This is a genomic window from Psychrobacter sp. DWR1-2-3, assembly GCF_049896465.1.
Taxonomy (GTDB): Bacteria; Pseudomonadota; Gammaproteobacteria; order Pseudomonadales; family Moraxellaceae; genus Psychrobacter; species Psychrobacter maritimus.
Map to the genome: position 1 here is coordinate 556541 of NZ_JAFCUJ010000001.1, position 115343 is coordinate 671883.

Here is a 115343-nt window from a genome sequence, read left to right on the forward strand (position 1 = left end):
GATTAAACGCTTTAATTCGCCACCTGAGATTGCGACCCAAGGCATGCTTATCGTTGCTACCATTGGTATGTTGGTCAACATTTTGGTCGCTTGGCTGATGCACCGTGGCAGTCGGGGCACAGATGCGCATGGTCACAGTCATGCAGGCAGTAATGAGGACAGTCAAGGAAAAAATGCGGGTAAAGCACCGGTCAATCTGAATATGCAAAGTGCTTATTTGCATGTATTAAGTGACTTAATGGGTTCGGTTGCCGCTATCGTTGCCGCGCTTTTGATGATGAGCTTTGGCTGGATTTGGGCGGATGCGGCGGCCTCGGTGATTGTCGCCATATTGATTTTGTTTAGTGGTTACCGCGTCGTCCGTGATTCGGTCCATATCCTGATGGAAGGGACGCCAGAAGGTATATCGCTAGTTGAGGTCGAAGACAAATTACTTGCCCACCCGCAAGTACGACAAGTCCATGACCTGCATGTTTGGAGTATCACCAGCGGTCTCAACGCCCTATCGTGTCACGTGGTCGTCGATGGCGAAATGAGTATTTATGAATCCAGTATCCTGATTACCAGTTTAGAGCAGAGCCTACTTGAGCTTGATATTCACCATGCGACCATTCAGGTTGAAAGCTTAGCGCATCCGCAAACCAAGACGCATAGCGATGCTTTAGTTTGCGATATCTCACAGCAGGCGACTGATACCAATAATCATATTGGTCACAACCATTAGGCATGATTTTAGGTAAGATTTCTAAGACACTAAACTTTAAACATTAGCCATTAATAAGCCAGATACGACATATCAAAAATAATGACCTTCTTATAACAATCAATTAAAACTAACCATCCATTAAAACCAACTATCCATTAAAACGTCGTCTATTTATGTTTCATTTATAAGCGACGTTTTGTCAAATAGTACTTTATCAAGTAACGGCAATAACGCAGCACAAACCAAATGAACCAAACTGCTGTTATGAGCCAAATACTCAGCCCCAGCCCCAACAGCGTCATGCGAATCCAAAAATCTAGCGCGCCGTCCATAAACTGTGGCAGATAAACCGGTCCCATATTTGACGCCAATAGCAACCAAAATCCAAATACTAGCGCCAATCCTGCACCGGTAATTTTTAAAACCACTCTACTAATATTTTTTAATAAGCTCCGCCGATTATGATGATTTAGGAAGTATTTAGAGCCATTATCCATAAAAACAGCGCCTAAGAAAGAGAGTTAATTTTAAATAAGCTTATATCAGGCGGCTTTTTTCATTGTAATAGGATGTTAAAAATCATGGGAAATTTAACCGCGTCGCCATATTTTTTATCTAAATTCTGTATACTTAAAGCTGAAACGCCCAATTTGCCACTACTGGATTATTTTCTGCCATGTCGAGACGCTCAGCTCCTTTCGTTGCTCCAAGCTACATTGTTGACCCTATCTCAAGCGAGGGTAAAAAGCATGCCAAAGCATTGCTATCGACGCTGCAAGAAGATATTGCCAGCTTTCGAGATGAGCAGTTTCCGCCTGATATTTTGCGGCAAATTCGTGATATGCCGATTTATGAAGGCAATTTAGCCGAAGTCCAAGCTTATCAGCAGCGTTGGCACAGTCTGCTTGAGCGCGCGATGGCATTTTATCCGGCGGCCAATCTACCACCCGACTATTTGCCTTTGCCCGCCAGCCTTGAGATACCGCAGTTTATTTATCATGTGCAAAGGTTACATCTGACCAAGACCCGCGCCAAAGAATCCAAAAGTTTTGGCTCGGTCGGGGCGCTGACCGATAAATGTGGCGATTATAGTGCCGATGAAATCGCCCGTATGAGTGCCGTATTTGACAACGATGATGAAGCACGTTTGGTGGCGCATCGTGAATTTATTGATTTGCGCGCATATGTATTTTGCCGCAATACCAAGGGCGAGATGCTAGAGCCTGAGCGCGTACGCTTTTACCGCACGGGGCTTATCGTTCATGCCCTACCTGATTTTAAAATCGTCGACAGTCGTCAGACCCCGCGGAAACGCCGTAACGATGCTTATAGCAATCCGCTGGCAGATAATGGCGTATGGAAGATTTATCGTAAAAAATAAACGATGTTCAAAAATTTTGATTACTGATCTACACTGTTTTACTGCTTATTTTATCATTACCGCTAAGGATTCCAGATGCTCGCTGCCGCCGCCGGCTCACCAAACTTGATGTTACAAGCTACGATTTTCTTAGGGGCAGCGCTGCTGTTTGTACCACTCGGCAAGCGTTTCGGTATTGCGACGGTGTTAGGGTATCTGATTACTGGCTTGATATTGGGCCCCAGTGGTTTAGATGTTGCAGGCGACGCCGAGAGCTTATTGCACTTTTCTGAGTTCGGCGTGGTCATGCTGTTGTTTATCATTGGTCTTGAGTTGCAGCCTTCACGATTATGGGCGCTACGGCGTTCGATATTTGTCCTCGGGGGCTTACAAGTCGGTCTGACAGGCATGCTATTGATGTGGCTGTTACACCAGTTTTTTACCTTGCCGCTTGATACCGCTTTTATCGTTGGCTTTGGTTTAGCCTTGTCGTCGACTGCCTTTGTGCTACAAATCTTGACGGAAAAACAGCAGCTTTCTAGTACCCATGGCCGTGAAGCCTTTACCATTTTATTATTCCAAGATATCGCTGTTATCCCTTTGTTAGCCGTCATTCCATTTTTATCAGGGGTGCGCGAACAAAGCTACGATTTGATTTATTTTGGTAAAGTATTTGCCGTTTTTGCCGGACTTATCTTTGCTAGCCGCTATATCATTCGACCTTTCTTTAAATTTGTGGCGTCTAGTGGCGCATCAGAACTCTTAACCGCAGTCGCCTTATTTATCGTCATGGGCGTGTCTATTTTAATGGGACAAATTGGTCTATCGATGGCATTGGGCGCTTTTTTAACCGGCGTATTGTTAGCAGATTCTGAATATCGTCATGAGTTAGAAGCCAGTATTGAGCCTTTTAAAGGGCTGCTGTTAGGGCTGTTTTTTATGTCGGTCGGCATGCTCACCGATGTCAAACTCATCTTAGCAAAGCCTATCTTTATTATTGGCTGCGCTATGGCGTTGATGGTGATTAAATTTGCGGTGATTACCGCCATTGCAAAAGTATCGGGCAATCGCTGGCCGACCAGTATTCGTTTGGGAGTTACCCTCGCTCAAGGTGGTGAGTTTGCCTTTGTATTATTCAGTGTGGCAAGCGCGCAAAATGTCCTACGCCCCGAACTTGGCAACACCCTAAACCTTATCGTCACCATCTCCATGGCGCTCACGCCACTGGCATTTTTACTCTTAGAAAAAATCGGTGAACCGCTCTTTGCCAAAAGAAAGCCCAGCCGCGAGTACGATACCATTCCCGACGATGAGCATCAGGTAATTATTGCTGGTTTTGGTCGTGTCGGTCAGATTATCGGTCGCGTGCTGCGCATGCACAACATCGAATTTACCGCTATTGAGCGCTCGGCAAATCGCGTTGATTTTGTGCGTAAATTTGGTAACCAAGTCTATTATGGCGATCCAAAAAACCCCGAGATTCTACGCGCCGCCGGTATCAAAAAAGCACGCGTTTTTATCCTTGCCATCGACGATGTAGAGCGCTCTATTACCACCGCTCAATATTTGCGTAAAAACTATCCTGATATGATTGTCTTAGCACGCGCCCGTGACCGCCAGCATTATTACCGTTTGCGTGAAGTCGGCGTCTGTCATATTTGGCGTGAGACCTATTTATCGTCTTTAGATATGTCGCGTGAATCATTACAGCTACTTGGTATCTCAGCAGAAAAAGCGCGCGAGACTGTCCAAACTTTCCGTAATTATGACGATGACTTGATCGAGCGCCAGCAAGCGATTTATGGCGACGAAGCCAGTATGATTGAATCGGCACAATCAGCCATAGCGGAGCTTGAGAGCTTATTTGATGAAGATATCGATAAAGCCCGTAAAATGGATTTGACCGATTTTTATGACGCCCTAAAGAGCCAAGCGATACCAGTCGATGAGAAAGACGATCTCGCTACTGACTCTAAACCCTAAGTGTCAAAAATCTTAAGTGTCAAAACCTTTAGTTTTCATTACAACCTTTAGGCGCCTGTCTTTTATTGAGTGAGGTCATACAGTTCCAATTATCGCTATCGGGCACATGATAAAAGACCAGCGTTTGATTATTTAGGTAGCGAATCGGAAACTTAACGTTCTGGATGGTAGCTATGACCGCGCAATCCGTTGCTGGCACGCCAGCGGCTTTGCTATCGATAGCGATATGTACCTGCTCTGTGCCTATATCTAAAGGAAGATTGCTAGGACACTGCCCTGTTTGCCGATACCTCAGCGCCACACGATTTTGCGCTGTTTTAGCGGTATCGTAAGCATCAAACAACACTTCGTTTTCTTTGGGCTTGGCAACAATGGGTAAAAACTGCACCTTTATTACCATTAAAGCAAAGGCAAAAAACCCAAAGCCCAATCCCAAGCCAAACAAGCTGACCCCACCTTCTTTTTGCAAGTGCGCTTTTTGCGCCGCCTCATCACGCGGATAATCATTGATAGCATCAGCAATCTCGCGCCTTGCCATACGGTAATAATAAGCGTCCGTCCAGCGTGCAACCATAACCGACCAAAACAGCCATATCAGCGCCGCAATAGCAATACGTATGGCCATCTGATAAGCATCGGCAATATAAGGCATCGCGACAAATTCAAACGCCACCAACACCAGTGCGACGTTAAGCTGAATAAACGACCAACCGGCGACGCTATAAACAATCGCATCCATATAACGCTTACGATAAAGCAGCCAAGGAAAAGTGACAAAAAACGCCGCCCAATGCCATTTTGGCGACAGATATCCCTGCTTATCAAATTCCTCAAAGCGCTTAAGATAATATAACTGGCTACGCTGACTGATAAACCATTTATCCAGCTGCTGACGCTTTTCAGGCGTTAGCTGCTCTTGATAAAAAGGGGGCGGCGAATCCGTCTCGATAAATAACATGGCAGTCTGCTCTATAGATTCTCAAAAATACGGTATCAAGGATTGTTATATGATAACGCCAAAAGCCAGTGATAGAAAACCCATATATATGCAATCTGTATCGAGAAAATCCGTCTATAGCTTTGTATAATTTAGAGAAACTGTAGCGATACATAGAATATATGGCAAACTTACAAACTTACTAAAATTGGATTGTCCGTTCACAGTGGTCACGATTTCACTTATAATGAACCAACTTTACCCACCTAATTAAGCCTTGTTAATCCTATGAGTCAACATCCTGATATCAATGACAACATCAATGGTGCTAATACTACTGATGAGCAAAACCCTAATAGCACTAACCCTATGAACCCTGCAACTCAGGCTGCCACCGATACTGCCACTAGCATTGATGCCGATGCTAGCAGCCAGAATGAGCCTACAGAGGGTAAACATATTCGTATCGTTAATACCTTTATGAAACGCCGTACGCATATGAATAAAAATGCCGAACTGGCACTGACTGCGCCAGAGTTTGCGCATTACTTAGTCAATAACAGTTTCGGTGATGGTAATCTTGAAGGCATTAACGATTTACGAGTGCTATTTGCAGATAGCCCTAACGGTAGTGACGCGCCGCTTACGGTAGAGATTGGTTTTGGCTTGGGTGATTCATTTATCGAGATGGCCGCTGCTGAGCCAACGCGCAATTTCGTTGGCGTCGAAGTTCATGAGCCAGGTATCGGTAAATGCGCTTATATGGCAGGTACACAAGGTTTAACCAACGTTAAAATCATTAACGGTGATGCTATTCAATTGCTGAAACAGTTACCTGAAAACCATATTGATCGTATCCAGCTCTACTTCCCTGACCCATGGCAAAAAAAGCGCCATTATAAACGCCGCTTTGTCAGTCCTGAGCGCATGGCGATTGTCACGCGCAGCTTAAAGCAAGGCGGCTGGTTCCATACGGCGACTGACTGGGAGCATTATGCCTTTTGGATGGTTGAAGTGTTGGATGGTTTTGCAGGGCTGACCAATCAAGCAGGCGCAGGTAATTTCACCGACCGTCCTGACTTTCGTCCAATGACCAAGTTTGAGCGCCGCGGTTTAGAGCGCGGACATGGCGTTTGGGATTTAATCTATATCAAAGACTGATCTCGATGGCACTACCCTAGCGATATTGCCCTATAGCGGCTAAGATACTGAAAAAGTACTTAGCCGCTTTTTTGTGGCTGAATATCTCTCCTGCCCTACTTTATCTGTTGATATATAAGGCGTCGCGCGTTGTGCTAGCTACTTTTAAATCGTTAGAGCTTCTAAGTGCTTGCTCTATATCCACTAGATACCCGCAAGCCATATGTGAAACATAGGCATTAGACAGCAATTTTATGACTAAATTTAAAGTTGCAAAAACAGAAACACACTATATTTGGCTTGCATGCAATATTTCATATCTGCGCAAACATTGATAGCATAAGGGTTTCGTGAGTTCTCCCCATAAGCTGTGGATAACCCTGTGTATAAGTCGCCACTTGACAAGTATTTCCCTAGGTAGCTTAAAGGGTTAGGTAAAATCGTTCATTTTTTGTACAATTTTTAAAACGTTTAAAATCAATTACTTACATGGTATTTGAAAGCAAAGTAATATATTTTTAATATTTTTTAAATTAATTTAACCGTTATGGATGTTTCACAAGCGCTCAATAAAAATAATTTTTTTATTGTGGACAACTCATAAATCTATTGACAAATGACCCTGTCATCAAGTTCAAAACTGAAAGTTAAAACAAGCCTGTTTTAGGAATATTTTAATAGAAAATCATACGACACTCACTGTCGTTTAGCCTCTCAGCACCCTCAATATTGGCCTTGGATTTTGTTATAATTGCCTTATCTAATCAACAGTGATATAAAACAGGGTGGCTTAAAAATTACGTGAAAAGCACGTGCTAACTAAGCTTACTGACATTATTACGCTTATTTACTAGCAAAGATTATGAACTTTTTTTTGCTTTTCTCATTATTGAATTTTACTGTATAGTAGGGTGATATATTCGATATCACCGTCTGAAACCTAATATTTCCAACCACTTCAACTTTGCTTGCAAACATTCCTTACTGACGACGGAGCCTGTAAGCTATTCCATTGAGCAAGTGGTTGGTGACGAGTAGTTCTAAATAGTCAGTACGTTTATTAGCCATACTTATTATTTACACTTATTATTAATAACAAGGAGTCCTATATGGACGAAAATAAAGCCAAAGCCCTCAAAGCAGCCCTTGGTCAAATCGAAAAGCAGTTTGGTAAAAACACCATCATGCATTTAGGTGATGACTCTGCCATTATGGATGTGGATGTGGTCTCAACGGGCTCGTTGGGTCTGGATATTGCGCTTGGTATTGGCGGCCTACCAAAAGGTCGTATCGTTGAGATTTACGGCCCAGAAAGCTCGGGTAAAACGACCATGACGCTGCAAGCAATTGCAGAATGCCAAAAGCAAGGCGGTGTCTGCGCCTTTATCGATGCTGAGCATGCACTAGATCCAGTTTATGCGCGCAAGCTTGGCGTGAACACTGATGACCTACTGCTCTCTCAGCCTGACAATGGTGAGCAAGCACTTGAAATCACCGACATGCTAGTGCGTTCTGGGGCGGTTGATATGATTGTCATTGATTCCGTGGCTGCGTTGACGCCGCGCGCGGAGATTGAAGGCGAGATGGGCGACTCACACATGGGTCTGCAAGCACGTCTAATGAGCCAAGCGCTACGTAAAATCACTGGTAATGCCAAACGCTCAAATTGTATGGTGGTGTTTATTAACCAAATCCGTATGAAAATTGGTGTGATGTTCGGTAGCCCTGAGACCACGACTGGCGGTAATGCGCTTAAGTTCTACGCCTCAGTCCGTATGGATATTCGCCGTATTGGCGCGGTCAAAAACGGTGATGAAATCATCGGTAACCAAACCCGTGTTAAAGTCATCAAAAATAAAATGGCACCGCCTTTCCGCCAAGCCGAGTTTGAGATTACTTATGGTGAAGGTACCAACCATTTAGCCGAAGTGATTGACTTGGGTGTTGAGATTGGCGCAGTTGGCAAAGCTGGCTCTTGGTATAGCTATGGCGATGAAAAAATCGGTCAAGGTAAAGCCAATTCTGTGTTGTTCTTAAAAGAAAATCCCGCGATTGCACAAGAAATCGAAGCTAAAATTCGTGATGAAAAGCTTGGGACAAAAAAACAAGCTAAAGCCACAGATACTGACGAAGCCAATGAAGAGCTGGCTTCTGAACCTGTACAATAGCGGCTTACTTATTAACCGTTATCAATGATCATGACTTGTTATGAAAATTAAATTGTTATGAAAATTAAAACCTTGGCTGAAATACTTGCTGAATCGGATGCCGATTCAGCGAGTAGTCCTACTATCAAAGCAAAAAAACCTGTCAAATCTTCTGAATCTGTCAAGCATTCTCAGCACTCCTATCAAGACAAGCCAAAAAAAACGGCTAAGACGCGCAAGCACTCAACCTACTCTCGTGAAGATTATTCGTTATCCGACGACTCTGGCCTCGAGGTAGAATCAGCTGACGCTCACTCTTCTACTAGTAAAAACCCTACTAGATCCAAGAAACGTAAAAAGCGTTTTCACCCAGCGGCTAAATTTAGCCCTGAGCCTAGTGATGTGCCTGCTTATCAGCCACCAGAAGCGCAAAGTATCAAAGAGATGCTCGCTGAGGTTAAGCAAGATATTCACGGTAATAAAAACGATGAGGACCTTGAGACTAGCACGGGGCACAATCCAGAAAGCTCGAGTTATTCCTCTACGCTAACGGCAAGCCATAACCATGATGGTGATGATGAAGCCGATAGCACAGCCGACAACCTACCCGCGGCGCTTAAAGCGTATTTGCGTACCCCTGAACAACGCCAAGCGGATATTGATGCCATTAAAGCCGAAAGCCGCTTACGTTGGTTGGCATTTTATTATTTATCGCGCCGTGAATACGGCAAGGCTGAGCTCAAGCAAAAACTGCTTGATAAAGAGCAAGACCCAGAAAAAATCGATGCCCTGCTCGATGAGTTTGAAGAAAAAGGTTATCAAAGTGATTATCGTACTACCCTGATGCTTATTCGGGAAAATATCCGCAAAGGGCGCGGACGCGGGCGTATCAAGCAGGAGTTTTATCGTAAAAAAATTGCCATGCCCGGTAATATCGACGAGCTTATCGATATGGCGAATGCAGAATCGGAAGAATTTAGCGAGTTTATAGACGACAGCGCCGATAATTTAGTTGAAGGCATTGACTGGCTAAAACTGGCAGTCAGCGCACGTACCAAAAAATACGGCGATGACATACCGACTGAACAAAAAGACAAAGCACGTCAGCTACGGTTTTTACAATATCGCGGCTTTAATACCGATATCTGCTTTGAGGCGCTCAACTATACCTTGGAGACATTGGATGAGCGTTTTTAGCTCGTTTAAGCGCACATTATTAACCTTTAACCTTTAATAATAACCAAGCAGCTTCCACCAAATCAAACCAGCGCCGATCCATACGACCAGATTTACCACACTCATAATGGCGCCAATACTCCACCATTCTCCTAATGTCACATAGCCTGAGTTAAAAATAACGGGCGCAGTACCCGTTGCATAATGGGTAAGCGTCATCATGATATTACCGGCGGCTGCTAAAATGAGCGCATATAACATCGGCGGTGCACCTAAGCTTAATCCAACGGCATAAAAAGCGGCAAACAGCGCGGTAATATGCGCGGTGGTACTGGCAAAGAAATAGTGAATATAAAGATAAACCAAAGTTAAAATAACCACAGCGCCGACCCAACCGACTCCTATCATGCCAATCATTGATTCGATATTATCAGAGAACCAGCTGATAAGACCGAGTTTGTTAAGGTATGACGCCATCATAATCAGAGCACCAAACCAGATAATCGTATCCCATGCCGATTTTTCTTTCAGTACATCATCCCAAGTTAAGACGCCAGTCAATATCAAGGTCGTCAAGCCAATAAACGCGGTGGTGGTGGCGTCAACGCTTAACTGTTCACCAAAAATTAGCGCTGGGATATTCGCCCACAATATCAGCATCAGCGCAAAGACGCCCAGCATGATTTTTTCTTGCAAGCTTACCTGACCCATCTCGGTCAGATTGTCTTTGGCAAATTTCTTCGCATCAGGCGTTACCTTAACATCGGGCGGATAAATCAGATAAATCACCAGTGGCATTAATAATAAACATAACATCCCTGGTATGAACATCGCCACCGCCCACGTCGTCCATGACAGCTGAATCTCACTGCCCGTTGCCTTATTGACCAAATCTACCACCAATGGATTTGGCGCAGTGGCGGTAATAAACATACCGGACGTAATCGGATTTGCATGGTAATTGACCATCGCTAAGTAGCGGCCAATTTTATTTTGGGTGCCCTCTTCTGGCGTAGAATGAAAGCTTTGCGCAATTGATCTCATAATTGGGTGAATAATACCGCCACCACGAGCGGTATTAGATGGCGTGATAGGTGCTATCATCAACTCTGCGGCAGTTAAAGAATACGCAACCCCAATCGTCTTTTTGCCAAAAATAGAAATAAAATAATACGCGATACGTCGACCTAAACCCGTTTTTATCAAGCCACGCGATATCATCACGGCAATACCAATCAGCCAAATCAGAGGACTTGAGTAGCTTGATAAAGCATCAGCGATGGCTTCTTTTGGACTCTCATTGGTCACCCCAGTAAGCGCGACCAAGGTAACGGCAATAATGGCAATCGCGCCGATGGGTAACACCTTACCAATGATGGCGACAATAGTAGCGATAAACAAAGCCAGCATATGCCACGCTTCGGGTGTGACTCCGTTTGGTACCGGAATAACAAACCAAATGATTAAACCAACTACAATGGCAATCGCTGCTTGGATAGGTTTAAATGGCATGAGAAATATATCCTTATCAATGCTTATAAAATCACACAGTCATGTCATATGAAATGCTATCGAGATAGTAACTGCGATAGGAAAAATACATGGGTCATATGAACATCTTATAAGATTTATATCAGCATTTTTCTATTGTTGACCATTTTTAACATATTTATTTAGCATACAGCATAAATATACGGAGATAAGTTATTAATAATAGCGCTAAACCATTGACCATAAAAAAGGAGCACTTTATTAAAAGCGCTCCTTTTTTATGATATTTTGGCTAAATTTGACGTTTAATCATACTGAATTTCAAAGTGCTCAATTATTTTAACGTCCCTAAGCGGCTCGATAATTGATTCATAATTTGATCAATCTCTTCGTTGGCTTCAGGTTCATTATCCAAATTGCCATTGGGCGTCAATTGATTCATCACTTCAGGCAACAGCTCAGCGAGACCTTGACGTACTTCCATCTCATTTGCGCCAGTATGCGCGGCTACCTGCTGGATTTCACTTTCATCAAATAAACGGGTAATTTCATTAGGGTCCAGATTATCATTGGCCTCTTGATTACTCATCCAAGAACGCGCTTGATTGTCATACCCCATACCAGTAATTTTTGATAAAGCGCCGCTTAAACCACCATTACGTTTGATCCAGCTGAGCACCATAGGCATAAGCGCAGCAATCAGCATGCCTTTACCGCCAAAGCCACTTCTAGAAGTTCGACCGCCAGTCGCCTGACCACCCAATACGCTACCTAAAATATCGCCAAGTCCACCAGCACCTGAGCTCATACCACCGCGTTGGTTGGCGCCTGTGAGCCCACCAATGATATCGTCTAGACCAAGGCCATTATCAGCGCGGCGTTCATACTGCTGCGGATTGTAGCCACTTGGCTGATTACCACCGCCCAATACGCCGCCCAAAATATCCCCTAATCCACCGGTACGGCGTGGATTGATACGTTGATTGACCGGATTGCGCTGTGCATCTTCTGGATCCATGGCACTGCGGGCAACTTGGCTCACTAAATTCCCTAATAAACTCATAATCGCTTCCTTTTTATTATAAAACATTCATTATCAAAAGCTTTGCATTCAGTTAACTCATGCAAATAGCCATTTACCAGAAATATGGCAAGTGGTTATAAACAGGTCGGTTTAAACAAACACTTAAATAAGTTAGCTATTGACGCTTAATTGCAATATAGCAAATCTCTTTCGCTATCTAGATAGGCATTTTGTTATGGGATGTAGTAGATCGTTAGCGATTAACAAGAAAATAAATGCAAGCAATGCCAGTCATAAATATGAGACTGGCTTTATTTAGGCAGTTTAATGAGAAATGGTATTTGCCAAAATCGTTAATTCGCGCCAGTGTTCTGCGCTGACTTGATCGCGAAATACCGTTACTGATAAATGACGCTGATAAGGTTCTATGACAATAAAGCTTAAGCATATAACCCATGGATAGCTACTCACCGCCGTAAGCTCTGCCTGCCATAGGGCATCACCGCGACTGCTACGCATGAGTTGTTGCCAATGCTGATAAACGCTTTTATCCAATGGCGGCTGGCTTAGATGCATTAATATCGGGCGCGATAACGCTAAGTAGCTGACGACGGCGACGCTAACCACAAATATCAGTACATATTGCCACAACGCCAAGGACGCAAGTCCTGTCAATATCACCATCACACTTGCTAAGAGCATATAAAATAACAGGCGCAAACAGCTTGCAGGCTGAATAGGTACATCGATACGTAGCGAAGTTGTCGATATCATAATTGAATACCCAAGCAGGCTTAAAATAAATATTAAACGATTACGTCAAGTCTTTACTATGGCGCCATGTTTTGATTTTATTGACCAAATCCCATATGGCTTCATTTTCTGGACGGCTTTGATTGGTAAAATAATCCAATAAATCAGGGTCTTCATGAGTCAGCATTTCTGCAAAAGTTGCCTGTTCGCTTGGGTCAGCGGTTAAATACAACTCTTTAATATAAGGGTCGATATAAAAGTCTAATTCTTTTAATCCGCGGCGGGCTTGATAAATAATGCGGCGTTGCTCGAGGGTGGGTTCTGGTTGATTGTTTGGCTCTGGTTGATTGCTAGTCGTCATAAAAGTGTTCTCGTAGGTTTAAATGGTATTTAACTGAATAGACATTTAGATAAATAATAAGGTTAATAAATAATAGGATTAAGCTGTATTTATAAAGATGCCATTTATAAAAAGCTTTCTTATAAAAAGCTTTCTTATAAAAAATTATTTTATAAAAAGGTAGTAGCCTATTGGCCTTGATGATAACTTGATAACTGCTGCCATAATGCCACGGCTTGCTGCATCATAGCGACATTGTGGGTACGGATAATACTAGCGCCCTGCTGCAGCGCAAAGATTCCAGCAGCTGTTCCTACCGCATCACGTTCTAGCGCTTGGGTAGTAGCAACGGCTTCGACTCCACTTTTAGTCAGTACTTCTGCTAAAAAGCGCTTACGGGAAATACCAAACATCATTGGTAACCCAAGCGTTTGCAGGCTATCAAGCTGACTTAATAGTGCGCGATGATGCTCATAGTCTTTTGCAAAGCCAAAACCTGGATCGATAATGATTTTTTCACGCTTAACGCCGACATTCGTTACCTCATCAATACGCGCTGCTAGCTCGGCACTGACGTCTTTAATCACATCATCATACTGTGCCAAATTATTCATCGTCGTCGGCTCACCGCGCATATGCATCAGCATGACAGGAATATCCAGCTTGGCTGCCATTGCCGCCGCACCATCACGCTTAAGCGCTCGTACATCATTCCAGATATCTGCGCCGGCATCAAAAGCTGCCTGCATAACCGCCGGGTTACTGGTATCAATAGAGAGCCAAATATCTTTACCTATGCTTCCTAGCTGCTGACGAATCGCTTTGACCACTGGAACAACGCGCTTTATCTCATCGCTAGTCGCTACAGCTTGCGCATTTGGACGGGTAGATTCACCGCCGATATCGATAATGCTTGCACCCGCGGCAATCATCTCTTTAGCATGGGCAAGGGCGCTATCGATAGCATTAAACTGCCCACCGTCAGAAAAAGAATCTGGGGTTACATTTAAAATACCCATGATATGCGGCTGCGATAAATCTAATACTTTATCGCGACTTATCACCGTATAATTAGGTAAAGGTTGGAATAATGACATAAGGTATCCATTATAAATTCAGTTCGTAAAATCGTTTTAGCTGTCGTGATAATCTACCAAGCTATAATGCCTATGATAGCAGCAAATCTGATGCTCTCCTAAAGCCTTGATAAAATTGTAGCAACAAAAAAGCCCTTTATTAAAAAGGGCTTTTTCTATCAAAAATAGATGCAATCTTAAAAAACTAGACTAATAAACCAGAAACTACATCGCTGGTAATGGCGGCGGTGTTGAAGTCGTGGTTTTCACATCATTTTTTGATAAGTTTACTTCATTATGCTGATAAACTCTTGGCGGACGCGGTTCTTCGCCAGCTAGAATATCCTGCAATTGATCGCGGTCAATGGTTTCCCATTTCATCAAAGCATCTACCATCGCATGAATTTTTTCTTGATTGCCTTCAATCAATTCGCGTGCGATGTCATACTGCTCTTCTAGCATACGGCGTACTTCTTCATCAACCTTTTGTTGCGTCGCTTCTGAAATCGTCCGGCCACCGCCACCGAAGTAACCTTGTGAGTTATCATCATCTTCATAGACCATGATACCTAGCGCATCTGACATACCGTATTTGGTAACCATCGCTCGTGCCATCTTGGTAGCACGTTCAAAGTCGTTTGAAGCACCCGTCGACATCTGATTGATAAATACTTCTTCTGCGATACGACCACCAAATAAAATCGCAATATCACTGAGCATTTTTGATTTATACATACTGGTTTGGTCGTGCTCAGGCAGCTGCCACGTCACCCCAAGGGCAAAACCACGCGGCATAATAGTCACTTTATGCACAGGGTCGGTACCCGGTAGCAACTCAGCAACTAAGGCATGACCCGCCTCATGATAAGCAGTCGCACGGCGCTCTTCTTCACGGATGACCATTGATTTACGCTCAGGACCCATATATAGCTTGTCTTTTGCATCTTCAAAGTCATTCATATCGACGCTGCGCTTGTTACGACGCGCGGCAAATAAGGCCGCCTCATTCACAAGGTTGGCTAACTGCGCACCACTAAATCCAGGAGTACCACGCGCCAATGCATGCGCATCGACACCGATGGTATTTGGTAATTTACGTAAGTGCACTTTCAGGATTTGTTCGCGACCTTTGATATCTGGCAGACCTACTTGCACCTGACGGTCAAAACGACCCGGACGCAATAGTGCTTTATCCAGTACATCAGCACGGTTGGTCGCCGCAATGACGATAACGCCTTCATTGCCTTCAAAACCATCCATCTCAACCAATAATTGGTTCAATGTCTGCTCGCGCTCATCGTTACCGCCGCCCATACCTGAGCCACGATGACGACCGACCGCATCAATCTCATCGATAAAGATGATACAAGGCGCACTTTTCTTCGCTTGCTCGAACATATCACGCACACGCGATGCACCAACACCGACGAACATCTCAACAAAGTCAGAACCTGAAATTGAGAAGAACGGTACTTTAGCTTCACCAGCGATGGCTCGTGCTAAAAGCGTCTTACCCGTACCCGGAGGACCTACCATCAAGATACCACGTGGAATCGTTGCACCCAATTTGGTAAATTTATCAGGGTCACGCAGGAACTCAACGACTTCAACGACCTCTTCTTTGGCTTCTTCACAGCCAGCAACGTCATCAAAGTTAACCTTGATTTGGTCTTCGGTCAGCATTTTGGCTTTTGATTTACCAAAGCTCATCGGACCACCGCCTTTACCGCCAGCGCCGCCCTGCATATTACGCATAAAGAATAGGAACAGACCAATAATTAATAAAATTGGGAAACTGGCTATCAATAGTTGCATCAAGACACTTTGACGTTTAGGCGCGGTACCTTGCACCTCAACTTGGTTTTCACGCAATAGCGGCATTAGCTGTTCATCAGCCACGGCTGGTCGAATGGTCTCAAATGATGAGCCATTTTTCTTTTCGCCGGTGATTTGCTCGCCATCGATTTCAACACTGGCTACTTGGTTTTCTGACACAGCGGTCACAAACTCAGAGTAGTTAAGGCTATCCGGCTCAGAAGATTGATCAAAGCCGCTAAACACCAGCACTAAAACGCCGATTACCACCAGCCACAATAAGGTATTTTTTACCATGTCGCTCACTAGTTATTCCCATCCCTTACTTATTGGTGTGTTTGTTAAACACGTGACGTCTATATGCAAACGTATGCCTCATTATTCAATACCCATTTGTAAATTATCGTTCAAGCTCGGATTTAAATAACTTAAAACCCTAAGCAAGATAAATAGACAAACGAACATAAATAACTGAGCCAATAAAGCGCTTACTATTAAACGACTTTGCTTAAAACAACTCTGTTTAAAACACAGCCTTAATATATAGGTATATATTTAAAACGATATAGATTCAAAACAAAGTTAATATACCATGATATGTGGTGCTAACCTGAATAATTCAAGCAGCATTCCTATTTATTCAGTTAACGATTGTAGCGGTTTTATGTTAATCAGCAATACTCTTGATGATGAAATCCCATCATCTGGAAAATTTGTGCAACTGATTGACCTTAAAACCATTTTATAGAAAGGTTTGCATACCTGTTACTTGATGGCAATCCAAAACATCTCTTTTGAGCGTGGTCGTGAAGCACCCGGTTTGATACTACGAATTTTACTAAAATCCGCCTGCATCTGCTTGCGTAATTCCTGTGTACCCTCGCCTTGAAACACTTTCATAATAAGCGCGCCACCTTCTGGTAAGGTTGCGAGGGCGAAATCGACTGCCAGCTCGCATAAATACATCATACGCGGCTGATCGATGGCGCTATTGCCAGCGGTATTGGGTGCCATATCGGACAACACCACATCGACCTGTTTATCGCCCACTTCTGCCATGATACGGTCAAACACCTCTGCCTCGCGAAAGTCGCCCTGAATAAAGGTAACATCGGGCAAGGTATCCATTGGCAAAATATCAGAGGCTATCAACACGCCTTTTTCACCGACCAATTTGCCAGCGACTTGTGACCAACTACCCGGCGCACTGCCTAAATCGACGACGGTCATGCCTTTTTTGATCAGATTGGTCTTCTCATTAATCTCAAGCAACTTATAAGCAGCACGGGCACGGTAGCCATCTATTTGGGCTTTTTTCACATAAGGATCGTCAATGTGCTCCTGCATCCAAGCACTGCTGCTTTTTGACAACTTTTTATTTTCAATACGCGTGACCAAAATGACTGCTCCTATTACTTTGCAAAACATGGCTAGCGGCTTATAAGGTGGCTATCTATAACGATTCAATATCTGTCTATTGATAAAACAGTTGTCTATAACATGGCTATTGCTAGGCGCTTAAGCTACCTAGCTAAATTAGCTATTGAACCTCTTATGCACCTTGTAACCTTTTACGGTTAAATTCTCTTGGTGAAAACACTGCTTTATAAGACCGTAGCGTTTATAATGTACTCATACTTTCAGTTTAACATTTTCATCACGTAAAATCGTGCAAAATCCTGCTGATCTCATGCAAGATGACCACAGATTATCTATAATGGTCATTATCTGCTCTCAATAGCACCATCTTTTATTTTTACCAACATCTAGGAATTATATGCAACTCGATAACGCTACCATCAAACGCCTAAAAGGCATTGGTCATGACCTAAAACCTATCGTTATGATTGGCAACAAAGGTATTACCCCAAGTATCACTGAAGAGATTGATCGCGCTTTAACGGATCATGAACTTATCAAAGTAAAACTGCCAGCTGGCACCAAAGAAGAACGCGATGTCATCGGCGCTCAGCTTGCAGCGGCAGCTAATGCCTCTTTGGTTCATTCAATTGGTCGTATGGCGCTTTTGCTACGTAAAAACCCACATGCCAATCCTAAGCTATCAAACCTTGCTCGTCATGCGCAGTAAGTTGTTATTTTCAGCTTAGTTTATGTTCTATCCTATCTAATAAAAGCCGCTCAGCATTTTGCTCGCGGCTTTTATGTTATCTATACGCCATTTCCTGTTTTCTATTTATAGTCAGTCCTAAATAAAATCAGTACAAGTATTATAACGCGCTACTGGTATTCATTTTATAGCGAACCGCCTATAAGATATCCTTAATACTATTAAACTGCGGATATTATTAACTTATGAGCCAAACCTTTCATCTATGCCTCGCAACCGACACCCTTGCCGCTGATGCCCAAACTCTTGGCGTGACGATAGAGGACTTACAAAGCATTCAGGTAGAAGTCATCGCAACCTTAGCTCAAACAAATCAGATAGCCCAAACCGCACAGATAACTCGAAGCGCGCAGCAGCCAGAATGGTATTTACAGCTTGATTATCACATAACGCTGCCACTTAAATCGTTAGCGGCGCAATTAGACTGGCCAACATGGCAACCGACACAGGTAGGATTTGCAGATTATTTATGGGAGCAAACTTGCCTTGAGTGCTTTTTAGCAGGTGGCTTAATAACAGACAAATTAATAAATAATAGCGTTTCGATAAATGACGCTAATGAGATTGGCATTGATGGAGCGGATGCTAATAAAACTAGCGCTTATATTGAAGTTAATGCCAGCCCTGACGGTCGTTATGCGCTTTACGAATTCGAAAGCTATCGTAATCCTGCGACACTGCCGCCAACGCCGCTTTTACAACCTGATGGGCAAATACGGACGTTTATTAACTGGACAGCCAGCCATTGCCCTGCAAGTAATGACACTGCGAATAATGGCATTGCGAATAATGACACTGCCAACGCAGAGCAAAACTCTTTATCAGCGCAAATCGAACCTGCTATCGATTCATTGACACCTAATACCAGCACCGCTAACCCTTATCTTTATGAACGCAGCTTTGCTGTGCCCTTAAGCCAACTATCTAACGCAAAGGCTTTTATCGATGATACTGCCATTGAATACATTCATCCCTGTGTGATTTTAAGCTTTGCCACGACAGTTAGTACAAGGCTCGGTACAACGGCGTTATATTTTGCGCCCACACACGCCTCCCCGCCCGATTTTCACAATCTGCAATATTGGTCAATATTTGATAAGCAGGCAGCGCTGGCTAGATAGCTGCTTAAATTAAGCACCTTCTCCAACTACATAGCTTCTTTAATCAAATAACCTCTTTATGCCAAGCAAAAAAAACCAGTAATGTCATAAAGAGCATTACTGGGTTCGGAGAAAACTTTTGAATTACGTTACATCTAGCTGCTGCTTATTTGTCAGCCATTGCAAGGTAGATACCGCGATCTGATGCATCATCGACGTATTTTGAATCACGCCATGTCGTGTAGTTATGATGACCGCTGTATGGGCTAATGCTGTTTTGACGGAAGTCAGAAACCCAATCATTACCATCAAATATTTGAATATGGCCATGCGGGCGTCTTGAGGTGCGATCATAGACCACGACGTCGCCTACTTGTGGCTGCGTATTGTTACTGATTTTAGTAAAGCCAGCTTGGGCCAATGTGCCACGAGAGGCATACTGATACGCTGAAGGGTTAGGCGTAAATTCATAACCCGCTGATTGTAGGGCTTTACGCACATAACGAGCACAGTAACCACTACTGCTAGATAGCGCCACACGTGAAGCATTGGCGGCGGCAATCGCAGGTGCAGAATAACGATCTGGCACTGAGCTTGCTTGCTGCTGACGCTGCTCATAAGACAAGCGGCTGGTTAGCGAGGCAAGCTGATATTCTTTTTGCTTAGCATGGGCACTAAGATTGTCAATTGCTTGACTGATTTCATCATTGCTTGAGACATAAGCACCACTTTTAGTGCTATAGATATTGCGACTTGAACCGTAGTTCGCAGAAGTAGAGATATTGGTGATGGTATGACTCAAGGTATTATTTGGTTGAAAGGTTGTTTCGACAGCACCACTCGTCTGTGCTATACCCATTCCCAATACTGACAAAATTAATAAAGCTTGTTTCATAAATTTACTACCTATTGTGAATACAGGATTGCTCGTCATCCGTGACAAAGCATGAATTAATTTAGGGAAGATGACCATGAAATAAACATGATAAAATCCTTAGTACAAAAGCTCGCTGTTTATGATGAATATCGATTTTGTCACCTATTAGATGAGTGTTCACGATGTCAAAAAAACAACCTAACCGACTTGCTAAACTTATCGATCATCAAGCCTTTGCTGGTAGTGCGCTACCTCAAACATTGGCTGATAATATGCGTTTATATCTGCAAGCTACGACCGAAGTAAAAGAGCTTTTGGTAGATTGTCTACCTGAGGAAATCCTCGATAACTGCTGGGTCGTGGGCTTAACCTCTGAGCAACTTATACTCAGTGTGGGCTCGATGACTGCCGCCAATCATATTCGCTATTTACAGAGCGCTTATTTGCAGGTGTTAACAGAGCAGTCAATTACATTTAAACAACTCAAGCAAATCCGCGTCGTAGTAGCCAAAAATTCTGCCCATAACGATTATCCTAAATCATCACAAGCCTTGTCGGCACCCTTATCAAAGCCTCGTAAAGCCCATGAAAATCAGGCTCTTAGCCAAAACACAAAGCGGACTATATCACAGGCTGCAGAGCATGTCACCACTGATGAAAATCTCAAAAAGGCACTTTTGCGCCTGATTAATCCGTAAAAATACCCGCTTTACTCTGTAAACTTATGTAAATTAAACCCGTAATTGACGCCGATAAAGCTGCGTTTTTGTAATTACGTCAACAAAAAAAATCATCTGTCAGTGCCATTCACAATGTGAACCTCACTGACAGATGATTTTATTATTTCTCACATCTTTTATTTTACCTACTCTGAAGCAGGTTATTGGTAAAATGAGAAAGAAAATATCTATTTAAACGAATATTATTTAGCGCTACTTATAACCATCTTATGTAATATTGCGTAAATGTTTCGATACTTCGTGTATATTCCTGTATTCATACTTCAACTGTTAAACCATTTAATGGTAAATATTCGATAGGACAGGTTACATTGTCATCAAAAGTTACAATTTCAAAGTTATCAGGATCTGATAATATCTCACGTACCAACATATTATTTAGTGCATGACCAGACTTATACGCATTAAAACGACCTAAAATCGGATAACCAATCAGATATAAATCGCCTAGCGCATCTAAAATTTTATGACGTACAAATTCATCATTAAAGCGTAAGCCTTCTTCGTTAAGGATACTGGCATCATCAATGACAATGGCATTGTCCATACTGCCGCCTAACGCCAAGTTATTCTGACGCAAAGTTTCGATATCACGTAAGAAACCAAAAGTACGCGCTGAGCTCAACTGCTCAATGAAGTTTTGCGTTGAAAACTGCAATTGTGCATGCTGAAAATCTTTATCAATGGCTGGATGGTCAAAATCAATCTCAAAATTGAGCTCAAAGCCTTCATAAGGACGTAACTCTGCCCATTTATCGTCAACTTTAACGCGTACTGGGCGCACAATCTTAATAAAGCGCTTTGCCACTTCTTGTTCACAAAATCCTGCTTGTAGCAGCAGTCCCACAAATGGGGCGGCACTACCATCCATAATCGGTATCTCTGACGCCGATACGCGGATTAACAGGTTGTCAACGCCAAGTCCTGCGACCGCACTGAGCAAATGCTCAACGGTGCCCACACGGGTGCCACCAAATACGAGATTCGATGACATCATGGTATCTTGTACCAAAAAGGCACTGGCAGGAATAGGATTGCTACCGACAATATCAGAACGTTCAAATACGATTCCGGTATTGATCGGTTGTGGATGAAACTCTAAGTCAACAGGTTGACCACTATGAAGACCAGTACCTGTAACGGCTATCGCTGTTTTTATGGTTCGTTGGTTCATGGCTGTCTTCTCACATATTTTGTTACAATTGACATAGTGTAGCATTACCCGACCCTATTTCGCTAGCGCTAAAAAGCGTTAATTTGCTTATGTCTTTGATTGATAACACTTATCGTCATTATTTTAACGATGACTTTTAGCAGACAATACACTGTCAATCAGCGATAAATAACGGTTTATAGCTATTTATAAGCAGCAATTTGATAGAGCGTCACTTTATTTATAAAGGTTGTATAAATAGCCCGCTTATAAATAGACAAAGCTTAAAGACAGGCACAAAAAAGCCAGTATCGACATACTGGCTCTTTTTTATTCATACTATCTACAACAAGCATTCATTTTAATGACTACTTATTCTAAGCACTATTTGTTCTGTTGGCGCTTAAGATAATCTTGAATACTGTTGGTTTTGGTTTTAGGCTGCTCTTGAGTCACATTTGCGCGTATCGGGCTTTCTTGATACTGAGCTTGCGACTGTTTTTGACTGTTGAGCGCGCTGGTATGTAAGTTTGGATCAACAGGCTGGGTGCTGTTTACCGATGGCACAGGCTGCTCTACCACTTCAGGCTCTTGACCAGCATTTTCATCTAAAGTCAGACCGGTTGCGATGACTGTTACATGTAAATCATCACCCATTTTTTCATCAATCACTGAACCATAGAAAATATGCGCATCATCTATATCAGTAATTTCTTCAACGATGACACTGATTTTGCTCATCTCATCCAATGATAAAGATTCAGAAGAGATGACGTTAACAAGCAAGCCTTTGGCATTCTCTAAACGCAAATCATCAAGCAATGGCGATCTGATGGCTTTCTCGGTCGCTTGACGCGCACGATCATCGCCGCTGGCGCGACCGATACCCATCATCGCATGACCTTTAGCTGTCATCGCGGTGCGGATATCGTTAAAGTCAATATTAATCATACCTTCGCTGGCGATGGTTTCTGCAATACCCTGTACCGCATGCAAGAGGACGTCATCAGCTTTTTTGAAGGCATCTTGCATAGAGATGTTGCCATAGACACTCATAAGTTTGTCGTTTGGAATGGTAATGATAGAGTCAACGAAATTGGTCAACTGCTCGATACCAGCCTTAGCAGCCTTGATACGTTTGCCACCTTCAAACTTAAATGGTGTGGTCACAACTGCGACCGTCAACACTTCCATCTCTTTAGCAATACGCGCAACCACTGGAGCGGCGCCCGTACCTGTACCACCACCCATACCCGCGGTAATAAAGACCATGTCTGAGTGTTCAAGTAAGGCACGGATGGCTTCTTCTTCGCTTTCTGCGGCTTCACGGCCCACTTCTGGGTTTGCCCCTGCGCCAAGACCACGGTTGGTCTTAGCGCCAAGCTGCAATTTATGCGGCGCTGTCAGACGATCGAGCGCTTGTTTATCCGTATTGGCACAGACAAACGTTACACCTCTAATTCCTTGTTGTACCATATGCTCAACCGCATTACCGCCGCCGCCGCCCACACCGAATACAGTGAAGCTTGCCTGGCCGTTGTTTTGAAGCTGATTATCATCTGGCATGGTGTATTTTGACATAAAAAGGTTTCTCCAGTTGCAGATAGCGTGATGGTCGATACGTGGTAACACACTCATATGGCGCGCTATCGACTTACTATATATAAATGTATTTAAATAAAACAGGGCAAAGGCTTAAATAGTTGTGCTTAGCCTATATATGCCGTTATTGTACAGGGTGTTGCTTTAAATATGCTTACCTATAATACTGCGGCATGCTTTTAACTGCTTCATCTGAGTAAGTTTACAGCAGATTATAATATCTTTTTGAGTACACTGGCAAAACGTTGCCCTGCACTTTGAAAAACACCCGTGACACGATTCTTTTGAATCGCTTCAGGCTCACTTTTTTCACTACGGCGAAACTGCTCGCTTTGACTATATAGTAATGTACCAAACGCGGTTTGATAAGCGCGATCATTGACCTGCATATTCAGCTGCTTAAACGATTCATCATTATCAAAATGATTATAAGCACTAATAGCAGGATGGGTATTGGTCAATACTACAGGCATTTTCAGCAGCTTTTTGGCAAAAGGTATCATGCCTTTAATAGCGCTGCCACCGCCTGTGAGTACAATACCTTTATCAATATAGCCTAGCAAATCCGCATCATGTAATTGACGAACCACTTCAGTAAAAATCTGCACATATCGCGCTTCAATAATACGCGCTAAATTATACGTACCAATATTAATTTCATCGCCCGACCCTTGCGGCTTAAAGAGAAAGAATGAGCTAGGATCGACGCTATTGATATCAACGGTACCATACGTTTTTTTCAGCCTTTCCGCCTCTATCATCGAGATACCAACGTCGGCTGAAATATCCATCGTTACTTCATGGCTGCCGGTAGCGATACAGTGGGTGAAAATCAGCTTATTTTCTTTATAAACGCAAATACTGGTGGTACTCGCACCGATGTCGACCAAGCAAACCCCTTGCTGACGCTCATCACTCATCAAACTGTATTCGGCGCTGGTAACCGCATCAAAAACGATATGGTCAATACCGACGTCACAGCTTTGTAATAATTTTTGGATATTCTGACGGCTAGATACTGGCATCATCATCATGTGATACATCACAGTGATATTGTGCGCGACCATATCAATAGCATCATCAACCATAAATTCTTGATTGTCGATATAGATACCTTGCTGGCAGCAATGCATCAAATAATAATCAGGCGACAAGTCTTGCGATTTTGCATTTGACAGCGCTTGCACCATATCTTTGGCACGGACGACTTCGTCTTCGACTCTAACATCGCCTGCACTATTTTTACTTAATAGCTCAGGCGTCGCCATGGTCAACCAGACACTATGTACACGGCAATTGGCGGTATCTTCTGCTTCTTGAATGGCTTGTTTGATAGCGCCTTGCAAACGTTCACGATGCTTTATCTGACCTTGATAAAAGTCGCTATTTTTAACTTGCCCCACACCCATAATACGAATGTCTTTTGCAGAGACAACACTGCCAATGACGACATATACTGCCGTGGCACTTAGATGGACAACAACCAGATTTTCAGTATTTTTCATGGTACCAGACAAATTATCGCTAAACAGGAGACCAGATGACGTCTCCATTAAATCATTAAAAAGCGCTAGCAGCACGCGGTGATATTGTATGTTAACTCTTTATATTAAGAAAGCAGACAAATATAAGGTTTTGACTGCTTTCTTGATGTTTTATTCTTTTATGGTGGTGTTTCAGTAGTTTTTGGCGGCGCCAGATTCCATGCGATAGTAAATCCATTTTTGTAACGAAGATCGACAGACTGTATTTCATCGCGGCGATTGCTTAACTGATTGCCGAGCAGCTGACTTAAATTCAACAGTTTTTGCGCGGTATTTTCATTATCAACGATGACACGTTGACCATTATCAAAGCGAATCAGCCACGTCATTCTTGGTGACAAAATGATATCTTCAACTTGCATACCAAGCGGCGCATACCAATCATTGACTTGCTGCATTTGTTGCATAATAACGGGCGCTTGCGCCATATCACCTTGCAACGTCGCAAAACGCTCTTGCGTTAAATCTCGACTGTCAGCAGGAACAAAAACCGCCCCTTTTGCATCAACCAAACGCTCAGTGCCGAAATTTGCCACCGGCTGTTTTGGTAAGGCTTTAACGACAATACCACGCTGCCAATCACGGCTCACGCTCACTTGGTCAACCCAAGCCAAACTGGTGGTAATATCTCGTAGCGCTTGCAAGTCCGAGGTGAAAAAACTGCTCACACTCTGTTGGCTCATGACATGCTGTAACGCTTGATATTGCGCAAATGTCAAATCTCGATTATCGACATGAATAGCAGCGGGCGGTGCGTCGCGTAATGCCTTACCACCCATGATTAATATCAGCACAAGCAAACCCAACACCAGTACCGTAAAGAAATATCTGACCGAAGTCGGTACTTGAAAACTAGATGTCGGGCGACGGGTCTTATCACTCATCAAGTCAGCGACGTCATTGACAGTTTGAGTCATAATAAACTTCGTCCCTATTTTTGCTTAAAGCTATTTGCATAACGCCAATAGTGCTTCTATTAAAGGTAAATCTGCTAAACATTCGCAGGAATCTATAAAACTAACATATTATCAATTTATTTGTCTAAAACGGTTTATAACGTGCGCTTATCGTCATTAAAACGTAACATTTTTCTCATTTAATGAATGACTTAAGAGATAGTGGCGCAAATAACCATAAATATCACGAATATAGACCAATATTTACAATATTAACGTATTTTACGTTTAAACAATAGCCTAACCCCTACTACTAACAACGAATTTACACAAGTTTACATGAAGCTGTGCTATAGCAGCTCTAGCGATACATTTGACGATATTTAAACCGGCTAATTACCATCATTAAGTAGTTTGTAAAGCTGGTTTTAGCCGAGACATAATTGGCAGCTTCATACTAAATATTTGCATACCTATATATAAGACGTCCAATCAGTTATTTAATAGCCAATTGAACGTTTATTAAGCAAACCTCTTCTATTTATCAGTCGTACATTTATTAGTCGTGCATTCATCAGTCGTACAACTATTAGCGGCAAAATTGTTAATCGATACTTATACAGTTTGCGCCAAAATATGCCAGCACAAGCTCTCAAAATCCATGCCGCGAGCTTTGGCCGCCATTGGCACCAAACTATGACTGGTCATGCCCGGTACGGTATTAATCTCAAGCAGCCAAAAGTTGCCCGCTTCGTCTTGCATCGCATCGATACGTCCCCAACCTTTTGCATCAACGGCACGGAATGCAGCCAAGCTCAAATCTTGCAAATGCTTTTCGTCCGCTGCGCTTAGACCGCAGGGAATGTAGTAGCTGGTATCGTTACGGTTGTATTTGGCTTCAAAGTCATAGAAGTTGGTGATATCGGCAGGCTCAAGGCGAATAACCGGATAGGCTTCGTCATCGATAATGACAATGGTAAATTCGCGACCGGTAATCCAGCGCTCAGCCATCACCGCATCCCCACACTGTACAGCGGTTGCATACGCAGCAGGAAGCTCATCAAGATTATTAACCTTGGTCATACCAATGCTTGAGCCTTCATGGACTGGTTTGATAATCAGCGGCAGTCCTAGCATATTAACCACTTGCTGCCAGTCGGTATCAGCAGTTAGCAATGAAAACGGTGCGGTCGATAAACCACAACCTTGCCACAGCTGCTTGGTACGTACTTTGTCCATACCCAGTGCTGAGGCCAAAATACCAGAACCGGTCTGCGGAATATTAAACCATTGCAGCACGCCTTGTAGCAGACCGTCTTCGCCGCCGCGACCATGCAAAACGTTAAACACGCGGTCATATTGACGAAGCTCAGTAATATCTTGGTGTTTCGGGTCAAAATGCGTGGCATCAACGCCTTGGTTTTGTAGCGCTTGTAAAACGGCCGCGCCACTATCTAAAGAAACACTGCGCTCGTTGCTACTGCCGCCATATACCACAGCCACTTTCCCAAATTCACTCGCATTTTTTACTTTACTAGGAGCGACATTTAAGAATGTATCTTGGCTTGATTGTTTATTTTCCACACTGTTACTCTCTGCTTGGGCAGCAGCTGCTAGGGCTGCCTCTGGATTGGTAATAGCGGTGTTCGCCCCAACATTGATATTAGTATCGATATTATTATTATCGATACTTTTATCCATGTTATTTTCATTTTCTTGGTTATTGTTTTCTTGGTTATGAGTAGTCATGAGTCTCGTTCCTAAAATTCGTTTGCGGCTTATTTGATATATAAATTATTGGCGGCCAATTCGATCGCTATTTGTCCAACATTACCCGCACCTTGGGTAATCAACATGTCATGCGCTTGAAGCAAACGCTGCATGACTGGTGCCAAATTATCCTTATCGATAATCGTCGGTTCAACGGCACCGCGCAAACGGATACTACGTGCCAAGGCTTTGGTATCGGCACCAGCAATCGGGCTTTCACCAGCAGGATAAACGTCCAATAACAATAACTCATCGACGCTTGAAAGCACTTCGACAAAATCATCGAAACAATCACGGGTGCGGCTATAACGATGTGGCTGGAACATCATCACTAAGCGGCGCTCAGGGAAGCTTTGACGAGCCGCTTTGATGGTCGCGTCGACTTCTCTTGGGTGATGACCATAATCGTCAATAAGCAAAACATTGCCATCATCGATATCTACGGAGGCATGCTGCTCAAAGCGGCGACCAACGCCTTCGAATTTCTGCAGGGCGCGCTTAATCGCTTCGTCATCTACGCCTTCGTCGGTTGCCATGGTAATAGCAGCCAGCGCATTATAAACATTGTGTACACCCGGGATATTCAAGGTTAGACGCAATGGCTCATGGTCGCGGCGCAAGACGGTAAAGTGGGTTTTGGTGCCTTCGCTGACCAAGTCAACGGCTTGTACATCGTTAAAGGGTTCAAGACCAAAGGTTAATACTGGACGACCAATATCATCAATCATGGAGTACAATTCAGGGTCGTCACCGCAGACCACCGCCAAGCCATAAAACGGCATATTTTGTAAAAACTGGATATAAGCGGCTTTTAAGTTGTCAAAACTATTGCCATAGGTTTCCATATGGTCTTGATCGATATTGGTAACAATCGCCGCCATCGGATGTAAAGATAAGAATGACGCATCAGATTCATCGGCTTCGGCAACCAAATAACGGCTGCTACCGAGCGCGGCATTTTTACCTGAAGCATTGAGCTTACCGCCAATCACATAGGTGGGATCAAGCTGCCCTTCTGCCATCATGGTTGTCAGCAAACTGGTGGTGGTGGTTTTACCATGTGCGCCAGCAACGGCGATACCATGGCGATAGCGCATCAACTCACCGAGCATATCAGCACGGCGTACCACTGGCAGACGCGCTTCAAGCGCCGCTTTGACTTCAGGATTACTACGGTCGATAGCAGACGATACGACGATAACATCGGCATTGGCGATGTTTTTGGAATCATGACCAATCGCAATAGTAATACCAATCTGCTCTAAGCGCTTAGTCACCAAGCTCTCAGCGATATCAGAACCACTGACTTCATAGCCTTGATTGTTCATGACCTCAGCGATACCGCACATCCCCGAGCCACCAATACCGACAAAATGCAGATGCTGAATACGGCGCATTTCTGGTATTTCAATCAAACGCTTAGTTAAGGCTTTAGCAGAGGTTGGCATAGGGTTTTCTCTTTATTGTAGACAAACAAATTTGGTTAATAATACGTAATAAAAATAATAGGTAATAAAATAATGATTAAGACAATCAGCTTTTATAAGGCCTGCCAGATAATATCGGCTACCTGTTGGCAGGCATGGCGGTTGGCAAGCGCATGACCTTTTTCTGCCATCTCTAAACAAGCATGCCTATCTAGCATCGCAAGCTCACTACTCAAGCTTTTGGGCGTCAGCTCACTTTGTGGCAGCAAAATCCCTGCTTTGTGTGAGGTCAAGGTGCGTGCATTTGCCGTCTGATGGTCATCAACCGCGCTTGGTAGCGGTACAAATATCGCCGCTATACCGACGTTTTGAATTTCAGTTACCGTCAAAGCACCCGCCCGACAAACCACAATATCAGCCCAATTGTACGCGGCTGCCATATCATCAATAAATGGCTGTACCGTAAACTGATGGGCGCTTAACGCTTCACTGTCGTACGCCGCTTGCGTGGCGACCTCATTATTGCGTCCACATTGATGACGCACCTCAAACGGACGGTCAATCAACGCCAATGCTTTTGGTAGCGTCTCATTTAACACTTGCGCACCGAGCGAACCACCAACCACCAATAATTTAAGCGGCGAGCTGTCATTAACATCGTAACGAACACTGGGTTCAGCAACACCGCTAATGGCATTGCGCACGGGATTACCCACCGTTTCTATCTTGCTATCATGCTGGCTATTGGCAAAGGTATTTTCAAACGCTTGCAATACTTTGGTCGCCATCTTGGCCAAATAACGATTGCTCATACCTGCAATGGCATTTTGTTCATGGATAATAAGCGGCGTCTTAGTCAAACGCGCCGCGATACCGCCGGGCGCAGTGACGTAACCACCAAAGCCAACGACCACATCGATTTGATTGCCACGAATGACCTTAATCGCCGCCATCGTCGCTGACAATAACGTCACGGGTAGCTTAAGCAAGCGCCCCAATCCTTTGCCGCGCAATCCTTGCATATCAATCGCATGAAAAGGATAGCCAGTGGGTGCAACCAAGCCATTTTCCATGCCATTTGGCGTACCAAGCCAGTGAATAACAGCACCGCGCTTGGTCAATTCTTCGCTAACCGCAAGTGCTGGAAATACATGCCCGCCTGTACCAGCAGCCATCATTAATATATGCGGTGTTTTCATGAACGCCTGCCTATCTTTTCTTTATTTATATGAAAGACTTATTATCTTTTGACTGTATTATCTATCGAACCAAAATGAGCCTATAAAAGCCCGCATAGTATAGTGTAAATCGCTGCCTGATAGACAGCACTTTATGCAGCGCAAATAATAAAAATCCAAGCCATGAGTAATCGCGGCTTGGCTGTTATAAATACACTTATAAAATCATAAAAACAGCGCTTTTAATGACGTTTTGTCGCTTTTTAAAGGCGCTATTAAGCAATACGGTTTATCAATATATCTTAGCACACCGTTTTTTAAGTATTGTGCACATAGCTTAGTGATAAATTACTGTATCCTTACCGATTTGCATACATTGTTTTATTTAAGAGACATTATTTAAACGTCATTATTTAAATGGCGCTATTTAAACATCGTTATTTAAATAGCGTTACTTAAACTACCAACTTCTTCTCAATAGCGATAATAAAGTCAGTTGCAATATCGGTTCCACATTGATCATCAATCTCACGCACACAGGTTGGACTGGTGACATTAATCTCAGTGATACGGCCACCGATTAAGTCTAAACCGACGAACATCAGCCCTTTTTCTTTGACAATCGGTGCGACGACTTGGGCCACTTGGCGTTCGATATCGGTGAGCGGCATCGCAACACCGCTACCACCTGCCGCAAGATTACCGCGCGTCTCGCCTTTCACCGGAATACGCGCCAAGCTATAATCGACCACTTCGCCATCGACGATTAACACACGCTTATCGCCCTGTTTAATCTCTGGCAAATAACGCTGCGCCATAATCGGTAGCGTCTCAAGCTCGGTTAAAATCTCAAGCGTCACGCCAATATTTGGACTATCAGCGGTCAAACGGAAAATACCCGTACCGCCCATACCATCTAATGGCTTGACGATAACGTCTTGCTGCTCAGCGATAAACTTGCGAATATGCGCCTGTTTACTGGTCACAATCGTCGGGCTCATATAATCGCTAAACCAAGTGGCAAACAGCTTTTCATTACAATCGCGTATCGCTTGTGGATCGTTGACCACCAGCACGCCTGCGGCTTTGGCATGGTCAAGCATGTAAGTGGCATAAATAAAACGCATATCAAACGGCGGATCTTTACGCATCAAAATCACATCATAAGCGCTGACCGGCGCTGTCGCTTTCTCACCTAAGGTATAAAAATCACTCGGGTCACGCTTGACTGTCACCGGCTGGGTATCAACCATCAATTGCCCACGATCCAACCATAAATCATGAATCTGACAGTAACCAAGGCTGTGCCCACGGTCTTGCGCCGACCACATCATCGCAAGGCTGGTGTCTTTTTTATAATTGACCTGCTCGATTGGGTCCATGATGACGAGTATGTTTAATGATTTATTTTGCTTTTCTTGGCTCATGATAAGGCTCACTTACGTTATAGTATTAATCATTTAAAATAGTATTAATCGTTCGAACAGACATCAATAACATGACTCAAATTTCACCCAATATGGCTGAAACACAGCAATGACTGCGATAAATTATACGCCGTACTGGGCGCGGTAATGCTGCATTTTTGCAAGTTGAGTCGCATCTTTATTTGGGCTACTTTCTGCTAGGTAACTGATTAAATCATCGATATCAATCAGCGCGCGCACTGGTACTTCTAAGGTTGCAGCCAGCTCTTGAATAGCAGAGCGCTCCGCCAAACCCTTTTCTTTACGGTCGAGAGCGACGATAATACCGGCAACGCTTGCGCCCGCTTGCTCTAAAATCTCAACCACTTCACGCATCGCTGTGCCAGCAGTAATCACATCATCAAGCACCCAAACCGCCTTGCCTTTGACATCAGCGCCAACTAAATTACCGCCTTCGCCATGGGTTTTGGCTTCTTTACGGTTATAGCCCCATTTAGCATTGATACCATGATGCAGCCATAATGCTTGCGCGGTTGCTGCGACAAATGGAATGCCTTTATAAGCAGCGCCAAAAATAACCAGCTCTTGCTCATTTGCATCATTATTTGCCATTGAACCTTGTGCAGCCATTTGTTCTGCCACTTTTTCAGCTAAGGCATCGGCATAACCACGCGCTAATAAAGATAACATCTCACCCGACGCCAGCAAACCTGCGTTAAAAAAGTATGGGCTAATACGTCCAGACTTTAAGACAAACTCACCAAATTTTAAGACCTGATTGTCTAAAGCCAATTGGATGAATTGATGCGATGAAAATAAAACATTATTAGCAGCTTGATTATGAGGCGTTGCGGCATTAAGCATAGGGTCTTCCTATCGGCAAAAAGAAAATGGAAAGTTAAATAATGAAAAGTTGTGAAGCGCATTATAGTCGTCGTGCTTTAACTTGACCAACCATTGATATCATAATCTTGCATATTTGCGTAACGCGTCAATAACCCACAACGTGATGAGATATTAAAGTAGCACTGACCATCGCTACTGACTTGTATATCCCAGCCCAAATGATAGGCGGCAACGATAATATGCCCTGTAAATAAGCGCACTTGGCGATAGGCGTGGCGCTGTGCTGGCTCAAAAATAATCTGACTGAGCAAGTAGCTGCGCAAATGCTGACAAATTTGCGCCGCGCTATAGCTATGATTGATGGTTTTGCGCGTACTGCATTGCTTTAAAGCATGGACGGCGACGCTACAGGCCATAAGATCAGTCGCCAAACTGCCCTCGCCGCTGTCAAATTGTTGTGGCTGCAATACCACTTGCCAATCGTCAGCATAGATACTATTGAGTAGCTCATCATGATTATAACGTTTGGTCAATGCTCGCAAAGATTCTGACGCTAAAGGCTTCTTAATATTCTTAGCAGTATTTATATTGTCAGTATTTATATTGTCAGTAGCCAAAAACCCATAACGGCTCAGTTTTGGATACGCTTGCAGCGCGCGCTGGATATCCGCCATATCAAGCAAAGTCATGTCTGTTAATGAAGCTAATAACGGCTGCTCGCTATGATTGTGATAAAAACTCTCGGGCAGCTCAACCAGTCTTGCGGCACTGAGCAGTGATAAATGCTCAGCCAATGCTTCTGAAGCCATCAATGCCCATTTCGATAAGCTGTCTCTATTGGGCTGATAAAAACGCGTAGAGCTACCATATAAGCGGCGCAGCTGACTATTTAAGCGCCGTGCAGGCTCTGGAATATCAGTCAATGCCCGTGCAGGGTCCAATGGCAAACGCTTTGGGTCAAAATTAGGATGTACAATCGCTGGCTGCTGACTATTTGCTAACCCAGCGGATTGCTCAGCATGACCTTCTGCAAGCTGATCCTCTGCTGCTATAAAGCTAGCGTTGGATAAACGGTCATCAGAAGTAGAATGCTGGGTCATGAATTTTCCCTAAGCTTATAAATTTAAAAGACGTAAAAATAAAACCAATCAACTCAAACGGTCATTTTGCTCTTGATGTTGTTATTGATGTTGCTCTTCTTGATTGTGTTGATGTTGCTCTTGATGACGCAAAATATCACCATAGCCTACTTGCCAATCAGGGTAGTTCAACCAAGCTAGCGGAATATTACTATGCAAGCGTTTTCCCGTTACCGCCGTTTTACTATCATCAATGACAGGCGGCACTTCACCTATTTGCTTACTTAACCAAGTGCCGAGCTCAAAAGTGGTGACTGGTGCATAATCAGTGGCGATATAAAGCGGTTTTGGCATACTTATAATCATGACATTTGCAATAATAGTGACCAAATCGCGATCCATAATGCGATTGCTCCAGTGCGCTGCTGCCACTGGCTCTTTTTGTGGCTCGCGGGCTTTACGCAGACGCATGAGGCGCTTACGTCCGTAAATACCACTTGGGCGAATGATAATAGCCTTAGCACCAAAACTTTGTTGCAATGCTTGTTCTGCTTGCAATATCACTTGCGAGGCTTCACGCTCTGGCGTCACAGGCGCGGTATCTTCATCAATCCATGCGCCATTATCTTGCCCATAGACACCCGTTGATGAGATAAAAATAATGCGCGCAAGATTGGGTAGTTTATCCGCTAATGTTGCCAAATGCTGGCTGATGGCTAAGTAACTATCATGATAACCGCTGGTCGAATACTCATCAGGAGTAACAATAATTGCTATCGCGGTAAAGTCTTGCAGCTGCTCAGCGCTGAGCGTTAACGCATCGGCTTGCAAAAACTTAGCTTTAGGATGTAAGTCATAATGATGACGCTCACGACGTGCCAGCCCTGTGACGTTGAGACCGTCTTGAGCGAGCTTATTGGTGACGGGTAAACCGATATCACCTTGACCAATAATCAGTAAATTTTGCGTACTCATCATATACCCTTTATTTAAAAACTGCTTCTGATGACTGTCTATGCTAATGACTGGCTAAGAAGGTTTTTTATAATTTAATAACAAGCGCTAAAAATAGCGTCTATACGACAGCTGTATGTCTTCTTTAGCATCGATACGATCTTGCCATTCGTAGTTGGCATTGATACGTAACGCTTGTTTTTTATCGATATCATATTGTAGCCCTAATGTCGATATCGGCTGCCAGTAATGACCACGGGCATTAGACTCGTCGCTGCTGCCATGATACCAATATGGCAGCTGTAATTCAGCGTGCGCACGTAACTGATTGTTAATCTGATAACGGCAACCGGCATTGACGCCTGCGCCGACACGATAGCCTTTATTGATACCGCGTCCTGCTTGCGCCGTACCTGCCAAAAGCGTATAGCATAGCTGTGGCGGCATCTCGCCTGTGCCCGCGCTAGGTGTGCCAAACGCCCACGACCAACCGGTCTCATAGCCTAAACTACCAACTAGATGATCGCTGCTCTCTTGCTGCGAGCCGTCATTTACGCGGGTCGCTTCAATACTGGCGCCCCAAGTTTTGCCTTTTTTGGCAGAATTAACCGGATTAAACGAGCGCCCTCGCACCAAGGTCACATTTTGCAAGACCACACTACTTGGCTGATTGGCTTTGTCATTATCGGTGTCATACAGACGCAAGGTTGCAGCCGCGCCTTCTAAATCAAAGAACTGCGGAAATCCTGAAGGACGATCGAGGGTATCGTGATAACCTGCCCGTAGACCTAAATCGATATAGTTATTATCACCGCGCTGCCCTAGCCCAATAAACCCAAGTTGCAGCGGATGCCTGTCTATAGGATTGTTATCCGCTACTGCAATACGCCGTGGCAATAGCGTTTTTCCGTCGGCGGCTATGCTCGAGGTTGGATTCAACTGGGCAGACTTAATCTCATTTAACGTCTGCTTGGCGCTATTATGATAGCCCAATTGCTCACGCTGCTCTTTAACCTTGTTCAACTGCGCTTGGCGTAAGGTGCTATCAGCAGGCGTATAGTTGGTGCTGGCAAGTAAGCCTTCGCTATTAAGTAACTGCACGACATCTGAAGGAATCACGGCATAAGGCAGGCGACTTAATAAATGCTGCTGCGGGCGTACCACGTCAATTAAGCGTAAAATCTCAGACGCACAGTTATCAGTGGTGAAATAATACGGCAACTTCAAATCTTTGGTTTCCCAAACATGTAGCATAATCTGTTGCACTTCTGCTGGGGTCAAATCCAATTGATAGGTCCACGCATCACGCTCATCTTCTTGCAGATACTTCGCCAGCTTCTCTGGATAAGGGTCAATTTCAATCAGATTGTCATAATCGCCGGTCATCGATTTGATGGCATATACCAAAAAACTATCGGTTGCATCGCCGCCTACCGTATAATTTAGCGCAACTGCATGATGAATTTGGCTTGGATCGGCCACGCTGGCTTTAGAATCAATGCGTAATAACGTATGAGCAAAGGCTGAAATAGGATTGTCTAAGTACTCTTGCGCAAACATAATAGACAGCTGCTCAGGTGCTAGCTCTTGCATCCAGTCATTCAAATCCGGACAGTCAACTTGCAAACCGCTCTTGTCGATATTGAGTGTATCGGTCAGCCATTGTACGCGCGCTGGAAAACGGCATAATACTGAGTTTTGTCCCGAGTTTTTAGTCGCACGATTGGATGCACTATTACTAGCAGTGCTGTTATCTGGGGTCGTAGCCATTTCTTCAGCAAGGGCAACCAGTAAGGCATCAAGCTCGGCCGCTGAATCATGCTGTCCATTTTTACTTAAGAAAAATGCAGCATCATCAACGATACTGCTGTCTTTTTTCTTGCCGATTAAATTCTTTTGATCATCAAAGAAATATAATAAGCGTCGCCATGTTATATGTTGGGCAAGGTTTTTTGTTTTTGCTTGCGCACGCCATGATGCTAATAGCTGTTGGGTGTTCGCCCCATTATCGCTATTAGTATTGTTAGCACTTTGGTTGTTAGATGTCCGAGAAGTGACTGCGGTATTTGAGACAATACTTGGCTTGATGGTATTATTTGGCTCAGTATAAGCCATCAATGTTGGCTCAGTGCTTTGTGATTTAGAGGCTGAATTATTATCAGCCGTATCCAGCGCCAACTCCCCTGTTGTCACAAGCGATGCCGGCGTTGGCAAAAACGCCTGTGCTTGTGCGGTCAGCAGCAGTCCAGCTATGGTGAGCGGCAAACGTGCTCGCCTGCCAATGCTTGTTGGCGTACAATCTATCGCCAAAAGGTTTGAATATATAGACATGAGTAACATCTCGCACTGTAGGAGTCATACGCGTATCGCGTTATTAGGTCTATCGAATCATCAGAGTGATATTATAAATCACTATTTTTAACAACAGCTTTAAACCATGGTTTTGAACGAATGTTTTGAACGACTGTTTTTTTAGTTAAATGCGCCGATTATTGATAAAAAACTTATAATCATCAGCATTTACCGCGCATTTATTATCACATTATAAAAGAGAGTATTATGTCTACAGCATCGTCAATGACTATTAATGCCGGTCGATTATCAGCTGCGACTTGGCTTGCGTCACCCAATTATAATAAACGACCGGAAAATATCGCGATTGATGCCATTGTTATTCACAATATTAGCTTGCCGCCCAATGAGTTTGGAGCTTGCGATACTGACGGCATCCATTACGTCAAGGCCTTATTTACCAATCAATTAGACTGGGAGGCGCATCCTTATTTTCAAAGCATTAAAGGTGCAGAAGTTTCAGCGCATTTATTTATAGAGCGTAATGGCGCGATTACCCAGTTTGTCAATTTTAACGAACGCGCGTGGCATGCCGGACGCTCCAGCTACTTGGGTCGCCCTGAATGTAATGATTATAGCATTGGCATTGAGCTTGAAGGTTCAGATTTTGTGTCCTTTAGCGCCGCCCAATATGAAGCGCTTGCCAAAGTTATCGTTGCTATCTATGACGCTTATCCAAAAACTCGCAGGCATCTCACCGGTCATAGTGATATCGCGCCCGGTCGCAAAACCGACCCCGGTGATTATTTTGAATGGAAAAAGTTGCGTGAGATAGTTGCAGCTCTATTAAAATAAAAGGCTTACTCAACTTTAATAATAATTAATCATCGATTGGAAACATTATGATTTGGATTGAAGTGGTCGATTCAGCAGTGAAGATAGGTTTGGGCGCATTGATAGCAGGCGTTATTACTTTTCTATTATCTTCAACGCAACATCGTAACGAGCTTAAAAAAGCTAAAGTAGAACGCGAGTTTGAGATGTTAAAGGAAGTCGCAGAAAAAGTTGAAAACTTTAACCATATCGCTTTGAGGTATTGGGCACTCTCTTCTGATTGGCGAAGAAGATTAATTCTAGATAGTTCCATTGAAAAACCTAATGAGCTGTCAGTAACTCAAAATGAATTTTTTGATAGCTTTAAGGAACTAACCAAATCGGAATCCCTATTACTATTATTTGGCTATAAAGACGCCTCAGTTCAAGTAAGAGAATATGGCGATTTAATTAAAGATTTTTACAATCGAGTGAAAGACACGAGTAAACCTTTTGAAATAAATGATGCTACTAGCTATAGAAAGTCTATGATTGATAAACGCTCCGAGCTATTTAGTCTCTTGAATGAAATCTATAAAACTATTTAATTTTTAATTTATTTGTCACAATTAAAAAAATTATCGCCACTTATCAACGATTTTTTATCATTCTATATTCCCCATTCAATCCATTTATCAGGACAATGAAAGTGCTATAATCCGTCAGTTTTTTGACAACACTACATCAGTAAACAACCATCACTACACAACCTTCATTAAACAAATTAGCAGAATAGGTTCTCATGGCAAAAAGTCGGTTATTTCGTTCAACCATGGTGGTCAGTAGTATGACCATGCTGTCGCGTATTTTAGGTTTGGTGCGTGATATTGTGTTATTAGGCGTGTTTGGCGCAGGTGGTCTGATGGACGCCTTTTTGGTCGCCTTTAAGATACCCAACTTTTTGCGCCGTCTATTTGCAGAAGGGGCTTTTAGCCAAGCGTTTGTCCCTGTGCTGTCAGAATATAAAGAAAAATATAGCCTACAACAGGTTCAGATTTTAGTCAGTCGCACTTCAGGAGCGCTGCTGCTGGTGTTATCGATGCTAACGGTCGTAGTGATTTTAATCGCCCCTTGGGTGGTGACATTATTTGCCCCAGGCTTTGCTAACCAGCCAGATAAATTTGCCATCACCGCTGAGCTGCTACGCCTGACCTTTCCTTATTTATTATTTATTTCTATGACCGCTTTTGCCAGCGGTATTTTACAAAGCTACGGCCGTTTTGCCGCGCCAGCCTTTGCGCCAGTGTTACTCAACCTATCTATGATTGGCGGCGCGCTAGTATTTGCGCCTATGTTTGACGTCCCTATTATGGCGCTTGGTTATTCTGTCGCTATCGCAGGTTTGCTCCAGCTATTGATACAACTGCCACAGCTCTCGCAGCAAAAACTGCTGGTCGCACCAAAAATAGACTTTCAACACGAAGGCGTTCGCCGTATTTTAAAGCTGATGCTGCCGGCTATTTTTGGCGTCTCTGTCACACAGATTAATCTATTATTAAACACTATTTTTGCTTCATTAATGATTGGCGGTTCGGTTTCTTGGCTTTATGCTGCTGAGCGTATGAGCGAGTTACCACTAGGCTTAATTGGCGTGGCTATCGGCACGGTCATTTTGCCAAGTCTATCGAAAAGTGAAGCGCGAAAAGATGACGTTAGCTTTAAAAAGACCATCGATTGGGCAGCGCGCTTAATTATTTTGGTCGGTGTTCCAGCATCGGCAGCACTATTTATACTCTCTGACGTACTTATGCAGGCGCTTTTTTTACGTGGCGAATTTACCTTACGCGATGCACAAATGAGCTCCTTGGCGTTAAAAAGCATGGCGGGCGGCATATTAGGTTTTATGTTAATTAAAATCTTTGCGCCCGCCTTTTTCGCCCGTCAAGACACTAGAACGCCGGTCAGAATTGGTATTGTTTCTGTTTTTGCCAATATGGTATTTAGTGTCATTTTTATCGGTATATTTTACTTCTTCGATATGCCGTTGCATGGTGGCTTGGCATTGGCAACCACGGGCGCGGCATTTGTGAACGCGGGCTTGTTATATTACTTCTTGCATAAGCGTGATATTTTCCGCTTTGGTAGCCATTGGAAAAAATTGTTTGGCCAGTTTGGAATTTCTACCGCCTCTATGATTGCTGTGCTTTATGTCATGCTGCCCTATTTCCCAACCAATGATTTTCAATGGAAACGTATTGTCGCGCTACTGATTATGTGCGTCGTCGGTGCGGTGGTTTATGGCGTTGTGCTATTGGCAACAGGCTTCCGTCCGCGCCAGCTAAAACATGGTTAAGGATTAATTATTAAGCACTAGGCAAGGCTTTAACTTACCAAACCAAAACAAGCTTAGTATGAGAATTGACAGTGAACGCTGCTGATAGTTGCCATAATTACTGTTTAATGAATAAATGAATATTGGGGACTAATATGACGACTAAATCATCAGCTTCACAAACAGCGTTATCAGCAACCTTGTTACGCTTACCAAGTATACTGACTGTTGGCATTTTGAGTACCGGACTGCTTTTAAGTGGTTGTAGCAATAATGATAAGGGTGAAACTGAGACTGCTGCCAGTAATAATGAAGATGCTACAGCGGTCGCGCAAACATCTGAGAACGACGCGAGCCAAGTAGAAGTAACAGGCACTACTACTGATAGTAAACAGGCAGCAGATAGCACAAAAGATGAAACCACGATCGCTAGTAATAATATCAATCCAGTTACCGCTGCCGCTAAGCAAAAAAGCTTGGTAACCAATCCGACCCAAGACGGTACGCCGGAAGATAGCGTTAAACAAGCTCTAGACAGCTTGTATTATGGCGATGCGAAAAAATCCGCCTCTTATTATGAAGTAGATATGGCAAACTTCGAAGAAGAGCTAGCCAAGACCCAGTCGGCTTTTCAGCAAACGGTTGATGGCGTTACTTTCACTGATACTACATACAACGATGATAAAACCCGTGCCACCATCACTGGCGAGTTGATGCTAAGGGGACAAAGCGAGCCTGCACCCTTGACTTATGAGCTACAAAAGATAGATGGAAAATGGAAGATTTTAGGATAGAACACCTATCTGCTATTCTCTAAATTTTCTTCATTTGGCATTATTAGCTGTATTATTTGTCATTATTAGCTGCCATCACCGCTTTACCAAGCATCACCACATCGGCGATAAACCCCTGCATATCACAAACCTTTGGCATATAGCCCCATTGCTCAAAGCCAAGCTTACGGAACAATCCTAAGCTTGGTTGATTATGCGCAAAGATAAGCGCCACCACGTTATGAATACCTAAGCTCGGCGCTTGCGTCAGCATCCAGCGTGTCAATAAGCTACCCAAGCCTTGACCATGATAATCCTGATGCAAGTAAATACTAATCTCAGTGCTGATATGATAAGCCGGTCGTGCATACAAATCGCTAAAGCTGCCCCAAGCGACGATTGGCGATACTGTTTGCCCCTTACCTCCACCGCCTACAGTTTCTGCTTCTTCGACAGCGCGAACAATATAAATAGGTCGCGTGGCACTATTTACATGCTCCTCAAACCAATCCCGACGCTCTTCACAACTGACGGGCGTTAGATTAGCCGTTGCTTGCTTACCGGCGATACTTTGGTTATAAATGGCTAAAATTGCGGGTAAATCTTCTTTATTAGCACGCTGTACCGTAAAGCCCTCATTGAGCTTATTAATTGCCAAGACAGGTGCCATCGAATGGGAGGCATCATGACAAGCAGCGACAGAGGTAGCATCAGGCATAGCGTTTCCATGATTATTAATAGTAAAAATGAATGATAAGTGATAAATAACGGCTAATTAGTCATTAATGTCTAATACTTAAGGCTTAGCCGTTGCACCTTTTATCTAATCTAGCTGTATATAGCGGAAGTCAGCAGAAGCAATTAACGAAGTGAGCAAGGTAAGCCAGATAAAAACCATACCTTTTAAGCTGTTAGCGTGGTTGTTTGATTATCAGCAGACTATAGGATGTTAGTATGGCTATTTTACTTTATAATGACTGATTTTAGACACATCAATGTTTGGTAGAGGTGTGTTTTTTCTTTTTTATCCGGTCTTATCTATCATAGCTGAAAATTTATGAACACCTATTTTCTTGAGCAACTGATGGCATCGCCAAGCGCTTTGTCTGCCAATATTAGCCCAGTAGATTTAGCACCCTGCGTGCTGACTATCGGTAATTTTGATGGCGTGCATTTGGGTCATCAAGCGATGCTTGCGCACGTGCGTGATATTGCCAAGGCGCAAAATATTGGCTCGGCAGTCATGATATTTGAACCGCAGCCGCGTGAGTTTTTTGCGCCAGCTACCGCGCCTGCCCGCCTCACCAATCTTGCCGAAAAGCAGGCTTTGCTGGCAGAGTATGGCATTGAGACTTTGATTGTCGCAAGCTTTGATGCGGAGTTTCGCTCGCTATCAGCGCAGGCATTTGCCGATATCTTAGCGCAGCGTTTGAATGTACAAGCATTGGTATTGGGTGATGACTTTAAATTTGGTCATGATCGTACCGGTGACAGTCAGTTTTTGCGCGATTATGGCTTAGATGTGACCAATCTGCATACCGTGATCGACGATAAAGGCAAAGGCGCGCGCATTAGCTCTACGCGTATACGCAACCTATTGTTGGCCGGTGACATCGATGCGGCTAATGCCTTATTGGGTCGCGATTATACGATGACAGGCGTCGTTGTTGGTGGTGATAAAATCGGTCGTACCATGGACTTTCCCACTGCCAATGTCGACTTAAAACGCATAAAACCTGCCCTACATGGCATCTTTGCTGTCGATGTCGTCAGCCTTGATGATAGTGGTACTGTCATACCGAACGGCTTGACCGCACTGACAGATAGCGAAAACCCAGGGGTTGCAGGTTTACGCCCGCATAGTTTATTTGGTACTGCCAATATTGGTATTAGGCCGTCAGTAGATAAAGAGCATGATTGGCGCTTAGAGGTACATTTTCCTAAGCTGCAAGCAGATTTATACGGTTTAACCTTACAAGTACGCTTCTTGCATTATTTACATGGCGAGCGCCATTACGAGAGTTTAGAAGCCTTAAAAGCAGGTATTCATAGTGATGTTATAGATTTACTCGAATGGCGTGCTAAGCAGTAGAATTAAACTAGTAGTTATGAGCCTATAAAAGTGTAATGTATAAAAAACCCACAGCGTGAATAACGTTTGTGGGTTTTTATTTACGTTGATACTTTATTGTTATCTTTAAGCATCAGGATGCATACGCACGTTTAAATCATCGATAACTTCTACCCATGCGGCGTCTTTATTCCATTCTTCTTGCAAAAAGGCACGCTGGTTGTCATTCCATACCGCCGCTTCGATTAACTTCTCTTCTTTTGCCAGTTTATTATTTTCGACAAAACTGTCAATCGCTTCATCCGAGCTATCAAGCCCTAACTGCGCAAATAATTCATTCATATTGTATTCAGGTTCACCCAACATAGTCTTTTCCTTAATGACAAAAGTTTAATAATGATTTGATTGTACTTATTATTTAAATTAGCCACTTTATTGTAGCAAGCTTGCTGCTAATAGCTGTTAATCAACGTTTAGCTAACGTTAGCAATTGTATTGATGGTTACGCAAGGCACAAAAAAGCCCTCTATCGTAGAGGGCTTTTCAGATTAAATTCTATATAACAGCTTGAGTAGATTGCCTACTTATGGAAGCAGGTGTGCTACTGCATCACGCTCTTCGCTAAGCTCTTGCTCAGTTGCGGCCATTTTCTCTTTTGAGAAATCTGATGACACATCAACGCCTTCTACGATAGACCAGTCGCCGTTAGCGCAGGTTACTGGGAATGAGTAGATTAAGCCTTCAGCAATACCGTATTCGCCGTTTGAGTAAACGCCCATAGATACCCAATCATTCTCATCAGTACCTAGTGCCCATGTACGTACGTGTGCAATAGCAGCGTTGGCAGCAGAAGCGGCAGATGATGCACCGCGAGCTTTAATAATCGCTGCACCGCGTTGTTGTACCTCTGGGATATAAGTAGCTTCGTACCATTCGCGATCGACTAAATCTAGTGCTGGCTTACCGTTTACAGTTGCAGACGTTAGGTCTGGATACTGAGTTGATGAGTGGTTACCCCAGATAGTCATGTTTTTGATGTCATTAACAGTGCTGTCTGTTTTCTCAGCCAACTGTGCCATGGCACGGTTATGATCTAAGCGAGTCATAGCAGTAAAGTTACGTGGATCTAAATCTGGTGCATTACGCTGAGCGATAAGCGCGTTGGTGTTGGCAGGGTTACCGACGACCAATACTTTTACATCACGGCTTGCAACGTCGTTCAATGCTTTACCTTGGGCTGAGAAAATCGCAGCGTTGGCTTCTAGCAAGTCTTTACGTTCCATACCTGGGCCACGAGGACGTGAACCGACTAGCAAAGCATAGTCTACATCTTTGAATGCAACGGTCGCATCATCAGTTTGAACGATACCGGCCAATAATGGGAATGCACAGTCTTCTAACTCCATGACCACACCCTTTAGGGCGTCAAGTGCTGGGGCGATTTCAAGCAATTGCAGAATAACTGGCTGATCTTTACCTAGCATCTCACCAGATGCAATACGAAATAACATAGCATAGCTGATATTACCAGCGGCACCAGTGACGGCAACACGTAAAGGCTGTTTCATTGACATTGAATACTCCCTAATTATAGATTAGATAATTCATGATTCTGATTGATGGTTCTGATTGAGGATGATCGTTTTAGATAGCGATTTACTCGCTGAATATAGCAGTCATAAACCGAGAGCTAGTGTAGCACCTCAGCCTATTAACCGTCTAGAGAAAGCGCGAACGTGATTGATAACTATGCTGGTTATATTGTTACATTTTATACGAACAGATGTTTTATCTTGCGATAAAAAGCTATAAAAATAAAGTCTTAGAGGGATATTGGATGTGATCAAAGAAAAGATTCAATAGGAATTTTAGCAGCATTATTTAAGAGAATTTAATACGATTACATAAGTTGTATTACCGTTAAATACATAACACTGCCGTTTTTGCTTATGGTCATTTTTGCTTATGGATAATCGCGCCCTAATTAATAGTCACGCACTGAAAAGCTAAAAGGATATACTTTGTGGTTCATTACTGATTATGACTAATGCCTACTTGCTGCTTACTTGCCGCCTGAGATAATAAATTTACTGCCACAGTTATCGACGACGTTGCTACAAGTGCCAAAGGCACTGCCTTCATAACAAACATGGACGTCCGTCAATACCATTTGACGACGCGCACCTGCCTGACAAATCAAATCAACGCTATCCGCTGACATACCACTGTTTAAGCGGGTCATTTGTCCCACAAAACGCGATTTTAATACCGTATAACTGTTGCCCGTATTCAATTCACTCGGCAGTTTTAAGTCGCCGGCATAGTTAGTGATTTGACGAAAATAATTACTGGCACTAAGCGGACTACAGACGCCATAGCGCTGCCATGCTTGGGTACGCACCGTGGTATCAGGCATGATACGATTGACGACTTTTAATTGTAGTGGCGTCAAACGTGGCTCACTACCACGCCCGCAGCGCTCGCCATAGCCCATATCTAAACCCGAAACGGTTAGCGAATAGCCTTCTAAACACTGGCGCATACGCGCGCGCGTCGGTTGTAAGCTGCACAGCGCTGGCGTCATCTCAATCATCAGCACACGCTGTCCCGTTTTGGTAGCACTTGCCGCTTGCGCTGGCAATACCATGGCACCCTGCAACAAAAGTAAAGCCGTAATAGCTATCGTAGCATTAGCAGCATTGCCTTTACTTTCATACTTTTTGCTGATCAAGCATTGATTAAAATGCTCCGATAGCCTTGTCTTTGACATCGAGCCCACCTTTGTCTGAACACATAACTGACGCCTAGCTTGCGACAATATAGGCAGATTGAAATATTTTTTAATCATAAGAGGTTAAAGCATTTAGCAATGAAGAAGATAGCTTCTAGAATTGGTTATATTCGGCATTAAGCCAGTTTGCTTTTAAAATATCAGTAGCCTAAAAATCAACCAACGAAAAACGCAGACGGTAATTAGAGTCATGGTAGCAAATTGCCTTTTTTAATCTATAGCAAAAACGTAAACAGTTTTTAAAAAGCGAATAACTGACTTTAAAAGGGCGATTTAAAACCCGTCATATATCAGCGCTATAAAAGCATTTTATATGAAAGCAATGTATATAAGAAAAGTGCATATAAAAGCCGTATCTATAAAAACCGTACCTATAAAAGAAACACCTATAAAAAAACCACTAGCAGCAAGCTGATAGTGGTTTTTTAGGGTAAGACAAAAGCATTAGAATGCCGCAGGAACCGTTCCCATACGCTGGCTGATAGGCTGATCACGACCTAATAGACTGCTATAAATAGTAGCGTTTTCCATCACATGTTTGACGTAATTGCGGGTTTCAGGAAAGGCAATAGACTCGACATACTGGTCCGCGGCGAGTGAGCCATAAGTCGGCTGCCAGCGTTTGGCATTATTTGGACCGGCGTTATAGCCCGCTGTTGCCAAAACAGGCTGGCTGTTCAATTTTCCAAAGATATCACCCATATACCACGTACCATAACGAATATTGGTATCGCCACTATTGGCACGGCTGGCGCTATAAGTCTCGCCTAAGTTACGCGCAATATATTTTGCCGTATCAGGCATGACCTGCATCAGACCGCTGGCGCCAACGTTTGAGCGTGCTGATGCCACAAAACGGCTTTCTTGACGCATGATGCCATACGCCCACGCCGGATCGATACCCGCCGACTGACTGTGACGGACGACCGCCGATTGGTGCGGCATCGGATGCGATAAAGCCAAGCTGTCTACCCTATCGGTATTATCAACAGCATAAATCGCCCGATCGAGCCAGCCCATATCATACGCTTGGCGCGCCGCAGCAATAATCAAATTGTCATCACGATTATCACGCGCTTTTTTCACCGCCCAGTTCCACTCACGGTTGGCATAGGCGCGACTGGCATCGGCATTGTATAAAGCAAATGCCCGTGCAAAGTGTGGGTTTTGCATGACGCGCGCGCGGTCAGCGGTACTGACATTGGGTAAATTACTACCACCTAAGCGACTGGCATCAAAACGTTGACCGACCTTATCCTTTGCCATTAAGCCATAATACTCATTACTTTTTGCCAAGTTTTGATACATCTTTTTGGCGGTATTGCGTTTGTTGGCATCACTTGATTGCTCATAAGCACGAGCCAGCCAATATTGCCATTGATTGTTTTTTTGCGTTTCGGCATCCATTTTTGAGATGGCTTCGACCACATCATCCCAACGACTAAAGCGAATCGCTGCCATGGCATAATATTCGGCTTCTTCAAAGCTAAAGTCATCATCTAAGCTATTACGGAACCAGTCAACCGCTTCGACATTAAAGCCGTCATCGGTATTATGATTCATGCGCTGTACGCCAAGAATACGATAAGCATAACGACGGGTGTCATCATTTAACAACTTCGCTGAGCGCTGATTGTCTTGCTTAATATCAAAGTCTAATTGTAGCGCCGCCTCACGATAGGATTTTTCTGCCAAGCGGCCCATCGCATATAAATACAAGTATTGATTGGTTTGGGTGTTTGCTTCGCGGGCAAAGCGGCTAAAAAACGATGATGGATTTAGCTGAATTTCACTTAACGACGAGTAAGGAATAGGCGTACCGAGACGTGAAGACAGCGCCATAATATCGCCCGTTTTGCCTTTACGCAGCATGCGCTTGAGGCGTGATACTCTATCTTGGTTGCTAATCAGGGCGTTATTATTCATCTCTAGCGCCAACTGGTCACACAAAGCTGGCTGCTTTTTGGTGGCCAGCCAAACGTCAGGCTTGGCTGCCATAGCACGCATGCTATCGCCGCCATTATTAAACCCAAGCGCAACCGCACAGCGCTCACTGTCATCAGCATTGGTAATCAAATTTGCCACTTGGCGTACGGCGGCATAATCATTGGAGCCCGCTTTGGTTTCCGCAAAGTCAGCCGCCAGTTTTTCTGCCATTACCGTATCTGGATATTGACGCACGAACTGCGATACCGCCGCTGGGCTTTGCGAATTCAAATCGACATTCATGCGCCAATAAGTTGGATACATGGCAAACAAGCCGCCACTCATCGCTTGCTCGTAATTATAAAGGGCGTTGATATCACCGCGCTCGGCTGCAATCGCCGCCGCTGTAAATGAGCCTACGCCATTATCTGCTTGATAGCTGCTGTTTGACGGCGCACTCTGTGGTTGATAGTTATCCGGCTGATAGCTTTGTGGTTGATAGCTGTCTGGTTTATAGCTTTCTGGCTGATACTTGCCTTCTTGCGGATAACTACTATCACTACCCCAAGTGAGTTCGGCACAAGCGACTTGCGACAAGCCCATGACACCCATCGCCGTCGCCAAACCCAAAACACTGCTTTTTAGCGCCGTTTTTTTCAGGCGGTCAGGCGTAATATTTTGGCGCTTGGCATTTTTATCCTTAATACCTTGAGCAACTTGCGGCTTTGTCATACGAATTCTCTTTATAATAAGTCTAAATAATTTGGCTAAATAAATTGTTTCAATATAGGTTTAAACGATAGGTTTAAATGATGTTTTCATCCTACTTAAAACGCTCATTTAAACAATAGTGCAGCTATGGTTACTTTCATCATACTATACTCGTTGCACATTCAACCATAAGCTTTACTTTTCGTTAATAAATCGGATAGCCCTGCGTAACACAGAGGTGCTACGACGCTTAAAAAAGTGACAATCGTAATTAATAGCATTTATTACTGAATAATACTAGGTAAGCATTTGATACTATTATAAATAATCTAGCATAATTATCCCGATAAGCGTACGCTAACTTTTCACATTGGGTCAGGGTTGTGATAAAATACGCCACCAGTTAATCGCCTACCCCGCTATATTTTTAGTCAATCATGGACTTCGCTTATGAGTGTTACTGTATTTAATCCCCGCATCGATGACGCTGCTGTTGACACAACGGTTACTGCGCCTGCCGTTACGGCACTCAAAGCGCCAAACTCTATCCAAAAACCAATCGCCCAAGCACCAGTCAATGGCGCGCCAAAAAAAGTCTTTGTTACCACCCAAGGCTGTCAGATGAACGTCTATGACTCTGGCAAAATGCTCGACGTACTTGGTGATTCACATGGTATGGAAGTCACCCACGATATAGACGAAGCCGATGTGCTGTTGATGAATACCTGCTCAATTCGCGAAAAAGCGCAAGAAAAAGTCTTTTCAGAATTGGGTCGCTGGCGCAAATTGAAAGAAAAACGTCCTGACTTAGTCATCGGTGTTGGCGGCTGCGTCGCCTCACAAGAAGGCGATAATATCCAAAAACGCGCGCCTTATGTTGATATGGTGTTTGGTCCACAAACTTTGCACCGTTTGCCAGAGCTGTATGACCAATCGCACGAGCAGCGTGAAATCTCACCTAAGAATCGCATCGGTACAGTGGATGTGTCATTTCCAAGTATCGAAAAATTTGATTTTCTGCCAGAGCCAAGAGTAGAAGGTTATAAGGCTTTTGTGTCTATTATGGAAGGCTGCTCAAAATATTGCTCATTTTGCGTCGTGCCTTATACCCGCGGTGAAGAATTATCACGTCCGCTTGATGATGTATTGGCTGAAATTGACAGCTTAGCCGCCCAAGGCGTGCGCGAGATTAACCTACTTGGTCAAAACGTCAATGGCTACCGCGGCGAAAAAGACGATGGCAGTATCTGTCGTTTCGCAGAACTGCTGCATTATGTCTCGCACGTCGATGGTGTTGAGCGTATTCGTTATACCACCAGTCATCCGCTTGAGTTCACCGATGATATCATCGATGCTTATGCGCAATTGCCAGAGCTGGTATCACATTTGCATTTGCCAGTTCAAAGTGGCTCAAACGCTATCTTAGCGGCGATGAAACGTAACCATACCATTGATGTTTATATCAATCAGATTAATAAGCTTAAAGCCATTCGCCCTGATATTCACTTATCAAGCGACTTTATCATTGGCTTCCCCGGTGAGACTGAGCAAGACTTCCAAGATACTTTAAATCTAGCAAAAGAGTTAAACTTCGATCACTCTTATAGCTTTATTTATTCGAAGCGTCCAGGCACGCCAGCGGCAGAGTTGCCGGATGATGTGAGTTTTAAGACTAAAAAAGCGCGCTTGGCTGAATTCCAAAAAGTCATCATCGACTCAACGCTCGCTAAAACCCATGAGATGGTCGGTACGACGACTCGTGTCTTGGTAGAGCAAATCGCCAATCGTCATCCAGACTGCTTAATCGGTACAGCCGATAATACGCGTACGGTCATGTTCCCTTATGACGTTGATAAAATGGATGAGCTACTCGGTAAAATCGTCAGCGTACGCGTGACTGATTTTGTTAGTCCACATATGGTGAAAGGCGAGCTAATCGAAGCATTGGCTTAAGTCTTTAGAAAAAATAAATCAATAAAAAAGCCGTTTACTATTAAATAGTGAACGGCTTTTTTGTAATTGATATTAATCTTAAATATTATTCGTCTTTTAAACCATAAAACCATTTAATACTTCAGCCAATAACGCCGCGGCAATTAAAAGAAAGATTACCCCGCACGCACGATTTAACCACGCTAAACGATTGCCAACATCGAGCCAACTTGCCAGCTTTGTACCGCCCAATGTATAAACGATTTGCCAAATCGTCTCGCTTAAGAACAACCCTGCCGTTAATAAAATATATTGCGGCCATAGCGGCGCACTAAAATTGATGAATTTAGGGAAAAACGCGGCAAAAAACAAGATCGCTTTTGGATTAGACAGCGACACCCAAATACCGGTACGAAATAAGGTCATATTGCTCGGCGATACTTTGACTGCTGCACTAGATAGTGAGCGTGGCTGCGGCGTTGTTTTATCAGTCACAGCTGACATCGTATCAGGATAGTCAGCCGCGACCTCCTCGCCCATTTCGCGGGCATCGCTCATCAAACTACTATCACCGGCATCGCGCCACGAGCTGATGCCCAAATAGATTAAATAGGCGGCACCCACAGCTTTGATAACAGTTAGCACCCAAGGCGATTGGCGACTGATTACATCTAAGCCTAGCAGTGTCGATAGTAGCAGTAAAAACAAACCCAAACTCAGACCTGCCAGCGTCCATAAGGTGCGCTTTACGCCATAATTCATACCATACTGGAATGCCAGCAGCATATTCGGCCCAGGGGTCGCTGAAATAAAAAACGTACTTGCAAAAAATACCGCAAACAGATGCCAAGACATCAACCAACCCCTACTTTTTATTAATAGAATATTTAAATGCTTAATGGTTAATACTTAATGGTGAAAAAATAAACACCGCCATAAAGACGGTGTATTTTATGCTCATGTATATTGCAAAAGAACTACTTGCTGCCTATTGTATCAATTGCTGGCACAGCTGTTTAGCAGCTTTTGTAAAAACTCATCACAGCGTGCCATCTCACTCAGCGCTACATACTCATCGGCTTTATGAGCCTGCTCAATACTACCGGGGCCGCAGATAATCGTTGGGATGCCACTATTGGTAAACTGCCCGCCTTCCGTCGCATAAGCAACTTTATGACGGGTATCATCGCCCGTCAGAGCCGCTATTAACGCTTGTAGCTCGGTGCTGTCGCTATCGGTCATCGCTGGGACACTTTCTTCTTGTAGCAGCTCAATACCCGTCTCTGGTGCGCGTGCTTGCATTTGTGCGTTTAGCTCCGCCACTTTGGCTTGAATTGGTACAAGGATATCGTCTTGCGTCATATGCGGTAGATTACGATAGTCAAAGGTAAATTCACACAGATTGGGGACAATATTGGTCGCGGTGCCACCTCTTATCGTACCCACCGAAAGTGTCGAATAAGGCACATCAAACATGGCATCGTTATCACTGCGATAGCTCATCTCTTCTGCTAATTCATCGACATACCCAATCAGACGACTGGCATAACTAATGGCGTTAACACCCTGCTTCGTCAATGACGAATGCGCTGACTTACCATGGACACGGCAACGGTAAACCGCGATGCCTTTATGCGCCACCACCATCGCCATATTGGTTGGCTCACCAACGATACAGTAGTCAGGTGTAATACCGCGCGCCTTTAAATCGGCCAATATCAATGGCGCACCCAAGCAGCCAACTTCTTCATCAAATGACAATGCCAAATGTAATGGACGACGCAATTGACCTGCGTTAGATAGCTTTACCGCTTGTGGCAATAGCGTCAACGCACAAGCAATAAAGCCTTTCATATCGCAAGCACCGCGACCGTATAGCTTGTCGCCACGAATGGTCGCTGTGAACGGCTCTGATGTCCAGTCTTGACCATCGACAGGCACCACATCGGTATGACCCGATAGCACCAGACCATGATTCACATCGTCAGCGTTTGCCCCTGCTGGCACCGTAACAAATAAATTGGCTTTATTTTTAACGTCATTAAAGGTCAAATCTACTGTTAAGCCCAATTGCTCACAGTAAGCTTGTACATCTTCAATCAAAGCTAAATTAGAATGACGACTGACCGTATCAAAGGCAATCAGCCATGTTAGCCAGTCAATGCTGTCAGTGGGATAATTGGCAGTAGGATAACTAGCAGTAGCCGTTGCTCGCTCTTTACCTTTATTGTGATTTATTACCGTCATAAGACATCCTTATCGTACTACAAGATAAAAAGACCCAGCTTTTTAATGAGCCTTTTTTAATGAGCTTTTTTGAAATGAACGCTGTTGTAGTGCTTTAATTTCTCCATCTAAGCCAGCAATCGGACCATCTACTGGTACATTCGGCGCAACTTCTTGAATGGTTAATGAATTGATGGGCGATGTTGATACCACGCCCATCTCATCCATCCATTCGCCCAACTGTTTTGATGAGCTGATATAAACGATACGCCTAAGTCCTGCCCAAGCATGCGCGGCAGAGCACATGGCACAATGCTCACCTGAGGTATAGACCACTGCTTTTGCCCGTGCTTCAGGGGTCATATTTTGAGCGGCCCATTTTGCCACGGCAATTTCAGGATGGTAGGTTGCATCAACCGTATTGGCGCGATTACGATCTTCACATAATATAGTGCCATCACCATCGACCAATACGCTGCCAAACGGCGCATCGCCCGCCTCTAATGCTTCCGTAGCAAGCTCAATACAGCGGCGCAAATAAATCATATCATTATCAGTAATCATCATAGTTTCCCTTCTGTTATTAAGAGGCGATGCTTATTAAGAACCAATGCTTATTAAGAGCCAATGCTGGCTCTTAAAATCCATCATACCTTTTTAGCAAATCCTAGCATTGATGATAAGTTAATTTTTATGACAGTTAATTTTTATGACAGTTAATTTTTATGACAGTTGGTTTTTATGATAGTTGGTTTTTATGATAGTTACTTCTTACGATGGCGTCTTTATTATGACGGACGGTTTTGATTCATCACATCAAGCACTGGCGGCATCGGTTTTGGCAACTTACCTTCTGCTTGTAGCTCTTTGGTGGTTTTGGCATCGATAGCCAGTCCAGCAATCAAGGCAATATCTTTCACAGCTTTACGCTTACGAGTAGCAAAACTCACTGGCACCATGCGCGCAAACTCATAAATATGCAGATAAGACTCTTCGCCACCTTCAAAGTCTTCGTCATCTTCTAAACGAATCCCGCCGATTTTAGCCAAATCCGACAGCATCTCGTTTTCATCGCTACTCAGACCACAGTCAGTAATACCAAAACCAGTCATAAAGCCATTTGCCCACTGTTTCAGAGCAATCACGCGCTCGTACAAGTCATGTTCATCATCTGGTACCAGCGGCGTATACGAATAAGCGTCGTCTTTGTCTTTCAACTGAAAGACGGTGTCTTCCGCTTCTCCAGTCAACAAGGTTAATGCTTCATCAGGTAATGGCGCAAAACTCAGCTCCTCAAACACCTTTGCCCATACTGGCTCATCAGGCGCATCACAGGCGGTCATCAGCCCTGTCATCAAGCCATGTACCTCGCTGATAGACACGTCAGTCCAGTCATCAAACGCAGTCAGCCATGTATTCCAGCCAGAGATATTATCATTCATAATAGAGGTCCTAGTTATTGATTAATAGTATTAAATATAGATAAACGCCGCACGATGTTATGAATAAGGCGGCGATTGATAGCAGTCACGAAACAAAGCGGCATACAATTACTTTGTTGATATAGATATTATGCGGTCACCTATGGCATTATTAAACGCAGAGAACAAAATTCATTCACGCTTACTTGTTAAGGATAAAAACTGACTATGTATGACCAACTTAGAATATTAGAAAAAATGGTACTCGACATCAAAAAACAGTATCAGCTTGTCAGTGCTGAACTTAGCAGCCTCAAGCAACAACCAATGACTGACCCAAAGGAGCTTGCCGCGCTAAAAACCAAACTCGACAGCAGCTATACAGAGCGTGACGGTGCCAAAAAACAATTGAGCGATTTAGATAAGCGTTATCAAAACCTTGCTGAAGCGCATCATATGATAGGCGAAGAGCAAGATAATTTGCAAAAACAGATTAGCCAATTACAACAAAAAAATAATGATCTACAGCAGCAAAATAATGAATTTAAGCAGCAGTACAGCGATATTAAACAGCAAAATAACGATTTGAGAAAGAAAAACGAGCTGGCAGCTGAGCGCACGCAAGTGGTATTAAAGCGCTTAACCCGTATTGATCAAGCAGAAAGTTAGGCACCGATGGCAATGAATCACGCGTAACTTGCCTATTTTTGCTAATTAATTTTTATTCATTAAATCGCCAAGTTTATCATTACCATATTTATAGCTGTGATAGTTAATTACTCACTTTACTGACATATATTGTAGGATTTATCATGACCGATGACCGCGCAAACCCTGTAGACAGTCAAAAACCAATGCCAAATAATTCGAATACTGATAGTAGTAATACAAATAGTAATAATGCGAATAGCGCCAGTGCAAATAGTGCGAGTGCAAATAGTACTACTACAAATAGCAGTACGGTAAATAGCAGCGCTGCCAGACCTGCTGCTAAAGCTGCAAGCGCTCCTGAACCGCAAATTAAAAAGGTCGATGTGGCGATTGCTGGCGTGACCTATCCGATTTATTGCCCAGTGCATGAGCAAGAAGAGCTGCACTCAGCGGTTTCTTATATCAATAACTATGCGTTAGATCTCAAACGCGATGCGCCAAGCCTCAGTCAAGAAAGCCTCTTAGTACTGTGCTGCTTGAACTTATATGAAAAAATCCATGCCAATCAAAGAAGTGAAGAAGATCGTCTGCAGCAAAGCAAACAGTCTGAAGCCTTATTAAATAAAATTATGAAAGACGCCCATTCTATTTTATAAGCTTGTACCGATATTAAATTGCTATTCTAAAAAGATAAGCGCTTAACTCATTGAAGCTAAGCGCTTTTTTTAAATGTAAATAACATCTTATTTACTTATGATTTACGACTTATGGCTTACAAATTAGGCATCTGCTTGATAAGTCTTACCGGCGTGAAAATCCGCTTGATGCTCATAATTGCAAAAGAATAATTCTTTATTACTGTCCATATCATTACCGCTGTCACTATTTACCGCTAAGTCTGCTGCTGAATTCTCTTCCAAAGAAACAGGCTTAGTCTCTAATACACCGCGATATTCAGCTAAACTGTTGCCACAAAAATTACACTGACGCGGCGTGGTCACATCGCCTTTTTTTGGCATCATACTTTTGGGTGCGCGTGGGTACATAAACTTATAAAAGCCCCACATCACAGCCCAGATAATTAGAATTACAATAATAACGGCCAACACGGCAGTGCTCCTTCGAATATGGTCTAAGACATTATAAACTTAACGCTGCAGAATAAGCGCATAAAAAACTGGCCACATGGAGCCAGTTTTTTATGTCGTTAATAAATCAAAAGCATAAATGCTCAGCGTGTCATTGAGCTATGACTGTCAAATATAACTTTCAAACTATAATCAACCAACTATAGCTGCAGCTCACTGATATCAGCAACGGTTAAGAATAAGGCACGAACTTGCTTAAGTAGCGCTAAGCGATTGTTCTTTAGTGCGACATCTTCACTATTGACCATGACATCAGCGAAAAACTGGGTCAATGGCGCATCTAAACTGACCAGCGTTTGCAATACTTGCGTATAGTCAGCCGTTTCAAGCAGCGGTTTAACTGCCTTTTGTGCTTGCTGAACAGCCTGATATAACTCTTGCTCAGCAGGTTCAGATAATAGCGCTTCATCGACATTGTCAGCGACGCTGACTTCTGACTTGGCTAAAATATTGGCAACACGTTTGTTTGAATCTGCCAACATTGAAGCTTGTGACACTTTACTAAAGCTCTGTACCGCGCGAATACGCTGATCAAAATCAAGCGGCATATGCGGATTAATCGCTTGTACGGCTTGAATGGTATCGACGCTAACGCCTTGCTCGGTATACATGGCACGATAGCGTGAATTTAAGAACGCCATCACTTGGGTAAAGGTATCGCCCATTTTAGCAATCTTGCTGCCATCGCTCGTGCTATAGCCTTTAATCGCTTGCTCAACGAGAGCCACCAAGTTAATCGGTAACTGCTTCTCAATGAGAATACGCAAAATACCAATCGCTGAACGACGTAAGCTAAACGGATCTTTTGAACCCGTTGGGGCTTGGTCAATGGCAAAAATACCAACCAGCGTATCTAAGCGGTCGGCCAATGCTAAACAAATACCAATCGGTGTGTGCGGCAATACGTCACCGCTGAACTTGGGCAGATACTGCTCTTCCAAACTTGCTGCGACTGCTTCTGGCTCGCCATTTAGGCGCGCATAATATGTACCTGCGATACCTTGTAATTCAGGATATTCACCGACGAGCGAGCTTGCCAAATCTGCTTTGGACAAAATTGCGGCACGTACCGTTTCATCAACATTAATATCGCGACCTTGCTGTTGCATTAAAGTAGCGATAAAAGCGGCAAGTTTCGCAATACGCTCAGATTTTTCCCAAATCGTACCTAGCTTATCTTGGAAGACGCGCGTTTTAAGGCTTTCTGTGAGCGCAAATAATGGCTGCTTTTGGTCTTGTAAGAAGAAAAACTCGGCATCGGCCAAACGCGGGCGCACGACTTTCTCATTACCTTCAATAATTTGATTGGGGTCTTTTGACTCGATATTGGTAATAAAGATAAAGTACGGCTGCAGTTTGCCCGCTTTATCGGTCAAGCAAAAATACTTTTGATCGGCTTGCATGGTTGAGATAAGCGCTTCTTGCGGTACTTGTAAAAAGCGCGCCTCAAAGTTTGCTCGTAGCGCAATCGGGAAATCAACCAACGCGGTTACTTCATCTAATAAATCTTGCGGTACGATAGCATCCGCATTGACTTCATCGGCCAGCGCTTTCACTTGGTTTTTAATCAGCATTTGACGCTTATCAAAATCAGCCACCACTTTTAAACCATCGAGCAGTTGCTCATAATCATTGGCGTGTGCAATAGTATGATAATCAGGGCTATGGAAGCGATGACCACGGGTTTGCGTACCCGTCTGATGTCCTTGGATAGTGGCATCAATAACCGTACTATCTTGCATCAATACCGCCCACTGTACCGGACGTACAAACTCATTGCGGCTTGCGCCTGAACGCATGCGTTTAGCAATTGGCAAATTATCAAGCGCCGTTTGGAATATCGCAGGTAGCAGCTCAGTGGTCGCTTGACCATGAATGACTTGCTCATAGCCGACATAATCACCTTTATCGGTGTTAATGGTTATCAGCTCGCTGGCTTCAATACCTAAACCCTTGGCGAAACCCATTGCCGCACGGGTTGGATTGCCATCGCTATCAAACGCCGCTTTAATCGCCGGGCCGCGCTTTTGCTCGCTACGGTCAGGTTGCTTATCGCTGATACCTTGAATCTGAATCGCCAAACGACGCGGAGCAGCAAAGGCTTTGATGCTATCAAACGTGATATCAGCTTCAGTCAATTGCTCAGTGACACTGGCTTGTAGCGCGTCACGTAAAGGCTTTAGGCTTTTTGGAGGTAGCTCTTCACACCCCAGTTCAAATAGAATAGTACTCATGGGATGCTCCTATTTATTGTTATTAGTAGTTTGATTGTCATCTGTGTTTTCAGTTATTTCATCTTCTTTTGGCAAATACTTATCGAGCGCCGCTTGACGATGCGCCTCATCAGCCAATGGGAAGCCTAACTTAGCGCGTGCTTCGACATAACCAATGGCGACTTTACGTGCCAGTGTACGCACTCGCAAAATAAAACGCTGACGTTCGGTCACTGAAATCGCGCCACGAGCATCGAGTAAGTTAAAGGCATGCGAAGCTTTTAGCACCATCTCATAGGCTGGTAATGGCAAACCTTCAGCAACTAGCTTATCCGCTTGCTGCTCATAAAAGTCGAACATCTGACCCATCATTGGCACATCGGCATGCTCAAAGTTATAGGTCGATTGCTCAACTTCGTTTTGATGGAAAACATCGCCATAAGTGACGCGACCAAACTCACCATCTGCCCACACCAAATCGTAAACGCTATCGACGCCTTGCACATACATCGCCAAGCGCTCAAGACCGTAGGTAATCTCGCCGGTCACTGGGAAACACTCAATACCGCCTACTTGCTGGAAGTACGTAAACTGAGTGACTTCCATACCATTAAGCCAAATCTCCCAACCAAGTCCCCACGCACCCAGCGTTGGCGACTCCCAGTTATCTTCAACAAAACGCACATCGTGCACCAGTGGATCGATACCAATGGCTCTTAATGAATCCAAATATAGCTCTTGTATATTGGGTGGATTAGGCTTAAGCACCACTTGAAACTGATAGTAATGTTGCAAACGGTTCGGGTTATCACCGTAGCGTCCATCGGTTGGACGACGTGATGGCTGCACGTAAGCGGCATTCCAGCGCTCAGGACCTAATGAACGCAAAAATGTCGCAGTATGAAAAGTACCCGCGCCGACTTCCATATCGTAAGGCTGCAAGATAACGCAGCCCTTGTCAGCCCAATAATTTTGTAGGGTTAGGATGAGATCTTGAAACGTCATCGGTTGAGAGTCTTTTTCTTGTGTCATCGAGGTTGTCGCTTGTGATGTCATAGTTTGGATTGTCATAGTTTGGGGCATCGTAATAAAGCCACGGTGGAATTAGTATTATGAAATAAAATATTGATAGCGCTCGTATAGCCTATTCGGCAACGACTCTATTTGCCTGCTCACCTTACTAAAAATTGACTATTTTATCTATATTTACCGCAATTAAATTTATCTCACGGGCTTAAATCGTCAGTTATACGCCTTGTTTATCGTTAAACTGTCCGGATAGGCGTTATTAAGCCTATAGATATAAAAGTAAGATAAAAAAATACCCAAATGCAGAGCATCTGGGCAGGAGGAAAAGTATGTCTTTGCTATCCTGATGAGTCAGGCTTTTTGTTTTTTCGGGGGCTATTGTTTTTTTATTGGCCTTATTTTTTAAATCTTGTTTTCTATGATTACTTTACTTTCATTGTACGTTAGAAAATTTGTGCTTTAGTAAATTTTAACTTTAGAAGCATCTTACTGATACGACTGATTGCTTGCCTTTGGCATGATTATCCATAGGATAATATAAATCAAAATACCTGGTACTGCTGCGCTCATCGTTGAGATAACAACGAATAGCAATCTCACCCATGTTGGCGACCAGCCGACATATTCTGCAATACCGCCCATCACACCTGCTATCATGCGATTATTTTGTGAGCGATGTAATTTTGCTAACTTAGCCAAATCAAATACCTCTCTTAATATTGGTTATATTTATTTTATAGCTATTATTTATCGTTATTTTTGAATATTATTTTTCAAAACTATTCTTAAATTCATATGAGTCTTTTCAACTTACGAATCAGTATAGCAACTATTCCTATTCTATCTGTTGAGGATGTAGACGTGCTTTGTGAATTTATGCTACCTAAGCTTGCCCTAACCTCTCATAACTGCTCGTAAACCCCTGATTTTAAATAATTATTTCAAAATGTTTCATAATTGACTTTGTTGCTGCTACCTTACAATTCTTGTTACAAATTCAGTAATCGTCGATTGATAACAGCTCAGTGAATCTTATAGATTTACTAGCAAAAATTGCGAATTATCTTCAATAATGACAAGAAAATGAATAGCTTGATGCTATTGCTTATCAATAAAAAACTCATAAACCACTGCCAATTTACAATAACCTACCTGTAAATCTGTTTAAACCTTTATACCATGCTGATAAATAACTAAAACAACGACTGTCGATTAATTGTTTTTAAAATAATAAGGATACCTATGTACGACTCAGGCTTAATGATTGGACATTTTGAACCGCTACATCTAGGACAGATGCGCAGTATATTGGCAGCAGCAGGACAAGCAAAAACCTTAAATATCGTGATTATGGCGCATCCAGCACCGCATTCAGACTTTAATATTACCTTGCAAGATAAAGCGCGTTGGCTCCAGATGGCGTGTGCTGATTTGCCCTTTGTCCATATTCATACCACTGATGAGATTGAGCTGCCACTCCATGAAAGCTTTGCCGATGTAAGCATCGATATTGTGGCGAGCAATGCCAAGCTGCAACGTTTAAAAGATGCATTAGGCCTGCCAACAGAAACGGTATTATTCGTTGCAGAGAACCATCCATTGGCGCAGATAGGCGTTTGTGAGCAGCTAATCATGCCAGTGCTCACCACGCCCCTACAGCCTGAATTCGACTCCTATGCGATTGCGCGTAATCCGGTCGCGCATTGGTCGGCGCTGCATCCACAAGTGCGCGGCGACTATACCAAAACCGTTGCCATCGTTGGCGGTGAAAGCTCAGGCAAGACCACCTTGGTGCATAAGCTTGCCAATTATTATGGAGCTAGCTTTGCGCTAGAGATGGGGCGGCTATACGTCGGTACAGATTTGGGTGGTAGCGAGATTGGCTTGCAGTACAGCGACTATGGTCCCATTGCGCTCAATCATGCCCAAGCAATCCGCGATGCCGCCGCTAGAGCAACAGCGCCCGTAACTATTGTTGATACTGACTTTGTCACCACTCAGGCCTTTTGTGAAGAGTACGAGGGTCGTAGCCATCCTTTTGTGGCTGCTTGTATCGATGAGTTTCGCTTAGACCATACGATCATGCTTGATAACAATACGCCATGGGTTGACGATGGCATGCGCTCATTGGGCACGCCTGAAGCACGCGGACGCTTTGAGCAGCGCTTATTAGATATTTTCGCCCGTCATGATATTAAGCCGCATATGATTGATAAACCCGATTATGATGCCCGCTATAAGCAAGCTTTGTTAATTATTGATGAGGTTATTTATGGTAAATAACAGTATCAAAAAACGAAAACAAAAATTATTGCTAGAAGTAAATGACTGTGACAAGTATTAGTAATGGCAAAAACGACATACTAAACCATACTAAAAAAAAGAAAAAAACTATTATAGCTTTTATACTTTAAGGAAAAAGGCGTTATGCGTATACAGCTCCTAGACAATATCACCGGAAAATGGGCGATACAATGGATTGTCATCTGGTTTATTTGCGGCGTGATTGCCTTGTCGGCAGGCTTTTGGCTGACTACTGAACACACTACCCTTGACTGGTTTTACTTAGCCGTGTCATTTATTGGTTTGATTTGCGTGGTGTCATTATCGTTTCGCAAAAACATCATGGGTAATGGTTTTGGGATGGCAGCGACCGCAGGGGAATTTGTCGTCCAAGCAACCTCTGGCGCAGTCGGTTTGATGCTCGCGCCACTCTTTAACTTTTTCAGTCATCTTTATGGGATTTTTTATTGGTCAAAGCATACTGATGCCGATGGCGATATGGTACCCAAATCTGCCAGTCGCTGGATTTGGCTACTGACCATTGCCTTTATGGTTATTGGTTTGGCGCTATTTCCTACCGTGAATGATTTACTTGCCAGCTATGGCTATGCGGTCGTTGAAGATGATAATAGTAAATTTTTAGGGCTTATCTCTTTCTTTTGGATTAACGTTATTGCCTTTGTACTGTCTATCACCGCGCAGGCAGCGATGATTCTGCGCTATTCATTCAATTGGTGGTTATGGATTTTATCCAACTTCGTTTGGCTGACCGTCAACTTAATGTCGGGCAATTATATCTTTGCCATTCAAACCATGGTTTATCAGGTGAACTCGTTTGTCGGACTGTATGAGTGGTATCGTAGCGAGCAAGATTCTGTAGAATTGGCAAAACCCGTACGTTAAGGGAAGATTTTAGTAAGTGACGAAAAATTGAAAAACAGGCAAATGAAGTTAAAAAGATAACAAGCTTTGACTGTGCGGTTTACCAGATAAAATAGCAGATTGGGCCAATTAGTGCTACAACTGGTATGAATTAGTAGAGTTTTCCATTTATCTGCTGACTGTTATTGCTTAACCGTCATTTATTTACTAACAGGGAGGTTAGTATGTCTCGTACGTCGCAAAATCGCATGTCTAAACGCACACTTGAGCAATGGCTCAGTGAGTATTCTGTCAGTCATCAAAATCTAGTCAATAAAAAAATCCATTGGTTATGTGTTCCGGTCATTTTTGTCAGTATATTAGGCATGGGCATGTCGCTCTCCGTCTGGTTTACCTTGGTGATGAGCGCTTTGGTATTAATATTCTATATGCGCTTATCAACGCCGCTGTTTTTGGCAATGGGTATTTTTATTCTTATTTGCCTATCAGTAATGACGTTATTACCATGGGGTTTTAAGGTTTGGGCAGCTATCTTTGTTGTTGCTTGGATTGGACAGTTTATCGGTCATAAAATTGAAGGTAAAAAACCATCATTTTTTGAAGATTTACAGTTCTTATTAATTGGTCCAGCATGGGTAGCTAATAGCTTGATGAGTCGTAAAAAAAGCCAATCCTAACTATTCACTACTGCCATTGTCTTTAAGCTCAATATTTAAAAAATCATGCTCTAACCATTTTAACCAAAAAAAAGCGCCACCCAACGGATAGTCGGATGGCGCTTTTTTGGTTTTGCTGCTTTTTAGCCTTAGGTATCAAACACGACCGTTATTTAGCACATGTTTGATACGCTAATATAAAACATACTATTTGCCAAATACTTGCATACGATCTGCAACGGGCTTAAATTCTTTGTCGCCTGCTGGCTGCTCAATCGCACCGAATACCATTTGAGCATTTAGTTCCCAATGCTCATCGATGTTCCATTCGTTGGCCACTTTTTTATCGATGATTGGATTGTAATGCTGTAAATTGGCACCGACATTGATACTTGCCAAGGCAGTCCAAATCACATACTGGTGCATGGCACTGGTTTGATGCGACCAAATTGGGAACTTATCTGCATATAAAGGAGCGGCTGCCTGCATGTCTCTGATGACGCTATGATCTTCAAAGAACATAACCGTACCAGCGCCCGCTTTAAAGCCATTCATTTTTTGCTTAGTTGCAGCAAATTGCTCTTCATTATCAACGATATCACGTAAGGTATCTTCGGTCATTTGCCAAAGCTTGTTATGGTCATCGCCAAATAAAACCACGATACGCGTTGATTGTGAGTTAAAAGCTGATGGCGTATGCAAAACCGCATGCTCGACCAACTTGACGATTTCATCGTTTGATACTGGCAATTGATTGCTCAATGCATAGATAGAACGACGCTTTTCAGCCAATTGCTGTAATGTTTTTAGGTCTGACATATATATTTCTCCATATGATTAATAGTATTTCAATCCAATGAAAATAATCGTTAAACCAGTAGGTGCATTGAATAACCTCAAAGCTCCTACTCTTTAATCTCAATTATTATATGGACGTTTGAGATAAATCCGTACTTTACTTTTGTAAAAAAAAACTTAATGATATATATCTATTTGAAAGGCAGTTTAACGAATAAAGCTTACCGTTAAATTAACCTTTAAAGACATTAACCTTTAAAACCTTCAGGCAACTCTGGCGCTGGCAGGCGCTTCATATCTGAATCGACATTACCAAAACGCTCATGACCGTTATTCCAGTCGATGATAGATTGCTCAATCTCTTCTTTATTGTCCGCGACAAAGTTCCACCACAGTAATACTGGGTTATTTAATGGCTCACCGCCGATAAACATCACACGGGTGCCTTTTTTGGCGACCAGCTTAATACTTTTATTGTTGGCAACATCGCTATCATGGAAGCGGAACAGTTGATCTTGCTCACAAATCTTGCCTTCAGACTCGATTTGTCCTTCTGTCACCAAGATTCCGTATTCAAAGCCCGGCTCTAAGTTAAGCGTGACCTCACCGTCTTCAACGAAATAGACATCGATACCAACCATTTTTGAATACTGGATGGTCGGCGCTTCGTAACGCTCACCTGATATGTTGGTATAGCTGCCAGTGGTTAGAATCATCTCGACACTATCTTCACGCCAAGTTGGCAGCTCTGGGTAATGATGGAAACTACGCTCGATTTGCTGATCCGTTGGCAGTGCAATCCACAGCTGTACCATACTCAAACCGCGTGCCGCATCTGCTGAGCCACCAGTATCTGGAAAGACGCTTTGCTCAGTATGGCTGATACCTTGGGTTAGACCGGTGCCCGCTGTCATGACGTTGACTTGGTTTTTGGTAATCACTTGCTCATTACCCAAGCTGTCTTTGTGCAGCACTTCACCATTTAACATCCAGCTAAAGGTTTGCAAGTTGGTATGCGGATGGCGACCGACTTGCATACCTGACTCATCTTCGCCAAATTCAGCAGGGCCAGCATGGTCTAAAAAGCACCAAGCGCCGATAGGCTTTTTGCCTGTATTGGGCAATAGACGCGCGATAGGAATACCGCCTACATCGGCCAAACGTGGTTCTAGGGTTTCGATACTCATGATTCACCTCTTATTATGTGATACGGGATGTGATGTAGAGATAATGGGCAACACGCTATAAAAAAATCAAAGTAGCGCGGCAAAATGATGTTTTTATTTCTACCGCGCTACTTTTAACTCAACATGCTATTTTTAACTTAAGTGCACCTTAATGTCAGCACCTTTTAAATTTAGCACCTTTTACATTTAGCATCAGGGATGCTTAAAAGCTCATTGGAACTTCCATTAGCAATACTTTAGCATCTTCTTCTACGTCCATCGCAAAGCTCTTAGTATCCCAAACGCCAAGACCATCGCGGGTATCCAAAGTATTGCCGTTCACAACCACTTTACCGCTAATGACAAAGATATAAACACCGTTATTAGGGTTTTTTAGCTCATAAGTTTGGGTGATACCTTTATCAAAATCGCCCATGCTAAACCAAGCATCTTGATGAATCCATACCCCTGCGTCGTCCGCATTGGGTGACAGTACTTGATTGAACTCGTTTGGCTTTAGGATATCGTCCATACGGATTTGCTGATAACGAGGCTCAACGTTCATTTTATTTGGGATAACCCAAATCTGTAGGAACTTCACCGCTTCGGTATCGTCGCCGTTCATTTCACTGTGCGTGATACCAGTACCCGCTGACATCACTTGGATTTCACCGGTTTCAATGATGCCATTATTACCGATGTTATCGCCGTGACCGAGCTTACCGGATAGAGGAATACTGATAATTTCCATATCGCGGTGTGAGTGCTTACCAAAGCCTTGACCGCCAATGACGAAGTCATCATTGATGACACGTAGCGCGCCAAAGCCCATACGTTCTGGATTGTGATAATTGGCAAAGCTAAAGGTGTGCTTGCTTTTGAGCCAGCCATGGTTGGCATCGCCACGAGAGTCTGCTGCATGATAGATGGTTTTCATAATTTATCCTTAGATATTAATAGGTTAAATGTCTATAAATTTATTATTAATTAACTTACTTAAACAATGGGTCTATTATAATTGTTGTCAGCTAATAGATAAACAATGATAATCGCAATTAACTATTCTTATTTTTAGAACAATAACGTCATAAAGATAGCGTAATATATGGATAACAGAACCATTTATATTCATAACAGAACCATTTGTATTCATAACAGAACTAGTAGCATAAAATGATACTATCGCTCATGTAATGATAACGAATGTAAATTGGGTCTATAAGATGTTAATCATACTTACGATATAAGGAAATTTAACTATGTCAGATATGGCAAAGACAGATGTGGAAAGTAAACAACCATTACATTATAAAGTTATTAATAATACCGAAAAGAAGCGTTTTGAGATTCATATCGATGACAAAATTGCTTTAGAGGATTATGAATTTTTCACCACGAGCGCCGGCGAAAAAGGCATTGAATATAAACATACCGAGGTGCCAGCAGAGTTAGGCGGCCGTGGTATTGCAGGGTATCTGGTCAAATATATTTTAGATGATGCGGCGGCGAAAAACCTGCGGGTGAAACCAACTTGTTCTTATGTAAAGTCTTATATCGACAAGCATCCAGAGTACCAAGACAACTCGGTCTTTCATAACGCTACGCCTTAAAACGCTACGCTTTAAACAGTAACTAGCTAAACATAAGCATTTAATTAACACGCAAAAAAAACGCCATATCTGACAGATATGGCGTTTTTTATGGACGATGCTTTCTAGTATCTATAATGTAAGCGCTAGAATAATTCAGTTAAAAACGCTTAGGCAATATGCTCTAAAAACTCTGTATCGCGTGCCCTTACTGATAGATACAGCACCGGCAATACAAACAAACCTACGGCCCAAAAACTCAGCTGCATATATAGCAGTGCGCCGACTAACGCCCCGACTAAAAAACTAAATACCAATACTGAACTGTGTGCCAGTTTTTTGCCATTATCCGCTGTGCGATTGACCAAATAATCGGTCAGGTTGATACCAAGTTGCGTAGTATTACCGGTCATCAATACCGTCGGACTCATATGCTTAATCACTGTCTTGCTGGCAGTATTACGAATCGCCAGCGCAATTAAACCTAATCCACCCGTTATCGCCACGGTTATATCACCGGCATCGACAAAGGGCTGATAGTACAGACCGGCAATCATAAAAGCGGTTAAGAAAAACGCTTCCGCTAGAAACAAATGGCTCAGCGTTAATTGTTTATTTTTACTATGGTCAATAAATATCTTGGTCACCATGACCGTCAAAATAAATAACGGTAAGGCGGCAAGCTTAATCCATAGACCCGCCTCACCCTTGACCAAGCCACTGCCCGCCATCACCAAGTTACCTGTGACATGAGCGGTGAAGAAACCAAACAAGGTGATAAAACCAATAGTATCAATTGCCCCGCCAACCACGGTTAATAGCACGGGCGTTTGATAGCGCTGCCAAAAACTTGGCGGCTTTGAATGTAACGGCTGTGAGTCAGATGAAGCTGATTGACGGCTATCACCTTTATTAGCAGCTTCAGTATTAGTATTCGCAGCATTATTAGAGATTGAGTTAGCCACCCGACTTGCCTGCAAACTGCACAAAATCAGTCACAAAGCCTTGTAAAAACTTCTGCGTGTGGGCGCTAATACTGCCATCTTCATTTAAGCTATCGGTTGCACGGCTGAGATGGATTTCTGGATCGACCATCAGTTGCGCCGAGAGCATTTGCATGCTTTTGCGCACATCAAGCCCACTATTGATACCACCAAAACTCCCCGGCGATGCCGTAACTACGGCAACTTTTTTATGCGTCCAGACACTTTCTTTATAGGGACGCGAGCCGATATCCACGACGTTTTTTAACGCGGCAGGCATGGTGCGATTATGCTCTGGGGTGACAATCAATACCGCATCAGCGTCTTTTAGCTGCTGACGGACACGCTCATAACTTTCAATGGTTTTATCATCATAATCTTGATTATAAAGCGGCAAGTCTGCAATGTGGACTTCCTTTATAGTGACGCTGTCAGGCATCTGCGATACGATATATTCGGCAAATTTACGATTGATAGATTCTTTTCGCAAACTACCAATAACTAGGGCGATGTTGATTGATGCGCTCACAGCAACTCCTGAATGATGATAAAACCATATGGATTAAGCATTTTACTATACTAAATTCTGCGCGTGTTGCTGCGATCAATTGAATAGGCACCTGCACCATGGGCAAAAATCATCAAGAAACCACCCGCCATCGCGATGTTTTTCATAAAGGGGTTCATTTGTGATTCATCAATCCAGAATTGGTGGAATAGCAATGCTGAGACAACGCTAAAGCCTGCCATCAATATAGCCACCAAGCGCGCTTTAAAGCCCAATAGGATGGCGATACCACCAAGTAACTCAACAGCGATGACCAAAGGCAATAACATACCTGGCACGCCCATCGATTCCATATAACCTTGAGTGGCAGCGTAGCCGGTAATTTTAGTAAAACCTGAAAAGATAAAAATCATTGATAAAAATAGGCGACCAATTGGGGCGCTAAGCTCTTGTAATTTGTCCATGATTATTCTCCAATAGTATGAAATTTCTAAACATAACGTGTTTATTTAAAAGACTTTTGTTTGATTAGGCAACGACATTATTGTAGTCGTTGCTTATCAATAGATAAACCGTGATAATTACAAATATGAGTTCTTATTTGGAGAACAATCAAGAAATGGTTTTATTGATACAATGATAAAAACAGTTAGTATTTGATAGATGGTATCAGCCGCCACAGAAAGAAGTATTTTTCGATACTGCCTAACCTCCAATACCATATCTCCAATACCATGATTTTTTGCTACACTTATTGTGTTGGTATATAAGATATACTTAACGCTAGCTTTTAAATGAAGCGCTTTTAAACCGAAGAATTTTAAACCAATATCAGTCTTTGAGCTGATAATTAAAACAGGCAGTATATTTACTCGACGATATACTGGCTTTTACCTACTCACTTAACAAAAGGATTGATTTATGATCACTGTAAATTCTGTTAAAAAAACAAATCGTGCGCTTGCTTTTGCTGCTATCGGTACGCTTGGTCTGCTTAGCACACTAGGTCACGCTGCGACTTATGAGCTTGACCCACATCATACCGCCGTGCGCTTTTCTGTAGACCACTTCGGTACCACGACCAATGCTGGCGGCTTCTATAATTTATCGGGTATTCTTGAATACGCCCCTAAAGAGAAAAAAGGCTTTGTCGGTATTACGATTCCTATGGGCAGCTTGAGCACAGGCATTAAAGCTTTTGACGGCCATCTAAAATCTGCGGATTTCTTTAACGTAAAAGAATATCCAACCGCTTATTTTAAATCGACTAAATGGGAGTTTGATGGCGATAAAGTTAAAGCGGTCAAAGGTGATTTAACCCTGCTTGGTAAGACCCATCCAGTGACTTTAAAAGCCACTAAATTTAACTGCTATGACAGTCCTTTATTAAAAGCTGAAGCTTGTGGTGGTGATTTTGAAACCACTATCGATAGAACCAAATGGGGCATCAATACCTTTACCGATGGCGGTATGATGAAAGACATCAAACTGGTCGTTCAGGTAGAAGGTAGTAAAAAAGCAGACCTTAAATAAGGGTAATTTAGCCATTTAAGATAGTGCTTTTAGATTGACCACAGTCTCGACTATTTGGTTTTTTGATAAAAGGCTGTGTTTTTAACTCAGCCTTTTATCTTTTGTATCGTTAATATTAAATAAAATAGATATATTAAATATATACTTAGATAAAGAGAACACTTGGGAAATAACCGTTTTATATCATAGTCATCATACGATATAGCAAAATAATAATATAGTAGAATTACTTTAAAATCGATACAGTGCGACTGGGATGAATTTTTCGTAGCCTCTGTGATAACAGCAAGCAAGGAAAATTTATACCAGTCGCACATAGCTATAACGTATCGCTTTTATTTTGAACTGACAATAGCTAAATAACAATAATGAGGTAGCTAGGATGGGACAACTAGAAGACATGGCGATGTTTGTTCGCATTGTCGAAGCAGGCAGCATTACCAAAGCTGCTGAACAATTAAATATTGCTAAATCCGCCGTTAGCCGCCGTCTTAAGGATTTAGAGACACGATTGGGCAGTCAGCTTATTAGCCGAACCACGCGCCAATCAAACCTAACCCAAGCTGGTGAGCAATATTACCAAAAGGTGAACAATATACTCAGCGAAGTTGACGCCCTAAATGAAGAAACCAGTGGCGCGCCGACGCGTATCGAGGGCACCTTAAAAATGACTGCGCCATTGTCATTTAGCTTGATGCATCTCAATGATGTCATCGATGAATATGCCAATCAGCATCCCAATTTGAACTTTGAGCTCGATTTTTCTGATCGCCATGTTGACTTGATTGAGGAAGGCTATGAGCTTGCCATTCGTATCAGAGAGCTACAAGATTCCAGTTATCAGGCCAAACGTTTGGCACTTATTCGTTATGCACTTTGTGCCAGCTCGGAATATTTAGAAAAGATGGGAACGCCTGCGACCCTAGAAGACTTACAACAACATGAGTTTTTGCAGTATGGTCTTGGTAAAACAAGCACGCTTACCCTGACGGACGCGCAAGGGAAAAAACACAACCACACCATTGATGCCAAAATCAAAGCCACTAATGGCGAGTTCTTGGTGGACTTAGCGGTAAAAGGTCAGGGTATTGTCTTTATCCCAACCTTTATCGCTTATAAACGGTTGGCTAAAGGGGAGCTTGTGCCTATTCTTGAACAATACCAATTACCCACACTCAATGCCTATGCGGTATATCCAAAAAACCGCTTTTTATCGCAGCGCTGCCGCTATTTAATTGATTTTATCGCTGAGCGTTTTGGTGATGACCCTTATTGGGATAAATTTTAATAGACCTAACTTAGTAAACTGAGCAGTTTTTTAAAGTCGTTATAAATATTAAAACAATACTGTTAGTATTATTTTAAGATATCCATCAGTCATAAGGAAATGCATTATGGATTTGCAAGCACTCGGCATGAAAGCCATTCACGACTTTGATGACGTTCGCCAAAGCCCGTTACCACAAGAGCGTCTAAAAGCAGCGCGTAAGCAAGCAAGCGCCTTTAGAGAGCGCTTTATGGATGAATCGCCGGTACAGTTTTATCAAAGCGCCGACATGGTGCGTGTTCCCTACCCCACGTGGTACGCCTACAGTGGCGTCTATACCCAAAGCACCTATAAATTCCCCTACATTCATATCCTCAACCGCATTTTTATCATTCAATATCATGACTTTTTGGGTGAATTAAAAACATTGCTATTCTCTCCTTCTGATATCAAAGCAGACCGTGAGACGCCATTTTTTAAACGTCTAACAGACAAAATGCCTAAATGGTCACTACTTGAAAGCGTGGTTGCACCTATCATTCGTGACGTCACTGGCGCCTTAGCAGAAGTTGGCTTGTCTCCAGAAGATGTTGATTATATAAGCTACGACCATCTGCATACCCAAGATGTACGCCGCTGGCTCGGCACTAAAAGCATCGGCACTAAAAATGTAGGTGAAAAAGATAAGCCTGCCTACTTTCCTAACGCCAAGCTATTGATTCACGAGCAAGAATGGCTAAGTACTACCTCTTTATTACCCGTGCAAGCAGATTGGTATTGCCCAAACGGCATCGAAGGCATCGATGCTGATAAAGTAATTAAATTTACTGGTAGCATCCAATTGGGCGAAGGCGTCGCGCTCGTACATACCCCCGGACATACCGAAGGTAACCATTCGTTAGTCGCACGCGTCCCAGATGGCATCAGAGTGACTTCAGAAAATGGCGTCGGCGCCGATGCTTATGCACCGATGAACTCAAAAGTGAATGCCATCCGCCGCTACGCTAAAGACACAGGCGTGGAAGTTATCCTAAACGGCAATACGCTAGAAGGTAGTAATGAGCAATATATCTCGATGGTCATTGAAAAAACCATCGCTGGTCCCTCAAAAAACCATGACTTCCCCAATTGCGCCTCAAGTAGTGAAGCGACCCCTTATTGGTTGATTCCCGGACATAAAGTCAGCCATTTAATCGGTGAAGCAAAATTTGGCAGCTTGCAGAACAAATCGGCAAAAAGTCGCTCATTGCAGAAGGAAAGCGCTTGATGGGTTATTTTACTAATAAAACGGTTTATATCACTGGCGCGGCCTCTGGTATCGGGCTTGAGACAGCTAAGCAGCTCATTCAACAAGGCGCTAACTTGGTACTGTTTGACGTACAACCGTTTGATGAGGTGCTATCAACCTTGCAAGCTATTAATAAAAATAACGCTTCGATTATCAGCTATGAATTGGACGTCACCGATGCCGATACAACCACTCAAAAAATCACCGAGGCGGCAAGCAAGCAGTCACCTGATATTGTCATGCACTTCGTTGGAATTACAGGTCCTTGGACGTTTGATGAGATGAGCCAAGCACAGTTTGAGCGTGTTATAAATATCAATTTATTTGGTACGCGCAACGTCCTAGCGGCCGTGCGTCCGTTTTTATCACGTGGCGATCAAGTCATGGTCACTGCTTCGATGTCATCTTTTACCGGCAGTTATGGCTACAGCTCTTATAGCGCCTCAAAGTTTGCTATTTGGGGCATGATGCAATCGATAAGCTTTGAGTGGAAACCTCACGGTATTGATATCACTGTTTTTGCACCGCCACCGATAGATACGCCGCTCACCCAAGCGGAAGTCGGCGTCATGGCACAAGCGGGTGTCGGTATGAAAAAGCTGGCAGGCGAGCTAAAAATTGAAGATGCCGTTAAATCTATGCTAAAAGGGGTAGAAAAGCGGCAGTTCCTAGTCGTACCCGGCGTGATGGCAAACTTAATTAGATTACAGCTGCGTTTCTTTCCGGTCAGCTGGGTGAATTGGATAGGCAATAAAACGGTGGCTTTTTCGCTTAGAAAATAGCGTTTTTTAAAACTGGCTTGTATACATTGAACTTTCACAAGTATTGAATTTCAGTTAGTCACTTAAAAATTCACAAAAAAAAGCGTCACCCAATTAAATATCTGGTGACGCTTTTTTATATGACGAGCTTTCTACACTAGCTATTACCGTTAATCTTAATTTTAGTCTAAGGTTTGCACACCGCCACCATTAACAAATAACGTCTGCCCACTGACCCACTCAGAGATAGGCGCCGCAAAATATAGCATCGCACCAGCAATATCATCGGCTTCGCCTAAGCGTTTGATAGGCGTATGCGACAACATTCGCTCTTCAATCTCAGGCGTCAATACGCTCTCTAACGCCGCTGAGCGCGTGGCACCAGGACCCACAGCATTAATGCGCACCTCGGGACCGAAATCATGAGTAAGGTTCGCCACCATATGATTAACCGCCGCTTTTGATGCTGCATAGCCACTCATATCTGGGCTTTTATTGACACTCGACATCGAGGTGGTGATGACGATTGAGCCATAGCCTGATTTTTTCATATGTGGCACGCATAACTGGCATAGACGCCACGCGCTAAAGACGTTCAATTCAAAGTCGCGACGGAAATCATCAACAGAGATTTTAAACGGATTTTCTTGACCACCGCCACCGCCGCCTGCATTACTAATCAGGATATTGATACTACCGAATACCTCTACCGTTTTATCGACCATCGCTACCAAGTCTTCGTCTTTTAAAATATTGCACTCAACCGCCAAAGCTTTGACACCGTAGCTTTCGATGTCTTTGGCCGCTTTATTGGCACCTTCTATTTTTAAATCTGCAATGACGATATTTGCGCCCGCTTGTGCCAAACGCAGTGCCGTTGCCTTACCAATGCCATTAGCGCCGCCCGTCACAATCGCTGTTTTTCCTGTTAAGTCAAATAGCGCATTAAATGATTTGTGCTCAAAAGCTTGCATGGTTAATCCTTATAATAATTATTAATGGAGGCGATATATCGTTTGAAAATTTTTAATATTTAATACATCAAGTAAGTATGCCAATTCAAAATCAAATAAATGTGTCCAATCATCCATATTTTGTAACGCTGCTACTTATACTTATCACATACGCTTTGTCACATGCACTTTGTCATAGCGTTATACATTAGCTTGCCAAATTTCAGGCATAAAAAAAGCCTCACTTCTTATTATAAGAAGTGAGGCTTTAGTGCTTTTGCAAGCCATATTTGGAGCGGGAAAAGAGATTCGAACTCTCGACCCCAACCTTGGCAAGGTTATGCTCTACCACTGAGCTATTCCCGCTAATTATCAAATCGCAATGTTGTTAACAACGACTACGTCTCGATAGGCTGGCTATTTTAGCAAATATTCTGAGAGTGTCAATACCTTTTTTCAAATTTTTAATCAAAGGCATGGTTTTTAAACCTATCTTAAGAGAAAAACAAGTATAGAGTATTGATTCTAAGTGCTATTTTAATTTACCTCATTAAAATAATACTTTCAAATAAATAGAGAAAATAATAGCAGTCTCAGCATTCTGCCCGCCTAACCTTTGCTTACAACATGCTGACAACGTTAAAACGCTAGTAAATTATAGTTTTTTTATAGAAGTTATAGAAATAAAAACGCTTGCGCGCAAACGATAAAGCGGCTTTAACTACTGTATCCACTTCCATCATTTCTTGTGCGAACTACGTACCTTTTAATATCACTTACTAATACCACTTACTAACAGCACTTACAATCCTACCGCCTATTGTTACTTTTTCTGTCTAGGTTTTAGGTTGTTAACATTATTATACTTATGGCTAATGACAGTTGGAGTAAAATTTCACTGTTTTAGTAGACGGGCAAACGGTAGCAATACTTCAATAATAAGCTACCCTTTCCCCTACTATTTTGATCTTGGCATTGTTCCACTTTATTTTTTTCCATTTACAGCGAGGACGTTTATTATGAAAAAACTGCTTACCACAACAGTTATGGCGGCATCATTGTCGGCATTGGCCATGACCGGTTGTTCTAGCACGACTAGCACTGGTGCCGTCGGCGTTGACCGTCAGCAGCTATTATTAGTCTCAAATGAGCAAGTATTGCAGCTATCGGCGCAAAGTTATGCCAAAACGCTGCAAGAAGCAAAAGCGCGCGGCTTATTGGATACCAATAGCGCGCAGCTCAATCGCCTAAAAAATATCTCGAACCGTTTGGTCGGTCAAGTCGGCGTCTATCGTCCTGATGCGGCAAAATGGCAATGGGAAGTGCATACCATTAAATCTAATGACTTAAACGCCTTTGTGATGCCCGGCGGTAAAATTATGTTTTACTCGGGCATTATCGACCGCTTGAATTTAACGGACGATGAAATTGCCGCTATTATGGGACATGAGATATCGCATGCCCTACGTGAGCATTCACGTGAACGTTTGTCACGTCAATACGCTACCCAAACGGGTATTGGTATGGCAGCGAGCATCTTTGGTCTCTCACAAGGGCAAGCGCAACTGGCAAACGTCGCGGGCGATTTAGGATTGAGCCGTCCGCACAGCCGTACACAGGAATCTGAGGCGGATCAAATCGGTTTAGAGCTAATGGCACGTGCAGGCTACAACCCACAAGCAGCGATTACTTTATGGCAAAAGATGCAGCGCGCCAGCAAAGGCGAGCCACCACAATTTTTAAGCACTCACCCGACCAGTAACAACCGTATCGCTGAGCTACAATCGTTGATGCCTAAAGTGATGCCGCTTTATCAAAGATCACGCCGTTAATGGATGATGTTTAAGCATTAAGTATCAATCTAATGACAAGTACGGACTAATGGTAAGTAATGATAAATAAGAAAAGCAGAGCGTCATATATTGCGCTCTGCTTTTTTATGCGTGCTGCTAAAATATTTTATAGTAAACTGACTATCGCATGGCGATAAACGGTCAGTTAGTGCAGCATAGCGGCACAGTAAACTGTGTCTGCTATAATAGGCGCAATCAGCCATTTAAATGGCTAAACCCTATAAGATAAAGGATGATTATGACTATCAATACGCCTACTAACACTCCGACCGCCGATGCACTTAATAATGAGCTACAGGCTTTGCAAGCGCAGCATATTGAGCTGGTAAATGAATCGATGAATCATGCGGGTTACTTTGACGGTAAAGAAAGCCATTTTAAACTGACCATTGTCAGTGATGCCTTTGAGGGCAAACGTTTGGTTGCGCGTCATCAGCTGGTATATGCTCTGGCAAACTCGCTACTGACCTCACAAGGTGGTCAAATCCATGCCTTGGCTATCCATGCTTATACGCCAACAGAGTGGCAAGGTCAAAGCCCTGAGAGTCCGTTATGCGCTGGTCAAAACAAAGGTTAGATGGCGGTTTTATTGTTTACTATTTTTAAACAGCTACCATTAAACATTATAATCAAATACTAACTTCTAATAATATAAATAAGCTGGCAAACGGCACCTTTAAAGGAAATCCTATCCAATGAAACATTTACATATGCTCATGGCAGTATTGTTGATTGCGGCGTTTTTATATCAAAGCTATCTGGTGTTAAGCGCAAACAAGCAAATGCCATTGGCGCTCAAAATCTCTACCCATATTCTCTATGCCGTTATTATTCTTTCAGGGGCTGGTATGCTCATGCAATTAATGAGTGCCAATGCGCCCGTGCAATGGGTTTTTGCAAAAATTATCTTGCTCGTTGCCGCCCTTAGCGCCAGTATCAAAGCCTTTAATAACAATGCAACACTGAGCCAAAGAAAAACCGGTATTCTGATTGCAGGTGTGGCTTATATCGGCATCGTGGTGCTTGCCTTTAGCAAACCGGGCAATTTGTTTTAAGCGTTGCTAAACGATATATTTTTCAATATCTTAATCGCTACTTTTTTGCTATCTTAAATAAATACGCTTTCTAAAATGTACTGTTTAAAACGTAACATTGTTAATTAATACCAAAGTTAATTAATGCCAAAACAGATATTAATTAAAGACAGCAGGCATTAATAAGCACGGTAAACATCCTCATTTAGCTTATGGAGACATTATGAAAACTCTTACTGCAGCAACACTACTGGCAACAGCTGGCGTTTTTGGTCTCTCAGGCTGCGCCTCAACGGGTAATATCACCCCGCAATATGTGCCACCAAGCACCTATCAAGGTTATGATTGCCAAGCGCTTAATCAAGAGTATAATCGCGTCAATCGCTATGTCGACGCGGCGCGCAATGAGCAATCAACCCTGTCCGCCTCAGGTGTCGGCGTTGGGGTTTCCGCTGGACGCTGGGGTATCTCACCTAATATCAGCTTTGGCGTTGGTCAAAGCAACAATACTAAAGCGCGCGATGCCAAGCTATCAAGACTGTATGGCGAGCGTGATGCCATCATTCAGTCTGCCCGTATCCAGCGTTGTAGCTTTGCCAATGGTATTAAGATTTATGGTGAGTAATGCTCGATAGCTCATTTTTAAATGTCCCGTGTTTAAATAGCTCCTGTTTAATAAGTCACGTTTGATAGTTTATTATTCCGATGACATTAAACGCTGTTCAAAAGAGAAAAGCCAATACGCGATAAGCATATTGGCTTTTTTGTGTCTAATCATCAAGAGTAAAAACTCAAGCAACGCTTATGCGTTTAAGCGTTTAAGCTTTTTACCCACTGCACAATTTGATCGCTAGGTAAGGCACCAGACTGTCGCGCGACTTCTTTGCCATTTTTAAAAGCAACCATCGTCGGCAAGCTACGAATATTATAAGGTGCCGCCGCTTGCTCGTATTTATCGGTTTGTATTTTGGCAAAAACCACTTGTGGCAACTGACTGGCCGCCGCTTTAAACTGCGGTGCCATCATCAGACACGGCTGACACCAGCTTGCCCAAAAATCAACGATGGTCAATACCTCGTTTTTTTGAATGACTTTATTAACCGTTTGGGCGTTTAGCTCATGCGGACTGGCCGTTAATAATGGCTGACCACATTTGCCACAGTTCGGTGCCGCATTTAGCCGTGTGGCGGGTATACGATTGGTTGCCTGACAATGCGGGCAGACCAGATGAGAGTTTTGCTCAGTCATTATACAACTCCTTTATACATAGCTTGGGCGTATGTCTTAATAGAGCGCCCATACTCAATGCTTGTGAATGGATTATTCGTAAGAATCTTAATCACACTTTTTTTTGGCTTTATTCCATTATGCAAACTTACAATGCAAGCTTATAAGACAGATTAGCATTAGGATAGCCACCACTCGTATTGTGCCTGCGTAACTTTCTGCGCTACTTGTATATTGAGGACACGCCCTAGTTACTAAAGCGCATTAATCGGTACTTTTAGATAACGGGTGCCATTGTCTTCTGGTTTTGGAAAATGACCGGCATCAATATTAAGTTGTACAGATGGGATAATGAGCCGCGGCATCTCTAAATTGGCATCGCGGCGCTCACGCATCTCAACAAACTCGGCTTCATTAATGCCGTCTTTAACGTGAATATTACCGAGCTTTTGCGCTGCTACCGTCGTGGTTGGACAATGCTTGCGACCTTGACTTGGATAGTCATGGCACAGATACATCAGGGTCTCATCAGGAAGTGCCAGCAGTTTTTGGATAGACTGATACAGGGTTTTGGCGTCTCCTCCCGGAAAGTCACAGCGCGCCGTACCCACATCGGGAGCAAATAGCGTATCACCGACAAAGACCACGGTTTTTTCATCGTCAGCGGCAAGATACGCCATATCCGCGCGCGTATGGCCGGGCACATACATGGCAGTAATCGTAATGCCGCCAAGTGCCAAGGTTTCGCCATCATCGGTCAAGATATCAAACTGGCTGGCATCGGTACGAAAGCTGCTATCAAAGTTAAAAATTTGCTTAAATATTTTTTGCACTTCAGTGATATGTTGACCGATGACCAGTTTGCCGCCAAGTGTCTCTTTTACATGTATAGCGGCCGATATATGATCGGCATGGGCATGGGTTTCTATAATATAAACCAGCGCCCAACCCTGCTCACGCACGAACGCTATTACCTTATCGACACTAGCGGTATCCGTACGTCCTGACTTGGCATCGAAATCCAGAACAGGATCGATAATGGCACACACTTGCTGCTGCACATCAGCGAGTACATGGGTGTAGGTCTCTGTGTCGCTATGTAAGAAGGAATGAACTTGCATGGCTACCTCTTTGTTTTTATATGAATGTTTTATTATTTAATGAAGTCTTACGTATAATAAATACTTGTTTATAATATTTGAATGTACATAATACCTATCTTGCATACCACTATAGCAACCAGCTAACAATTTATCAATTTATATAATGTAAATAATGATAACTTGCTATAAATCGCGATATCATTGATAATTAACTATATATAACCATATCTTATCTATAAACTTTGCCTTTTTTATCTATAGCTTAAATAAGGAGTTCGCTCTGACTACTTCAACTTCAGCATTGAGCACGTCTACTAATCACACTGGTAAACCTGTATTTGCCAGCGTAACAGACTTTGCACCCAAAGACCTTGCTGAGCAAATGCAACATGCATCTATGCAAGCCAGTCAATTGTTAAAGTCGCTCTCGCATCCTGATCGCTTATTACTGCTATGTCAGCTGACTCAAGGTGAATACTGCGTCAGTGAGCTTGAAGACTTAGTCGGTGTCGGTCAGCCAAGCTTGTCGCAGCAGCTTGGTATCTTACGTAAAGACGAGCTGGTGACGACCCGCCGCGAGGGCAAGCAAATCTATTATAGTATCGCAAGCGACGATGCGTTATCGGTATTGCAGTTATTGTATGAGCGCTTTTGTGCCAAAACAGACGCATAATTGGTCATTTAGTCTTTAGCTGTTCTTAAATTTATTTATTGTGATGACCTATTGCTATGCCTTCTATCGCCGCTCGTCTGATTCCTGCTTGGTTACGTCAGTACCAGCTGTCTGCCCTGCCGACTGATGTCATCGCGGGATTGGTCGTTGGGGTGCTCGTCATTCCACAAAGCTTAGGCTATGCGGTGCTAGCAGGATTGCCGCCTGTCTATGGACTCTATGCGGCTATCGTACCCGTTCTGGTGTATGCGTGGATAGGCTCAAGTAATGTGCAAGCTGTGGGACCCGTCGCTATCACCGCGATTATGACGGCAAGTAGTCTGCATCCTTACGCCAATGAGGGCACGCAGCAATATATACTAATGGCCAGTTTATTGTCATTGATGGTTGGGACGATGTTATGGCTGGCAGGTCGGCTTAAGCTTGGCTGGATTATGCAGTTTATCAGTCGCGGCGTATCAGCAGGTTTCATCAGTGGCGCGGCGGTACTGATTTTTGTCAGTCAGCTTAAGTATCTGACGGGGATTCCTATTGCAGGTAATGGCCTTATCGGTTATTTATCGAGTATGCAGATGTATGCCCGCCAGCTGCATCCGCTAACCTTAGTTATTGGCGTCATTGCTTTTACGCTGTTATTTGCCAACCGTTATGCTAGCAAATGGGTTTGGCGCTCTTGGCTGTCAGCCTCTTATGCTAAGTGGGCTGAGCGTCTATTTCCGCTCATTTTGCTTGCTCTTGCCATTGTGTTAAGCATGAGCTTACATTGGACAACGCACGGCGTGGCAACGATTGGTACTATTCCGCAGGGGCTGCCTACTTTTACCCTACCATACGTGCCAGATTTTCATGAAACGCTCAACCTATTACCAAGCGCCGGTTTAATGGCATTGATTATTTTTGTTTCAAGCAGCTCAGTTGCTAGCAATTATGCACGCCTGCGCGGCGAAACCTTTGATGCCAATCGTGAGCTTACTGGTTTGGGACTGGCCAATATGGCGGGCGGATTCTTTCAAAGCTTTACGGTCGCTGGCGGCTTTTCACGTACCGCAATGAATGCCGACTCAGGTGCCAAAACGCCGTTCGCAAGTTTAGTAACGATACTGATCATGATTGCAGCGTTAATCGCTTTTGGCAATTTATTAGCACCTCTGCCCTATGCTTTATTGGGCGCAACCATCATGGCATCGATTGTCGGTCTCATTGATATGGCGACTTTAAAGTCAGCATGGCAACGCGACCGCCTAGATGCGGCAAGCTTTCTAGCAGCATTTATCGGTGTGCTGATATTTGGGCTAAATACTGGCTTGGTTATCGGTTTGATGGTGTCGTTTGCCAGCCTAATTTGGCAATCGAGCAAACCACATGTCGCCGTCGTTGGTCAGCTAGCGGGCACAGGGCATTTTCGCAATATCAATCGTCATGATGTGGTGACGTTTAGCAATTTATTAATGCTGCGTATCGATGAAAGCTTGTTTTTTGGCAATAGTGAATCCGTGCATCGCAGGGTCATACAAGCGACGCGGCAATATCCCGAAGCGCATGAGATTATTCTTATTATGTCGGCGGTCAATCATATTGACTTGACCGGACAAGAGATGCTTATCAGCCTCAATCAAGAACTGTTGAATCAAAGAAAGCACTTAAGCTTTAGCTTTATCAAGGGACCGGTCATGGACATTATTGAAAACACACCGGTCATAACCCACCTATCAGGGCAAGTTTATTTGAGCACCATGGACGCGGTCAATGCACTTAAAGATGTTTAACTCATAAGTAACCAATTTTCCTCTTAAATCAATCATGACAGAGATTGTTTGTGACAAAACATCAGTGACAAAAGATAGATATGATAAAAGCTGTGTTATGCTAAATTACTATCAGATTTAAAACTTACTGTCTCTAGAAACACCAGAAATTCTAACGCCATTTAATATATGCGACTTAAGCTACTTATGACCGATGATTTAACCATTTATAAGCAAATTTACCCAAGCCAATGCGTCAAGATTGCCGAGCTTGGCTACCGCTCTGTGCTCAATATTCGACCTGACGCTGAGACAGAAACGCAGCCGAATAGCTGTGATTTTAGCAGTGCGACTGCAAAAGCCAACCTCACTTATCAGCATTTACCATTTGATGATGAGCGTTTAAGCATGGCGACTGTCGAGCAGTTTGCAGCCTTTTATCGCACCATGCCCAAACCCATCCTGATGTTTTGCGGCACGGGTGCACGCGCCAAATTACTGTATCAAAGTGCGCTGATGCAAGGCTTGTTGTAAAGAGCCGTTGTATTTTACTTAAGTGCTTTAAGCTAATCACAAAATTTCATTTTTACGCTAAAAAATAACAAGGAGCTCTTATGAGCCATCAAGTTAGTATTACCGGACAAATCACCCCTGACCAAGTACCTATGATTGCTGAAAATGGTTTTAAAACCATTATCAACAACCGTCCAGATGGTGAAGAACCAAACCAACCAACCAGTGCTGAGATTGAAGCCGCCGCTAAAAAAGCAGGACTTGCTTATAAAGAAGTGTCTTTTGCCGGTAGTGAGCTTAATCAAAACCATGTCGAAGAATTTGCTGACTTTTTTAACCAAGCTGAGCAGCCAATGCTGATTTTTTGCCGTACCGGTAACCGCTCAACGGGTATTTATGAGGCGGCAAAGCGTATGGATTTATTAGACGATTAATACGGATTTAAATATAACCGTTACTGCTTGAAAAACGCCCGTCCAAACTTTGGATGGGCGTTTTTTGCATATTACTCAACTATAGACTGGTCAATTCTTAATAATGAAGACATAATAAAATCCTACTGATATCCCTTAATAGGACTTTATGATGCAAAAACCGTTACTCATCATCGGCAATAAAAATTATTCGTCGTGGTCATTGCGAGCTTGGCTACTATTCAAGGCATTTAACATTGATTTTGATGAGCAACTGATTGAGCTGTTTCATCCATCAGCGACAGCCACTCTCAATGAGCATGCGCCAACCGGCAAAGTACCGGTTTTGGTTTATGGTCAAGACAACGATAATAACAGCGATAAGGTCACGGTCTGGGATACCTTAGCGATTACCATTCACGCCAATGACTATCTGACAGACTTAGATGTTTGGACAGGACTGAGTAAATTTCATACTAACAGCAATAACAGCAATACCAGCAATACCAGCAACAGAATAAACAGCGCTTATTGCCAAAGCATTATTGCGGAGATGCACTCAGGTCTAATGGGCATTCGTAGTGAGATGCCAATGAACATTCGAGCTACCGCGAAAATACAACCAAGCGCTGCATGCTTAAAGGATATCGCCCGTATAGAAAATATCTTTGCAGATTGTTTAAAAAATCGTCCAAAAGACAGCTATCTTTTTGGACTCTTCACGGCTGCAGATGCTTTTTTTGCCCCTGTGGTTCTACGCTTGCAGACTTATGCGGAGGCCTCGGGCATACCATTGCAACCAATAACCAAACAGTATTGTGCAACGATGTTAAACAATCCTCATCTACAAGCTTGGCAAGAAGCGGCACTCAATGAAACGCGCATTATTAAAGAAGATGAAGCCGGTGTATTACTCTCGGTAGCTGGTGTATTAGCAGATTAAAACTACATCAAACGCAAAATCAAACGTTTGCTAAATTTTTAATAACGCTTAAGATGATAGAAACACAAGGACTGTGATTTCTTTAGCAAGTTACTTTTAATACGCTTTCAATATGTTTTCAATAGGTCTTTGATGCGCCTCTATAATTAACAAGGAATGTTTCATGAGTAATAATGCGTTGGCGCTATTGCCGCTAGCACTTGCCTATATTATGTTTACCTTAGGAACGGGGCTTAAGCCAAGTGATTTTAAGGTCATCGTTAATCACCCAAAAGCGTTTATTGTCGGCTTAATCAACCAAGTCATCTTTGTGCCGTTGGTTGCGTTAGCGGTCGTCTTAGTCATGTCGCCACCACCTGCTATTGCCTTTGGTATCATGCTGATTAGCTTTTGCCCAGGCGGTGTGACCAGCAACATGCTCACCTACTATGCCAAAGGTAATGTGGCGCTGTCAGTGGCACTCACGGGCGTAGTGAGCCTGTTATCAGTGGTGACACTGCCTATCTTAATTACGCTAGCTTTTAATCACTTTATGCAAGATCAAGCAGGCTCTATCAGCGCACTAAAAATCGGCGTGGTGATGTTTTTACTGACTACCTTACCTGTAACCCTAGGTATGCTCGCGCGTTATAAATTTACTGACTTTATGGTACGTAGAAGCGGCATTCTAAATGGCTTAGCCAGTCTGTTTTTTGTCTTAATCGTCTTTGCTGCTATTGCGACCAACTGGCAATTACTACAAGAGCAATTGGCGTCTATTGGGTTTGAGTTGGTCTTTATCATTGTCATCTTGTTTGGCTTAAGTATTCTGACCTCTAAAGCCATGAAGCTCAGCTGGTTTGATACCAAAACCATCTCGATAGAAACCAGTATTCAAAACAGCACAACTGCGATTACCTTGGCACCTATCATTATGGGTGTCAGCACATTACCGGTCATCGCCCTACCTGCTGCGGTATATGGTGTGTTGATGTATGTGGTTGCGCTGCCCGTGATTGCGTTGATTCGGAATAAAAACTGATTGTATAAGCACAAAAAAAAGCCATCTCATTTGAGATGGCTTTTAACACTAACGGTAGAGCTAAATAACTTACTGCATAACTAAGTATTCAAACGCTGATAATGCGGCTTTTGAACCTTCGCCCATTGCAATATTAATCTGCTTAAATGGTACGGTCGTGACATCACCACAAGCAAAGATACCTTTGCGGTCGGTGCGGCAGCGCTCGTCAATCTCAATCTCGCCAAAGCGGTTTAGATCAACAAAGCCTTTGACAAATTCAGTATTCGGCACCAAACCAATCTGCACAAACACTGCTGAAACATCAAGCTCTTTGGTTTCACTGCTGCTACGGTCTTGATAAACGATAGACGTCACTTTACCATCTTGCGCTTTGATTTCTTGAGTCGCTGCTCCAGTGATAAATTCAATATTGGCTTTTTCTTTGGCTTTATTAATCAATACCTGATCCGCTTTTAGCTCATCGGCGAATTCAAGGACGGTCACATGTTTAACGATACCTGCCAAGTCTAGCGCCGCCTCGATACCTGAGTTACCGCCACCGATGACAGAGATGTCTTTACCTTTAAAGAACGGACCATCACAGTGCGCGCAGTAAGCAACGCCTTTACCGACGTTTTCATCTTCACCCGGGACACCAAGCTTACGCCACTGAGCACCAGTCGCCAAGATAATACTGCGTGTCTCAAACGTCTCACCAGTATTTAGATGAATTCGGTAGTTTTCATCATCCGTCTCGCTAATTTCTTTGACGCTGACATGCTCTTTGAGCGTAATGTCATATTCGTGTAAATGCTTTTCAAAGTTCGCCGACAGCTCACTACCGGTCGTTAAAGGTACAGAGATTAAGTTCTCGATATCTTGCGTGTCTTTCACCTGCCCACCAATACGATCAGCGACCATAGTGACTTTTAAGCCTTTACGCGCGGTATAAATCGCCGCCGCAACGCCAGCAGGACCGGCACCGATAATCGTCACATCTTGCTGCTCTAGCTGTTCAGCATCGTCATCAGCTTCGCTCAGTAAATCAGGAAACTGCTCTTGCAACTTCTCAATCAATTTAGCCGTGTCAATCAGACCATTAGCAAACGGCTTACCATTTAAGAACACTGCTGGTACGCCTTGGATGTTATTGGCTTCTACTTGCTCTTGGAATAATGCGCCATCGATCATCTCATTACTGATGTCATCATTGAGCAAGGCAAATTGGTTCAGCGCTTGCACCACTTCTGGGCAACTGTGGCACGAGAGCGACACGTAAGTCTGAAACTGTAGCGGCTTATTAAAACGCTTAATCAGCTTTTGAATACCTTCATCAAGTTTTAAGGTATGACCGCCAGCTTGCAAAATCGCCAAAATCAGCGAGGTAAATTCATGACCTCCAGGGATACCGCTAAAGACAATACCGGTATCGGTCAATGCGCCATCGATATGGCTGACTACTTTAAAGCTAATCGGGCTTGGCAAGCTGTCATCGGTAGCTGTACTGTCAAAATTAATCTTATCCGTGGTGCCAGCGATTTTAGTCAAAAAATCAATCAGCTCAGCGCGCTTGCTATGTTCGCCGCTACCCAATACAAAGGTAATTGGGCGAGTCATGTTTTCACTGTAGCTTTTGACTGCATCTAATAAACTTTTATCTATCATGTTTGTTCCTCATTATTATTAAATATGTAACGCCAGCTACGATGCTGAGCATTTGAATAGTGTTTGGTGATAAGTTAAGTCGCTGATTTAGAACGCTAAAAATACCGGCCTTATCACCTTTGATACGTCTATTATCAGGGGTTTGCAGGTTTTGGGCAAGCTGATAAACTCAAACCTTACGTTTTATAAAATATATCATAAACCAATATTATTATTTAAATTTAAAACCACTGATAAATAGTAGCCAATGATAGTCGTAGTATCTGGCAAATTTTTTCGCTACAATCGAGTGAGGCGAATAAGAAAAACTCTTATTTGTCCCATGGCAGATTAGCGGTTATCGCAGTGTATTAACAGCCCTTTCTGCTGCTAGTAAGTCTATGCACTTTTGAGCTGAATAACGATTTGGCTCAATGACATTCAAGTCTCACAATCATAGCAATTCATCACAGCACTCTTAACTAAAATGCGCCGATGCTTTGATAAGCTTGCGCTTTATAACAAGGATGACAACATGAGAAAGACTGATACATGGCAAGACAACAGAGATATTATTGCTGAGCTTAAGCAAAAAGACAGTCACTTTGCGACTATTTTTGACGAACATACGCAGCTTGATCAGCAAATCAATCAGCTGGATAAAGATTTGGTCAAGCATGCCAGTCGTGATGAAGAAATTGAGCAAATGAAACGGCGAAAGCTGCATTTAAAAGATGAGATTTACAAAATAATCGATAAAAATAAATTACAATCTCACGCTTAACTAGTGGCCAGTTTATACCGTTAGATATTATAAAGTCTTATAAGATTGAGACAAAAAAAGACCCCGTTAACATCAGTTAACGGGGTCTTTTTCATAGCACTTTATTTAGCATTATCAATCAGCAAATACCGCTTTAAATAATACTAAAATCTTAATCTAATAACTTTAGTCTAATAAAGAAAGACTTAGATTTTACCAACTAGATCAAGGCTTGGTTTAAGAGTTTCTTGACCTTGTTCCCAAGCTGCTGGGCAAACTTCGCCGTCGTTTTCACGAACATACTGTGCTGCTTTCACTTTACGTAGCATGTCTTTTGCACTACGGCCAATGCCGCCTGCATGGATTTCAGCAACTTGAATCAAGCCGTCTGGATCCACTAAGAATGTACCGCGCTCAGCCAAACCTGCTTCTTCAATCATGACGTTAAAGCCACGAGTGATACGACCAGTAGGATCGCCGATCATTGGGTAAGTTACTTTGCCGATGGCTTCTGAAGAATCATGCCATGCTTTGTGGGTGAAATGCGTATCGGTTGATACTGAGTACACTTCTACGCCCAAACCTTTAAGCTCTTCGTAATGAGCTGCCATGTCTTCAAGTTCAGTTGGGCAAACAAAGGTAAAGTCAGCTGGGTAAAATAGGAAGATTGCCCAGCTGCCTTTTACGTCTTCTGAAGTGATGGTTTTGAACTCACCGTTTACAAACGCATCTGCTGAAAACTCTGGGATTTCTTGATTGATAATAGACGCCATGATTGGCTCCTTTTTTTGATTGATTGTTGTTGAGTTAATTGATGTTTATTGTTGGTTATTTCTACTAACCCTTTGCTTAACTGGGCTACCTGACAAACTATACGCGAATTCTATGGTTAATCCAGTTAAAAATTTTTAATGTGATGTTTTGTTTTATTAAACTTGTTAAACTATTCTATCTGCTTTTTTATCCGTATATCGGCATTAAATTGCTATAGTACACAAGATAAACGAGTAAAACAAATTGCGTTAAAAACCCATTAACAGAGAGGTTTTATGATCACCTTACGTCAACTTGAGTTTGCCTTAGCGGTTGCCAAACATCGTCATTTTAAGCGTGCGGCAGAAGACTGTAATATCTCACAATCAGCGCTGAGCTTGGGTATCGCCGAGTTAGAAAAACAGCTTGATACGCAGATTTTTGAGCGAAATAATAAGCAAGTCTTGATTACGCCTATCGGTGAAGATATCTTGACGCGGGCGCAGCGCGTGTTTTCGGAAGTCAATGATTTGACCACGCGCGCGCATAGCCATCAGTCGCCGCTTGCTTACCCTATGACCGTCGGAATTATTCCAACGATTGCCCCTTATTTGCTGCCAAAAGTGTTGCCTGCGCTACGTGAGCACTATCCAGAATTTCGTATGACCATTGTCGAGCAGCAAACCGAGCGCTTGCTCGAGCAAGTGCGCTACGGTCATATTGATACCGCCATTATTGCGCTGCCGTATGCGGTCGATGGCTTGCATACTTTTGAGTTTTGGAGCGAGGACTTTTTTGCCGTCTTCCCAAAAGATGACGTCCATGCCAAACTTAAAACCATCAATGCTGATGAGCTAGCAACGGCCAATCTGATGCTATTAGGTGAAGGACATTGCTTGACGGATCAAACACTGACGGTCTGTCATTTTGACCGCGCGCAAATGAAATCGAGTTTTTCTGATGCCAGCTTAAACACCCTTATTCAAATGGCACTTGCCAATATGGGGACGACATTAGTGCCAGAGATGGCATTAGACCAGCTACATCTGCAAAATCAAAATGCAGTTGCGGTGCCACTAGCCGAGGAAGGACCGCATCGTCATATCGCTTTTGTCACTCGTTTAAATTATGCCCGCGTCGATGATGTCAATTTATTAGGCAAGCTCTTTAAACAAGCATTTGAAGATGCTGCTAGTAAAAAGTAAGCATTTGCTAATAGATTGCAGTCATTAAATAAAGGCTAACTATGGACGGGTTGTCACAAATAGAGACTGAGCTCGGTAAGCTTTTCGAGTGGCATTTAACGGCTATTAATAACGCTATCGAGCCAGCAATATTAAAAGCACTTTGGCAAGATATCGATATGCGTTATAACGAAAGCCAGCGCGCTTATCATAGCTTGCAGCATATTCAGCAATTATTTACGCAGTTTGAACAGATTAAGCATCATTTAAATGAGCCGCATATTATCGCATTGGCACTGTTTTATCATGACGTGATATATGAACCGACGCGCTCAGATAATGAGCTTAAAAGTGCAGAATATGCCGTAGATTCGTTAAGTCCTTATCTGACTGCTGAGCAATGCCAATATATCTACGCGCTGATAATGATGACGGCTAGCCATCAAATTGCCGACATTGATGAAGGGTCAGACAAAGCTAGAAAAAGCGATGCCGCCTATTTACTAGATATGGACTTAAGTATTTTAGGGGCATCTTGGCCTGAGTATGAACAGTATGCGCAAGCTGTCCGCCAAGAATATGCGCATATCTCAAATATAGATTATCGCGTTGGACGCATAGCAGTATTAACAGGATTGTTAGCGCATCCAACGCTTTATCTGACTGATTATTACTATGCACGGTTAGAAGAACAAGCTCGAGAAAACATCAAGCGTGAGATTATTTTGCTTGCATCTTAATAAACAGCTCACTGCCCTGCCGTGCAGGATATGAGTTATAACTTGTCTCCATAATTTCAATATCAAAATAAGGCGCAAAACGCTGTTGGTATTCAGCTTTTGTACCGCCAAACGGTGGCTCGTCTCGTCCAAAGTCTTTATCAAACAGCAAACCAACCAGCTTACCATTCGGTTTCAATAATGCTGCCATCTGCGCTACATATTCATCACGGCGCGCAGGATTTATCGCACAAAAAAACGTCTGCTCAAGCACCCAATCAAACTGATACTTCTCAGGCGACAATTCAAAAAAGTCGGCACAGATTAAATGCTCAGCTGGAAAGTCAGGATAGCGCTCCGCAAACGCTTCAATCGGCGCAGGCGCAAAATCAACCAAAGTAACATTGGTAAAACCTTGCTCATGGAGATAACCAACCTCGTAAGCATTACCTGCCCCTGGCACTAAAACAGCCTGACTTTTAGCAGATTCAGGCAATTGATCAATATAAGCTTGGAGCGGTGGCGACACTTGTCCCATATCCCAACCGATACTGTCTTGCTCATAACGCTGCTGCCAAAACTGCGCTTGATTGACGTTTTCCATATGACATCCCTGTATGTACGATAGATAAGAATATTATTTAAACGACATAATTTGTATCGTTATGATTAATCATATCAGTCTTATGGCGCTTGTTGACAGTACTTGTTGACAGTACTTGTTGATAATACTTGTTGATAATACTTGTTGATAATACTTGTTGATAATACTTGTTGATAATACTTGTTGATAATACTTGTTGATAGTACTTAGGTGAAGGGTTTAATCTAACTGTCCCGCCTTCCCTGCCAGTATATTATGCCAATGCTGATAATCAGGCATCGCGGTAGCCACCGTTTGCCAAAAGGCGCGGCTATGATTGGCATGATGTAAATGACACAGCTCATGGACGATGACGTATTCGGTGCATTCGATAGGATAAGCGGGCAGATAGACGGATAGCCAAATCCGCCGTGCACGCGTATTACAGCTACCCCAGCGCGTATGCATTTTTTTCAGGCGTATCTCATTGGCTGTCGCACCGACAATTGGTTGCCATTTTTCAAACAGAGAAGGTATGACTTCAGAAAGCTGTTGTCGATAGTAAGTAATTTTTTCATCATGATTTAAGGTGAACGATTGCTCTACGCCCCATAACAGCAGCGTGCTATCGGCAGTTGATGACTCTTTTAAAAATTCTTTTGAAGGAAGTTGTCGCCGCCTATATTGCTCTAATACTTGGCCGTGATTAGCGATTGCCCATGGCACACGCTTCGCCACAGCCTGTGCAGCTTGGGCTGAACTAATAAACAATGGCACAGAAACCATTAATTTATGCGGTTTTAAGCGAAAGTTGATATTTTTGACCCGCTTTTTGCTGATATGTAGCTTAATATCCGCTTGCGCCAAACCTTGAATAGCTTTTTTTAATAAAGGTGACTGGTATGCAGACGGCATATTCATGCTCAAAGCGCTTGTAAGTGATTGTCAAACGACATCATATGACATTTGCTGTCTTTAAGAATACGGTCGTTTTTCTCTACAGTATCCAATTGTGCCGTTGCCAAGCTATCAACAGTTAACGCCGTTAACTGACCTTGGCCATCACTAACAATAAAGCCTGATTGCTCATCACGACTATCTGTCTTATTAGTGCGCTGACTAAACAGTACTGCTACCCCTGCACAATCTGGCAGGCTAACATCAGTTATTAAGGTGCGAGTATTTAAGTCATAAAGCGCCGCACAACCGCCAATCGGCGTGGTTACGCATAATAAGTTACGCTCACTGTCGACCGCTACACTGGCGATATATTGATGGAAGCGTTGCCACTGGTTATTGGGCATAATAAGCGCTTTAAAATCACTATCACCGCGTTTATGCGTCAATACTAACGGCACATTAATATGCTTTTCGCCTTGGAATTGAATACCTATCATCACCGTTCCATCGTCATGCATGGCTAGATGACGTACGCTCATTTGATTGTGTTCAGGCGTAATCTGCTCAAGCAAAGCGCCAGTATGACGATTAAGGTAAACCAATGATGGTCGCATACTGTCTAAATTAAGTTCTTCGCGCGACGCTTGCTCGGTTTTGATACCACCATTCGCAATCACTAACGTCTCACCATCGGGATGCATAATCAGCTCATGCGGACCAATACCATACGAGTCAAATTCTGCGATTTTTTTATATTTATCATCAGCATCATAGATACCGATTTTACCCTCTAAACTTAGGGTGTCATTTTCGGTCACATAGAGCAATTTACCGTCTAGGCTATAGCAAGCATGCCCATAAAAATGCCGATGAGTAGATGCTTTAATAGCAAAATTTACTTGTCCGCTCGCCGTGTCTAATACCCAAAACTTTTCACTCGGACGCCGACCCATGACCACGACATCGCGATTTTGGTTATGATTAGCATTTTGGTTGTGGTTAGAAAAGTTACTTTCGCGGTCCAAAACAGGCTGAACAACAATATCGTGGACACGTTCAGGCATGGTGGTTTGCCAAACGATTTGTCTATCGGCATCGATACCGACCACACCAAAGTCATTTTCATTATGACAGGCATCAGCGCCATCATCATTTGCTAATACGACACTTTTTGGCATAGAGGCGACACCGCTAACCCAACAAACGGGGCGCGGTAGTACGGTGGTGGTATGTGCGGCGCTAAAGTCAGCTAGGCTATTATTATTGGCATTTTGCCTAGCATCTATCGGTAAACGATAAGCCTGTTGCCATGCAACTGTAGCTTGCTGATAAGCGTGACGAAACTGCACGAGCTCGCGTTTTGATGTTGCGATTAACGACTGCAACTGCGAGCGCATACCTACTACATAGTCCTGCAAGCTGGCATCAGGGTGACGCTGCTTACGATAACGATGATGGACACCGACAAGCGCAGCTGTACCCATGACAGCAGACAGCATGGTCAATGCGGATGTTACTAGCAGCTCATTATTAGGCTGCTTATTTTGTGGCTGCTGCTGTGACTGCTCTTGCGATTCATTTGCTGTTTTAGTATCGATAGAGTGCATTTTTTTAATCGCCATCAGTGCTATTAAAGCCCACACGGATACCGAGGGTCGGAATCAATTGGCGTTTAATAATGCGCGTAATGGTCGTCAGCTTGTCATACAGCTCTTGCTGGGTAGCTTTATCAGCCGTCGCTAAGTCTTCTGGCATTTGCGCCAATAATGTGGTCGCATCAGCAAGCGCGGTCGATAGATTATCTGCCACTGCGTTTTCATTATTGCCCCCAAGAATAGCGGTTAAGACGGGATCGGTCATTGCTTTATTTAGCGTGGCCAATTTAGCATTGATAATCGCGCGGCTTTGCCCTGCGGTCGCAGCTGGCAGGTGACCTTTTTTCTTACCGGTTAAGCCTAATGGCTGATCAATGGCATTGGACTTCATGGTCTCAACCAATGACAATAAAGAATTAAACCATTGGTTTAAACCTTGATCACTCTCAGCGGTTTTATCAATCGCTAATAAAGTGATTGAGTTTTGCTGCCAGTTTTTCTCAATATCTTTAAGACGCGTGCTTAAGGCACTGCTTGCGCTCATTACATAAGCACATTGCCCAGCATTCAAGCTATCATTGGCATATAACGCTTCTTCTAATCCTGGTATACCTTGGACAATAGCGCTCTCGTTAGCCAGTTGCTCAGCGGTGAGCTTAGGATTGGCAGCAATGAGATCGGCAACACCACCATGTACCAGACCGCGCTCATCAGGATAATAATTGATATATAAATTACTCATGCTTACCGTCGCTGGACCGAAATTAATCATCTCAGCGCCAGCCCATGCTTGCGCGAGCACCAACCATTGGGCGCGCAGCGCTTGCAGCTCATTACCGCTGACTGGCGCGTGCTGACAATGCTTTTGTGCCAACTCATGCAATAAATCACTCTGCTTCGCGGCATCCGCATAAGCGGGAATAACAATATCATTTGCCACATGGGTCAAATAGGTCTTTTCAGTATCAGCGCTAATATCAACAGCGATAATCTTATCTGTACTATTGTCTTTTTCAGCTGTAGCCGTAGAAGTAGCGCTCTCTTGAGCAACTTGGCTGTCTACTTCTGGTGCTTTGCTCTCATCAGCAGGTTTGACGCAGCTGATAAGGATACCCGCACTTAGTGCTGATAGTGCCATTGCTAGAGCATGGTTTATTTTCATAGATTTCTCGGTATTTATATAGCTATTAATATAAGTAATTATTTAAATCTGTACATTTAAGGCGGGCAATTTTTAAATGCCTTTTAGATGGTTTTTAAATGGCTTTTAAAGTGTATAGCCTGACTTTTATAATGACTTTAAGAACGCATTTAATTCACTGCGCCCTTGTTTGTCTAACTTTAATACCTTTTGTTTCTGCTTTTCCGCTTCGCCGCCATGCCATAGCACCGCCTCCATCAGCGTACGAGCGCGACCATCATGTAAAAATGTCGCTTGCGAATCAACGGTTTGCGCAAGCCCAATACCCCATAATGCAGGCGTACGCCATTCATAAGAATTGGCTAAAAATTCAACTTGTAAGTCTTTCGATGGCAGCTTGCCAGCGATAGTACGATCAGCAAGATCATTTCCCATGTCATGTAATAATAAATCAGTATAAGGATAAATCACTTGCCCATGCTGCTCAAGATGGTCATCGTCGGTTTTTGGCAACTGATATCTTGGCGTATGACAGCTTTGACAGCCCATATCATAAAAGCGTTTTTTGCCCGCCAGTACTAGCTTATCGTCAGCATTACGGCGATGGGGCACCGCTAAATTGCGGGTATAAAATTCAACGAACTTTGCCACTTCATCATTGACTTCAACCGGTGGTTTGCCATTGCCTTGCTCATCAGCACCCGTTGCCGCGTTTATACAAGCGGTCTGCGTGGGCATGCAAGATTCATGCGGACGGATATTGGAGGTCAGTCCCATATCTTCATTAAAGGCACTTTGGTTTTGGGTAATCAATTTGGTTTGCCCAGCTTTCCAACCAAAACGACCTAATGCCACTTTGCCCGTTTGTGGATCCATAACCCAGTTGAATTTGCCGCTGATATCGCCATTGGCATTATTTGTTTTTATCGCTTGTTTTTTAATGGCTTCGTCTGGGATTTGCTCGAGTAGCCCAAGCCCAATCATAGGTAAAGCAACACGCGGCGACACCATCAGCTCGTCATCAAATGCACCATAACCGGGTTTGGTCAAGTTAAAGGTTGGCGACCGCAACGTCTCGACATGACCATCAGCAAAGGTGACGGGCTTGTCTGTCCACTGTACCGCAATGCGCGCCTCAGCAGGTACACCTTGAATACCGCGGTCCTGCAATTGACCGCCATACATAGGATGCACAACTTTTTCTATCAAGGAATTCTCTAATTTTTGGAGCTGCTCCTCGGTAGTAGCAGGCATAGCAAGGCGGATAAGCAAGCTATCAGCATCATCCTCACTGCTCATCGGCGCATGACCGCGACCGTCTTTGATATGACAGGATTGACAGGCAGCGACGTTAAATAATGCACCTAGACCATCGCGGCTATCGGTACTCGCCGGCGCAACCACCCACGGTTGCCTAAAAAATGCATTACCGATAAAAAAAGAACCTTTACGTGAAGCGGTTATATTTGAGGAAGGTTTAGAGTAGCTCTCGCTAGTGGTGATACTAATACCGGTATCGCCGCCTTGCTTAATCTCTTGCGCATCAAAGCTGGCAAGCTGCTGCATAGGCACGCCAGCTAACGTCTCAATAGTCTGGACACGTTCAAAAGTGATTGCTTCATAATGGCTGCTTTCCGAGGGTTTGCCGTCATCTGTAGCAGATGCAGCAACATTATCACTTGGATTATCACTTGGCTGACAGGCGCTTATGGATAGCGCACATACTATTCCTAGCGATAGCTTCAATGGCGAATACTTAAATATTAAAGAGGAATAAAACGCGATAGACTGTTTAGCTTTTAACACATTACTGCTGCTCATAGGGAACCTTAGTTCTAATATAGAACCATTAAAATCGCGTGCTATAATTTTTTCACTTCTATTCGATAAGTATTTCTATTCAATATAATATTCACTGCGCTATGACATATCTGGCTATCTTAATACGCTATAAAAAAACACGCTGCCAACGGTAGTCGACAACGTGTGTATTATACCTAAATTATTTTTCTATGAAAATAATTCTCATTCGCTTATAGTGACTTATTAGGCATATAAAACCAAGCCTATAAATACAGCGACAAACACACAGCCAATTGACGGTATTAAATACGCATTGTCTTAAAACTGTGAACCTGCATCAGCATCTAGATTATCAATACCAACGGCTTTTGCGGTGTTTTCAATACCAGCGGTTAGCTCTTGTAAGCTCGTAATGCTGCTTTCAATCCAACCACGGCGTTTATTTTGCTCCTCAGCAGAGATACCATGCTTGCTTGCTTGTCCTACTGTGGCAATCATTTGGTCGACCTTGATGCCGTCTTTTTCGCCTTTATCAACAATTACCTTAAAGGCCGCTTCTACTTTAGCAAAATCAGCCGCGAGCTTATCAGCCGCCTCTGTATTACCGGTATCAATAAGATAGTGTTTAACGCCGTATCCGCCGACAGTCTTACCGGCGACGGTTTTATAGCTACCATTAAAGACATTTTGAATACCGCGGGCATTATTGGCATAGCTTAAATGGGTTAAATCACTAAAACATTCATGCTCATCTTCGGTAGAGCCGGTGACAAAGGCCACTTGTATGCGCTCAGATGCCAGCTCACCAAGTGCTAAGCTGCCCATTTGGTACATGATTTGACGTAGACCGTTTTTGTCTTTACGTTCCATCATGTCGCTACGCAAGGTGTTTTCGCTATCAGGTTGCCACTCAGCTTCCATCGCAGTCAAATCATCAACCAATAACTGAGTAACCGCTTTTAAATACTGCCCACGGCGCTCGCAAATACTGGTATCAGTATTGACCGTGTCACCGCTGGTGCATTCACCGTCGGTTGTTATATAGTCGCTCACTGGACGGTTGCCTGCGCCCTCACCGACGCCATTGGTATCTTGACCCCACAGCAGAAACTCAATCGCATGATAGCCGGTGGTAACATTGGCTTCACTGCCACCAATCTCACTCATCTCAGCCAATAATTCAGGCGTAATGGTGGTCGTATCTTGTTTTAGGCTACCGACTGTAATGCTGTCACTGTTGATAATATTGTCCTGACTGTTATATTCGCCCTCATAACTGTCACTCACATAATCAATCAACGCCTCATCAAGCGGCCAAGCATTTACCTGCCCTTCCCAGCCATCGATACTGCCAAGCGCACGTTTGTCATTAGCCGTCACAAAGCCTTCGTCAAAGCGGAATATTTCAGTCTGCGAATAAGGCTGGCGCGCCGCTTTATAAGCCGCTTTTGCAGCATCAAGATTTTCTTGGGTCGGCGTTTCTACATAAGTATTAACCGCTGTTTGTAAAATTTTGGCGGTTTCTAAAGAGTCCTTGTAGGCGGTGTGCGCCATATCAGCATAGCTAATCAGCAAGCGATCGATATGCGCTTGGGCAGCCGCTGACGAGGTTTTATTGTCTGTTTTTTCAGTGCCTTGGACGTCAGCTTGGGCGTCCGTACTTGCAGTCTCATCAGACTGCTTGCTACAACCTGATATCATTAATATCACTGCCAGAGCAGCAGCTAAAGTAGTCGGTAAAATTTTACGGCTTGGCGCTGGGCTGATATTCATACACGTCCTCGATGAGATACACTAAATAAAATAGCAAAGTAGAAGTCCAGAGAGTTATAAGGAGAAAATTCAGCAAGATAAGTAGCAAATATTGATTAGAGTAAAACTGTCGATTTCACAATATCATTACATGCTAGCAGAATTTAATACTTGCGAATTATAATGTTATTGATAACTATTATCAAATATAATTTTGAAAGCTTAGATAAGTTTTAGGACAAATTTCAGGCAAAAAAAAGACCAGCTTTGCGCTGGTCTTTTTGTCTCATTCTTTATTTTTTCTTGATTTTTAGTCAATCAATTTTTTAGTCAATCAATATTGATTAACGAACGCTGTTTGGCGCATTAACGGTTAGCTCTACACGGCGGTTTTGTTGACGACCATATTCACTGCTGTTATCAGCAACTGGACGCGACTCGCCATAAGCGACTACGTTGATACGGTTAGAAGCTACGCCACGTGCACTTAAGTAGTTCGCTACTGCATAAGCGCGGTCACGTGATAACTTCATGTTATAAGCATCAGCACCTTTACTGTCGGTATGACCAGCAATAGTAATGGTGTTTTGGTTATATTCATTCATTGTAGAGGCAAGCTTATCAAGCGTTGGTCTAAATGATGGGTTTAAAGACGCATCATCAAACGAGAACGTGATATTACCCGGCATAACCAAGTCAATGTTACCATTAGCATTCGGTGTAACTGTCACACCAGTACCAGCCATTTGCTGTTGAAGTTGCTTGGCTTGACGATCCATATAGTAACCAACGCCAGCACCTAGTGCAGCGCCAATAGCAGCATCACGACCAGTTTTGTCGCCACCTGTTGCTTTTGAGATAGTCGCGCCACCAGCTGCACCAGCTAATGCGCCAAGTGCAGACTTGTTAAGAGTCTGTTGGCCAGTGTATGGATCTGTAGCACAACCGCTTAGAGCCAAACCTGACGCCACTGCTGCAATCATTAATGTATTACGCATAATATTTCCTCTTAAGTTAAAAAAATCGATAGATAAATTTGCTTTTTATAAATATTGCTTATGACCATTATTGGTCAGCAATATCGTTTAGATGTTTATCTACACTTGCTATTATTATGGCAATTGCCATCCATTTGTGTGTAATATTTTGTCACATCTATGTATGAAAAGTGCATAACTATTTATGACTTATTGCTTAGCAACAGAGCCAATTTGCTACCGCAAGTCACGTTTACAGTCGTACACTATAATATTTTTCTGCTAAAATCAGCCAACAAAATGATTATTGCATCAACAATACTAAAACCTGACACGCAATAATAACTGAACTTAGTTAAGGTGTTAAGCAGTTCAAAATGATAAAAATGCTATTAAAAAGTACGTTAGCTCAATTAAATATAAGCGCTTGTTAAGAGAGGCTTATTTATATCATTGGCTTTTATATGGCGAAATTATTACTAATAAATAAGAATCCATATTAAGAATACATTAGTTATATATTTTGAGGTTGATTAAAAAATTCTAAAAAAGTTGCGTGATTAACGAAATGAATAGGAAGGGATTGGATATGTGCTTAAATTCTGCCATACAAAAAATACACGAACGTACGCCAAAATTAGCAAAAGCCATGTCGCTTGCGACAGCAACTGGGGTCATCGCTGCCAATAGCTTTGGCGGTAGCATTCCATTATGGCTAATGGGGGTTGGTAAAATCATCACCGGCGCTCCTATCGCCGATAAGACAGTGATTAAAATCGCTGAACACTGGATTAGCAGCAACAATGCGCTCATCGACAATATGTTGCCGCGTAAAGACTGGCGCATTCATTTGCCAGATGATGTCCATATGGACGGTAAGTACCTGCTGGTCAGTAACCATCAATCTTGGGTGGACACCAGCATCGTGCAATATATCAGTGAAAAACGCTTGCCGCTGACCCGCTTTTTTACCAAATTTGAGCTGATTTATATTCCTATCGTTGGGCAGGCGTTTTACTTTTTAGACTTCCCAATGATGCGCCGCCACTCTAAAGAAGCGGTTGCTAAAAACCCTGCCCTTCAAGGTAAAGATATCGAAGAAGCAAAGCGTGCTTGTGCGTTATTAAAGGACAAGCCCTTTACCTTATTGAACTATTTAGAAGGCACGCGCTTTACCCAAGAAAAGCACGATAAACAAAACTCGCCCTATACCCATCTATTAAAACCGCGCGCCGGTGGTTTGTCGCTGGCTATTAACGCCTTGGGCGCTGACATGGATGGTATCTTAGATATGACCATCGTTTATCCTGACGGCGTACCAACCTATGGCGATTTGTGGAAAGGGAATATCAAACGCTTAGGTGTCGATGTCCGCCATATTAAGATACCTGACGAGCTGTTTGCGGGTATTCAAAACGGTGGTTATGAAAACGATGACGCAGTCAAAGCGCAGATGTTTGATTGGGTCGAGCACATTTGGCGTCAAAAGGATCAACGCATTACTGAGATGCTTGCTGAATTTGATGACACGGCGGTTGATAAAACGCCTTAGGATTAGAACAAAATGTAAAATCTCTATTATTAAGATCCGTTGCTACTGTCAGCGGATTTTTTCTATAAAAAGATAATGGCTAAAATACCAAATTATAATGGTTGATGGCTTGTTTTTTGGCATGATTCATTGATAATGTGAATAACCATTAAAACTCGTTACTTATTTGGTAGTGATTGGCCGAAAGCCACTCACTACTGATGCCATTTATCACTTAATAAGGTATGACTGTGTCCGCCTCTTCTACTAGCAGCGCCCCTATAGAATCAACGTCCGCGCGCAATCAGTCCTCAGACTTATCGAATAGTCCACCACCAAGACCGAATCGTCCCAAGCCCAATCGCTTGAAGCTGACCTATGATATCGTGATGATTATCGCCATCAGTATTGATTTATTATTAATCGGTATTGACGCTATCTTGATGAGTAGTTTTAGTCATGATGCGGCGCAGTGGTTGACCCTGAGTGAGGCATTAAACTGGTATCAAAGTAATATCCACGATTCGTTACGGACAGCCGGTGGCTTCTTTACCTTATTTTTGATTGTAGAGCTGCTATTACGCTGGGCGATTGCTATTAAAGAAAAAGTTTATTACCGCTGGTTCTTTTTCCCTTTTGTCCACTGGTATGAAGTGTTAGGCTGTTTCCCGCAGCTGCGCGCGCTGCGTTTATTTCGCGCGGTGATTATCGGACGCCGATTATATCAGTTGGGTTATCAAGTATTGCCGCAGCCGTGGATTAACCGCATTAACTTTTATATCGATTTACTTTTAGAAGAGCTGTCTGACCGCGTCATCTTAACGACCATTCAGACCTTTCGGCAGCAGCTCACCGACCCTAAAATGCATAAATCGTTTATTGAGTCGACCATCGCGCGCAATCGCAACGAGATTGAGGCGGCGGTGCTATCGCTGCTACGTAAAGAGCTGGCGCCAAAACTCCAAGCACTGACCGAATCATCAGGCGGCGGCACCATTATCGCCACTGAAATGGGCAATGCGATTAAAGAGGGGTTGGCCAATACGCCTGAGCTACGCCGCTATCTGCGCATGATACCTATTGCTGGTAGCTTAATTGAGTCTCAGCTTCAACATGTCGGGCATAATATTGGTGAAAATGTGGTATATGCGCTTAATGAGCGCCTGCTTGACGCCGAACGTCTCGATGCTTTGATGGTCGCTATTGCCAGCGGCGTCGCTCAAATCGATACCGATAACAGTGCCCTTGATACATTAATCTCAAGTATTATTGCCGACAGTTTGGATGAGTTTGAAGCACAAATAAAGGTGCAGCAGTGGAAGCATCAGGACATGCTTAGGTTGTAGCATTTTTAGTCAAAGTGGGCTTAGCAAAAACTGGCTTAGCAAAAATCGGACTAGGAAGAACTGACTTAATAAGAACTGGGTTTTGATCGCTATATTTTTATATAGCGATAGTTTTATATAGCCATACTTTGATAATAAAAACGGCACCGTGAACACCGCAATACGACCATTTTTGAGGATTTATATTATGACGATTTCAGACAATGACCAGCATGCCCTCGCCTCAGCCAACACGCCAGCGTTAGCTTTTTATGGCAAGATGCTGACCTTTTCACGGGTACAGTTTAGCACCGATGATTTTACAGCGATTGCCAGCCAACTTGAAACCACTCTGAGCAATAAGAACAGCAATATACCGGTATTGATTGACAGTGAGGTCGAGCAAGATTTATCGGCGTTGGTCGAACTGCTTTGGTCTTGGGGTTTGCAGCCTATCGGCGTGGTCACAGGCTTGCTAGACGCGCAAGCTCGCGAGCTACGCTTGGCGATATTCCCCGCTGACGGCAAACGTATCGAGCGTATTTTACCGAGTAAAAAAGCCACTACTCAGCTGAGCCAAGTAGCAGCCACTGTGCCCAACAACAGTGCTGACTCTACCACCACTGCTGATAATACGGGTTCAACAGTAGACAACCAAGCGGTTGCAGCAAGCGCAATACCTGAAGTAGCTGAAACTACCTTGACTGCTGAAACGCTTATCAGCGCTGAGCAAATTACCAGCCTCATCTATGATCAAATGCTACGCTCAGGACAAAGCCTCAACCATGTTGGCGGCGATTTGATTTTAACCAACAGTGTCAATAGCGGCGCCGAAGCCATTACCGACAACAACTTACACGTTTATGGCCGCGCCCAAGGTCGTTTGGTCGCAGGGGCAACAGGCGACAAAGACGCGCGTATTTTCTGCCAAGTATTTAACCCTTCATTAGTCTCCGTTGCCGGTACGTATTGCTTACGCGACAACCTACCCGAGCATGTGATTGATAAATCGGTTGAAGTACGTTATTTAGAAGGTCAAGGCTTGGTCTTTACTGTCATGGACGACGCTTAAATTAGCTATGACACTAAGATTATCCAAAGACCTAATTTGCATTTATATTACGACATTCATATCAGCTTAGAAAATGGATAATAAAGACTAAATTGGCGGCTAAATAGTATGATTAATATTGTAGTAAGTTTACTTAACAAAACTGCGCTATGATGAATTTTTAGCTCTGCCACTATTTACGTTAGACTATATGTACGGGCTTTGAGCGCAGATACTAGAGCGTTTTTTAGCTGTCTAATCTGTTTGCTTATAGCAAGCATAAATGCGATATATCAGCTGTTTTTGTGCTTTAATATAGACTTGCTATAAGTTTTTGTATATTTATGCTAGGCTTACGCTCGCAGATAGCACATATACGCTAGGTGAATGCCAAGCAAATGTGCTACTTTATATCTATACTGTTTTGTATAATAAATATCCCATCAATTCATAGGAGTGTGCCATTGTGGCGAAGATTGTTGTAATCACTTCGGGTAAAGGCGGTGTGGGCAAAACCACAACCAGTGCTTCTTTTGCCGCCGGTTTAGCATTACGTGGCTATAAGACAGTTGTTATCGATTTTGATGTAGGCTTACGTAATCTAGACTTGATTATGGGCTGCGAAAATCGAATTGTTTATGACTTTGTCGATGTTATCAATGGTAATGCACGCCTATCCCAAGCGCTAGTGAAAGATAAGCAATTGGAGAATTTATATATCCTACCTGCCAGTCAGACACGTGATAAAGATGCGTTGACGGACGAAGGTGTAGCAGAAGTCATGGACGAGTTGTCTAAGCAGTTTGACTATATCATCTGTGACTCGCCTGCTGGTATCGAACGCGGTGCGCAGCTTGCGATGTATCATGCTGATGAAGCCATCATCGTTACCAACCCTGAAATCTCTTCAGTACGTGACTCGGACCGTATCATCGGTATCTTGCAAAGCCAAACTAAGAAAGTGGCGGAAAACCAAGGGACGGTACGTGAGCATCTTATCATCACACGCTACAATGCAGACCGCGCCGCCGCTAACGAGATGATGGATATCGATACCATCTCTAACGATATTCTAAAAGTGCCGTTACTTGGCGTGGTTCCTGAGAGCCATTCAGTGCTTGAAGCCTCTAACCACGGCGAGCCAGTGATTCATTATACCGACTCTGTTGCTGGTCAATGTTATGACGATATCGTTGCCCGTTTCTTAGGGGAAGAGCGCCCATTACGTCATATTGATGTGAAGAAAAAGAGTCTATTACAGCGCTGGTTTGGGGGTTAATAATGAGTAAGAAAAAAGGATTTTGGAGTAGTCTATTCGGCACCGATGACAGCAGTAATGCTGGTAGTGCCAATATGGCCACTGAGCGTCTAAAGGTTATCGTTGCAAGCGAAAATCGCTTAAATAATCGTTTGACCGCTGACCGTATCGAAAAAATGAAACGTGAAATACTAGAAGTGGTTAATAAATACGTCAACGGCGTTCAGATTGATGATGTCAATATCAATCATCGTTCTGAAGACAGCTTAGATGTGCTAGAAATGAATATCAGCTTACCTGAGCATAAAAAGTAGATTTTTTTACTTTATTGCTCCATAAAAAAGCCCTAAGCATCATACTTAGGGCTTTTTTTATGCTTACTTTTTATCTACAAGCCTTTATTTTATACGGGCTATCAGATTGTCTTTTTTGATAAACTGATGGTATAAAGCGGCGCCAATATGAATCAAGGTAAAGGCGATAATCATTGGCCATAAAATATCTGTATGCCAGTCATTAAAAAGTCGAGCCAAGCCTCTATCTGGTGTGACAAAGACAGGGATTTGAAATAAGCCAAAAATATCAACGGCTCTACCGCCATAGACTGACATCAGCAGCCCTGCTGTTGGCATAGCGATCAACAAAGCGTACAAGAAAAAGTGTGACAATTGTGAGAGGAGCATCTGCCATTTTGACATAGCAACTGCAGGCGGTGCTTTGGTAAATATACGATTGATCACGCGGGCAATCATCCAAAACAATAAACTGATCCCAAACGCCTTATGCAATCCGATATAGACCTTACTATCCAAATTGCCATATAAAAATATCATGACCCAAGTGACCAGCAATAAGATGGCACTAATCCAGTGAAAGATTCGACTAGCAACCGACCACTTTGTCAGGTTTGAATTGATGGTATTCATAGCTTACTTTATCACCCCTATTGTTCATTAGTGCTCAATGATGCTCATTCATACTAACTGGCGCTGACTGATACACTGATATTGGCAAACAGCGATTGGCTGATAAAAACACGTGCTAAACACTCTCAAGGCTAATGACAAAGATTTTTATGAGAAGCCTAACCTTAAGCAAACTAGGAGTCTAAATCAACCAATTGGTGTGCTATTTTATCTAAATCTGCTACCAAGTACAGCGTATTATCAATCATCACGGTTTGAAAGAGGTAGGATAGCACATCATCTTCTTGTACGCGTTCATCAACATCATCGATTTTGTCGTCTGTCTTAATAAAATACTCAGGAAGGTCGATATCTTTGACATCAGAGATACGCGCCTGTAGTTGGCGTAGCTCGCCTGTAGTTTGGAGTGCGATACGATGGGCGAAGGTATTACCTTCTAAGACAATCATTTTCTCTGGTGTTTGATGGCGTGGCAATAAATGGAAGACCGCGACTGCTTGCTGTTGCCACTCATAACTATCGGTATGTTCGCTACATTCCTCGACACTCAAAATCAAACTGCTAGGAATAATCCAATCCGGTTGGTTAACTGCTGGGACAACCGTCACGTCGAGCATACCATTGTTAGTGGTCAGTAAGCTCACCGCCTCAAACGAATGCTTTAGAATCTGTTTCATAAGTTGCTCACAATAAATGAATCTAAAGGGGCGCTCACCGCCCTTTCAGTAATATACTCAGTAAGTTTTTCTGCTAATGCTGTCGGACTGCCGACAAACTGACAGTAGCCTGAATCAATAATCGCTTGCGGCTGACTAGGACAGGCACTTAAGCTTGGCTCTTGCGCCCACAATTGACTGTCATTGTCTTGGATTAAATCCAAATACTGCGTACCATCGTTACCCATCCCTGAAAATATAATATTGATAAGTTCACTGCCATAGACATCACTGGTATTTTTAAGAATTTGCCCGATAGCAGGTTTATAATCGCCTTCCCAAGCCTGGTCTAACAAGATGATGCGACCGGTTGAATCACAGACAATTTGTTTATCAATAGGTACTATAAGACATTGCCCAGTGCGCAAACGCTGCGTTGAGGTAATCAGCTGACAGCGCCACTCATTATGACGATTCAATATACGCGGTAATGTACTAATCATGGTTTGGTTAAAGTGATGCGCCAATAAAATACTTACAGGCAGTAAAGGCGATAAGTGGTCTAAAAACTCTTTAACGGCGCTAGGGCCACCCATTGAAGCCCCTAAAAACACCACATAACGCCAGTCATTGGCCTCATTTTTATAGGCAGTGTTTTTATCAGTAGCATTATCGTCTAGCATCGGCAAAGCCAACATATGGGCAAGCTTACGCTTTAGTTTACGCTGCCACTTGGCATACTGCTGTGCTTCATTAAGATACGGTGCTTGACTGAACCCTACCAACACGGCGGCAGCTTGAGAGGCTGCCGTTGCTGTCGCCATATGATGGTCATAATCACCGTCGATTAACCAAATATCGATAGAGCCTTCATAGCTCTCAAACTTGTCTTGCAATTGCGCCCGCGATACGCAGTCAACCAGCTGTAAACCACAGCTACGTACCGTATCAGAAAAAGCCATACGCTGATGATGGTCCTCTGCAACCACCAATACCTTGATATCACTTTTATGTTTGTCTTTTAGCGCCAAGGCACGTAAGTTATCCTTCATTGACTAGGCTAGCCTCTTTACCCAATAGGGTTTCAATCTTACTAAGAAGCTGATTTTCTTGGAAAGGTTTGCCCATATAGTCATTAACCCCAATCTCAAGGGCGCGCTCGCGATGTTTTTCGCCCGTACGCGAGGTAATCATAATAATCGGCAGATGTTGCAGACGTCTATTATGGCGGACTTGTGTCGCGACTTCAAAACCATCCATGCGCGGCATCTCGATATCGAGTAGCATCAAGTCAGGTGTCGTTTCTTGTAGAATCTCAAGCGCATCGATACCATCTTTGGCAAGCACCACAGTGAAGCCTTGGCGCTCTAAGAAACGTGAGGTGACTTTTCGTACTGTAACGGAGTCATCGACCACCAAGATAGTCGCTTTGGACTCTGTCGTGCTGCGCATGCTCACAGCAGGTTTTGCGACTTCTTTCACCAAGGTGACATTACGCATCAAGGCAATCAAATCAAGGATGAGCATGACTGAGCCATCACCCATAATAGTCGCTGCTGAAATACCTGATAAATTCGAGAACTGTTGTCCCAAAGGTTTTACCACAACCTCAATACGCGAGCCTGCGATTTGGTCTACCTGTAGCGCCATATTCTGCCCACTACGGTTTTTGATAATGATAAGTGGCACGCTAGTATTGGTATTGACGACCAACTCATTTAACTTATTACCAGATAAAATCTCATTTAAATAACGGACGCGATAATCGGTATCTTCAAAGTTAAGCGTCGCCGCACCTGATTGATAATAGTCGTATATTTTTTCCGGATTGATACGCACAACCCGCTCAATCTGCACCAGTGGTATGGCATAATAGCGGTCTGCTGCGCGCACTACCAAGGCATCAGAAACAGCAACGGTGAGCGGCACACGCATGGTAAATCGAGAACCTTTACCCAGCTCTGAGACGACTGATACTGCGCCGCCTAACTGACGAATCTCACTGATCACGACGTCCATGCCGACACCGCGCCCTGATATTTGCGTCACCTGCTTACTGGTACTTAAACCGGCATTAAAGATGTACTGTATAATATCAAGGTCGCTTAGGGTACTGTCGCCGGCATCAATCAGACCTTGAGAGATAGCTTTATTGCGTACTGCTTCTACATCAATCCCACGACCGTCATCGGTTAACTGGATGACAATTTCACTGCCTTCACGCCGTACTTCTAAAGTGATTTGCCCACTACGCTCTTTACCCGCTTTTAGGCGTGTGGCAACGTTCTCAATCCCGTGATCGACGGCGTTACGTAACATGTGCTCAAGCGGCGAGGTAATGCGTTCTAGAATGGTTCTATCCATTTCATCATCAGCATTGATAATCTTGAGCTCAACCGACTTATTAAGCTCATTGGCTGTCTGACGTACGATACGCTCAAGCCTTGGCGTTAGACGGGTAAACGGCACCATACGCGAGTTCATCAAGCCATCTTGGAGCTCGGTTTGCGTTCGTGATAGTTGTAGCAATAGACTTTCACTATCACGGGTTTTTTCTAATAAGGTGTTATTAATATCGACCAAATCTGACGCCGACTCTGTCAAAGATTTTGACAGCTGATTCAATGAAGAATACTGATCCATCTCTAGCGGGTCAAAACCTTCATGATTGACCAATTCGTCATCGATTTGCGATAAAATCTGCGCCTCAAGCTCAATCTCCATCCGGCGTAACTGATCTGCTAAGCGCTGTACGGTAGTGCCCATCTCTTCAATACTATTGGTCAAGCTACTCATGCCCATATCGATACGCGCACGGTTAATCGCCGACTCGCCCGATAGGTTAATCATATGCTCAATCAGACCACCTGAGATACGAATCATCTCGTTATTATTGGTGTTTTGCTCTTGCTCAGCGGTATTAGCCACCATCAGCGGCATCTCACTAATATCCTTTTGGATATAGGTCGACTCTTGCTTTTGTTTCGCCAAAAGAATGGCGTCACGCTGCGGCTGCAATGACTCTTTCGGTATCTGCTTTAAGCTATCTGGGTTTTTACTAAATTGCTGTAATGCCTCAATCAATAAATCCGGGGTTGGCGGATTCACCTGTTGCGACAGAATAAATACGGCATCTGCAAGCCAATCATGACAGGCAACTAATAGCTCTAAGACTTTTTTGGTAGCAGGACGGCGACGATCGACGAAATCTGTATATACCGACTCCATTTCATGTGCAAGGTCAGCAATACCACTAGCGGTCACCATACGCGCGCCACCTTTAAGGGTATGCAAGTCGCGTTGTAGTGCCTGCAATGCCACCGTATCATTTGCATCACTTAAGAATGATTGCAGATATTCGTTACGGTTGGTCAGGGCTTCTGCTTCTTCTAAAAACACTTCCAAAATATCAGGGTCAGGTAAGCCATTTGCCCATGATTGCTTGATAATTCTATCTAAACTTAAGCTATCTGCTGCTTGTTCTATACGATGAATATATTCATCTGCCAGTACTTGCGACTCGGTATCGATATGGTTTTTCGGCATCGGTACAATAAGTTGGACGACATCTGGCAATGCCTTCGCTTTTTCAAACTGTTGTAACTGCTCAATCAACTCAGGCGCAAAAAACGATTGCTGATAGCGGACAATGTGCGCCACTTGTAATGACAACGTATCTTGCACGACCTGCATAATCTCAAGCCACTGTGCGGTTGGCATTCGTCTTTCTTCTACAAACGCCTCGTAGATACTCTCCGCTTCATGAGTCAAGTCACCAATACTACGGATACCTGCCATGCGCGCGCCACCTTTGATGGTATGCAGATGACGCTGTAAGACTTTTAGAGTATTGATATTACTAATGTCGGCGCGCCATTTACTAAAGCTGTCATTGAGCGCGTCATCAAGCTCTTGCGCCTCTTCTAAGAAGATTTCTAATAGCTCGATATCGGTATCGATGGTTTCAAGCTCTAGCTCAGGCGCGGCGATACTATGCACCGAAGCATCAGCATAAACCTCTGCAGTAATATTAATGTCAGTTTCAGTTTCAAATTCAGCGTTGATGTCGGCATCATCAGCGATCATTTCATTATTACTGTCATAGCGCTGAGCAATACTTTGTAGCTGCTGAAGAACTTGCTCATCAATTTTTAATGAGCTGCTACCTGCCAAGGCATCAAATAAACCGACCAATTGCGCATGTCCGGCCAGTAAAACGGCTTGAATATCAGCATCAATTGACTGTTCAGGATGATGACTTAAATAAGCATAAGCCTTGCCCAACTCATTAAGGATGGCAGTAAACTTTGGAAACTCTTGGGCTTTATCACTTAAGTATTTTATTTGTGCCATTTGCTGCGCAATATAAGCTTGGACTTGCGCACTTTCTGGATGAGTCAAAGCGGCTTCTAGCTGCCATTCAGCATCGAGCAATTCATTGATATTATCATCCAACAATTGGTTTATCGTTGGCTTATTATCAGCAGTGCTCTCGCTATCTTTAATAGCATACTGCTCACCAAGCATCGCTTGCAAAGAAGCAATATCTTGCTGGCTTTGCGTCTCTTCTAACGACACATCTTGCTGCTGAATGTTTTGTTTATAGTTGTCCAAATAGCCATTAATCAGGGTTGCAGACTGGGCGAGCGCCTTTAAATGCTGCGCACTCATCGGCGTATCCTGCTGCTGTAGCAGCTCTAAACTCTGCTCTATGGTCGCACTAACCTCGCTAATTGCTGTCAAAGCACTAGATCCAGAAGCAGCCCTTAAGGTATGGAATGCCCGTACAATCTCATCGCTTACCGCCACATAAGGCTCGTCTTGATGGCGACGAACAAAGTCATTAACGCTCTCTAATAACTCTTCTGCTTCTTCAATAAAAATGTCAAAAAAGGCTTGTTCTTCTTCACTTTGAGGGGTCAAAACGATGGGCGCTTCTGCCATTTTTTCATTCACAGAATTAATCGTTTGCAACATGCTGTCGATATGATTGCTATTGTCAGCATTGCTCTCATCGTCAAAACCATCCTGAGCACTTTGATTTGTACTTGGTGCAGAAGACGGTGCAGGAGTGCCTAATAACTGTTGGTATAGCGCAGGGTAGCTAAATTCATTACCCAACTGTTTACTATAAGCCTGCGCACAAGCCACCCATAAGGGCATGATAGCAGGGTAGTCTTGGCTATCGTTCTCAAAGGTGGTTAATAACTCAGGATACACGCTCAGCACATCGCCAATCAGCTGCTGTATGTCCGTAGAAGCCGTAATGCTATTATCTAAAATACGGTTGAGCATATTTTCTATCGACCACGCCAACTCAGCACTAGTATTAGCACCAACCATACGCCCCGACCCTTTTAAAGTATGGAAACCGCGGCGAATATCAGTCAACTGGGTTAACTCATCTGGAGCAAGCTGCCACTGCTCATATAAAGGCACGATTTCATCCAAGACCTCATTGGCCTCTTCTAAAAAAATCTCTTTAATATCGGGATCAGCATCGTCAGCATCCATCGGTAACGGCTGGGCTGCTGACATAAATGGTTGCAGTGCCGCAGGGATTTCTAATTCTATCAATGATGCAGAGATATCTTTTTCCTCTGCCAGCGAATAATTAACGTGCTCTGTCGTTCCTAGAGTATCGGCATGCTCAATGTCTAAGCTTGTTTCGTTTAACAACAAGCTCTCTTCTAGTAAAGGACTATCTTCCTCAACGTCAGCGGTAGAAGATATGACTTCAGATGTTTCTAGCCCAGTATTGATAGGTTGCTGGCTCATTAGGTTATTGCTTTGCACAATAGTAATAGCAGGATCAAAGCTTGGTAATTGCTGTGCTTCAAAATCACTCAACATCGCTGGTAGACGCTGGATCGTTTCTGTCACTAATGCGACGACTTCATCGGTCACCGGCAGTGTTTTTTCCAACAGACGATTGAGTAGGTTTTCAATTGACCATGCCATCTCACTGATGCTAAAAGCACCAACCATACGCCCTGAGCCTTTTAAGGTATGGAAACCTCGTCGCACTTCCGTTAACGGGGTTAAATCCTGTGCGTCTTGCTGCCATATCGGTAAAAAATCTTCTAAATCAGCAATAACCTCTGCAACCTCTTCGATAAAGATGTCACGAATATCTTCATCGATATCAAAGTTATCAGGCTTGATTTGGCTACGGGCGCTTAATAAAGCGGCACTTTCTGCTTCATAAGTGTTATTAAGATTATTAGCGTTATCACTATTACCACTGGCCAAATCGCTCTCTAAAACTGAGTCGATAATGTCGTCATTATTAATAGGCGCAATTTCACCACTGTCGTCGTAGCGCAGTACATCACTCGCCGCTAATTTTTGCGTTAAAAAAGTATCTTTTACTGTTTCAGGTGCATCGATATAGCCAGTAAGCAACGTTGAGGCTTTATCAATATAGACATTTGCTTGTTCTAATAATGCTTGATTAAAAACTTGCTGCGCCAGATAATCGAGTAATAATTCAATCGATGTTAAACCTTCTGCCACTGCTTCAGTAACATCCCAGCTGAGTACATTAATCTCATGGGTGCTTAATTGATCAAATATATCAGCTATTTTATCCGTCGCGTGACGGATTGATGGCAAGCCCATACTATCAAAGGCTTCGCTAATTTTAGTAAAATCTACTGAGTCTGATAATAGTTCGATGTTTTGGCGCTGAATATAGTCATTAAAGCCTTGCTTAACGTCTTCGACAGCAATACGCAACTCACGCAGGTCTTTATCATTTGCCTTAATTTGGCGGTTATTTTCTGTTTGTAAACCATCAATACTATTAAAATCATCAAAATCGTCATTCGTAATGACTGCAGGTTTAGAGGTAAACGACGCAGCGTTTCCTATTTTGCTAGCAATGACTTGTTCGGTATTGTAGACAGCATCGTATAATTCTTGCAGCTGGCGCTCAATTTGCGTATGTTCTTGTATCAATTCTGCTTCTGCAGATAAACCACGCTCTATATCAGCTAGGATTGCGGCAGTCTGTGCAGAAAAAAACGTCCAACCGCGACTCTCAAGTTGGTTATTTATGTGTTGTAAAGGTTTTAATAGCGTGTGAGGTTTATCAAGATTAAAGATAAGACTTTCAATTTGACTGAGTATGCGCGGTAAAAAACGTGATTCTACATCCGGCTGCGATACGTTATGCAATATAGATTGAGCGTTTTCACTATGAGTGACAAGGTTACTTAACTCAATATAAATACTGGTTATTAAATTATTAATGATATCCGTCGATATCTCGTTTTGCTGCGCGCAGGACTCTATTAGCGCATCTAACTGGCTTAATAACGCGGCATAATGTTTAGGTTTTGGGCTTTCATTGTCTGCTAGGTCATGTAGCCAAGTTTCAGTCAGATACCAAAGACGCTGTAAATCTGTATCCGCGGCGGTTTGCCATAAATATTGACTGACCTTTTCTAAAACCGTCAGTATAGAGGGAGTGTTGGCATTAGCTGCTAGTAATGCTTGTACTTGCTGACGCCAAACCAATAACAACTGCTGATATTGCTCACGGTCTAAATTTGCCGCTGTCGTAACATCAGGTACTGTAATATCAAGGTATTCAGTATCCATCATGCTAGCAGAATGCTCAGCTTCAGAGGCTAAGAAGGCATCTGCAAGATGGTCAGTCACGACACCATAATGCGCTAAGACTTGTGTCAGCTCAGCCGAGGTTTTATTCAGCAAAGCAGCATGGTAGCTACCCGTGCGCGCGTAGTGTCCAAGCTCACGCATGAGTAATCGATGAGCTATTTGACCAATACAGCTTTTATCCGTACCACATGCTACTTCAGCAGCTGTTTCTGACTCTGTTTCAGAAGCCGTTCCAGAATTTATTGCAATGTCGTCTGCAAGAGTATTTTCTAGGTCAACGACATTACCTATTCCTGCTAACAAACTGAGCTTAGTCGCCAAACTTGCCAATGCAGGCAAGTTGAGCATGGTTAAGGCACCACTAACTTGATGATAATTATGTGACATTTGCTCATAATCAGCGCTTTTTTCACCTAATTGCCAGCCATCAGCTACCTGTGATAATTGCTGATTAAATAGTGGTAATAACCACTCAAACGTCACCATGTCATTGGGCTGGTTTTTCATAGATTTATCCTAACTCGTCTAGGCGCTAATTTAGGCACTGATTTTTTGCCACGCATTAATCTGTGGGTGCGCAATACGGCGCATGTTTGATGGACGCCAAAATAACGCCTCACCTGGAGCCAATATAATGTAACCGCCTAGCGCACACTGCTCTGATAGCCGCGCTAAAATATCACGCTGATCAAACTTACGAAAATACAGCAGCATATTTTGGCAGACAATCACTTGTTGTAAATGCGGGGTTGGCGGATCTTGATTGATAATATTATGTAAAGTAAAGCGTACCTGCTGTTTTAAGGTTGGCATCACTTGCCAGTGGGCATTTACGCTATTTCTTATGATTTGCTTAGTATCAGTCGCTACAGGGGCAAAACGTAATGCTTCGATGACGCTTGCCTGACGCAGTGGCTGGATAAATTGCTGACAATGCGGCGGAATTATAGCCTGCTGCCTTTTATCATACTGCCCTAAGCGTGCTTTTTTTAATGCTTGTTCGCTGACGTCAGTACCTAATATAGTGTAATGAGTCAGATGCTTTGCCGCCAAGCTCATTGCTAGCGACCAAGTCTCTTGCCCACTCGCACAGCCGACGCTCCATATACGAAACAACTCATTAGCGCCAATATCGTCACTGCTATTAACATTACTGTCATTTGCTAATTGCCGCCGTTGATGCTGCAAAGCACACTCGGTGACAAATTCTATAGAAGGCTGATGGCGAAAAAAGCGACTTTCATGAATCAGCACCTTATCCAACAATTGCTGACGCAGCTCATGATTAATCGGTAACTGCTGCCATAACTGTAGAATAGTGAGCCCATACGATAGTGCCGTTTGGGTGACGGCATTGACCAACCACTTACGCTGAACATTCGGTAATATAAAGCCGATTTCTTGCTCTATATAACGTTGCCATTGCTCTGTATCAAAAGCAGCATCCTGTCTTAAAGCCTCGGCCGCTAAAGCGTCGGCTTTATGAATGAAAAGACTGTCTTGTTGCATATGATTATTCATGTGACCTGCTATTAATAGTGTTGCCTTAGATAAGGATAAGATAATAACTAGAGCAACTATTTGGTTAACATTTCAATATAAAAATCATAAATTAAGCGCTAATGACTCAATAATAAATGGCCCTTAAATACTGGCTGACACTCTTTCATCAATATCTAAGTACTCATCATCCGTCTGTTCTGTATGTAATTGCTCATCATCATTAGAAATCTTGAAGCCGGTCACTGACTCTTGCAATGCTGCTGCCATTTCACTCAGCTCACCAATAGAGCGCGCCGTTGCCATCGAACCCGATGACGTTTGCGAGGTAATATCTTGAATGATATTCATCGTATGCGAGATATGACCTGCAGACTCTGCCTGTTGCATAGCGGCGTTGGAGATGTTTTGAATCAGATCCGCCAAGGTATTAGAAACGGTTTGCACCTCTTCTAGTGCCTCACCCGCATCTTTTGCCAAACGGGCACCACGTACCACTTCAGAAGTCGTTGATTCCATCGACATCACCGCTTCACTGGTATCGGCCTGAATGGTTTTTACCAGCGTTTCGATCTGTTTGGTCGCGTTGGCTGAACGCTCAGCAAGGCGCTGAACTTCGTCGGCAACAACCGCAAAGCCTCGACCAGCCTCCCCTGCCATCGATGCCTGAATTGCAGCGTTCAATGCCAGAACGTTGGTTTGGTCAGCAATATCGTTAATCAGACCAACGATATCACCAATCTCTTGCGAAGATTCACCAAGGCGTTTGATACGTTTTGAGGTTTCTTGAATCTGGTCACGGATAACGTTCATACCTTCAATCGAGCGCTGTACAACTTCCGCACCGTTGTAGGCAATAGCAACTGAACGCTGTGCAACCGTTGCCGATTCTGCGGCGTTATTTGAAACTTGGTCAATCGATACCGTCATCTCATTAATAGCCGCTGATACGCCAGCAATCTCTTGCGCTTGGTGCTCAGACGCCTCAGCAAGCTCAACCGCATTCATCTGCGTTTGCTCTGAGGACTGCGAGACGCGATCAGCGGTACTGTTAATAACCAGTACCAACTGACGTAATTGGTCAATTGCGAAGTTAACAGAGTCAGCAATCGCACCGGTAAAGTCTTCCGATACGGTCGCATTTACCGTCAAGTCACCGTCTGCCAAATCACCTAGCTCATCCAGTAGACGCAAAATCGCAATCTGGTTACGCTCGTTTTCTTCTTGAATTTGGCGCGCACGTTCAGACTCTGCTTCCGCTTCTTGGCGACGACGCAAGGTCTCTTTTTCAATCAATAAACGTTCTGAGCCGCCACGTTGTTTTAGTAGCTGGAACAACGCGAATAAGATACCAAGCACACCTAAGACAAATACAATCACCGGCAAGACAACTGATTGATTAAAATTCGTTAAATATTGGCTGACCGATGACAATGAATTGACCAGCCAAAACAGACAAGCCACACTTACTAAAGCACAAAGCC

Annotated in this window: 101 protein-coding genes, 1 tRNA gene and 1 pseudogene (1 of these 103 cut by a window edge); 43 read left to right on the forward strand and 60 right to left on the reverse strand. The window is 43.3% G+C overall.

What is annotated here, in order from left to right; translation table 11 throughout:
• On the forward strand, positions 1-724 hold the 3' portion of the coding sequence (locus tag ACP7AA_RS02255) for a cation diffusion facilitator family transporter (protein ID WP_271133560.1). It extends 470 nt beyond the left edge of the window; 724 of the gene's 1194 nt are visible here — the last part of the coding sequence; its start codon lies beyond the left edge, outside the window; it ends in the stop codon at positions 722-724.
• A 164-nt stretch (positions 725-888) separates the two neighbouring features.
• Here ACP7AA_RS02255 and ACP7AA_RS02260 read toward each other — a convergent pair whose 3' ends face one another.
• Positions 889-1203 (reverse strand): hypothetical protein, encoded by a 315-nt coding sequence (locus ACP7AA_RS02260; RefSeq protein WP_426222520.1) that lies wholly within the window; start codon positions 1201-1203, stop codon positions 889-891.
• A gap of 179 nt (positions 1204-1382) precedes the next feature.
• Between ACP7AA_RS02260 and ACP7AA_RS02265 the strand changes: the two genes are divergently transcribed.
• Both ACP7AA_RS02265 and ACP7AA_RS02270 read left to right on the forward strand, forming a co-directional pair.
• Positions 1383-2087: a hypothetical protein gene (locus tag ACP7AA_RS02265; protein ID WP_191691030.1), complete on the forward strand. Its 705-nt coding sequence runs from the start codon at positions 1383-1385 to the stop codon at positions 2085-2087.
• 75 nt (positions 2088-2162) lie between these two features.
• A complete protein-coding gene (locus tag ACP7AA_RS02270) occupies positions 2163-4049 on the forward strand; it encodes a monovalent cation:proton antiporter-2 (CPA2) family protein (RefSeq protein ID WP_426222521.1) in 1887 nt (628 codons plus the stop codon).
• 28 nt (positions 4050-4077) lie between these two features.
• Here the strand turns inward: ACP7AA_RS02270 and ACP7AA_RS02275 are convergent, their stop codons facing one another.
• On the reverse strand, positions 4078-5007 hold the full coding sequence (locus tag ACP7AA_RS02275; RefSeq protein ID WP_426222522.1) for a pilin: 930 nt from the start codon (positions 5005-5007) through the stop codon (positions 4078-4080).
• A 267-nt stretch (positions 5008-5274) separates the two neighbouring features.
• Between ACP7AA_RS02275 and trmB the strand changes: the two genes are divergently transcribed.
• The 3 genes from trmB (at position 5275) to ACP7AA_RS02290 (ending at position 9470) form a co-directional block, all read left to right on the forward strand.
• Positions 5275-6147: a tRNA (guanosine(46)-N7)-methyltransferase TrmB gene (gene trmB, locus ACP7AA_RS02280; protein ID WP_296174189.1), complete on the forward strand. Its 873-nt coding sequence runs from the start codon at positions 5275-5277 to the stop codon at positions 6145-6147.
• A gap of 1088 nt (positions 6148-7235) precedes the next feature.
• Positions 7236-8294 carry a recombinase RecA gene (gene recA, locus ACP7AA_RS02285; RefSeq protein ID WP_298871445.1) on the forward strand — a complete coding sequence of 353 codons (1059 nt, stop codon included), beginning with the start codon at positions 7236-7238 and terminating at the stop codon, positions 8292-8294.
• 57 nt (positions 8295-8351) lie between these two features.
• Positions 8352-9470 (forward strand): regulatory protein RecX, encoded by a 1119-nt coding sequence (locus ACP7AA_RS02290; RefSeq protein WP_426222523.1) that lies wholly within the window; start codon positions 8352-8354, stop codon positions 9468-9470.
• 33 nt (positions 9471-9503) lie between these two features.
• On the opposite strand, the gene ACP7AA_RS02295 is transcribed toward ACP7AA_RS02290, so the two are convergent.
• From ACP7AA_RS02295 to ACP7AA_RS02325, 7 genes are all read right to left on the reverse strand, one after another.
• Positions 9504-10961 carry an anion permease gene (locus tag ACP7AA_RS02295; RefSeq protein WP_201563321.1) on the reverse strand — a complete coding sequence of 486 codons (1458 nt, stop codon included), beginning with the start codon at positions 10959-10961 and terminating at the stop codon, positions 9504-9506.
• Positions 10962-11274: 313 nt separating this feature from the next.
• Complete coding sequence (locus tag ACP7AA_RS02300; protein ID WP_426222524.1) at positions 11275-12003, reverse strand: YidB family protein; 729 nt, start codon at positions 12001-12003, stop codon at positions 11275-11277.
• Between the two features lie 285 nt (positions 12004-12288).
• The gene (locus ACP7AA_RS02305; RefSeq protein ID WP_426222525.1) at positions 12289-12738 is read right to left on the reverse strand and encodes a hypothetical protein; all 450 of its coding nucleotides are present in this window, start codon (positions 12736-12738) and stop codon (positions 12289-12291) included.
• A gap of 40 nt (positions 12739-12778) precedes the next feature.
• Positions 12779-13078, reverse strand: a complete 300-nt coding sequence (locus ACP7AA_RS02310; RefSeq protein ID WP_201563327.1) for a succinate dehydrogenase assembly factor 2 — start codon at positions 13076-13078, stop codon at positions 12779-12781.
• A gap of 167 nt (positions 13079-13245) precedes the next feature.
• The gene (folP, locus tag ACP7AA_RS02315) at positions 13246-14154 is read right to left on the reverse strand and encodes a dihydropteroate synthase (protein WP_426222526.1); all 909 of its coding nucleotides are present in this window, start codon (positions 14152-14154) and stop codon (positions 13246-13248) included.
• A gap of 204 nt (positions 14155-14358) precedes the next feature.
• Positions 14359-16254 carry an ATP-dependent zinc metalloprotease FtsH gene (ftsH, locus tag ACP7AA_RS02320; RefSeq protein WP_271133550.1) on the reverse strand — a complete coding sequence of 632 codons (1896 nt, stop codon included), beginning with the start codon at positions 16252-16254 and terminating at the stop codon, positions 14359-14361.
• A gap of 459 nt (positions 16255-16713) precedes the next feature.
• Entirely contained in the window at positions 16714-17346 is a 633-nt protein-coding gene (locus ACP7AA_RS02325) for an RlmE family RNA methyltransferase (protein ID WP_201628228.1), read from the reverse strand.
• A gap of 379 nt (positions 17347-17725) precedes the next feature.
• Here ACP7AA_RS02325 and ACP7AA_RS02330 point away from each other — a divergent pair, with 379 nt between their 5' ends.
• Positions 17726-18037 carry a YhbY family RNA-binding protein gene (locus tag ACP7AA_RS02330; protein WP_183620392.1) on the forward strand — a complete coding sequence of 104 codons (312 nt, stop codon included), beginning with the start codon at positions 17726-17728 and terminating at the stop codon, positions 18035-18037.
• Positions 18038-18261: 224 nt separating this feature from the next.
• Positions 18262-19197: a hypothetical protein gene (locus tag ACP7AA_RS02335; protein ID WP_426222527.1), complete on the forward strand. Its 936-nt coding sequence runs from the start codon at positions 18262-18264 to the stop codon at positions 19195-19197.
• Positions 19198-19342: 145 nt separating this feature from the next.
• Here ACP7AA_RS02335 and ACP7AA_RS02340 read toward each other — a convergent pair whose 3' ends face one another.
• Positions 19343-20071 (reverse strand): CHAP domain-containing protein, encoded by a 729-nt coding sequence (locus ACP7AA_RS02340; RefSeq protein ID WP_191691009.1) that lies wholly within the window; start codon positions 20069-20071, stop codon positions 19343-19345.
• Between the two features lie 164 nt (positions 20072-20235).
• Between ACP7AA_RS02340 and ACP7AA_RS02345 the strand changes: the two genes are divergently transcribed.
• Complete coding sequence (locus ACP7AA_RS02345; protein WP_201625536.1) at positions 20236-20751, forward strand: hypothetical protein; 516 nt, start codon at positions 20236-20238, stop codon at positions 20749-20751.
• 298 nt (positions 20752-21049) lie between these two features.
• Here the strand turns inward: ACP7AA_RS02345 and lpxC are convergent, their stop codons facing one another.
• From lpxC to ACP7AA_RS02405, 12 genes are all read right to left on the reverse strand, one after another.
• On the reverse strand, positions 21050-21967 hold the full coding sequence (gene lpxC / locus ACP7AA_RS02350; RefSeq protein WP_426222528.1) for a UDP-3-O-acyl-N-acetylglucosamine deacetylase: 918 nt from the start codon (positions 21965-21967) through the stop codon (positions 21050-21052).
• Between the two features lie 363 nt (positions 21968-22330).
• On the reverse strand, positions 22331-23527 hold the full coding sequence (gene ftsZ / locus ACP7AA_RS02355; RefSeq protein ID WP_183620383.1) for a cell division protein FtsZ: 1197 nt from the start codon (positions 23525-23527) through the stop codon (positions 22331-22333).
• 233 nt (positions 23528-23760) lie between these two features.
• Entirely contained in the window at positions 23761-25053 is a 1293-nt protein-coding gene (gene ftsA, locus ACP7AA_RS02360) for a cell division protein FtsA (protein ID WP_201564883.1), read from the reverse strand.
• A 158-nt stretch (positions 25054-25211) separates the two neighbouring features.
• Complete coding sequence (locus tag ACP7AA_RS02365; RefSeq protein WP_201564817.1) at positions 25212-26009, reverse strand: cell division protein FtsQ/DivIB; 798 nt, start codon at positions 26007-26009, stop codon at positions 25212-25214.
• Positions 26010-26603: 594 nt separating this feature from the next.
• The gene (locus ACP7AA_RS02370; protein WP_426222529.1) at positions 26604-27737 is read right to left on the reverse strand and encodes a D-alanine--D-alanine ligase; all 1134 of its coding nucleotides are present in this window, start codon (positions 27735-27737) and stop codon (positions 26604-26606) included.
• A 29-nt stretch (positions 27738-27766) separates the two neighbouring features.
• Positions 27767-29206 carry a UDP-N-acetylmuramate--L-alanine ligase gene (murC, locus tag ACP7AA_RS02375; protein WP_201564818.1) on the reverse strand — a complete coding sequence of 480 codons (1440 nt, stop codon included), beginning with the start codon at positions 29204-29206 and terminating at the stop codon, positions 27767-27769.
• A 92-nt stretch (positions 29207-29298) separates the two neighbouring features.
• Positions 29299-30384, reverse strand: a complete 1086-nt coding sequence (murG, locus tag ACP7AA_RS02380; protein WP_426222530.1) for an undecaprenyldiphospho-muramoylpentapeptide beta-N-acetylglucosaminyltransferase — start codon at positions 30382-30384, stop codon at positions 29299-29301.
• A gap of 434 nt (positions 30385-30818) precedes the next feature.
• The gene (gshB, locus tag ACP7AA_RS02385) at positions 30819-31790 is read right to left on the reverse strand and encodes a glutathione synthase (RefSeq protein ID WP_426222531.1); all 972 of its coding nucleotides are present in this window, start codon (positions 31788-31790) and stop codon (positions 30819-30821) included.
• A 123-nt stretch (positions 31791-31913) separates the two neighbouring features.
• Positions 31914-32654: an orotate phosphoribosyltransferase gene (gene pyrE / locus ACP7AA_RS02390; protein WP_426222532.1), complete on the reverse strand. Its 741-nt coding sequence runs from the start codon at positions 32652-32654 to the stop codon at positions 31914-31916.
• A 77-nt stretch (positions 32655-32731) separates the two neighbouring features.
• Positions 32732-33736 carry a hypothetical protein gene (locus tag ACP7AA_RS02395; RefSeq protein ID WP_426222533.1) on the reverse strand — a complete coding sequence of 335 codons (1005 nt, stop codon included), beginning with the start codon at positions 33734-33736 and terminating at the stop codon, positions 32732-32734.
• Between the two features lie 81 nt (positions 33737-33817).
• Positions 33818-34690 (reverse strand): SDR family oxidoreductase, encoded by an 873-nt coding sequence (locus ACP7AA_RS02400; protein WP_426222534.1) that lies wholly within the window; start codon positions 34688-34690, stop codon positions 33818-33820.
• An 87-nt stretch (positions 34691-34777) separates the two neighbouring features.
• Entirely contained in the window at positions 34778-37000 is a 2223-nt protein-coding gene (locus ACP7AA_RS02405) for a DUF4105 domain-containing protein (protein ID WP_426222535.1), read from the reverse strand.
• 228 nt (positions 37001-37228) lie between these two features.
• On the opposite strand from ACP7AA_RS02405, the gene ampD reads away from it, so the two are divergent.
• The 4 genes from ampD to ACP7AA_RS02425 all read left to right on the forward strand — a co-directional run bounded on the left by ampD (position 37229) and on the right by ACP7AA_RS02425 (position 40900).
• On the forward strand, positions 37229-37816 hold the full coding sequence (ampD, locus tag ACP7AA_RS02410) for a 1,6-anhydro-N-acetylmuramyl-L-alanine amidase AmpD (protein WP_426222536.1): 588 nt from the start codon (positions 37229-37231) through the stop codon (positions 37814-37816).
• Between the two features lie 47 nt (positions 37817-37863).
• On the forward strand, positions 37864-38382 hold the full coding sequence (locus ACP7AA_RS02415) for a hypothetical protein (RefSeq protein WP_426222537.1): 519 nt from the start codon (positions 37864-37866) through the stop codon (positions 38380-38382).
• Positions 38383-38576: 194 nt separating this feature from the next.
• A complete protein-coding gene (gene murJ / locus ACP7AA_RS02420; protein ID WP_183620362.1) occupies positions 38577-40127 on the forward strand; it encodes a murein biosynthesis integral membrane protein MurJ in 1551 nt (516 codons plus the stop codon).
• Positions 40128-40261: 134 nt separating this feature from the next.
• On the forward strand, positions 40262-40900 hold the full coding sequence (locus ACP7AA_RS02425) for a hypothetical protein (protein ID WP_426222538.1): 639 nt from the start codon (positions 40262-40264) through the stop codon (positions 40898-40900).
• A 52-nt stretch (positions 40901-40952) separates the two neighbouring features.
• On the opposite strand, the gene ACP7AA_RS02430 is transcribed toward ACP7AA_RS02425, so the two are convergent.
• Positions 40953-41597 (reverse strand): GNAT family N-acetyltransferase, encoded by a 645-nt coding sequence (locus tag ACP7AA_RS02430; RefSeq protein WP_426222539.1) that lies wholly within the window; start codon positions 41595-41597, stop codon positions 40953-40955.
• 339 nt (positions 41598-41936) lie between these two features.
• On the opposite strand from ACP7AA_RS02430, the gene ribF reads away from it, so the two are divergent.
• The gene (gene ribF, locus ACP7AA_RS02435; protein WP_426222540.1) at positions 41937-42971 is read left to right on the forward strand and encodes a riboflavin biosynthesis protein RibF; all 1035 of its coding nucleotides are present in this window, start codon (positions 41937-41939) and stop codon (positions 42969-42971) included.
• Between the two features lie 105 nt (positions 42972-43076).
• Here ribF and ACP7AA_RS02440 read toward each other — a convergent pair whose 3' ends face one another.
• The 4 genes from ACP7AA_RS02440 to ACP7AA_RS02455 all read right to left on the reverse strand — a co-directional run bounded on the left by ACP7AA_RS02440 (position 43077) and on the right by ACP7AA_RS02455 (position 48399).
• Entirely contained in the window at positions 43077-43316 is a 240-nt protein-coding gene (locus ACP7AA_RS02440) for a DUF2789 family protein (protein ID WP_183620354.1), read from the reverse strand.
• A 218-nt stretch (positions 43317-43534) separates the two neighbouring features.
• Positions 43535-44524, reverse strand: coding sequence for a malate dehydrogenase (locus ACP7AA_RS02445; RefSeq protein WP_183620353.1), 990 nt, complete (start codon positions 44522-44524; stop codon positions 43535-43537).
• Positions 44525-45012: 488 nt separating this feature from the next.
• A complete protein-coding gene (locus ACP7AA_RS02450; protein WP_227673562.1) occupies positions 45013-45720 on the reverse strand; it encodes a hypothetical protein in 708 nt (235 codons plus the stop codon).
• Between the two features lie 465 nt (positions 45721-46185).
• Positions 46186-48399, reverse strand: coding sequence for a transglycosylase SLT domain-containing protein (locus ACP7AA_RS02455; protein WP_426222541.1), 2214 nt, complete (start codon positions 48397-48399; stop codon positions 46186-46188).
• A gap of 429 nt (positions 48400-48828) precedes the next feature.
• On the opposite strand from ACP7AA_RS02455, the gene miaB reads away from it, so the two are divergent.
• Positions 48829-50331 carry a tRNA (N6-isopentenyl adenosine(37)-C2)-methylthiotransferase MiaB gene (miaB, locus tag ACP7AA_RS02460; protein ID WP_426222542.1) on the forward strand — a complete coding sequence of 501 codons (1503 nt, stop codon included), beginning with the start codon at positions 48829-48831 and terminating at the stop codon, positions 50329-50331.
• A gap of 96 nt (positions 50332-50427) precedes the next feature.
• Here the strand turns inward: miaB and ACP7AA_RS02465 are convergent, their stop codons facing one another.
• From ACP7AA_RS02465 to ACP7AA_RS02480, 4 genes are all read right to left on the reverse strand, one after another.
• Entirely contained in the window at positions 50428-51165 is a 738-nt protein-coding gene (locus ACP7AA_RS02465) for a LysE family translocator (RefSeq protein ID WP_201564831.1), read from the reverse strand.
• 141 nt (positions 51166-51306) lie between these two features.
• Positions 51307-52557, reverse strand: a complete 1251-nt coding sequence (gene argE, locus ACP7AA_RS02470; protein WP_426222543.1) for an acetylornithine deacetylase — start codon at positions 52555-52557, stop codon at positions 51307-51309.
• A 42-nt stretch (positions 52558-52599) separates the two neighbouring features.
• Positions 52600-53100: a nucleoside deaminase gene (locus tag ACP7AA_RS02475; RefSeq protein ID WP_426222544.1), complete on the reverse strand. Its 501-nt coding sequence runs from the start codon at positions 53098-53100 to the stop codon at positions 52600-52602.
• Positions 53101-53324: 224 nt separating this feature from the next.
• Positions 53325-53978, reverse strand: coding sequence for a UPF0149 family protein (locus ACP7AA_RS02480; protein WP_426222545.1), 654 nt, complete (start codon positions 53976-53978; stop codon positions 53325-53327).
• A 207-nt stretch (positions 53979-54185) separates the two neighbouring features.
• On the opposite strand from ACP7AA_RS02480, the gene ACP7AA_RS02485 reads away from it, so the two are divergent.
• Complete coding sequence (locus ACP7AA_RS02485; protein WP_426222546.1) at positions 54186-54626, forward strand: hypothetical protein; 441 nt, start codon at positions 54186-54188, stop codon at positions 54624-54626.
• A gap of 143 nt (positions 54627-54769) precedes the next feature.
• The gene (locus tag ACP7AA_RS02490) at positions 54770-55264 is read left to right on the forward strand and encodes a cell division protein ZapA (RefSeq protein ID WP_426222547.1); all 495 of its coding nucleotides are present in this window, start codon (positions 54770-54772) and stop codon (positions 55262-55264) included.
• Between the two features lie 123 nt (positions 55265-55387).
• Here ACP7AA_RS02490 and ACP7AA_RS02495 read toward each other — a convergent pair whose 3' ends face one another.
• The 4 genes from ACP7AA_RS02495 to ACP7AA_RS02510 form a co-directional block, all read right to left on the reverse strand.
• Complete coding sequence (locus tag ACP7AA_RS02495; protein WP_227692365.1) at positions 55388-55717, reverse strand: hypothetical protein; 330 nt, start codon at positions 55715-55717, stop codon at positions 55388-55390.
• A 179-nt stretch (positions 55718-55896) separates the two neighbouring features.
• A complete protein-coding gene (gene glyS, locus ACP7AA_RS02500; protein ID WP_426222548.1) occupies positions 55897-57990 on the reverse strand; it encodes a glycine--tRNA ligase subunit beta in 2094 nt (697 codons plus the stop codon).
• A gap of 9 nt (positions 57991-57999) precedes the next feature.
• Positions 58000-58974 carry a glycine--tRNA ligase subunit alpha gene (glyQ, locus tag ACP7AA_RS02505; protein ID WP_201564889.1) on the reverse strand — a complete coding sequence of 325 codons (975 nt, stop codon included), beginning with the start codon at positions 58972-58974 and terminating at the stop codon, positions 58000-58002.
• A 510-nt stretch (positions 58975-59484) separates the two neighbouring features.
• On the reverse strand, positions 59485-59697 hold the full coding sequence (locus tag ACP7AA_RS02510) for a PspC domain-containing protein (protein WP_201564837.1): 213 nt from the start codon (positions 59695-59697) through the stop codon (positions 59485-59487).
• A 543-nt stretch (positions 59698-60240) separates the two neighbouring features.
• On the opposite strand from ACP7AA_RS02510, the gene nadR reads away from it, so the two are divergent.
• From nadR to ACP7AA_RS02525, 3 genes are all read left to right on the forward strand, one after another.
• Positions 60241-61281, forward strand: a complete 1041-nt coding sequence (nadR, locus tag ACP7AA_RS02515; protein WP_426222549.1) for a multifunctional transcriptional regulator/nicotinamide-nucleotide adenylyltransferase/ribosylnicotinamide kinase NadR — start codon at positions 60241-60243, stop codon at positions 61279-61281.
• 144 nt (positions 61282-61425) lie between these two features.
• Positions 61426-62184: a nicotinamide riboside transporter PnuC gene (gene pnuC, locus ACP7AA_RS02520; protein WP_271133528.1), complete on the forward strand. Its 759-nt coding sequence runs from the start codon at positions 61426-61428 to the stop codon at positions 62182-62184.
• 203 nt (positions 62185-62387) lie between these two features.
• Positions 62388-62840, forward strand: coding sequence for a DUF962 domain-containing protein (locus tag ACP7AA_RS02525; protein ID WP_426222550.1), 453 nt, complete (start codon positions 62388-62390; stop codon positions 62838-62840).
• A 186-nt stretch (positions 62841-63026) separates the two neighbouring features.
• Here the strand turns inward: ACP7AA_RS02525 and ACP7AA_RS02530 are convergent, their stop codons facing one another.
• From ACP7AA_RS02530 to ACP7AA_RS02540, 3 genes are all read right to left on the reverse strand, one after another.
• Positions 63027-63638 (reverse strand): nitroreductase family protein, encoded by a 612-nt coding sequence (locus ACP7AA_RS02530; RefSeq protein ID WP_201564841.1) that lies wholly within the window; start codon positions 63636-63638, stop codon positions 63027-63029.
• 227 nt (positions 63639-63865) lie between these two features.
• Positions 63866-64804, reverse strand: coding sequence for a pirin family protein (locus ACP7AA_RS02535; protein ID WP_426222551.1), 939 nt, complete (start codon positions 64802-64804; stop codon positions 63866-63868).
• A gap of 202 nt (positions 64805-65006) precedes the next feature.
• Positions 65007-65720 (reverse strand): pirin family protein, encoded by a 714-nt coding sequence (locus tag ACP7AA_RS02540; protein ID WP_426222552.1) that lies wholly within the window; start codon positions 65718-65720, stop codon positions 65007-65009.
• 322 nt (positions 65721-66042) lie between these two features.
• Between ACP7AA_RS02540 and ACP7AA_RS02545 the strand changes: the two genes are divergently transcribed.
• Positions 66043-66393, forward strand: coding sequence for a GNAT family N-acetyltransferase (locus tag ACP7AA_RS02545; protein ID WP_426222553.1), 351 nt, complete (start codon positions 66043-66045; stop codon positions 66391-66393).
• A 149-nt stretch (positions 66394-66542) separates the two neighbouring features.
• On the opposite strand, the gene ACP7AA_RS02550 is transcribed toward ACP7AA_RS02545, so the two are convergent.
• The 3 genes from ACP7AA_RS02550 to ACP7AA_RS02560 all read right to left on the reverse strand — a co-directional run bounded on the left by ACP7AA_RS02550 (position 66543) and on the right by ACP7AA_RS02560 (position 68327).
• Complete coding sequence (locus tag ACP7AA_RS02550) at positions 66543-67196, reverse strand: YoaK family protein (protein WP_426222636.1); 654 nt, start codon at positions 67194-67196, stop codon at positions 66543-66545.
• 133 nt (positions 67197-67329) lie between these two features.
• Positions 67330-67884 (reverse strand): NADPH-dependent FMN reductase, encoded by a 555-nt coding sequence (locus tag ACP7AA_RS02555; protein ID WP_426222554.1) that lies wholly within the window; start codon positions 67882-67884, stop codon positions 67330-67332.
• A 50-nt stretch (positions 67885-67934) separates the two neighbouring features.
• On the reverse strand, positions 67935-68327 hold the full coding sequence (locus ACP7AA_RS02560) for a DoxX family protein (protein WP_298869779.1): 393 nt from the start codon (positions 68325-68327) through the stop codon (positions 67935-67937).
• Between the two features lie 457 nt (positions 68328-68784).
• On the opposite strand from ACP7AA_RS02560, the gene ACP7AA_RS02565 reads away from it, so the two are divergent.
• The 4 genes from ACP7AA_RS02565 (at position 68785) to ACP7AA_RS02580 (ending at position 72733) form a co-directional block, all read left to right on the forward strand.
• Positions 68785-69396: a YceI family protein gene (locus ACP7AA_RS02565; protein ID WP_426222555.1), complete on the forward strand. Its 612-nt coding sequence runs from the start codon at positions 68785-68787 to the stop codon at positions 69394-69396.
• 382 nt (positions 69397-69778) lie between these two features.
• Positions 69779-70684 (forward strand): LysR family transcriptional regulator, encoded by a 906-nt coding sequence (locus ACP7AA_RS02570; RefSeq protein WP_426222556.1) that lies wholly within the window; start codon positions 69779-69781, stop codon positions 70682-70684.
• 106 nt (positions 70685-70790) lie between these two features.
• Complete coding sequence (locus tag ACP7AA_RS02575; RefSeq protein WP_426222557.1) at positions 70791-71930, forward strand: hypothetical protein; 1140 nt, start codon at positions 70791-70793, stop codon at positions 71928-71930.
• Positions 71930-72733: an SDR family NAD(P)-dependent oxidoreductase gene (locus ACP7AA_RS02580; RefSeq protein ID WP_426222558.1), complete on the forward strand. Its 804-nt coding sequence runs from the start codon at positions 71930-71932 to the stop codon at positions 72731-72733. Before ACP7AA_RS02575 ends, ACP7AA_RS02580 begins: the two co-directional genes overlap by 1 nt.
• Before the next feature lie 161 nt (positions 72734-72894).
• On the opposite strand, the gene ACP7AA_RS02585 is transcribed toward ACP7AA_RS02580, so the two are convergent.
• Together ACP7AA_RS02585 and ACP7AA_RS02590 are read right to left on the reverse strand one after the other, a co-directional pair.
• Positions 72895-73686 carry a glucose 1-dehydrogenase gene (locus ACP7AA_RS02585; protein WP_426222559.1) on the reverse strand — a complete coding sequence of 264 codons (792 nt, stop codon included), beginning with the start codon at positions 73684-73686 and terminating at the stop codon, positions 72895-72897.
• Positions 73687-73956: 270 nt separating this feature from the next.
• A tRNA-Gly gene (locus ACP7AA_RS02590) sits at positions 73957-74031 on the reverse strand.
• Positions 74032-74684: 653 nt separating this feature from the next.
• On the opposite strand from ACP7AA_RS02590, the gene ACP7AA_RS02595 reads away from it, so the two are divergent.
• From ACP7AA_RS02595 to ACP7AA_RS02610, 4 genes are all read left to right on the forward strand, one after another.
• Positions 74685-75497, forward strand: a complete 813-nt coding sequence (locus ACP7AA_RS02595; protein ID WP_201564852.1) for a M48 family metallopeptidase — start codon at positions 74685-74687, stop codon at positions 75495-75497.
• A 259-nt stretch (positions 75498-75756) separates the two neighbouring features.
• Entirely contained in the window at positions 75757-76095 is a 339-nt protein-coding gene (locus tag ACP7AA_RS02600) for a BolA family protein (protein ID WP_426222560.1), read from the forward strand.
• 118 nt (positions 76096-76213) lie between these two features.
• Positions 76214-76573: a SirB2 family protein gene (locus ACP7AA_RS02605; RefSeq protein ID WP_201619191.1), complete on the forward strand. Its 360-nt coding sequence runs from the start codon at positions 76214-76216 to the stop codon at positions 76571-76573.
• Positions 76574-76775: 202 nt separating this feature from the next.
• A complete protein-coding gene (locus ACP7AA_RS02610; protein WP_426222561.1) occupies positions 76776-77177 on the forward strand; it encodes a hypothetical protein in 402 nt (133 codons plus the stop codon).
• Positions 77178-77362: 185 nt separating this feature from the next.
• Here ACP7AA_RS02610 and trxC read toward each other — a convergent pair whose 3' ends face one another.
• On the reverse strand, positions 77363-77800 hold the full coding sequence (trxC, locus tag ACP7AA_RS02615) for a thioredoxin TrxC (RefSeq protein WP_426222562.1): 438 nt from the start codon (positions 77798-77800) through the stop codon (positions 77363-77365).
• A 233-nt stretch (positions 77801-78033) separates the two neighbouring features.
• Positions 78034-78900, reverse strand: coding sequence for an MBL fold metallo-hydrolase (locus ACP7AA_RS02620; RefSeq protein WP_201564859.1), 867 nt, complete (start codon positions 78898-78900; stop codon positions 78034-78036).
• 283 nt (positions 78901-79183) lie between these two features.
• Between ACP7AA_RS02620 and ACP7AA_RS02625 the strand changes: the two genes are divergently transcribed.
• The 6 genes from ACP7AA_RS02625 (at position 79184) to ACP7AA_RS02650 (ending at position 84190) form a co-directional block, all read left to right on the forward strand.
• Positions 79184-79555, forward strand: a complete 372-nt coding sequence (locus ACP7AA_RS02625; protein ID WP_426222563.1) for an ArsR/SmtB family transcription factor — start codon at positions 79184-79186, stop codon at positions 79553-79555.
• Positions 79556-79611: 56 nt separating this feature from the next.
• Positions 79612-81321 (forward strand): SulP family inorganic anion transporter, encoded by a 1710-nt coding sequence (locus ACP7AA_RS02630; RefSeq protein WP_426222564.1) that lies wholly within the window; start codon positions 79612-79614, stop codon positions 81319-81321.
• A gap of 186 nt (positions 81322-81507) precedes the next feature.
• Positions 81508-81834, forward strand: coding sequence for a beta-lactamase hydrolase domain-containing protein (locus ACP7AA_RS02635; protein ID WP_191690348.1), 327 nt, complete (start codon positions 81508-81510; stop codon positions 81832-81834).
• Between the two features lie 80 nt (positions 81835-81914).
• Positions 81915-82247 carry a TIGR01244 family sulfur transferase gene (locus ACP7AA_RS02640; protein ID WP_201544531.1) on the forward strand — a complete coding sequence of 111 codons (333 nt, stop codon included), beginning with the start codon at positions 81915-81917 and terminating at the stop codon, positions 82245-82247.
• A gap of 148 nt (positions 82248-82395) precedes the next feature.
• Entirely contained in the window at positions 82396-83169 is a 774-nt protein-coding gene (locus ACP7AA_RS02645; RefSeq protein WP_426222565.1) for a glutathione S-transferase family protein, read from the forward strand.
• A 163-nt stretch (positions 83170-83332) separates the two neighbouring features.
• On the forward strand, positions 83333-84190 hold the full coding sequence (locus ACP7AA_RS02650) for a bile acid:sodium symporter family protein (RefSeq protein ID WP_296174035.1): 858 nt from the start codon (positions 83333-83335) through the stop codon (positions 84188-84190).
• Positions 84191-84259: 69 nt separating this feature from the next.
• Here ACP7AA_RS02650 and ahpF read toward each other — a convergent pair whose 3' ends face one another.
• Complete coding sequence (gene ahpF, locus ACP7AA_RS02655; RefSeq protein ID WP_298869788.1) at positions 84260-85837, reverse strand: alkyl hydroperoxide reductase subunit F; 1578 nt, start codon at positions 85835-85837, stop codon at positions 84260-84262.
• Between the two features lie 514 nt (positions 85838-86351).
• Here ahpF and ACP7AA_RS02660 point away from each other — a divergent pair.
• A complete protein-coding gene (locus tag ACP7AA_RS02660; protein WP_201564865.1) occupies positions 86352-86600 on the forward strand; it encodes a YdcH family protein in 249 nt (82 codons plus the stop codon).
• Positions 86601-86785: 185 nt separating this feature from the next.
• Here the strand turns inward: ACP7AA_RS02660 and ahpC are convergent, their stop codons facing one another.
• The gene (gene ahpC / locus ACP7AA_RS02665; protein ID WP_201564866.1) at positions 86786-87352 is read right to left on the reverse strand and encodes an alkyl hydroperoxide reductase subunit C; all 567 of its coding nucleotides are present in this window, start codon (positions 87350-87352) and stop codon (positions 86786-86788) included.
• 276 nt (positions 87353-87628) lie between these two features.
• On the opposite strand from ahpC, the gene ACP7AA_RS02670 reads away from it, so the two are divergent.
• A complete protein-coding gene (locus ACP7AA_RS02670) occupies positions 87629-88537 on the forward strand; it encodes a hydrogen peroxide-inducible genes activator (RefSeq protein ID WP_201564867.1) in 909 nt (302 codons plus the stop codon).
• Positions 88538-88578: 41 nt separating this feature from the next.
• Positions 88579-89256: an HD domain-containing protein gene (locus tag ACP7AA_RS02675; protein ID WP_426222566.1), complete on the forward strand. Its 678-nt coding sequence runs from the start codon at positions 88579-88581 to the stop codon at positions 89254-89256.
• On the opposite strand, the gene ACP7AA_RS02680 is transcribed toward ACP7AA_RS02675, so the two are convergent.
• From ACP7AA_RS02680 to ACP7AA_RS02710, 7 genes are all read right to left on the reverse strand, one after another.
• Positions 89237-89839, reverse strand: coding sequence for a methyltransferase domain-containing protein (locus ACP7AA_RS02680; protein WP_426222567.1), 603 nt, complete (start codon positions 89837-89839; stop codon positions 89237-89239). The two genes, ACP7AA_RS02675 and ACP7AA_RS02680, sit on opposite strands and share 20 nt — an antisense overlap.
• Before the next feature lie 219 nt (positions 89840-90058).
• The gene (locus ACP7AA_RS02685) at positions 90059-90733 is read right to left on the reverse strand and encodes a M48 family metallopeptidase (RefSeq protein WP_426222568.1); all 675 of its coding nucleotides are present in this window, start codon (positions 90731-90733) and stop codon (positions 90059-90061) included.
• A gap of 8 nt (positions 90734-90741) precedes the next feature.
• Positions 90742-92340: a DUF1513 domain-containing protein gene (locus ACP7AA_RS02690; RefSeq protein ID WP_426222569.1), complete on the reverse strand. Its 1599-nt coding sequence runs from the start codon at positions 92338-92340 to the stop codon at positions 90742-90744.
• A complete protein-coding gene (locus ACP7AA_RS02695) occupies positions 92330-93475 on the reverse strand; it encodes an imelysin family protein (protein WP_426222570.1) in 1146 nt (381 codons plus the stop codon). The genes ACP7AA_RS02690 and ACP7AA_RS02695 overlap by 11 nt, the downstream gene beginning before the upstream one ends.
• Positions 93476-93601: 126 nt before the next feature.
• Positions 93602-95275, reverse strand: coding sequence for a di-heme oxidoredictase family protein (locus ACP7AA_RS02700; protein ID WP_426222571.1), 1674 nt, complete (start codon positions 95273-95275; stop codon positions 93602-93604).
• A gap of 300 nt (positions 95276-95575) precedes the next feature.
• Positions 95576-97030 carry an imelysin family protein gene (locus ACP7AA_RS02705; RefSeq protein ID WP_426222572.1) on the reverse strand — a complete coding sequence of 485 codons (1455 nt, stop codon included), beginning with the start codon at positions 97028-97030 and terminating at the stop codon, positions 95576-95578.
• A gap of 323 nt (positions 97031-97353) precedes the next feature.
• Positions 97354-98007, reverse strand: coding sequence for an OmpA family protein (locus ACP7AA_RS02710; protein ID WP_201564874.1), 654 nt, complete (start codon positions 98005-98007; stop codon positions 97354-97356).
• A gap of 568 nt (positions 98008-98575) precedes the next feature.
• Here ACP7AA_RS02710 and ACP7AA_RS02715 point away from each other — a divergent pair.
• The 5 genes from ACP7AA_RS02715 to minE all read left to right on the forward strand — a co-directional run bounded on the left by ACP7AA_RS02715 (position 98576) and on the right by minE (position 103465).
• Positions 98576-99538, forward strand: coding sequence for an acyltransferase (locus tag ACP7AA_RS02715; protein ID WP_426222573.1), 963 nt, complete (start codon positions 98576-98578; stop codon positions 99536-99538).
• Positions 99539-99768: 230 nt separating this feature from the next.
• Positions 99769-100863 carry a hypothetical protein gene (locus ACP7AA_RS02720; protein WP_426222574.1) on the forward strand — a complete coding sequence of 365 codons (1095 nt, stop codon included), beginning with the start codon at positions 99769-99771 and terminating at the stop codon, positions 100861-100863.
• Between the two features lie 187 nt (positions 100864-101050).
• Positions 101051-101914: a septum site-determining protein MinC gene (minC, locus tag ACP7AA_RS02725; protein ID WP_426222575.1), complete on the forward strand. Its 864-nt coding sequence runs from the start codon at positions 101051-101053 to the stop codon at positions 101912-101914.
• Positions 101915-102359: 445 nt separating this feature from the next.
• Positions 102360-103172, forward strand: coding sequence for a septum site-determining protein MinD (minD, locus tag ACP7AA_RS02730; protein ID WP_183620258.1), 813 nt, complete (start codon positions 102360-102362; stop codon positions 103170-103172).
• Positions 103173-103174: 2 nt separating this feature from the next.
• Positions 103175-103465, forward strand: coding sequence for a cell division topological specificity factor MinE (minE, locus tag ACP7AA_RS02735; RefSeq protein ID WP_183620257.1), 291 nt, complete (start codon positions 103175-103177; stop codon positions 103463-103465).
• 84 nt (positions 103466-103549) lie between these two features.
• Here minE and ACP7AA_RS02740 read toward each other — a convergent pair whose 3' ends face one another.
• From ACP7AA_RS02740 to ACP7AA_RS02765, 6 genes and pseudogenes are all read right to left on the reverse strand, one after another.
• Positions 103550-104077 (reverse strand): cytochrome b, encoded by a 528-nt coding sequence (locus tag ACP7AA_RS02740; RefSeq protein WP_426222576.1) that lies wholly within the window; start codon positions 104075-104077, stop codon positions 103550-103552.
• Positions 104078-104250: 173 nt separating this feature from the next.
• Positions 104251-104754 (reverse strand): hypothetical protein, encoded by a 504-nt coding sequence (locus ACP7AA_RS02745; RefSeq protein ID WP_426222577.1) that lies wholly within the window; start codon positions 104752-104754, stop codon positions 104251-104253.
• Entirely contained in the window at positions 104751-105785 is a 1035-nt protein-coding gene (locus tag ACP7AA_RS02750; RefSeq protein WP_426222578.1) for a chemotaxis protein CheB, read from the reverse strand. The genes ACP7AA_RS02745 and ACP7AA_RS02750 overlap by 4 nt, the downstream gene beginning before the upstream one ends.
• On the reverse strand, positions 105775-112866 hold the full coding sequence (locus ACP7AA_RS02755; RefSeq protein ID WP_426222579.1) for an Hpt domain-containing protein: 7092 nt from the start codon (positions 112864-112866) through the stop codon (positions 105775-105777). The genes ACP7AA_RS02750 and ACP7AA_RS02755 overlap by 11 nt, the downstream gene beginning before the upstream one ends.
• A 30-nt stretch (positions 112867-112896) precedes the next feature.
• Positions 112897-113880 (reverse strand): CheR family methyltransferase, encoded by a 984-nt coding sequence (locus ACP7AA_RS02760; protein ID WP_426222580.1) that lies wholly within the window; start codon positions 113878-113880, stop codon positions 112897-112899.
• Between the two features lie 207 nt (positions 113881-114087).
• Positions 114088-115092: pseudogene (locus ACP7AA_RS02765) on the reverse strand (methyl-accepting chemotaxis protein); the annotation flags it as partial.
• Positions 115093-115343: the final 251 nt, after the last annotated feature.

Excerpts from the sequence above, each read along its gene's own strand:
- gshB (WP_426222531.1), bottom strand. The coding sequence starts at position 31,790 with ATGAGCCAAGAAAAGCAAAATAAATCATTAAACATACTCGTCATCATG.
- ACP7AA_RS02265 (WP_191691030.1), top strand. The coding sequence starts at position 1,383 with ATGTCGAGACGCTCAGCTCCTTTCGTTGCTCCAAGCTACATTGTTGAC.
- ACP7AA_RS02540 (WP_426222552.1), bottom strand. The coding sequence starts at position 65,720 with ATGAAAACCATCTATCATGCAGCAGACTCTCGTGGCGATGCCAACCAT.
- ACP7AA_RS02715 (WP_426222573.1), top strand. The coding sequence starts at position 98,576 with ATGTGCTTAAATTCTGCCATACAAAAAATACACGAACGTACGCCAAAA.
- ACP7AA_RS02370 (WP_426222529.1), bottom strand. The coding sequence starts at position 27,737 with ATGACTACTCATAACCAAGAAAACAATAACCAAGAAAATGAAAATAAC.
- ACP7AA_RS02335 (WP_426222527.1), top strand. The coding sequence starts at position 18,262 with ATGAGCCAAACCTTTCATCTATGCCTCGCAACCGACACCCTTGCCGCT.
- argE (WP_426222543.1), bottom strand. The coding sequence starts at position 52,557 with ATGACGGTAATAAATCACAATAAAGGTAAAGAGCGAGCAACGGCTACT.
- ACP7AA_RS02635 (WP_191690348.1), top strand. The coding sequence starts at position 81,508 with ATGACCGATGATTTAACCATTTATAAGCAAATTTACCCAAGCCAATGC.
- ACP7AA_RS02290 (WP_426222523.1), top strand. The coding sequence starts at position 8,352 with ATGAAAATTAAAACCTTGGCTGAAATACTTGCTGAATCGGATGCCGAT.
- glyS (WP_426222548.1), bottom strand. The coding sequence starts at position 57,990 with ATGAGTACTATTCTATTTGAACTGGGGTGTGAAGAGCTACCTCCAAAA.
- glyQ (WP_201564889.1), bottom strand. The coding sequence starts at position 58,974 with ATGACGTTTCAAGATCTCATCCTAACCCTACAAAATTATTGGGCTGAC.
- ACP7AA_RS02675 (WP_426222566.1), top strand. The coding sequence starts at position 88,579 with ATGGACGGGTTGTCACAAATAGAGACTGAGCTCGGTAAGCTTTTCGAG.
- ACP7AA_RS02630 (WP_426222564.1), top strand. The coding sequence starts at position 79,612 with ATGCCTTCTATCGCCGCTCGTCTGATTCCTGCTTGGTTACGTCAGTAC.
- ACP7AA_RS02310 (WP_201563327.1), bottom strand. The coding sequence starts at position 13,078 with ATGACGACTAGCAATCAACCAGAGCCAAACAATCAACCAGAACCCACC.
- ACP7AA_RS02450 (WP_227673562.1), bottom strand. The coding sequence starts at position 45,720 with ATGTCAAAGACAAGGCTATCGGAGCATTTTAATCAATGCTTGATCAGC.
- ACP7AA_RS02750 (WP_426222578.1), bottom strand. The coding sequence starts at position 105,785 with ATGAAGGATAACTTACGTGCCTTGGCGCTAAAAGACAAACATAAAAGT.
- lpxC (WP_426222528.1), bottom strand. The coding sequence starts at position 21,967 with ATGAACCAACGAACCATAAAAACAGCGATAGCCGTTACAGGTACTGGT.
- ACP7AA_RS02685 (WP_426222568.1), bottom strand. The coding sequence starts at position 90,733 with ATGCCGTCTGCATACCAGTCACCTTTATTAAAAAAAGCTATTCAAGGT.
- ACP7AA_RS02595 (WP_201564852.1), top strand. The coding sequence starts at position 74,685 with ATGAAAAAACTGCTTACCACAACAGTTATGGCGGCATCATTGTCGGCA.
- ACP7AA_RS02575 (WP_426222557.1), top strand. The coding sequence starts at position 70,791 with ATGGATTTGCAAGCACTCGGCATGAAAGCCATTCACGACTTTGATGAC.
- ACP7AA_RS02760 (WP_426222580.1), bottom strand. The coding sequence starts at position 113,880 with ATGAATAATCATATGCAACAAGACAGTCTTTTCATTCATAAAGCCGAC.
- ACP7AA_RS02745 (WP_426222577.1), bottom strand. The coding sequence starts at position 104,754 with ATGAAACAGATTCTAAAGCATTCGTTTGAGGCGGTGAGCTTACTGACC.
- ACP7AA_RS02340 (WP_191691009.1), bottom strand. The coding sequence starts at position 20,071 with ATGAAACAAGCTTTATTAATTTTGTCAGTATTGGGAATGGGTATAGCA.
- murC (WP_201564818.1), bottom strand. The coding sequence starts at position 29,206 with ATGCCAACCTCTGCTAAAGCCTTAACTAAGCGTTTGATTGAAATACCA.
- ftsA (WP_201564883.1), bottom strand. The coding sequence starts at position 25,053 with ATGAAAAATACTGAAAATCTGGTTGTTGTCCATCTAAGTGCCACGGCA.
- ACP7AA_RS02570 (WP_426222556.1), top strand. The coding sequence starts at position 69,779 with ATGGGACAACTAGAAGACATGGCGATGTTTGTTCGCATTGTCGAAGCA.
- pnuC (WP_271133528.1), top strand. The coding sequence starts at position 61,426 with ATGCGTATACAGCTCCTAGACAATATCACCGGAAAATGGGCGATACAA.
- ACP7AA_RS02600 (WP_426222560.1), top strand. The coding sequence starts at position 75,757 with ATGACTATCAATACGCCTACTAACACTCCGACCGCCGATGCACTTAAT.
- trxC (WP_426222562.1), bottom strand. The coding sequence starts at position 77,800 with ATGACTGAGCAAAACTCTCATCTGGTCTGCCCGCATTGTCAGGCAACC.
- ftsZ (WP_183620383.1), bottom strand. The coding sequence starts at position 23,527 with ATGTCAAAATACACCATGCCAGATGATAATCAGCTTCAAAACAACGGC.
- ACP7AA_RS02755 (WP_426222579.1), bottom strand. The coding sequence starts at position 112,866 with ATGAAAAACCAGCCCAATGACATGGTGACGTTTGAGTGGTTATTACCA.
- nadR (WP_426222549.1), top strand. The coding sequence starts at position 60,241 with ATGTACGACTCAGGCTTAATGATTGGACATTTTGAACCGCTACATCTA.
- ACP7AA_RS02445 (WP_183620353.1), bottom strand. The coding sequence starts at position 44,524 with ATGTCAATGAAACAGCCTTTACGTGTTGCCGTCACTGGTGCCGCTGGT.
- ACP7AA_RS02670 (WP_201564867.1), top strand. The coding sequence starts at position 87,629 with ATGATCACCTTACGTCAACTTGAGTTTGCCTTAGCGGTTGCCAAACAT.
- ACP7AA_RS02565 (WP_426222555.1), top strand. The coding sequence starts at position 68,785 with ATGATCACTGTAAATTCTGTTAAAAAAACAAATCGTGCGCTTGCTTTT.
- ACP7AA_RS02710 (WP_201564874.1), bottom strand. The coding sequence starts at position 98,007 with ATGCGTAATACATTAATGATTGCAGCAGTGGCGTCAGGTTTGGCTCTA.
- miaB (WP_426222542.1), top strand. The coding sequence starts at position 48,829 with ATGAGTGTTACTGTATTTAATCCCCGCATCGATGACGCTGCTGTTGAC.
- ACP7AA_RS02425 (WP_426222538.1), top strand. The coding sequence starts at position 40,262 with ATGACGACTAAATCATCAGCTTCACAAACAGCGTTATCAGCAACCTTG.
- ACP7AA_RS02455 (WP_426222541.1), bottom strand. The coding sequence starts at position 48,399 with ATGACAAAGCCGCAAGTTGCTCAAGGTATTAAGGATAAAAATGCCAAG.
- pyrE (WP_426222532.1), bottom strand. The coding sequence starts at position 32,654 with ATGCTTAATGCCGCAACGCCTCATAATCAAGCTGCTAATAATGTTTTA.
- ACP7AA_RS02640 (WP_201544531.1), top strand. The coding sequence starts at position 81,915 with ATGAGCCATCAAGTTAGTATTACCGGACAAATCACCCCTGACCAAGTA.
- ACP7AA_RS02405 (WP_426222535.1), bottom strand. The coding sequence starts at position 37,000 with ATGTCTATATATTCAAACCTTTTGGCGATAGATTGTACGCCAACAAGC.
- ACP7AA_RS02305 (WP_426222525.1), bottom strand. The coding sequence starts at position 12,738 with ATGATATCGACAACTTCGCTACGTATCGATGTACCTATTCAGCCTGCA.
- ACP7AA_RS02330 (WP_183620392.1), top strand. The coding sequence starts at position 17,726 with ATGCAACTCGATAACGCTACCATCAAACGCCTAAAAGGCATTGGTCAT.
- ACP7AA_RS02475 (WP_426222544.1), bottom strand. The coding sequence starts at position 53,100 with ATGATTACTGATAATGATATGATTTATTTGCGCCGCTGTATTGAGCTT.
- ACP7AA_RS02700 (WP_426222571.1), bottom strand. The coding sequence starts at position 95,275 with ATGAGCAGCAGTAATGTGTTAAAAGCTAAACAGTCTATCGCGTTTTAT.
- ACP7AA_RS02395 (WP_426222533.1), bottom strand. The coding sequence starts at position 33,736 with ATGACCCAGCATTCTACTTCTGATGACCGTTTATCCAACGCTAGCTTT.
- ACP7AA_RS02740 (WP_426222576.1), bottom strand. The coding sequence starts at position 104,077 with ATGAATACCATCAATTCAAACCTGACAAAGTGGTCGGTTGCTAGTCGA.
- ACP7AA_RS02295 (WP_201563321.1), bottom strand. The coding sequence starts at position 10,961 with ATGCCATTTAAACCTATCCAAGCAGCGATTGCCATTGTAGTTGGTTTA.
- ACP7AA_RS02365 (WP_201564817.1), bottom strand. The coding sequence starts at position 26,009 with ATGACTCAAACTGTCAATGACGTCGCTGACTTGATGAGTGATAAGACC.
- ACP7AA_RS02465 (WP_201564831.1), bottom strand. The coding sequence starts at position 51,165 with ATGTCTTGGCATCTGTTTGCGGTATTTTTTGCAAGTACGTTTTTTATT.
- ACP7AA_RS02485 (WP_426222546.1), top strand. The coding sequence starts at position 54,186 with ATGTATGACCAACTTAGAATATTAGAAAAAATGGTACTCGACATCAAA.
- ACP7AA_RS02415 (WP_426222537.1), top strand. The coding sequence starts at position 37,864 with ATGATTTGGATTGAAGTGGTCGATTCAGCAGTGAAGATAGGTTTGGGC.
- murJ (WP_183620362.1), top strand. The coding sequence starts at position 38,577 with ATGGCAAAAAGTCGGTTATTTCGTTCAACCATGGTGGTCAGTAGTATG.
- trmB (WP_296174189.1), top strand. The coding sequence starts at position 5,275 with ATGAGTCAACATCCTGATATCAATGACAACATCAATGGTGCTAATACT.
- ACP7AA_RS02490 (WP_426222547.1), top strand. The coding sequence starts at position 54,770 with ATGACCGATGACCGCGCAAACCCTGTAGACAGTCAAAAACCAATGCCA.
- ACP7AA_RS02705 (WP_426222572.1), bottom strand. The coding sequence starts at position 97,030 with ATGAATATCAGCCCAGCGCCAAGCCGTAAAATTTTACCGACTACTTTA.
- ACP7AA_RS02650 (WP_296174035.1), top strand. The coding sequence starts at position 83,333 with ATGAGTAATAATGCGTTGGCGCTATTGCCGCTAGCACTTGCCTATATT.
- minC (WP_426222575.1), top strand. The coding sequence starts at position 101,051 with ATGACGATTTCAGACAATGACCAGCATGCCCTCGCCTCAGCCAACACG.
- ACP7AA_RS02440 (WP_183620354.1), bottom strand. The coding sequence starts at position 43,316 with ATGTTGGGTGAACCTGAATACAATATGAATGAATTATTTGCGCAGTTA.
- ACP7AA_RS02580 (WP_426222558.1), top strand. The coding sequence starts at position 71,930 with ATGGGTTATTTTACTAATAAAACGGTTTATATCACTGGCGCGGCCTCT.
- ACP7AA_RS02345 (WP_201625536.1), top strand. The coding sequence starts at position 20,236 with ATGTCAAAAAAACAACCTAACCGACTTGCTAAACTTATCGATCATCAA.
- folP (WP_426222526.1), bottom strand. The coding sequence starts at position 14,154 with ATGTCATTATTCCAACCTTTACCTAATTATACGGTGATAAGTCGCGAT.
- ACP7AA_RS02480 (WP_426222545.1), bottom strand. The coding sequence starts at position 53,978 with ATGAATGATAATATCTCTGGCTGGAATACATGGCTGACTGCGTTTGAT.
- ACP7AA_RS02560 (WP_298869779.1), bottom strand. The coding sequence starts at position 68,327 with ATGGACAAATTACAAGAGCTTAGCGCCCCAATTGGTCGCCTATTTTTA.
- ACP7AA_RS02610 (WP_426222561.1), top strand. The coding sequence starts at position 76,776 with ATGAAAACTCTTACTGCAGCAACACTACTGGCAACAGCTGGCGTTTTT.
- ACP7AA_RS02680 (WP_426222567.1), bottom strand. The coding sequence starts at position 89,839 with ATGGAAAACGTCAATCAAGCGCAGTTTTGGCAGCAGCGTTATGAGCAA.
- ACP7AA_RS02605 (WP_201619191.1), top strand. The coding sequence starts at position 76,214 with ATGAAACATTTACATATGCTCATGGCAGTATTGTTGATTGCGGCGTTT.
- murG (WP_426222530.1), bottom strand. The coding sequence starts at position 30,384 with ATGAAAACACCGCATATATTAATGATGGCTGCTGGTACAGGCGGGCAT.
- ACP7AA_RS02545 (WP_426222553.1), top strand. The coding sequence starts at position 66,043 with ATGTCAGATATGGCAAAGACAGATGTGGAAAGTAAACAACCATTACAT.
- ACP7AA_RS02695 (WP_426222570.1), bottom strand. The coding sequence starts at position 93,475 with ATGAAAATAAACCATGCTCTAGCAATGGCACTATCAGCACTAAGTGCG.
- ACP7AA_RS02400 (WP_426222534.1), bottom strand. The coding sequence starts at position 34,690 with ATGAGTACGCAAAATTTACTGATTATTGGTCAAGGTGATATCGGTTTA.
- ACP7AA_RS02270 (WP_426222521.1), top strand. The coding sequence starts at position 2,163 with ATGCTCGCTGCCGCCGCCGGCTCACCAAACTTGATGTTACAAGCTACG.
- ACP7AA_RS02275 (WP_426222522.1), bottom strand. The coding sequence starts at position 5,007 with ATGTTATTTATCGAGACGGATTCGCCGCCCCCTTTTTATCAAGAGCAG.
- ACP7AA_RS02645 (WP_426222565.1), top strand. The coding sequence starts at position 82,396 with ATGATGCAAAAACCGTTACTCATCATCGGCAATAAAAATTATTCGTCG.
- ahpC (WP_201564866.1), bottom strand. The coding sequence starts at position 87,352 with ATGGCGTCTATTATCAATCAAGAAATCCCAGAGTTTTCAGCAGATGCG.
- ACP7AA_RS02535 (WP_426222551.1), bottom strand. The coding sequence starts at position 64,804 with ATGAGTATCGAAACCCTAGAACCACGTTTGGCCGATGTAGGCGGTATT.
- ACP7AA_RS02660 (WP_201564865.1), top strand. The coding sequence starts at position 86,352 with ATGAGAAAGACTGATACATGGCAAGACAACAGAGATATTATTGCTGAG.
- ampD (WP_426222536.1), top strand. The coding sequence starts at position 37,229 with ATGTCTACAGCATCGTCAATGACTATTAATGCCGGTCGATTATCAGCT.
- ahpF (WP_298869788.1), bottom strand. The coding sequence starts at position 85,837 with ATGATAGATAAAAGTTTATTAGATGCAGTCAAAAGCTACAGTGAAAAC.
- ACP7AA_RS02530 (WP_201564841.1), bottom strand. The coding sequence starts at position 63,638 with ATGTCAGACCTAAAAACATTACAGCAATTGGCTGAAAAGCGTCGTTCT.
- ACP7AA_RS02690 (WP_426222569.1), bottom strand. The coding sequence starts at position 92,340 with ATGGCGATTAAAAAAATGCACTCTATCGATACTAAAACAGCAAATGAA.
- minE (WP_183620257.1), top strand. The coding sequence starts at position 103,175 with ATGAGTAAGAAAAAAGGATTTTGGAGTAGTCTATTCGGCACCGATGAC.
- ACP7AA_RS02300 (WP_426222524.1), bottom strand. The coding sequence starts at position 12,003 with ATGAGTTTATTAGGGAATTTAGTGAGCCAAGTTGCCCGCAGTGCCATG.
- ACP7AA_RS02260 (WP_426222520.1), bottom strand. The coding sequence starts at position 1,203 with ATGGATAATGGCTCTAAATACTTCCTAAATCATCATAATCGGCGGAGC.
- ACP7AA_RS02620 (WP_201564859.1), bottom strand. The coding sequence starts at position 78,900 with ATGCAAGTTCATTCCTTCTTACATAGCGACACAGAGACCTACACCCAT.
- ACP7AA_RS02430 (WP_426222539.1), bottom strand. The coding sequence starts at position 41,597 with ATGCCTGATGCTACCTCTGTCGCTGCTTGTCATGATGCCTCCCATTCG.
- recA (WP_298871445.1), top strand. The coding sequence starts at position 7,236 with ATGGACGAAAATAAAGCCAAAGCCCTCAAAGCAGCCCTTGGTCAAATC.
- ACP7AA_RS02585 (WP_426222559.1), bottom strand. The coding sequence starts at position 73,686 with ATGCAAGCTTTTGAGCACAAATCATTTAATGCGCTATTTGACTTAACA.
- ACP7AA_RS02525 (WP_426222550.1), top strand. The coding sequence starts at position 62,388 with ATGTCTCGTACGTCGCAAAATCGCATGTCTAAACGCACACTTGAGCAA.
- ribF (WP_426222540.1), top strand. The coding sequence starts at position 41,937 with ATGAACACCTATTTTCTTGAGCAACTGATGGCATCGCCAAGCGCTTTG.